General features: G+C 47.3%; 103 protein-coding genes, 2 tRNA genes and 2 pseudogenes (2 of these 107 cut by a window edge). 45 read left to right on the top strand and 62 right to left on the bottom strand.

From position 1 onward, the window contains the following. Together rsmG and H3L97_RS09915 are read left to right on the top strand one after the other, a co-directional pair. Nucleotides 1-412: the 3' portion of a 16S rRNA (guanine(527)-N(7))-methyltransferase RsmG gene (rsmG, locus tag H3L97_RS09920; protein ID WP_097113509.1), read on the top strand. The gene continues 224 nt to the left of window position 1, outside the view; only the last 412 of its 636 coding nucleotides appear in the window; the start codon falls outside the window, past its left edge; its stop codon occupies nucleotides 410-412. A gap of 2 nt (nucleotides 413-414) precedes the next feature. Then, nucleotides 415-1,224: a ParA family protein gene (locus H3L97_RS09915; protein ID WP_097113444.1), complete on the top strand. Its 810-nt coding sequence runs from the start codon at nucleotides 415-417 to the stop codon at nucleotides 1,222-1,224. A 122-nt stretch (nucleotides 1,225-1,346) separates the two neighbouring features. Here the strand turns inward: H3L97_RS09915 and H3L97_RS09910 are convergent, their stop codons facing one another. Further along, nucleotides 1,347-2,264, bottom strand: a complete 918-nt coding sequence (locus H3L97_RS09910; RefSeq protein WP_097113445.1) for an aldose 1-epimerase — start codon at nucleotides 2,262-2,264, stop codon at nucleotides 1,347-1,349. 188 nt (nucleotides 2,265-2,452) lie between these two features. Further along, complete coding sequence (gene galT, locus H3L97_RS09905; RefSeq protein ID WP_097113447.1) at nucleotides 2,453-3,490, bottom strand: galactose-1-phosphate uridylyltransferase; 1,038 nt, start codon at nucleotides 3,488-3,490, stop codon at nucleotides 2,453-2,455. 360 nt (nucleotides 3,491-3,850) lie between these two features. Between galT and mglB the strand changes: the two genes are divergently transcribed. The 11 genes and pseudogenes from mglB (at nucleotide 3,851) to H3L97_RS09850 (ending at nucleotide 17,181) form a co-directional block, all read left to right on the top strand. Then, the gene (gene mglB, locus H3L97_RS09900) at nucleotides 3,851-4,891 is read left to right on the top strand and encodes a galactose/glucose ABC transporter substrate-binding protein MglB (RefSeq protein WP_097113450.1); all 1,041 of its coding nucleotides are present in this window, start codon (nucleotides 3,851-3,853) and stop codon (nucleotides 4,889-4,891) included. 8 nt (nucleotides 4,892-4,899) lie between these two features. After that, complete coding sequence (gene mglA / locus H3L97_RS09895; RefSeq protein WP_224446355.1) at nucleotides 4,900-6,525, top strand: galactose/methyl galactoside ABC transporter ATP-binding protein MglA; 1,626 nt, start codon at nucleotides 4,900-4,902, stop codon at nucleotides 6,523-6,525. A gap of 54 nt (nucleotides 6,526-6,579) precedes the next feature. After that, the gene (gene mglC / locus H3L97_RS09890) at nucleotides 6,580-7,590 is read left to right on the top strand and encodes a galactose/methyl galactoside ABC transporter permease MglC (protein ID WP_097113454.1); all 1,011 of its coding nucleotides are present in this window, start codon (nucleotides 6,580-6,582) and stop codon (nucleotides 7,588-7,590) included. Nucleotides 7,591-7,876: 286 nt separating this feature from the next. Next, nucleotides 7,877-8,665 (top strand): substrate-binding periplasmic protein, encoded by a 789-nt coding sequence (locus H3L97_RS09885; RefSeq protein WP_179655764.1) that lies wholly within the window; start codon nucleotides 7,877-7,879, stop codon nucleotides 8,663-8,665. An 11-nt stretch (nucleotides 8,666-8,676) separates the two neighbouring features. After that, the gene (gene galK / locus H3L97_RS09880; RefSeq protein ID WP_097113457.1) at nucleotides 8,677-9,810 is read left to right on the top strand and encodes a galactokinase; all 1,134 of its coding nucleotides are present in this window, start codon (nucleotides 8,677-8,679) and stop codon (nucleotides 9,808-9,810) included. A gap of 86 nt (nucleotides 9,811-9,896) precedes the next feature. Then, entirely contained in the window at nucleotides 9,897-12,653 is a 2,757-nt protein-coding gene (locus H3L97_RS11835) for a J domain-containing protein (protein ID WP_218839669.1), read from the top strand. Between the two features lie 208 nt (nucleotides 12,654-12,861). Further along, nucleotides 12,862-13,200, top strand: a complete 339-nt coding sequence (locus H3L97_RS09870; RefSeq protein ID WP_097113459.1) for a P-II family nitrogen regulator — start codon at nucleotides 12,862-12,864, stop codon at nucleotides 13,198-13,200. A 185-nt stretch (nucleotides 13,201-13,385) separates the two neighbouring features. Next, nucleotides 13,386-13,871 (top strand): DUF4442 domain-containing protein, encoded by a 486-nt coding sequence (locus tag H3L97_RS09865; protein WP_097113461.1) that lies wholly within the window; start codon nucleotides 13,386-13,388, stop codon nucleotides 13,869-13,871. Between the two features lie 300 nt (nucleotides 13,872-14,171). Continuing rightward, nucleotides 14,172-15,833, top strand: a complete 1,662-nt coding sequence (recN, locus tag H3L97_RS09860; RefSeq protein WP_097113463.1) for a DNA repair protein RecN — start codon at nucleotides 14,172-14,174, stop codon at nucleotides 15,831-15,833. A 55-nt stretch (nucleotides 15,834-15,888) separates the two neighbouring features. Then, a pseudogene (gene msrA, locus H3L97_RS09855) lies at nucleotides 15,889-16,821 on the top strand (peptide-methionine (S)-S-oxide reductase MsrA); the annotation flags it as partial. A 96-nt stretch (nucleotides 16,822-16,917) separates the two neighbouring features. Next, the gene (locus tag H3L97_RS09850; protein WP_097113468.1) at nucleotides 16,918-17,181 is read left to right on the top strand and encodes a hypothetical protein; all 264 of its coding nucleotides are present in this window, start codon (nucleotides 16,918-16,920) and stop codon (nucleotides 17,179-17,181) included. A gap of 51 nt (nucleotides 17,182-17,232) precedes the next feature. Here the strand turns inward: H3L97_RS09850 and H3L97_RS09845 are convergent, their stop codons facing one another. The 4 genes from H3L97_RS09845 to purE all read right to left on the bottom strand — a co-directional run bounded on the left by H3L97_RS09845 (nucleotide 17,233) and on the right by purE (nucleotide 21,171). Then, nucleotides 17,233-18,945, bottom strand: a complete 1,713-nt coding sequence (locus H3L97_RS09845; RefSeq protein ID WP_097113470.1) for a molecular chaperone HscC — start codon at nucleotides 18,943-18,945, stop codon at nucleotides 17,233-17,235. A gap of 5 nt (nucleotides 18,946-18,950) precedes the next feature. After that, a complete protein-coding gene (locus H3L97_RS09840; RefSeq protein WP_097113471.1) occupies nucleotides 18,951-19,481 on the bottom strand; it encodes a DNA-3-methyladenine glycosylase I in 531 nt (176 codons plus the stop codon). Nucleotides 19,482-19,545: 64 nt separating this feature from the next. Beyond that, nucleotides 19,546-20,568: a ferrochelatase gene (gene hemH / locus H3L97_RS09835; RefSeq protein WP_179655765.1), complete on the bottom strand. Its 1,023-nt coding sequence runs from the start codon at nucleotides 20,566-20,568 to the stop codon at nucleotides 19,546-19,548. A gap of 111 nt (nucleotides 20,569-20,679) precedes the next feature. Further along, nucleotides 20,680-21,171, bottom strand: a complete 492-nt coding sequence (purE, locus tag H3L97_RS09830) for a 5-(carboxyamino)imidazole ribonucleotide mutase (protein WP_097113472.1) — start codon at nucleotides 21,169-21,171, stop codon at nucleotides 20,680-20,682. A 163-nt stretch (nucleotides 21,172-21,334) separates the two neighbouring features. Between purE and ppsR the strand changes: the two genes are divergently transcribed. Continuing rightward, nucleotides 21,335-22,150, top strand: coding sequence for a posphoenolpyruvate synthetase regulatory kinase/phosphorylase PpsR (ppsR, locus tag H3L97_RS09825; protein WP_097113473.1), 816 nt, complete (start codon nucleotides 21,335-21,337; stop codon nucleotides 22,148-22,150). 40 nt (nucleotides 22,151-22,190) lie between these two features. Here ppsR and H3L97_RS09820 read toward each other — a convergent pair whose 3' ends face one another. The 4 genes from H3L97_RS09820 to H3L97_RS09805 all read right to left on the bottom strand — a co-directional run bounded on the left by H3L97_RS09820 (nucleotide 22,191) and on the right by H3L97_RS09805 (nucleotide 27,630). Then, nucleotides 22,191-23,180, bottom strand: coding sequence for a hypothetical protein (locus H3L97_RS09820; protein ID WP_097113474.1), 990 nt, complete (start codon nucleotides 23,178-23,180; stop codon nucleotides 22,191-22,193). A 26-nt stretch (nucleotides 23,181-23,206) separates the two neighbouring features. After that, on the bottom strand, nucleotides 23,207-24,214 hold the full coding sequence (locus H3L97_RS09815; RefSeq protein WP_097113475.1) for a hypothetical protein: 1,008 nt from the start codon (nucleotides 24,212-24,214) through the stop codon (nucleotides 23,207-23,209). An 88-nt stretch (nucleotides 24,215-24,302) separates the two neighbouring features. Next, a complete protein-coding gene (gene tkt / locus H3L97_RS09810) occupies nucleotides 24,303-26,285 on the bottom strand; it encodes a transketolase (protein WP_097113476.1) in 1,983 nt (660 codons plus the stop codon). A 250-nt stretch (nucleotides 26,286-26,535) separates the two neighbouring features. Next, the gene (locus tag H3L97_RS09805; protein ID WP_097113477.1) at nucleotides 26,536-27,630 is read right to left on the bottom strand and encodes a tetratricopeptide repeat protein; all 1,095 of its coding nucleotides are present in this window, start codon (nucleotides 27,628-27,630) and stop codon (nucleotides 26,536-26,538) included. Nucleotides 27,631-27,776: 146 nt separating this feature from the next. Between H3L97_RS09805 and pseB the strand changes: the two genes are divergently transcribed. After that, nucleotides 27,777-28,775, top strand: coding sequence for a UDP-N-acetylglucosamine 4,6-dehydratase (inverting) (gene pseB / locus H3L97_RS09800; protein ID WP_097113478.1), 999 nt, complete (start codon nucleotides 27,777-27,779; stop codon nucleotides 28,773-28,775). A gap of 256 nt (nucleotides 28,776-29,031) precedes the next feature. Here the strand turns inward: pseB and folD are convergent, their stop codons facing one another. Continuing rightward, a complete protein-coding gene (gene folD, locus H3L97_RS09795; RefSeq protein ID WP_097113479.1) occupies nucleotides 29,032-29,898 on the bottom strand; it encodes a bifunctional methylenetetrahydrofolate dehydrogenase/methenyltetrahydrofolate cyclohydrolase FolD in 867 nt (288 codons plus the stop codon). 59 nt (nucleotides 29,899-29,957) lie between these two features. After that, nucleotides 29,958-31,370, bottom strand: a complete 1,413-nt coding sequence (locus H3L97_RS09790) for a 3'-5' exonuclease family protein (RefSeq protein ID WP_097113480.1) — start codon at nucleotides 31,368-31,370, stop codon at nucleotides 29,958-29,960. A 108-nt stretch (nucleotides 31,371-31,478) separates the two neighbouring features. On the opposite strand from H3L97_RS09790, the gene H3L97_RS09785 reads away from it, so the two are divergent. From H3L97_RS09785 to H3L97_RS09695, 19 genes are all read left to right on the top strand, one after another. After that, nucleotides 31,479-31,555: transfer RNA gene (locus tag H3L97_RS09785), tRNA-Arg, on the top strand. A 14-nt stretch (nucleotides 31,556-31,569) separates the two neighbouring features. Next, nucleotides 31,570-31,644, top strand: a tRNA-Glu gene (locus H3L97_RS09780). A gap of 202 nt (nucleotides 31,645-31,846) precedes the next feature. After that, nucleotides 31,847-32,344, top strand: coding sequence for a hypothetical protein (locus H3L97_RS09775; RefSeq protein ID WP_097113481.1), 498 nt, complete (start codon nucleotides 31,847-31,849; stop codon nucleotides 32,342-32,344). A gap of 3 nt (nucleotides 32,345-32,347) precedes the next feature. Then, nucleotides 32,348-33,016, top strand: a complete 669-nt coding sequence (locus H3L97_RS09770) for a PspA/IM30 family protein (RefSeq protein ID WP_097113482.1) — start codon at nucleotides 32,348-32,350, stop codon at nucleotides 33,014-33,016. 34 nt (nucleotides 33,017-33,050) lie between these two features. Continuing rightward, entirely contained in the window at nucleotides 33,051-33,560 is a 510-nt protein-coding gene (locus H3L97_RS09765; RefSeq protein WP_097113483.1) for a hypothetical protein, read from the top strand. Then, nucleotides 33,557-34,063 carry a hypothetical protein gene (locus H3L97_RS09760; RefSeq protein WP_097113484.1) on the top strand — a complete coding sequence of 169 codons (507 nt, stop codon included), beginning with the start codon at nucleotides 33,557-33,559 and terminating at the stop codon, nucleotides 34,061-34,063. The genes H3L97_RS09765 and H3L97_RS09760 overlap by 4 nt, the downstream gene beginning before the upstream one ends. A 47-nt stretch (nucleotides 34,064-34,110) precedes the next feature. Beyond that, the gene (locus H3L97_RS09755; RefSeq protein ID WP_097113485.1) at nucleotides 34,111-34,386 is read left to right on the top strand and encodes a hypothetical protein; all 276 of its coding nucleotides are present in this window, start codon (nucleotides 34,111-34,113) and stop codon (nucleotides 34,384-34,386) included. Between the two features lie 58 nt (nucleotides 34,387-34,444). Beyond that, a complete protein-coding gene (locus H3L97_RS09750; RefSeq protein ID WP_097113486.1) occupies nucleotides 34,445-35,110 on the top strand; it encodes an OB-fold-containig protein in 666 nt (221 codons plus the stop codon). A gap of 30 nt (nucleotides 35,111-35,140) precedes the next feature. Next, complete coding sequence (locus H3L97_RS09745) at nucleotides 35,141-35,839, top strand: hypothetical protein (protein WP_097113487.1); 699 nt, start codon at nucleotides 35,141-35,143, stop codon at nucleotides 35,837-35,839. A gap of 72 nt (nucleotides 35,840-35,911) precedes the next feature. Continuing rightward, nucleotides 35,912-37,636, top strand: a complete 1,725-nt coding sequence (locus H3L97_RS09740) for a flotillin family protein (protein WP_097113488.1) — start codon at nucleotides 35,912-35,914, stop codon at nucleotides 37,634-37,636. 319 nt (nucleotides 37,637-37,955) lie between these two features. Further along, entirely contained in the window at nucleotides 37,956-38,744 is a 789-nt protein-coding gene (locus tag H3L97_RS09735) for a TrmH family RNA methyltransferase (protein ID WP_097113511.1), read from the top strand. Between the two features lie 209 nt (nucleotides 38,745-38,953). Continuing rightward, nucleotides 38,954-40,084 carry a glutamine-hydrolyzing carbamoyl-phosphate synthase small subunit gene (carA, locus tag H3L97_RS09730; RefSeq protein WP_097113489.1) on the top strand — a complete coding sequence of 377 codons (1,131 nt, stop codon included), beginning with the start codon at nucleotides 38,954-38,956 and terminating at the stop codon, nucleotides 40,082-40,084. Between the two features lie 10 nt (nucleotides 40,085-40,094). Beyond that, complete coding sequence (gene leuE / locus H3L97_RS09725; protein ID WP_097113490.1) at nucleotides 40,095-40,760, top strand: leucine efflux protein LeuE; 666 nt, start codon at nucleotides 40,095-40,097, stop codon at nucleotides 40,758-40,760. A gap of 309 nt (nucleotides 40,761-41,069) precedes the next feature. After that, nucleotides 41,070-41,444, top strand: a complete 375-nt coding sequence (locus H3L97_RS09720; RefSeq protein WP_371271220.1) for an endonuclease domain-containing protein — start codon at nucleotides 41,070-41,072, stop codon at nucleotides 41,442-41,444. Between the two features lie 310 nt (nucleotides 41,445-41,754). After that, on the top strand, nucleotides 41,755-42,411 hold the full coding sequence (locus H3L97_RS09715; RefSeq protein ID WP_097113491.1) for an integron-associated HEPN domain-containing protein: 657 nt from the start codon (nucleotides 41,755-41,757) through the stop codon (nucleotides 42,409-42,411). 22 nt (nucleotides 42,412-42,433) lie between these two features. Beyond that, nucleotides 42,434-45,649, top strand: a complete 3,216-nt coding sequence (gene carB / locus H3L97_RS09710) for a carbamoyl-phosphate synthase large subunit (RefSeq protein ID WP_097113492.1) — start codon at nucleotides 42,434-42,436, stop codon at nucleotides 45,647-45,649. Between the two features lie 93 nt (nucleotides 45,650-45,742). Then, a complete protein-coding gene (locus H3L97_RS09705) occupies nucleotides 45,743-46,189 on the top strand; it encodes a virulence factor (protein ID WP_097113493.1) in 447 nt (148 codons plus the stop codon). Between the two features lie 105 nt (nucleotides 46,190-46,294). Then, entirely contained in the window at nucleotides 46,295-46,888 is a 594-nt protein-coding gene (locus H3L97_RS09700; RefSeq protein ID WP_143269090.1) for a hypothetical protein, read from the top strand. 132 nt (nucleotides 46,889-47,020) lie between these two features. Then, complete coding sequence (locus H3L97_RS09695; protein ID WP_097113495.1) at nucleotides 47,021-47,590, top strand: hypothetical protein; 570 nt, start codon at nucleotides 47,021-47,023, stop codon at nucleotides 47,588-47,590. 75 nt (nucleotides 47,591-47,665) lie between these two features. Here the strand turns inward: H3L97_RS09695 and H3L97_RS09690 are convergent, their stop codons facing one another. After that, nucleotides 47,666-47,896 (bottom strand): hypothetical protein, encoded by a 231-nt coding sequence (locus H3L97_RS09690; RefSeq protein ID WP_097113496.1) that lies wholly within the window; start codon nucleotides 47,894-47,896, stop codon nucleotides 47,666-47,668. A 197-nt stretch (nucleotides 47,897-48,093) separates the two neighbouring features. Here H3L97_RS09690 and H3L97_RS09685 point away from each other — a divergent pair, with 197 nt between their 5' ends. Beyond that, nucleotides 48,094-48,471 carry a helix-turn-helix domain-containing protein gene (locus H3L97_RS09685; protein WP_097113497.1) on the top strand — a complete coding sequence of 126 codons (378 nt, stop codon included), beginning with the start codon at nucleotides 48,094-48,096 and terminating at the stop codon, nucleotides 48,469-48,471. 65 nt (nucleotides 48,472-48,536) lie between these two features. On the opposite strand, the gene H3L97_RS09680 is transcribed toward H3L97_RS09685, so the two are convergent. Continuing rightward, entirely contained in the window at nucleotides 48,537-49,133 is a 597-nt protein-coding gene (locus tag H3L97_RS09680; RefSeq protein ID WP_097113498.1) for a YqiA/YcfP family alpha/beta fold hydrolase, read from the bottom strand. Nucleotides 49,134-49,202: 69 nt separating this feature from the next. Here H3L97_RS09680 and H3L97_RS09675 point away from each other — a divergent pair. Next, a protein-coding gene (locus H3L97_RS09675; RefSeq protein ID WP_182073071.1) for an IS630 family transposase occupies nucleotides 49,203-50,050 on the top strand; the annotation gives its coding sequence in 2 pieces (ribosomal slippage) (nucleotides 49,203-49,518 and nucleotides 49,518-50,050; 849 coding nt in all). A gap of 50 nt (nucleotides 50,051-50,100) precedes the next feature. Here the strand turns inward: H3L97_RS09675 and bamC are convergent. Together bamC and dapA are read right to left on the bottom strand one after the other, a co-directional pair. Further along, the gene (gene bamC / locus H3L97_RS09670; protein ID WP_224446356.1) at nucleotides 50,101-51,231 is read right to left on the bottom strand and encodes an outer membrane protein assembly factor BamC; all 1,131 of its coding nucleotides are present in this window, start codon (nucleotides 51,229-51,231) and stop codon (nucleotides 50,101-50,103) included. A gap of 16 nt (nucleotides 51,232-51,247) precedes the next feature. Further along, nucleotides 51,248-52,123 carry a 4-hydroxy-tetrahydrodipicolinate synthase gene (dapA, locus tag H3L97_RS09665; RefSeq protein WP_097115118.1) on the bottom strand — a complete coding sequence of 292 codons (876 nt, stop codon included), beginning with the start codon at nucleotides 52,121-52,123 and terminating at the stop codon, nucleotides 51,248-51,250. 159 nt (nucleotides 52,124-52,282) lie between these two features. Here dapA and H3L97_RS09660 point away from each other — a divergent pair, with 159 nt between their 5' ends. Beyond that, the gene (locus tag H3L97_RS09660; RefSeq protein ID WP_097115117.1) at nucleotides 52,283-53,155 is read left to right on the top strand and encodes a lipid A biosynthesis lauroyl acyltransferase; all 873 of its coding nucleotides are present in this window, start codon (nucleotides 52,283-52,285) and stop codon (nucleotides 53,153-53,155) included. A 56-nt stretch (nucleotides 53,156-53,211) separates the two neighbouring features. Here H3L97_RS09660 and ygfZ read toward each other — a convergent pair whose 3' ends face one another. The 3 genes from ygfZ to H3L97_RS09645 all read right to left on the bottom strand — a co-directional run bounded on the left by ygfZ (nucleotide 53,212) and on the right by H3L97_RS09645 (nucleotide 55,789). Beyond that, entirely contained in the window at nucleotides 53,212-54,054 is an 843-nt protein-coding gene (gene ygfZ / locus H3L97_RS09655; protein WP_097115115.1) for a CAF17-like 4Fe-4S cluster assembly/insertion protein YgfZ, read from the bottom strand. 170 nt (nucleotides 54,055-54,224) lie between these two features. Next, on the bottom strand, nucleotides 54,225-55,316 hold the full coding sequence (locus tag H3L97_RS09650) for an MBL fold metallo-hydrolase (RefSeq protein WP_097115114.1): 1,092 nt from the start codon (nucleotides 55,314-55,316) through the stop codon (nucleotides 54,225-54,227). Between the two features lie 50 nt (nucleotides 55,317-55,366). Next, entirely contained in the window at nucleotides 55,367-55,789 is a 423-nt protein-coding gene (locus tag H3L97_RS09645) for a hypothetical protein (protein ID WP_143269213.1), read from the bottom strand. A gap of 257 nt (nucleotides 55,790-56,046) precedes the next feature. Between H3L97_RS09645 and panD the strand changes: the two genes are divergently transcribed. After that, nucleotides 56,047-56,430 (top strand): aspartate 1-decarboxylase, encoded by a 384-nt coding sequence (gene panD, locus H3L97_RS09640; RefSeq protein ID WP_097115112.1) that lies wholly within the window; start codon nucleotides 56,047-56,049, stop codon nucleotides 56,428-56,430. Between the two features lie 205 nt (nucleotides 56,431-56,635). Here panD and H3L97_RS09635 read toward each other — a convergent pair whose 3' ends face one another. The 14 genes and pseudogenes from H3L97_RS09635 to H3L97_RS09570 all read right to left on the bottom strand — a co-directional run bounded on the left by H3L97_RS09635 (nucleotide 56,636) and on the right by H3L97_RS09570 (nucleotide 68,817). Continuing rightward, nucleotides 56,636-57,124: a DUF456 domain-containing protein gene (locus H3L97_RS09635; RefSeq protein ID WP_097115111.1), complete on the bottom strand. Its 489-nt coding sequence runs from the start codon at nucleotides 57,122-57,124 to the stop codon at nucleotides 56,636-56,638. Nucleotides 57,125-57,210: 86 nt separating this feature from the next. Continuing rightward, nucleotides 57,211-58,104 carry a tRNA glutamyl-Q(34) synthetase GluQRS gene (gluQRS, locus tag H3L97_RS09630; protein ID WP_097115110.1) on the bottom strand — a complete coding sequence of 298 codons (894 nt, stop codon included), beginning with the start codon at nucleotides 58,102-58,104 and terminating at the stop codon, nucleotides 57,211-57,213. A gap of 6 nt (nucleotides 58,105-58,110) precedes the next feature. Then, nucleotides 58,111-58,862, bottom strand: a pseudogene (gene kdsB, locus H3L97_RS09625) (3-deoxy-manno-octulosonate cytidylyltransferase). After that, nucleotides 58,856-59,038 (bottom strand): Trm112 family protein, encoded by a 183-nt coding sequence (locus tag H3L97_RS09620; RefSeq protein WP_097115108.1) that lies wholly within the window; start codon nucleotides 59,036-59,038, stop codon nucleotides 58,856-58,858. Before H3L97_RS09620 ends, kdsB begins: the two are co-directional and overlap by 7 nt. A 54-nt stretch (nucleotides 59,039-59,092) precedes the next feature. Next, nucleotides 59,093-60,124: a tetraacyldisaccharide 4'-kinase gene (lpxK, locus tag H3L97_RS09615; RefSeq protein ID WP_097115107.1), complete on the bottom strand. Its 1,032-nt coding sequence runs from the start codon at nucleotides 60,122-60,124 to the stop codon at nucleotides 59,093-59,095. Further along, entirely contained in the window at nucleotides 60,121-61,014 is an 894-nt protein-coding gene (locus H3L97_RS09610) for a DMT family transporter (RefSeq protein ID WP_097115106.1), read from the bottom strand. Before H3L97_RS09610 ends, lpxK begins: the two co-directional genes overlap by 4 nt. A gap of 79 nt (nucleotides 61,015-61,093) precedes the next feature. After that, nucleotides 61,094-62,323 (bottom strand): alanine racemase, encoded by a 1,230-nt coding sequence (gene alr / locus H3L97_RS09605; RefSeq protein WP_097115116.1) that lies wholly within the window; start codon nucleotides 62,321-62,323, stop codon nucleotides 61,094-61,096. Nucleotides 62,324-62,471: 148 nt separating this feature from the next. Next, nucleotides 62,472-64,274 carry an aspartate--tRNA ligase gene (gene aspS / locus H3L97_RS09600; RefSeq protein ID WP_097115105.1) on the bottom strand — a complete coding sequence of 601 codons (1,803 nt, stop codon included), beginning with the start codon at nucleotides 64,272-64,274 and terminating at the stop codon, nucleotides 62,472-62,474. A gap of 67 nt (nucleotides 64,275-64,341) precedes the next feature. Beyond that, the gene (locus tag H3L97_RS09595; RefSeq protein ID WP_097115104.1) at nucleotides 64,342-65,073 is read right to left on the bottom strand and encodes a hypothetical protein; all 732 of its coding nucleotides are present in this window, start codon (nucleotides 65,071-65,073) and stop codon (nucleotides 64,342-64,344) included. Nucleotides 65,074-65,102: 29 nt separating this feature from the next. Further along, nucleotides 65,103-65,486 (bottom strand): VOC family protein, encoded by a 384-nt coding sequence (locus H3L97_RS09590; protein WP_371271292.1) that lies wholly within the window; start codon nucleotides 65,484-65,486, stop codon nucleotides 65,103-65,105. Between the two features lie 37 nt (nucleotides 65,487-65,523). Next, nucleotides 65,524-65,796: a hypothetical protein gene (locus tag H3L97_RS09585; protein ID WP_097115102.1), complete on the bottom strand. Its 273-nt coding sequence runs from the start codon at nucleotides 65,794-65,796 to the stop codon at nucleotides 65,524-65,526. Nucleotides 65,797-66,009: 213 nt separating this feature from the next. Then, entirely contained in the window at nucleotides 66,010-66,687 is a 678-nt protein-coding gene (locus H3L97_RS09580; RefSeq protein WP_097115101.1) for a DUF502 domain-containing protein, read from the bottom strand. A 214-nt stretch (nucleotides 66,688-66,901) separates the two neighbouring features. Next, entirely contained in the window at nucleotides 66,902-67,990 is a 1,089-nt protein-coding gene (locus H3L97_RS09575) for a phospholipase A (RefSeq protein ID WP_097115100.1), read from the bottom strand. A gap of 131 nt (nucleotides 67,991-68,121) precedes the next feature. Continuing rightward, a complete protein-coding gene (locus H3L97_RS09570) occupies nucleotides 68,122-68,817 on the bottom strand; it encodes a class I SAM-dependent methyltransferase (RefSeq protein ID WP_143269211.1) in 696 nt (231 codons plus the stop codon). 158 nt (nucleotides 68,818-68,975) lie between these two features. Here H3L97_RS09570 and H3L97_RS09565 point away from each other — a divergent pair, with 158 nt between their 5' ends. Further along, entirely contained in the window at nucleotides 68,976-71,108 is a 2,133-nt protein-coding gene (locus H3L97_RS09565; protein ID WP_097115098.1) for a LysM peptidoglycan-binding domain-containing protein, read from the top strand. A gap of 141 nt (nucleotides 71,109-71,249) precedes the next feature. On the opposite strand, the gene H3L97_RS09560 is transcribed toward H3L97_RS09565, so the two are convergent. The 13 genes from H3L97_RS09560 to sdhC form a co-directional block, all read right to left on the bottom strand. Next, the gene (locus tag H3L97_RS09560) at nucleotides 71,250-71,576 is read right to left on the bottom strand and encodes a transposase (RefSeq protein WP_182073070.1); all 327 of its coding nucleotides are present in this window, start codon (nucleotides 71,574-71,576) and stop codon (nucleotides 71,250-71,252) included. Continuing rightward, complete coding sequence (locus H3L97_RS09555) at nucleotides 71,563-71,958, bottom strand: IS630 transposase-related protein (protein ID WP_182073069.1); 396 nt, start codon at nucleotides 71,956-71,958, stop codon at nucleotides 71,563-71,565. Before H3L97_RS09555 ends, H3L97_RS09560 begins: the two co-directional genes overlap by 14 nt. A gap of 121 nt (nucleotides 71,959-72,079) precedes the next feature. Next, complete coding sequence (gene ubiD, locus H3L97_RS09550; RefSeq protein WP_097114601.1) at nucleotides 72,080-73,558, bottom strand: 4-hydroxy-3-polyprenylbenzoate decarboxylase; 1,479 nt, start codon at nucleotides 73,556-73,558, stop codon at nucleotides 72,080-72,082. A gap of 41 nt (nucleotides 73,559-73,599) precedes the next feature. Continuing rightward, complete coding sequence (locus tag H3L97_RS09545) at nucleotides 73,600-74,571, bottom strand: DUF1176 domain-containing protein (protein WP_097114600.1); 972 nt, start codon at nucleotides 74,569-74,571, stop codon at nucleotides 73,600-73,602. Nucleotides 74,572-74,604: 33 nt separating this feature from the next. Further along, the gene (locus H3L97_RS09540; RefSeq protein WP_097114599.1) at nucleotides 74,605-75,258 is read right to left on the bottom strand and encodes a class I SAM-dependent methyltransferase; all 654 of its coding nucleotides are present in this window, start codon (nucleotides 75,256-75,258) and stop codon (nucleotides 74,605-74,607) included. Between the two features lie 81 nt (nucleotides 75,259-75,339). After that, a complete protein-coding gene (gene zapE / locus H3L97_RS09535; RefSeq protein WP_097114598.1) occupies nucleotides 75,340-76,470 on the bottom strand; it encodes a cell division protein ZapE in 1,131 nt (376 codons plus the stop codon). Between the two features lie 185 nt (nucleotides 76,471-76,655). Continuing rightward, entirely contained in the window at nucleotides 76,656-77,612 is a 957-nt protein-coding gene (locus tag H3L97_RS09530; RefSeq protein ID WP_097114605.1) for an AEC family transporter, read from the bottom strand. Between the two features lie 106 nt (nucleotides 77,613-77,718). Then, a complete protein-coding gene (gene gltA / locus H3L97_RS09525; protein ID WP_097114597.1) occupies nucleotides 77,719-79,002 on the bottom strand; it encodes a citrate synthase in 1,284 nt (427 codons plus the stop codon). A gap of 144 nt (nucleotides 79,003-79,146) precedes the next feature. After that, nucleotides 79,147-79,395, bottom strand: coding sequence for an FAD assembly factor SdhE (locus tag H3L97_RS09520; protein ID WP_097114596.1), 249 nt, complete (start codon nucleotides 79,393-79,395; stop codon nucleotides 79,147-79,149). A gap of 110 nt (nucleotides 79,396-79,505) precedes the next feature. Next, complete coding sequence (locus H3L97_RS09515) at nucleotides 79,506-80,210, bottom strand: succinate dehydrogenase iron-sulfur subunit (RefSeq protein ID WP_097114595.1); 705 nt, start codon at nucleotides 80,208-80,210, stop codon at nucleotides 79,506-79,508. 155 nt (nucleotides 80,211-80,365) lie between these two features. Further along, nucleotides 80,366-82,126 carry a succinate dehydrogenase flavoprotein subunit gene (gene sdhA, locus H3L97_RS09510; RefSeq protein WP_097114594.1) on the bottom strand — a complete coding sequence of 587 codons (1,761 nt, stop codon included), beginning with the start codon at nucleotides 82,124-82,126 and terminating at the stop codon, nucleotides 80,366-80,368. Between the two features lie 6 nt (nucleotides 82,127-82,132). Further along, entirely contained in the window at nucleotides 82,133-82,480 is a 348-nt protein-coding gene (sdhD, locus tag H3L97_RS09505) for a succinate dehydrogenase, hydrophobic membrane anchor protein (RefSeq protein WP_097114593.1), read from the bottom strand. Next, a complete protein-coding gene (sdhC, locus tag H3L97_RS09500; RefSeq protein ID WP_097114604.1) occupies nucleotides 82,474-82,857 on the bottom strand; it encodes a succinate dehydrogenase, cytochrome b556 subunit in 384 nt (127 codons plus the stop codon). Before sdhC ends, sdhD begins: the two co-directional genes overlap by 7 nt. A 336-nt stretch (nucleotides 82,858-83,193) precedes the next feature. Between sdhC and H3L97_RS09495 the strand changes: the two genes are divergently transcribed. The 3 genes from H3L97_RS09495 (at nucleotide 83,194) to H3L97_RS09485 (ending at nucleotide 86,717) form a co-directional block, all read left to right on the top strand. After that, the gene (locus tag H3L97_RS09495) at nucleotides 83,194-84,069 is read left to right on the top strand and encodes a ParB/RepB/Spo0J family partition protein (RefSeq protein WP_097114592.1); all 876 of its coding nucleotides are present in this window, start codon (nucleotides 83,194-83,196) and stop codon (nucleotides 84,067-84,069) included. Between the two features lie 38 nt (nucleotides 84,070-84,107). After that, nucleotides 84,108-84,668 (top strand): pseudouridine synthase, encoded by a 561-nt coding sequence (locus H3L97_RS09490; protein ID WP_218839688.1) that lies wholly within the window; start codon nucleotides 84,108-84,110, stop codon nucleotides 84,666-84,668. Between the two features lie 66 nt (nucleotides 84,669-84,734). Further along, a complete protein-coding gene (locus tag H3L97_RS09485; protein ID WP_097114590.1) occupies nucleotides 84,735-86,717 on the top strand; it encodes a transglutaminase TgpA family protein in 1,983 nt (660 codons plus the stop codon). A gap of 52 nt (nucleotides 86,718-86,769) precedes the next feature. On the opposite strand, the gene rsgA is transcribed toward H3L97_RS09485, so the two are convergent. The 4 genes from rsgA to gmk all read right to left on the bottom strand — a co-directional run bounded on the left by rsgA (nucleotide 86,770) and on the right by gmk (nucleotide 90,821). Further along, entirely contained in the window at nucleotides 86,770-87,636 is an 867-nt protein-coding gene (gene rsgA, locus H3L97_RS09480; protein ID WP_097114589.1) for a ribosome small subunit-dependent GTPase A, read from the bottom strand. A 76-nt stretch (nucleotides 87,637-87,712) separates the two neighbouring features. Further along, nucleotides 87,713-89,884 (bottom strand): RelA/SpoT family protein, encoded by a 2,172-nt coding sequence (locus H3L97_RS09475; RefSeq protein ID WP_097114588.1) that lies wholly within the window; start codon nucleotides 89,882-89,884, stop codon nucleotides 87,713-87,715. Nucleotides 89,885-89,966: 82 nt separating this feature from the next. Next, on the bottom strand, nucleotides 89,967-90,173 hold the full coding sequence (gene rpoZ, locus H3L97_RS09470; protein ID WP_097114587.1) for a DNA-directed RNA polymerase subunit omega: 207 nt from the start codon (nucleotides 90,171-90,173) through the stop codon (nucleotides 89,967-89,969). 42 nt (nucleotides 90,174-90,215) lie between these two features. Then, nucleotides 90,216-90,821 (bottom strand): guanylate kinase, encoded by a 606-nt coding sequence (gene gmk, locus H3L97_RS09465; protein WP_097114586.1) that lies wholly within the window; start codon nucleotides 90,819-90,821, stop codon nucleotides 90,216-90,218. A 124-nt stretch (nucleotides 90,822-90,945) separates the two neighbouring features. Here gmk and H3L97_RS09460 point away from each other — a divergent pair, with 124 nt between their 5' ends. After that, nucleotides 90,946-92,577 carry a CTP synthase gene (locus tag H3L97_RS09460; protein WP_097114585.1) on the top strand — a complete coding sequence of 544 codons (1,632 nt, stop codon included), beginning with the start codon at nucleotides 90,946-90,948 and terminating at the stop codon, nucleotides 92,575-92,577. A 56-nt stretch (nucleotides 92,578-92,633) separates the two neighbouring features. Here the strand turns inward: H3L97_RS09460 and H3L97_RS09455 are convergent, their stop codons facing one another. From H3L97_RS09455 to H3L97_RS09445, 3 genes are read right to left on the bottom strand one after another with little or no spacing between them, the layout of a single operon-like run. Further along, complete coding sequence (locus H3L97_RS09455; protein WP_097114584.1) at nucleotides 92,634-94,019, bottom strand: MFS transporter; 1,386 nt, start codon at nucleotides 94,017-94,019, stop codon at nucleotides 92,634-92,636. A gap of 45 nt (nucleotides 94,020-94,064) precedes the next feature. Beyond that, nucleotides 94,065-95,081 (bottom strand): DUF695 domain-containing protein, encoded by a 1,017-nt coding sequence (locus H3L97_RS09450; protein ID WP_097114583.1) that lies wholly within the window; start codon nucleotides 95,079-95,081, stop codon nucleotides 94,065-94,067. A gap of 14 nt (nucleotides 95,082-95,095) precedes the next feature. Continuing rightward, nucleotides 95,096-96,259 carry a M20 aminoacylase family protein gene (locus H3L97_RS09445; RefSeq protein ID WP_097114582.1) on the bottom strand — a complete coding sequence of 388 codons (1,164 nt, stop codon included), beginning with the start codon at nucleotides 96,257-96,259 and terminating at the stop codon, nucleotides 95,096-95,098. Nucleotides 96,260-96,419: 160 nt separating this feature from the next. Between H3L97_RS09445 and purL the strand changes: the two genes are divergently transcribed. After that, on the top strand, nucleotides 96,420-100,322 hold the full coding sequence (gene purL, locus H3L97_RS09440; RefSeq protein WP_097114581.1) for a phosphoribosylformylglycinamidine synthase: 3,903 nt from the start codon (nucleotides 96,420-96,422) through the stop codon (nucleotides 100,320-100,322). A gap of 309 nt (nucleotides 100,323-100,631) precedes the next feature. Here the strand turns inward: purL and H3L97_RS09435 are convergent, their stop codons facing one another. The 6 genes from H3L97_RS09435 to hscB form a co-directional block, all read right to left on the bottom strand. Beyond that, entirely contained in the window at nucleotides 100,632-101,852 is a 1,221-nt protein-coding gene (locus H3L97_RS09435) for an HlyD family type I secretion periplasmic adaptor subunit (RefSeq protein WP_097114579.1), read from the bottom strand. A gap of 70 nt (nucleotides 101,853-101,922) precedes the next feature. Continuing rightward, nucleotides 101,923-104,058 (bottom strand): type I secretion system permease/ATPase, encoded by a 2,136-nt coding sequence (locus H3L97_RS09430; RefSeq protein WP_097114578.1) that lies wholly within the window; start codon nucleotides 104,056-104,058, stop codon nucleotides 101,923-101,925. Nucleotides 104,059-104,063: 5 nt separating this feature from the next. After that, complete coding sequence (locus tag H3L97_RS09425; protein ID WP_097114577.1) at nucleotides 104,064-105,383, bottom strand: TolC family protein; 1,320 nt, start codon at nucleotides 105,381-105,383, stop codon at nucleotides 104,064-104,066. A 93-nt stretch (nucleotides 105,384-105,476) separates the two neighbouring features. Continuing rightward, nucleotides 105,477-106,895, bottom strand: a complete 1,419-nt coding sequence (gene trkA, locus H3L97_RS09420; RefSeq protein WP_097114576.1) for a Trk system potassium transporter TrkA — start codon at nucleotides 106,893-106,895, stop codon at nucleotides 105,477-105,479. 82 nt (nucleotides 106,896-106,977) lie between these two features. Then, entirely contained in the window at nucleotides 106,978-107,835 is an 858-nt protein-coding gene (locus H3L97_RS09415; RefSeq protein ID WP_097114575.1) for a DegV family protein, read from the bottom strand. An 81-nt stretch (nucleotides 107,836-107,916) separates the two neighbouring features. Beyond that, nucleotides 107,917-108,423 carry a Fe-S protein assembly co-chaperone HscB gene (gene hscB, locus H3L97_RS09410; protein ID WP_097114603.1) on the bottom strand — a complete coding sequence of 169 codons (507 nt, stop codon included), beginning with the start codon at nucleotides 108,421-108,423 and terminating at the stop codon, nucleotides 107,917-107,919. 108 nt (nucleotides 108,424-108,531) lie between these two features. On the opposite strand from hscB, the gene pheA reads away from it, so the two are divergent. Continuing rightward, nucleotides 108,532-109,611: a prephenate dehydratase gene (gene pheA / locus H3L97_RS09405; protein ID WP_097114574.1), complete on the top strand. Its 1,080-nt coding sequence runs from the start codon at nucleotides 108,532-108,534 to the stop codon at nucleotides 109,609-109,611. Between the two features lie 128 nt (nucleotides 109,612-109,739). Here the strand turns inward: pheA and odhB are convergent, their stop codons facing one another. From odhB to yccS, 3 genes are all read right to left on the bottom strand, one after another. Beyond that, entirely contained in the window at nucleotides 109,740-110,957 is a 1,218-nt protein-coding gene (gene odhB, locus H3L97_RS09400) for a 2-oxoglutarate dehydrogenase complex dihydrolipoyllysine-residue succinyltransferase (protein ID WP_097114573.1), read from the bottom strand. Next, nucleotides 110,954-113,986 carry a 2-oxoglutarate dehydrogenase E1 component gene (locus H3L97_RS09395; protein ID WP_425321618.1) on the bottom strand — a complete coding sequence of 1,011 codons (3,033 nt, stop codon included), beginning with the start codon at nucleotides 113,984-113,986 and terminating at the stop codon, nucleotides 110,954-110,956. Before H3L97_RS09395 ends, odhB begins: the two co-directional genes overlap by 4 nt. Nucleotides 113,987-114,187: 201 nt before the next feature. Next, nucleotides 114,188-115,343, bottom strand: partial view of a YccS family putative transporter gene (gene yccS / locus H3L97_RS09390; protein ID WP_097114572.1) — the 3' portion only. It continues 1,043 nt past the right edge of the window; only the last 1,156 of its 2,199 coding nucleotides appear in the window; its start codon lies off the right edge, out of view; the stop codon is at nucleotides 114,188-114,190.

The following is a 115,343-nucleotide window of genomic DNA, read 5'->3' as shown; positions in this document are numbered from 1 at the left end:
CGTGGGTTCAGGTGGCGGTATGCCAGGCATTCCCACCGCCATTTGTCGCCCCGATTTGCACATTACCCTGCTCGATGCCAACACCAAAAAAACCGCCTTTTTGCAACAAGCCGTGATTGAATTGGGCTTGGGCAACGTTACCGTGGCAAGCGGCAGAGTAGAAGCCATGCACGACAAAAAAGTGGACGTGGTAACCAGTCGCGCCTTTGCCGAATTGCACGATTTCATTGCGCTGACCAAACATTTGCTCAATGAAAACGGCTATTGGGCAGCCATGAAAGGCGTTTATCCTTATGAAGAATTGGAAAATGTGCCACAAAATATTGAAGTTTATCAAATTGATAAATTGCACGTTCCCACACTCAACGCAGAACGCCACATGGTGTTGATGCGCCCCAAAAAAGGTGAATGAATATGGCTTGTGAAATCATTGCCGTCTGCAATCAAAAAGGCGGCGTAGGCAAAACCACCACCGCCGTGAATTTGGCGGCATCGTTGGCATACCGCAATCGCAAAGTGCTGTTGATTGATTTGGACGCACAAGGCAACGCCACCACAGGCAGCGGCATAGACAAAAACGCTTTTGAATGGGGAACTTACCACATACTCACAGGCGAAACCGACATCAAAAACACCATTTTGCACAGCGAAACAGGGCATTACGACATCATCGCGTCCAACCGCGATTTAACGGGCATTGAAGTGCAACTCATTCACAAACCCGCGCGTGAAATGTGTTTGAAAACCGCGCTGGCTGAAATCCGCGAAAATTACGATTATGTGTTGATTGATTGTCCGCCCACACTTTCTTTGTTGTTGCTCAATGGCTTGGCGGCGGCAGACAGCATACTCATTCCCATGGTCTGCGAATATTACGCGCTGGAAGGCATTTCCGATTTGCTCGCCACCATCCGCAAAGTGCGCCAAACCATCAATCCCAAATTGGATATTTTGGGCGTGGTGTTTACCATGTTTACCACCCAAAACAAATTGTCGCAAGATGTGAGCAGCCAACTGCGTAACCATTTTGAACAGCGTGTGTTCCGCACCACCATTCCGCGCAATGTGCGTTTGGCGGAAGCCCCCAGCTTTGGTATGCCCGCGCTCGCCTATGACGATAAAGCCAAAGGCACGCAAGCCTATTTGGATTTGGCTGATGAAATCATGGGTTTCAAACGCGCCACATCATCGGCAAGTTATTTGAAAAAAGTGTTGATGTTTTAATGATTTCAGGCAGCCAAAAAGGGATTTTGGGCTGCCTGAAATTTGAGAACCTGTGTTCATAAAAAGCTGCCTTGTATTCGCGAAAATCAAGCCATCAATCTTACAAACACAGGTTCTTATTCTTATTTTTGATGCAAAACGTATTTGGTGTAAAACGTTTTGCTTTCAGCCGCTTGCAACAGCGTCAGCCCCAAACCATTGTTGAAACAATCGGGTGCGCCACTCAAATTTTCAATCGCCACACAATCGCGTTCGGGTGGAATGTAGATTTGCAAATAGGGGTAATTGTGTTGCGCCCAAATTTGCAAAATCAAATCATCGCTTTGCAAAATGCACGACACATCGGTTTGATTATTCAAAACAAAACTGTTGTCCAATTCCACACCGCGCAAACTTTCGGCTGTCTGAAAACGGCTTTCAGGCAGCATTTTGCCCGTTGGCAGCAGATTTTCATCAAATTCAAGCATTTGATTCGCATTGATTTGCAAAGACCAATCGTCCACTTTGCCGCCCAGCGTGAAATAGGGGTGCCAGCCGTCTACAATCGGCAGGGTGCGGCTGCCTGTATTGGTGGCGGTGGTGTGAATGTGCAAGCCCGTTTCGTCCAAAATGTATTTCACAAGCAGTTGATATTCAAATGGAAAACCCGCATTTTCTTGCGAATAATGCGCCAGCAATTCTATCCAAGCGGACTGTTCATCAGTACCGTGATTTTCTAATTTAAAATCAAAATCATACATTAAACCGTGAATGGCGTGTCCATTCAAAACGTGTTTTTCGCAAACATATTCCGTGTTTTCAAATACATAGCGGCTTTCATTCAAACGGCACGCAAATGGGCTGAGCTTTGCGCTGCGAAAGCCATTGATGATTTGATGACGTGCTTGATTTTCATCAGAAAATGCGGCAATGATGTTGCGCCATTCGCCATTTTGTCGCACGGCAAAACGGTTCAAAATCGCGCCAAAGAGGAAAATCTCGGCTTGATGGGTTTCGCTTTGTAAAACAAGCGATTGGGGATTGATGTGTATGTTGAACATGGTTTTTTCCTGTTTTCAGGCAGCTTTTCAATACATGGCAATTTTTTAGAGAAGTTGCCACCAACCTACTCCCTCCCCCTATGTAAGGGGGAGGGCTGGGGTGGGGGTTAGAAACGCAACGTGCCACCCCCACTCTAACCCTCCCCCGCCAGACGGGAGAGGGGACAGATTTCAGGCTGCCTGAAAATTTATTTCGCTGATTTATAATGAATTTCCGATAAAGCAGCCAAACGTTCCGCCGCCTGTTCGGGGGTTAAATCGCGCTGGCTTTCCGCCAACATTTCGTAGCCAACCATGAATTTTCGCACGGTTGCCGAACGCAAAAGCGGCGGATAAAAATGCGCGTGAAGCTGCCATTCGGGGTGGTTTTCGCCATCAAAAGGCGCACCGTGAAAGCCCATGGAGTACGGAAAACTGGTTTGGAACAGATTGTCGTATTTGGTGGTCAAAATTTTCAGGCAGCCTGCCAAATCTTGCGCTTGCTCGTTGTTTAAATCGGTCATGCGCTGCACGGCAATTTTGGGCAGTAGCAAAATTTCAAAGGGCCAAGCCGCCCAATATGGCACAAGCGCAACAAAAAAATCGCTTTCACAAACAATGCGTTCGCGTTTTTGCAATTCGGCTTGCGCGTAATCCAGCAACATGGCGCGTTGGTGTTGGGCGAAATATTTTTGTTGGGCAATGTGGGCTTTGTGTGGCAAATTGGGCAGAAAATCGCTCGCCCAAATTTGCCCGTGTGGGTGTGGATTGGAGCAACCCATTACCGCGCCTTTATTTTCAAATATTTGAACCCATTGGTATTTTTTACCCAATTCGCGGCATTCGTCTTGCCATAATGCAATCACGGCAGCGATTTCATCTTGCGACAATTCAGGCAGCGTTTTGGCGTGGTCGGGCGAAAAGCAAATCACGCGACTCACACCGCGCACGCTGTGGCTTTGGAAAAGTGGGTTGCTGTGGTCGGCAAATTCGGGCGTATCGGGCAGAAGCGCGGAAAAATCATTTGTGAAAACATAAGATTGAGTGTATGCTGGATTTTTTTCGCCATTGATGCGCGTGTTGCTGGGACACAAATAGCAGCTTGGGTCGTAAGATGGCTTTTGCTCGGTGTCGGCGGTTTCCTGTTGCCCTTGCCATGGGCGTTTGGCGCGATGGGGCGACACCAAAACCCATTCTTCGGTTAGGGGATTGTAGCGGCGATGTGGGTGGTCGCTGGGGTGGAACATGGCTTTTCCTTTGCGTTGAAAATCGCGTCATTTAAACAAAATTTAACACACAAAGCAAGCCGTTTCAGGCTGCCTGAAAGCGAATAACATGGAAAAAATGTAGTTTTATTACTGATTGTTACCTGCAATTACACGTTCAGGCTGCCTGAAAATCATAAATCAATTCAATTATTGCCACAAATTTTCGTGATATTGTGTAAAAAAACATTTACAAAAACTTTTTTTTAATTCAAACTTCAAAATTGCGAATTGTAGGGGCTGAAATGATGTGCTTTTGGCGATGATTCCGCCCCCACGCCCAATCAAAAAATAGGGCGACAATCGACAACACATTAAGACCTCATTTTTAGGAGTTTTACCATGAAAAAATTAAGCACAATGAGTTTGGCTTTGGCAGTGATTTTGGGTTTGAGCGCGTGTGGCGATAAAGCCGCCACGCAACAAAATGGCGGTGGCGCAACGGCTGCTCCTGCTGGCGATGCGGTAAAAGTGGGCGTAACCATTTATAAATACGATGATAATTTCATGGCGTTGATGCGTAAGGCTTTGGAAAATGAAGCCACTACCTTGAAAACGGCTGAATTGTTGATGAACGATTCGCAAAATAACCAGTCTGAACAAAACAATCAGGTTGATGTGTTGTTGGCAAAAGGCGTAAAAGCCTTGGCGATTAACTTGGTGGACCCCGCCGCCGCACCCACCATCATTGAAAAAGCCAAAGCCGCCAACGTGCCTGTGGTGTTTTTCAACAAAGACCCTGGTGAAGCCGCATTGAAAACCTACGAAAAAGCCTATTATGTGGGTGCCAATCCACAAGAATCAGGCGAAATTCAAGGCGAATTGATTACCAAAACATGGAAAGAAAACCCCGATTGGGATTTGAATAAAGATGGCGTGATTGATTATGTGCTGCTCAAAGGCGAACCAGGACACCCCGATGCGGAAGCGCGTACCAAATTCGTGATTGAAAAATTGAACGCCAACGGCATCAAAACCAATAAATTGCAAGAAGACACAGGCATGTGGGACGCGGCACAAGGCAAAGACAAAATGCAAGCGTGGTTGTCGGGGCCAAACGGCAAGCAAATTGAAGTGGTCATCGCCAACAATGACGGCATGGCAATGGGTGCCGTGGAAGCCATGAAAGCAGGCGGTAAAGTGTTGCCCACATTTGGTGTGGACGCATTGCCAGAGGCTTTGCAAATGGTTAAAGCCGATGTGATGAAAGGCACGGTATTGAACGATGGCGAAAGCCAAGCCAAAGCGGTGTACGCGCTGGCGGTGGATTTGGCAAATGGCAAAGACCCCAAAGCCAATACCGCCATCAAATTGGACGGCAACCAAATCCGCATTCCTTATGTGGCGGTGGACAAAACCAATTTGGATAAATTCTTGAAATAATTGTTTTTGTGAAACAAGCGACTGGCTTTTTGGAAGTCGGTCGCTTGTTTTGCGATTGGGGTTTCAGGCAGCCTGAAAACCCAATTCCCCACAAAAAATCAAATAACAAAGGAAAGCAAATGAGCATACCTCAACCTTCCACAGGCGAAATTTTGCTGACCATGACGGACATTCACAAAGCCTTCCCCGGTGTGAAAGCTTTGGACGGTGTGAATTTACAAGTCCGCGCCCACTCGGTTCACGCGCTGATGGGCGAAAATGGCGCAGGCAAATCCACGCTGCTCAAATGCCTGTTTGGGATTTACGCCAAAGATTCAGGCAGCATACAATTTTTGGGCAAAGAAGCCAATTTTACCAATGCCAAAGAAGCCCTTGAAAACGGCATTTCCATGGTTCATCAAGAGCTGAATTTGGTGAAACAATTAAGTGTGATGGACAATTTGTGGCTCGGTCGCTATCCCACCAAAGGGATTTTTGTGGACCACAAAAAAATGCATGAAGACACACAAGCGATTTTTGACGAATTGGGCATCAAACTTGACCCCAACGAAAAAGTGGCGAATTTAACCGTGTCGGAAATGCAAATGATTGAAATTGCAAAAGCATTTTCCTACAACGCCAAAATTGTGATTATGGACGAACCCACTTCTTCGCTGTCTGAAAAAGAAGTGGCGCACCTGTTTACCATTGTTCGCAAACTCAAAGACCGTGGTTGCGGCATCATTTACATTTCGCACAAAATGGAAGAAATTTTCCAACTGTGTGATGCGATTACGATTATGCGCGATGGCAAATGGATAGACACCGTCAATTCGGTGGACACGTCTATGGACGATTTGGTGGCAAAAATGGTGGGGCGCAGCCTGACCCAACGTTTCCCCGCCAAGCAAAATCAAATTGGCGAAGTGGTGTTGCGTGTGAAAAATTTAACGGCGAAAAATCAACCCTCTATCCAAAACGTGAGCTTTGAATTGCGTCAAGGCGAAGTATTGGGTATTGGCGGATTGGTGGGCGCAAAACGCACCGACATCGTGGAAACACTGTTTGGCATACGCGAACGTGCAGATGGCGAAGTTTGGGTTAAAGGCAAGCCCGTGTTGAACAAATCGCCCGTTGAAGCGATTGAAAACGGTTTTGCTTTGGTAACAGAAGAACGCCGCAGCACAGGCATTTTTGCGGGTTTGGACATCAATTTCAACTCATTGATTGCCAATGTGAAACATTATGAAAAAGGCTTTTTGCTGGACAACAGCGAAATGGAAAAAGACACGCAATGGGTGATTGATGCCATGCGCGTGAAAACGCCCAATCAAGCCACGCGCATTGGCACGCTGTCGGGCGGCAATCAGCAAAAAGTGATTTTGGGGCGTTGGTTGCTGACCCACCCCGATATTTTGATGTTGGACGAACCCACGCGTGGCATTGACATTGGCGCAAAATTTGAGATTTATCAACTGATTGCCGATTTAGCCAAACGCGGCAAATCGGTGATTATGATTTCATCGGAAATGCCCGAATTGCTGGGCGTGAGCGACCGCATTTTGGTGATGAGCGCAGGCAAAGTCGCAGGCATTGTGGAAACGGCAAAAACTTCACAAGAGGAAATTTTGCAGTTGTCGGCGAAATATTTGTAAAGGTTTTTTTCAGGCAGCCTGAAAACAAAAAATCCATTTTTTAAAGGAAATAAAATGAGTGCAACGCAATCCAGTAAAGCGATGGACATTTTCAAAAATTACGCTTTGTATTTTGTGTTATTGATGTTGTTGGTGGTGATTGTGGTCAAAGACCCGAGCTTTTTGAGTTTGGGCAATTTCAGTAATATTCTCACACAATCATCGGTGCGGATTATCATTGCTTTGGGCGTGGCAGGTTTGATTGTAACGCAGGGTACGGATTTGTCGGTGGGGCGACAAGTGGGTTTGTCTGCCGTGATTGCCGCCACTTTGCTGCAAGCCACTTCCAATGTCAATAAAGTTTTCCCCGATATGGACGTGGTGCCGATTCCATTGGTGATTTTGCTGGTGTGCGTGATTGGTGCTTTGTTGGGTTTGCTTAATGGCGTGATTGTTACGTTGTTGAACGTAACGCCTTTTATCGCCACTTTGGGTACGATGTTGGTGATTTACGGCATCAATTCATTGTATTACGATAAAGTGGGGGCGGCACCGATTGCAGGTTTGGATTCAGCTTATACCACTTTTACACAAGGTTTTTTCATGTTGGGCAGTTTTAAATTGTCCTACATCACGCTTTACGCGCTGGTGGCGATTGCCTTGGTGTGGGTGATTTGGAACAAAACCCGTTTTGGCAAAAACATTTTCGCCATTGGCGGTAACCCCGAAGCGGCGCGTGTGTCTGGCGTGAACGTTACCTTGAATTTATTGGGCATTTACACTTTGTCGGGCATTTTTTATGCATTTGGCGGCTTTTTGGAGGCGGGGCGCATTGGTTCGGCAACCAACAATTTGGGTTTCATGTACGAATTGGACGCGATTGCCGCTTGTGTGATTGGTGGCGTGTCGTTTAGCGGTGGCGTGGGCAAAGTGATTGGCGTGGTGTTGGGCGTGATTATTTTCACTTTGATTAACTATGGTTTAACCTACATTGGTGTGAGTCCCTATTGGCAATACATCATCAAAGGCGCGATTATTGTGCTGGCGGTGGCGATTGACTCTTTGAAATACGCCAAGAAAAAATAAGCAATATTTGTGATTTCAGGCAGCCTTTTGTAAAATAAAGGCTGCCTGAAATTTTATCTTTCTTGGCAATATCTTAATGATAAAGGTGTCCGTTGAAAATGGCACAAAAAACATCATGCTGCCATTTTTGATTGGATTGTCTGTGATGTTTTAGAACCTGTGTTCATCATTTGAATCGCTTGCTTTTATCGCCACTTCATGCGCCTACTGCCTTGTATTCGCAAGAATGGTCAATAAAATCAAATCATCAATCTTGCGAATACAGGTTTTTAGGAGAAAACTCAAAATGAGAAATTGGATTGTGAAAACAAGTGCATTGTGCATGATGGTGGCATTGGCTGCCTGTTCGGGCGAAAAAGCCAGCGAAAATCCAGCCCCCAAAAAAGAAGTCAAAAGCGTGTATCGCGTGGGCAGCGAATTGTCCAAATTTCCTGTGGTCATGCACGATGGCAAGGGCAAGGTAGAAGGCTTTGAAGCCGAATTGTTGCAAGCCGTTGCCGAAAAACAAGGCTTTACGGTGGAATACACCATTGATTCTTGGGGCGGTTTGTTGCAACGCTTGCAACACAAAGAAGCCGACATGATTTTGGGTTCGGTAACGATTACCGATGAGCGCAAGCAGCAAATGGATTTTACCGACCCTGTGTTGCCCTATAAAACAGGCGTGATGGTGGTGCCCAAATTAGCCAAAGCCCAAAAATTCAGCGATTTAAAAGGCAGAAAAGTCAATTTACGCAAAAACACCGTTTATGAAAAACTCGTGCCTGTGTTTGCCAACGATTCGGGCAAAAACATGGTTTACCCCGACAGCGTGTGGGGACAAGTCAAAAGTCTGCTCAATGGCGAATCGGAAGCCATGGTGGGCGCAAGCATTACTTTGGAATATTATCAAAAACAATATCCCGAAAAAAAATTTCACATTATTTATGAAGACAATAGCCCCGTTTCATATTACGGTTGGGCGGTGCAAAAAGGCGACAATGAGCTGGTTCATCGCCTGAACATGGGCTTGAACAAAGTGAAACAAGACGGCACTTACGACAAAATTTACCAAAAATACTGGTCAAAACAATAAGGTTGAACAAAATGAATTTAAAAGAAATTTTTGCCAAACAATTTTTCAGGCAGCCTGAATTTGTGGTTCGTGCACACGGTCGCGTGAATTTGATTGGCGAACACACCGACTACAACGATGGCTTTGTGTTGCCTTGCGCGATTGATTTTTACACCGATGTGGCATTGCACCGCACGGATAATACCCAAGTCTCTGTTTATGCGGTGGATTATGATGCGTTTGATGAATTTGATTTGCGTGAAACCATCAGCCAATCTGAAAAGCAATGGGCAAACTATGTGCGTGGCGTGGTGTGGGCATTTCAGCATAAAGGCTTTGATTTAAAACACGGTTTTCAATTAGCCATACACGGCAACGTGCCACAGGGCGCAGGATTGAGTTCATCGGCGGCATTGGAAGTGGCGATTGGCAAAGCGATTGCACAAGCCTTTGATTTGCCAATCAATCATGCCGATGTTGCCCAAATTGGGCAATTTGCGGAAAATGAATTTGTCGGCTGCAAATGCGGCATCATGGACCAACTGACCAGCGCGTGTGGCGAAACCGATTGTGCGGTGTTGATTGATTGCCGCAGTCTGGAAACCCAAGCGATTGAATTGCCAAAAAATTTGAGCGTGATGATTGTGCATTCACATGTTCAACGCGGCTTGGTGGGCAGCGAATACAACACGCGCCGCCAACAATGCGAGATGGCTGCAAAACACTTTGGCGTGGAAGCCTTGCGCGATGTGTCGCTGGCTGAATTTGACGCAGGCAAAGCGGGCTTGGACGCGGTGGCTGCCAAACGCGCACGTTACATCATTCAGGAAAATCAACGCACTTTGGACGCTGCCCATGCCTTGAAAAACAATGACATCAAGACTTTATCGCGCTTGATGGCAGAAAGCCACATCGGTATGCGCGATGAATTTGAAATCACGCACCCAGCCGTTGATGTTTTGGTGGATTTGATTGGCGAAATCATCGGCGAACGCGGTGGCGTACGCATGACGGGTGGCGGTTTTGGTGGTTGTGTGGTGGCGTTGTTGCCGCATGATTTGGTTGATGATGTGAAAGCGCATTTGGCGCAACATTATCACGCTAAAACGGGTTTGCAAGAGGAAGTGTTTGTTTGTACGGCACATTCTGGTGTGGCTGTGTTGTAACTGTTGGTTTTCTGTGCTGATTCAGGCTGCTTTTTTCAGGCAGCCTGAAAGCGTTTTTTCATTTAATTTCAATTCAATCAATCATCATGAACTGCTGGCAAATCCTTCAAATCGCCCCCACTTCCGACACCAAAGCCATACGCAAAGCCTACGCCAAATTGCTCAAAACCACGCGCCCAGACGATGACGCTGCCGCCTACCAAAATTTGCGCGAAGCCTTTGATGAAGCCTTGCGGCTTGCGCCTTATCAAGATGAAGATGAATCGCCCGAAAATCCGCCACAAACCGATTTCAGGCAGCCTGAAAATCCACCGCCCACCACGCCCAATGCCGAATGCGCCGCGTGGATTGCGCGTGTGCAAAACATCATCGCCCAAGATGGCGTGGTGGGCGTGTTGCGCGAACGCCAAAGTTTGAGCGAGCAAATTTGGGACACAACCGAAATTCATCAACGTGATGAGGCGGCTTTGTTTTGGCTGGATTTTTTGCGTGGGCAGAGTCATTATGTGCCATGGTTGTGGAATTTTGGCGCATCGTGGTTTGGTTGGTGGGACGAAGACCAGCAGCTTTTGACCGAAGCCGAATTTAACCGCTTGCACGCCAAACAAGATGACGCGGATTGTGTGTCATCGCCACAAAATGTGTGGGCGCATTTGCAAAGTTTGGACGAAAATGGTGGCGATTTGTGGGCGTTTTGGCAAAGTTATCCGCTTGAATTGGCGGCATTTTCGGAAGAAGAACGCGAACATTTGGGCATTTTGCTCCATGCGTGGCGTGAACGCGATGATTTGCCCGATGATTTGCGTCAAGCGTGGCAAGCGCAATTTCCTGAATTTTCAGGCAGCCTGAAAAGCGCGCAAATCGCTGAAATTGACGACAAATTGGCGCATTTAAATGCACTTTTTGCAAAAGATGGCGTGGCGGGTGTGTGGGCGGTGCACGCGGAAACGGAAAAGTGGTTGGACGATTTGCCACCGCTTGCCAAGCCGCTTATTGCCAAGCAAATGCTTGATTTGTTGATACAATGGCAAACACGTTCGGCGCATTTGTGGGGGCATTGGGGGCGGCGTTTTGCGTGGCGCGACAATGTGTGGGGCAACACGGCTTTGAGCGATGATGAGCGCGAGCATTTTTATTATCAACATCATCTGATTGATTTTTATCATGATATTAAGGAGTTGGCGGATTTTCTCAATCACGCCTATCAAAATTTGAGCGCGGACGGCAGCGCGGAAATCGGCTATTTTTGGGCGGTGTATCGCGCGGACATTTTTATGCTGTCTGAAACGGAATTGGCGCAACTTCATGCCTTAATGTTGCATTATTTGCGCGATTTGCCGCACCGTTTGCCCGAAAATGTGTTCAACGATTGGTATGAAATCACGCAGGGGGAAAGTTTCAGGCAGCCTGAAATGCTGGAAAAGGCGGAAATGCTTGTGCCGCAATACGATTTTTCAGGCAGCACCGAATTTTCGCCACAAGATATTCGTGCTTTCATTGACAAAATTTATGCGGAAAATCAGCGTCAATCTCATCATTTGATTGATAAATGGGACGAAATCCGCGCTTTAATCCAAAAATTGCCTTTGGGCAATGAAGAGCGCGTGTCGTATTTGCTGCTGGATTTTTTGCGTGAAAACAAGATTTTCCTACCGCGCATTTGGTCGCAATGGGGTCAATATTTTGGCTGGCACAACGATTATCGTGTGTCGCAAATGCTGTCGCACGATGAATTGGAATTGTTGCAAAAATACATGAACATAGCCGAATTGCAATCGCCCGATTTCAGGCAGCCTGACACGCCCACGCGCTACCCGATTTCACGCGCTTTGAGCGATTTGGCGCACAAGGGCAAACGTGGCAAAGCCGCGCTTATCGCACTGATTTTGCAAAGTGAATGGGAAAGCGAAGTCCCCAGCGAAGAGCGTAAAAGTCTGTTTGGCATGAGCGAACTCAATCACATTGACCAACGCGCGGATACTTTGCGTATGCTGTATTTTTCGGTGTTGATTACTGTGTCATTTGTGGTTTTGTTTTCCAGTGGTCATTTGGCTACGGACTTGATTGCCATGATGTTGATGAGTGCAATGGCTGTGGGCGTGTTTTTCGGCGTTTATTTATTTTTGGTGGGTTCAATGCACAATATGGCACCGAATTTCACGCAAAAATATTTGCAATTTACAGGCGGAAAAATCGGGCAAATCGTTTTGGGTATTGTGCTGCCGATTGCCATGATGTGTGGCGCAATTTGGCTGAAACATTGGGGCGCAACCAGCAGCGTATTGAATAATTGGTTTGACCTTCACGCTTGGAAAATTTTTTGGTTGGGCATTTTGGGTACAGGCTTGGCGTGGAATGTGAATCTTTACCGCATGGACGAAATCCAATTTTCGCGTTGGTGGTTTGTTCAGGCTGCTTTGTGGGGCGGATTTTTGTTTGCGCTGGACAATTCCGACATCAAAGGCGACACATCCAGCCAATTTTGGGGCATGGACGTGGGCTTGATGGGTGAACCGTATTTTGTTTTGTGGACGATGATTGTGTGGCTCAACACCAGCGTTTTGCTCAAACAAATCTGCGACCAACGCGGCTGGCTGAACAATCCTGTGGTGCAAACGGTGCTGTTTTTGCCTGCGGTGGTGTTGGATTATGCCAATCGCGTTTCAGGCAGCCAAATTTGGCAATGGCTATGCTGGCAAATTTTGGCATTGGGTGCAATGTCGTGGATTTTGCCGTATCCGCAAGTGTGGTTGGCGTTTTATCCCATGTTGTTTTTGCTGTTGGGCTTGGGCTATACTTTAAAAAATGGGGCGAAAAAGCAGATTTTGATGCAAGAAAATTGATTTCAGGCAGCCTGAAACCTTTGCAAAACTCGGTTTGTAGGGGCAGATTTCATATCTGCCCTGTTTAGGGTCGCAGAAATTTTCATTTTTATCAATAAATTGAAAAAAGGGCGGATATGAAATCCGCCCCTACGTCAGTTTAAAAGTAGGTTTTGCAAAGGTTTCAGCCTGAATCGCATTTTATTTCAACTAATACAGGATTTTGATTATGAAAAAAATTGAAGCCATCATCAAACCTTTTAAACTGGACGATGTGCGCGAAGCCTTAACCGAATTGGGCATTGCAGGCATGACCGTAACCGAAGTCAAAGGTTTCGGTCGCCAACGTGGACACACCGAAGTGTATCGCGGTGCAGAATATGCCGTTGATTTTCTGCCCAAAGTCAAGCTGGAAATTGTGCTGGCAGACGATATGGTAGAACGCGCCGTAGAAACCATTATGGAAGCCGCCCGTTCGGGTAAAATTGGCGATGGCAAAATTTTCGTGCTGCCTGTGGACGATGTCATTCGCATTCGCACAGGCGAAACGGGCGAGAATGCCGTTTGATTTTTTCAGGCAGCCTGTAACCTGTTCCCTCCCACGCTGGCGGGGGAGGGTTAGGGTGGGGGTGGCTCGTTGGGTTTCTAACCCCCACCCCAGCCCTCCCCCTTGCATAGGGGGAGGGGGCAGGTTACAGGCAGCCTGAAACCCCTTTTTTCCATTTTTTTTAATCTTTTTATTTTAAAATCAATATGCTCCCACTTCCAAAACGCAAACCCAAATCTGCCGAACATTTGCGCCGCCGCTTGAATTTGTGGTCGCCTTTGTTTTTCACAGGCATTAAAATCACTTATTTATCAGAAGATTACACCCATTGTCGTGCCACGCTGAAAAATTGGCGCAACACCAAAAATTCACACGGCACCCAATTTGGCGGCAGCCTGTTTGCCATGACCGACCCCATTTACGCCATGATGTGTAATTGCCTGTTTGGCGAAAAACACTATGTTTGGGACAAAGCCGCCCACATTGAATTTGTCAAAGCCGCGCAGGGCGAAGTGTATTTGGATTGCCAAATCAGCCGCGAAGAAATTGACGCGATACTCGCCGCCACCGCCGATGGCGAAAAGCATTTGCCCGAATTTACCGTGCGCGTGTTTGACCAAAACAATGAAACCATCGCCATTGCCACACGCACGCTTTATGTGCGCTTGAAAAAAGAGTTTCGCCCAAAATAAAGTGTTCAGGCAGTCTTTTCGTACACGGTGAAAAAATGATTTTGCCTTCGGCGACTTACTTTTTGAAAAAGTAAGCCAAACAACTTGAAGTGCAACTGTAACTTTTATTGTGGTTCAGTAACTTCCATTTTCAGGCTGCCTGAAATGTTTTTTGGAACACAAACCGTTCAGCGTTAAGGTATTTGGCTTACTTTTTTAAAAAGTAAGTCGCCGAAGGCAAAAAAACTTTCATTTTTGGCGTACTGTAAGAGCGACTAAAATTCGTCTAAAATCGCATTTTTATTTTAAGGCTGGCTGAAAATGTTACTCGCTTTATCTTTGCGCGATTTTGTGATTGTGGAACAACTGAATTTGGATTTTCAACAAGGCTTTACCGTTTTAACGGGCGAAACAGGCGCAGGCAAATCCATTACTTTGGACGCGCTGTCACTGCTTTTGGGCGACAAAGCCGATTACAGCCAAGTGCGAACGGGCGCGAAAGAAGCACAACTTTCCGCCCTGTTTGATTTGAGTGAACAACTTGATTTACAACATCATTTGCGTGAACAAGGCTTGTTGAATGAACACGAAACCGAATTGTCCATACGCCGCATTATTGATGCAAAAGGCAAAAGCCGCAGTTTCATCAACAATCAAGCGGCAACGCTGGCGCAATTAAAACAAATCGGCTCGCAACTGATTGACATTCATGGACAAAATGCCCACCATTCGCTCAATCAAGAAAGCGCACAGCGTCAGCTTTTGGATGCGTTTTCAGGCAGCCTGAATTTGCTCGCCCAAACCCAAAGCCATTATCAAACATGGCAAAACGCCAAACGCACCCTGCTCGCTGCCCAAACCCAAGCCGAACAAATCGTCATAGAACGCGAACGTTTGGAATGGCAATTCAATGAGTTAGCCCAACTGAATTTAGAAACAGGCGAATGGGAAACCCTCAATCAATCGCACGACAGTTTGGCAAATGCCGCCGAATTGTTGCAGGCAGCCAGCGAAGCGCAAGAATGGGTGTCAGGCGACAATGGCTTGCAAAAACAGGTATTGAAATGCCAGAGAATTTTGGGCAAATTGGGCGATGTGGAACCGCGTTTTGCCGAAAGTTTGACCATGTTGGACAGCATTGAAGCCGAATTGAGTGAAATCAGCCACTTGCTTGGCAGCGTGTTGGACGATGTGGAAATCAATCCCAACGAATTGGCAGCCAAAGAAACGCGCATGCGCGAATTGATGTCTGCCGCGCGAAAATACCGCGTTGAACCCGAACAACTGCCTGAAAAATGGGCAGAAATTCAGGCAGCCTTGCACGATTTGGAAGCGGCTGCCGACATTGCCGCACTGCAAAAAACGGTGGCGCAAACCGAAAGCGCGTACATGGAAGTGGCACAAAAATTGTCTGCCGCACGCCACAAAGCCGCGCAGAAATTGGCAAACGAAACCACCGCCCACATGCAAAATTTGGCGATGAAAGGGGCGAAATTCCACATTGAATTGTTGCCCAGCAGCCCCAGCGCACACGGTTTGGAGCAGGTGCAATATCAGGTGGCAGCGAATAAGGGCAGCCCTTTGCGTCCTTTGAACAAAGTGGCATCGGGCGGTGAATTGGCAAGGATTAGTCTTTCCATTCAAGTTGTTACCAGTCAATACACCCATGTGCCTACGCTGATTTTTGATGAAGTGGACACGGGCATAGGCGGTGCGGTGGCAGAAACGGTGGGGCGCGCCTTGCACACTTTGGGGCGCAAACATCAGGTTTTGGCGGTAACGCATTTGCCGCAAGTGGCAGCGTGTGGCGAACACCATTGGCAGGTTGCCAAACACAGCACAGGCGAACAAACTGTAAGCGAAATCAAAGTGTTGAACAATGAAACGCGGATTGATGAAATTGCGCGTATGCTTGGTGGCGAAAAAATCACGGAAACCACACGCCAACACGCAGCAGAAATGTTGGGATTGGTTGGGGGATAAGGTTTCAGGCTGCCTGAAATGGTGTTTTAACACAAAAATAAGGAAAAATATGCAAAAAATCATTTATTTAGCAGGTGGCTGCTTTTGGGGCGTGGAAGCCTATTTTCAGCGCATTGATGGCGTGGTTGCCACGCGCTGTGGCTATGCCAATGGCAGCACGCGCAATCCCAGCTATGAAGACGTGTGCCAGCGCAACACAGGACACGCGGAAACGGTTGAAGTGGCGTACAATAATCAAATTATTGATTTAAATGGATTATTGCAATACTATTTCCGCATCATAGACCCCACTTCACGCAACAAACAGGGCAACGATGTGGGCGTACAATACCGCACAGGCGTGTATTTTACCGACCCGAACGATGAAAACATCATCGCCCAAGCCATTGCCAATGAGCAACGCAAATACGCTACCCCCATTGTGGTGGAAAATTTGCCTTTGCAACATTTTGATTCTGCGGAAGAATATCATCAAGATTATCTGCACAAAAATCCGAATGGCTATTGCCACATTGATGTGCGTTTGGCGGATTTTCCTGTTTTTCAAAGCGATTTTGTGAAACCTGACGCGGCAACTTTACGCCAAATGCTCACGCCTGAACAGTTTTACGTTACCCAAGAAAATGGCACGGAACGCCCATTCAGCCATGAATACGACCATTTGTTTGAACGCGGTTTGTATGTGGATATTGTGAGTGGCGAGCCGCTTTTCAGTTCGCGCGATAAATTTGATTCGGGCTGCGGTTGGGCAAGTTTCAGCCAGCCTGTTTCGCCCGATGCGCTCACGCAAAAGCTGGACACCAGCCACAATATGCGCCGCGTTGAAGTGCGAAGTGGTTTGGCGGATTCGCATTTGGGACACGTTTTTCCCGATGGGCTGCCTGAAAAAGGCGGTTTGCGCTATTGCATTAACGGGGCGAGCTTGAAATTCATTCCCTATGATGAGCTGGACGCGCAAGGTTATGGTGCGTGGAAAAAGTGGGTTTAACATCATTTTACAGGCAGCCTGAACGATAATCTGATTTATCGCAACAAACGCCCAATTCAATCCGATTAAAATGTTTTTTTCACAAAAGGAAATGCAATGAAAAAAAACATTTTGTTGATGCTGCCCTTGCTGTTGGCGGCTTGTGTTGCGCCACCTGCTGTGGTTTTGGAAGTGCAACAACACGATACGCCCGACAATAACACCATGTACGTTTGCCGATTAAAAGCATTCACAACCGAATTTCGCAGCGAAAACAGCAGTCGCGGTAAAGCCAAATTGGACGTTCACAAACAATGTCGTGCCAAACACAATGCCATGTTTTGTGAAGAAAAAGACATTGTTTGCCAAAGCTACGAATGACCTTTCAGGCAGCCAAAATTCATTTTTTGGCTGCCTGAAAAACATTAGCCCCTACAACAACCAACCGCCATCGTAACGTTCCAAAAATTCGCCCAATTGTTTTTGTGCCAATTTGATGGTTTTTTCGTCTTGGCTGTTGAGTGCGCTTTCAAATCGCGCTACGGCGTGGCTGATGTGGTGGCGGTCATCGCCCAAGCATTCTTCATACAAGCGTTTGGCTTTTTCCAGCAAATAGACGTTTTGTTGCTGCTCGCGTGGGTGGATTTTTAAGGCTGCCAATTTGGCGCGTGAGGCTGCCACTTCTTCGGGCGTGAGCGTTTGGTTGTTGTGTTGGAAAACTTGGTTTACTTGAATATTCAAATCTTTATTGCTCACGTCCACTTCCAATAAGCCGTTGATGTCGTAGCTGAAACGCACATCAATGCTCACTTCGCCCGCTTTTTTGGCTGGGATTTTGACCGTGAGTTCGCCCAATTTCACATTTTCTCGCGCCAGCATGGATTCGCCTTGCAACACTTCAATCACCATTTGGGTTTGATTGTCGCGCATGGTGTTGAAGGTTTTTTCGCGCGAAATGGGTACTGCCATATTGCGCTCAATAATCGGCTCAAAACGCCCACCCACAATTTCATTTTCGGAAAGGTATTGCGCCACTTCCGTTCCCAATGAAAAGGGCATCACATCGGTCAAAACCGTTTCTTCCACGCTTTCGTTTCGCGCGATTAAGGCTGCCTGAACCGCCGCACCCCGCGCAATCGCCTCATCGGGATTGACCGACACCAGCGCAATGCGGCGAAATAATTGCGCGATGGATTGACGTATCATCGGCATTCGGCTGGCACCGCCCACAGTGATGATGCCGTCAATGTCGTTGGGCGACAATTTGGCATCGCGCAAAGCCCGTTCCAAAGGCTGACGCAAACGCGCCATCAAAGGCTCGGCGGCTTTTTCAAATTCGGCACGGCTGATGGTGGCTTGCAAGGTTTGTTCTTGATAATGGAATGTGATTTCGCTGCGTTCTTCTTTACCAAGATGGCGTTTGGCGGTTTCCAAAGTTTGCCATAATTCTTTGCTGTGCAACAATTTTTCTTTTTCGTTGGCTTTCAGGCTGCCTGAAACTTTGTTCAGAAAAATGTGGCGCAACACTTGCACAAAATCTTCGCCGCCCAAATGGTTGTCGCCTGCGCTGGCGGATACTTGCACCACGCCATCAAAATAATCCAACACAGAAACGTCAAACGTGCCACCGCCCAAATCGTAAATCAAAAAGCGCGTGTCATCGGGTTTTTCTTGCAAATCATAGGCTAAACCTGCGGCGGTGGGTTCGTTGAGCAGGCGCAACACGTTCAATCCCGCCATTTGTGCTGCGTGTTGTGTGGCTTGACGCTGAATCGCGTTGAAATAAGCAGGTACGGTAATGACCACATCGCGCACGGTTTCGCCCAAATGGGCTTCTGCGTCTGCTTTCAGGCTGCCCAAAATCAGCGCGGACAATTCTTCGGCACGAAATTCGCGTTTGCCCAATTTGAAAATTTTGTCGGTGCCCATAAAGCGTTTGAATGCGGCGGCGGTTAAATGGGGCGCGGTGGACAAACGCTCACGCGCGGCAATGCCCACGATGATGTTGTCTTGCTCGTCCACGCTGACCACCGATGGTGTGAGCAAATGCCCGTGTTGGTTGGGAATGATTTCGGTTGCGCCATCTTTGAAAATGGCGATTAAGCTGTTGGTTGTGCCTAAATCAATGCCGATGGGGGTGTTCATGATTTTTAACCTGTTGATTTTATTTTTGAATAAATGGGACAATGTTCGTGATGTGCGCCAGCCAAATAACCCAAACTCATTAAAAATTCGCCCACAATTTCGCCACCCACAAATTTGAAATGCTGTTTAAACAATTTGACCCATGCGGCTTTGTCGCGTGGGTGGTGCTGGTCGAGCCAATTTTTGAAACTGCCTGTTTCTTTTTGAATGGATTGGATTTTTTGTGCATTGAAAATGGCTGCTTGAATTTTCAGTTTGTTGCGGACGATGCCTGCGTCTGCCAACAAACGTGCCATGTCGTTTTCATCAAAGGCGGCAACCTTTGCCACATCAAATTGCGCGTAGGCTGCCTGAAAAGCGGCGCGTTTGTTTAAAATGGTTGTCCAGCTTAAACCTGCTTGGTTGATTTCCAAAATCAGTCGTTCAAACAAGGCATTGTCGTGGGCAACGGCAAAACCGTATTCGTGGTCGTGATAATGTTTGTTGGGATTGGGCGTGTTTTCAGGCAGCGCGTTGCAGAAATCGCAATAATTCATGATGGTGTCTTGATGAAATGTTTCAGGCAGCCTGAAAAAACGTGTGCTGCCTGAAAAAAGGTTTTTACAAATTGTATTGCAACCAACCTTGCAAATTGTCTTTAACCAAATCGGTTAAAGCGTCCAGCCAATCGGGGTTGTCGTTCAGGCAGGGAATGTAGTGGAATTGCTCGCCGCCTGCTGCGTGGAATTGTTCGCGTCCAGCAATGGCGATTTCTTCCATGGTTTCCAAACAATCTGCCATAAAGCCTGCGCACACCACGTCCAGTTTTTTCACGCCTTGTTTGGGCAGGGTGTCAAACAGCGTTTGCGTGCTGGGCGTGAGCCATTTGCCTTTACCAAACTGGCTTTGGAACGAAACAATGTATTGCTCATCGCTCAAACCCAATTCTTGCGCCACCAATTTGGCGGTGGCACGGCATTCGTGGGGGTAGGGGTCGCCCTTGTCGTGATGAAATTGCGGAATGCCGTGAAAGCTGAACATCAGTTTGTCGCCAGCACCGTGTTTGGCGCGATAGGCTTTCACTTGCGCGGCAACGGCTTGAATGTAACCCGCGTGATTGTAAAAACGCGATACGGTACGCAAAGACATCTGATTGCGCTGTTTGGTCAATTCGTTCAAAACCTTATCCAAAGCCGCCCCTGCGCTGCTGGCGGCATATTGGGGATACAATGGCACAACCAACAATCTGCCCACGCCATTGGCTTTCATTTTTGCCAACACATTGGGGACGCTGGGTTTGTTGTAGGTCATGGCGTATTCCACAAACACATCATCAGGCAGCCGTGCGCGTAAGCCTTCGCATTGACGTTGGGTAAACACGGCAAGTGGCGAACCTTCGTTGAGCCACACTTTTTCATAGCCGTGTGCGCTGGCTTTGCTGCGAAAGGGCATAATCACGCCACGCAAAATGGGTTGCCACAGCAATTTGGGCAATTCAACCACGCGCTGGTCGCCCAAAAATTGCCCCAAATAGGGTTTAACCGCTTCGGCGGTGGGCGCATCGGGTGTGCCCAAATTCATCAGCAAAATGCCGATTTTGTTTTGTTGTTCAAAGGAAAGTTGGGGTTCGGTGTGAAATTTCATGATTGTGTGCCAAAAAGGAAAAGTGCCTATCATATTACAAGATGAAGGGCGGTGGCGTTAAGGATAACAATATTGGGGATTGGGAAAATTGTGTTTCAGGCAGCCTGAATCTCACAAATCAATATCAGGCAAAGTCATTGCCAATACCGTTTCGGTTTGTTTGGCGCGAAAATCGGCAAGTTTTTGTGCCAAATCCGCATCGTGGTTTGCCAGTAATGATACGGCAAACAAAGCCGCATTTGCCGCACCAGCCTCGCCAATGGCAAAAGTTGCCACAGGCACGCCCTTGGGCATTTGCACAATGGAAAGCAGCGAATCTTCGCCACGCAAATATTTGCTTGGCACAGGCACACCCAATACAGGCAGCGTGGTTTGACTGGCAACCATACCCGCCAAATGTGCAGCACCGCCAGCCCCCGCAATAATCGCTTGCAAACCACGCGCTTTGGCAGATTTGGCGTATTCAAACATCAAATCAGGCGTGCGGTGTGCCGACACCACTTTGGCTTCATAAGCCACACCAAATTGTTCCAAAAAATGCGCGGCGTGTTGCATGATGTGCCAATCGCTGTTGCTGCCCATGATGATGCCGATTTTGACCATGATTGAAGTTCCGTGTGAAAAAGTGTAAATTGGCTTATTTTATTGGGTTTTGTGTGGCTTGGGTAGTTTTTTCAGGCAGCCTGAACGTTTTTTTTTACCCAATTTAACGCTTGCGTTATAATGGCGTTTCACAACAATAATGCCAAACAAAGGAAAAATCACCATGAATCCCACACGCCGCGTATTTTTCATTTCCGACCGCACAGGTTTGAGCGCAGAAGGCATGGGCAAAGCCCTGTTGGAGCAATTTGAAAACATCAAATTCAAGCAAATGTCATACGCCTTCATCAACACCGAAGACAAAGCACACGGTTTGGTACAAATCATCAATCGCCAAGCGCAAGACGATGGCATTCGCCCCATTGTGTTTTCCAGCGTGGTTGATGAAAGCATTGGGCGAATTTTGGCAGAAGCCAACGCCTTGCACATCAGCCTGTTTGACGCATTTTTATCGCTGTTGGAGCAAGAATTGGGTACACCAGCGCGTCATTCCGTGAAAAGCCGCGTGGCAAATGTGGAACGCTACGATGCGCGTATGGAAGCCGTGAATTTCGCCTTAAATCATGACGATGGCGTATCCGAAGCCAATTTGAAAGAAGCCGATGTGATTTTAATGGGCGTATCGCGCAGTGGCAAAACGCCCACTTGCCTGTATTTGGCATTGCAATATGGCATTCGCGCCGCCAACTATCCGCTCACGCCCGATGATTTGGAAAGCCCCGATTTGCCACGCATGGTCAAAGCCCACAAAAACAAATTGTTTGGCTTAACCATCAACCCCGAACGCTTGCACGACATTCGCGAAGAACGCCGCGCCAATTCCAATTATTCCCACATAGACACTTGCAAACAAGAAGTGCGCGATGCCCAAGCCATGTTTCGCCGCCACCAAATTCCCTTTACCGACACCACCCACAAATCGGTGGAAGAATTGGCGGTCAATATTTTGCAAGAATGCCAATTAAAACGCCGTTTTTGATTGAAAAAACGTTTCAGGCAGCCTGCAAACCTTTTGGGTCTCAAAATAAAAATCGGCTCACATTACGCGCACAATTTTTGCCACCGTGTATGTCGCTGCCCGTTTTGGAAATGGTAAACGTATAGCGCGTTTGCTGCATAAACACGATTTTATGATGTACGCTTTGCTCGTTCAAAGTAAAACCGAATTTGCTTAATGCTTGGCGTGTGGCATTGTCCATGCGATGATAGGTGTGCATGATTTTGTGAAATTCCCGCTCTTTTTCGGCACGCACATCGCGTTCAAGCGGATTGGCTTGCAACACATCTTCCAACACATGGCGGTAGCGACTTTTATCATAAGTATGATTTTTCAGCGCAAATTCCAAAGCCTTGCGCGTGAAACTCAAAATTTCATTTTCATACAAATCCACTTCCTGCCCAAATTGCAATAAGGCAGTTTCTTTCGGTTTGGGTGGGGTGTATTGCGGCACAAAATTTTGTTGTGCCGCTTGTTTCATTTCGTACATTTCCTGTTTGATTTGGGCGATGACTTCGTCTTTTTGCGCCACAATTTGCTGGTGTTTGTCTCGCTTTTCAGTCAGATAATGCACGCTTTGTTTTAAATGATTGTTTTCATTTTTCAAATCGTGCATTCGATTAAGCTGTTGTTTTAATTTATTATTTTCAGAGTTGAGTGTGCTGATTTTGTTTTGTCGTTGGGTGTTTTCGTTTTTCAATGCCGTGATTTGGCTTTTTAATTGCTGGATTTGTTGCAGCAAATCGTGATGTTTATCGTCCTGTTCAGCCACAGGTGGGGGTTGAACCGCCGCTTTTTCAGGCAGCGCGGCAGATTTCAGGTTGCCTGAAACGGCTGAATTGGCAGACGCAATTTCCCATTCCGTTTTGATATTGAAAACAAAACTTTGTTTTTTCTTATTTTTCTTGCACTTGTGTAAAGTGATTTGGCGTAAAGTCAAATTGTCCCACGTTTTGCCTTGCGCTTGGGCAAACAGTTTGGCAAGGGATTTTTTGGCTTGTTTCAACTTCATTTGCTCGCTCCTTAAAAAATCATCAATTAAAACAATTTATTGGCAATATCGTGGGCGAAATTTTTGCCCGAACGCACATCGCTGCTGCTTTTTGACGTGGTGGCAACATAACGTTCATCGCCCATGAATTTGAATTTGTGGTGTGTGCCGTCTTGCGTGTGTGAAAACCCCAATTTTTTCAAAGCATTGAGCGTGGGCGCGTCCAAACGCTGATAATTGCGCATGACGCGTTTCAATTCGGTTTCTTTTTCCTTACGCAAATCGTTTTCCAAAGGATTGTTCAGCAGCAAATCGTGCAAAATGTGTTGGCGGCGGCTGTTTTCGTGGGTGCGCGTTGCCAATTCGTTGTGCAGCGCGTCTCGCACAAAGCTCAAAATTTCATCGTTATACAAATCCAATTCATCGCCATACGCCAACACACACGAACCGCGCACCACGGTTTTGACGTGGGTGTAGCTGTGTTGTGGGTCGGGCGAGTGGGTAACTTCTTCAAGTAATTGTTCCAGTTGGCGAATTTCGTGTTTTAAATCGCTGATTTCCTGATTTTTTTCTTTCATATCATGGAAATAAGTGTCGTTTTGGCTTTGGTTGGCAAACTGGTGTTTTTCGTTGAGTGTTTGGATTTCGCGCTGGTGTTCTTGTTTTAAATGGGCGATTTGTTCGCTGTGTTCGGTTTGCAGGGTTTCCATTTGGAATTGCAGATTTTGGGCGGCATTTTTGTCTTTGTTTAATTGCAATTTCAGTTGGGCGTGCCAACTTTCAGGCTGCTGCGACACGCTTATCACAAAATCACAAGGCAACTGATTGGGGTGGGGAATGCGAAAGCGAATGCTGCTGATTTCTTCATATAAATCAGGATTTAAAATACATTGTATGGGGTAAATCACGCTGCCGTGTTCGTTGTGCCATGTCATGAAAACATGGGGGGCGGTTTGCAAAATGGGGTGCTTTTTCAGCCAATTATAGGCGACTTGGAGCATTTGTCGCTTGCCGATGGGCTGGGTAATGGGCAAGTGGGTTTCGTATATCAACATGATTTTTCTCCTGAATTTTTTCTTTTAAAAGACAATTCAGGCTGCCTGAAAAACCAAAACTTCGCTTTTCAGGCAGCCTGAACGTGGTTTACAGCACCGATTTCACGGCAGCAACCACATTTTCCGTTGTGAAACCAAATTCTTTAAACAGCAATTCGGCTGGCGCGGATTCGCCAAAACGGTCTAAACCCACCACTTTGCCGTTCAAACCAACGTATTTGTACCAGCCATCGGTAACGCCTGCTTCCACCGCGATTTTCGGCAAGTTTTCAGGCAGCACGCTTTGTTTGTACGCCAAATCTTGCTTGTCAAACACATTGGTGGACGGCATGGAAACCACATTCACGGCAATGCCTTGTTCCGCCAACGCTTTTTGCGCGTTCAGTGCCAATTCCACTTCGGAACCTGTGGCAATAATCACGGCTTGCGCGTTTTGGCTGCCTGAAATGATGTAGCCGCCGCGTTGAATGTTTGCCAAAGTTGGCTCATCGCGTTGAATAAACGGCAAATTCTGACGGCTGAAAATCAAGCAGCTTGGGTGGTCTTGCGCTTGCACGGCTTGCGCCCATGCCACCAAACTTTCGGCTGTGTCGCAAGGTCGCCACACCGCCATATTTGGAATCAAACGCAAAGTCGCGGTTTGTTCAACAGGCTGGTGGGTCGGGCCATCTTCGCCCAAACCGATGGAATCGTGCGTGAACACAAACACAGGATTGATTTTCATCAAAGCCGCCATACGCAAAGCATTACGCGCGTATTCGCTGAACATCAGGAAAGTTGCGCCAAACGGCTTCACGCCACCGTGCAACGCCATGCCGTTCATGATTGCCGCCATGCCAAATTCGCGCACACCATAATGCACATAATTGCCGCCTTGGCGCGGTTTGATGGACACGCTGTTTGACCAATCGGTTAAATTTGAAGGGGTTAAGTCTGCCGAGCCGCCCACCAGTTCGGGCAACACTTGCGCCAAAATTTCAATGCTGTTTTGGCTGGCTTTGCGTGTGGCGATTTTTTCCGCTTTTTGGCAGATTTCGTTTAAGGCAGCCTGAACGTGTGTTGCAAAGTTTTCAGGCAGCGTGCCGTTCATGCGGCGCGTGAATTCGGCGGCTTTTTCGGGGAATTTTGCCGAGTATTCTGCGAACAATGCGTTCCATTCGTTTTCCAATTTCGCGCCTTTTTCGTGGGCGTTCCATTGGTCGTACACATTTTGTGGGATTTCAAATGGGGCAAAATCCCAATTCAAATGTTGGCGCGTGGCAGCGATTTCGTCCGCGCCCAACGGTGCGCCATGGGTTTTGTGGCTGCCCTCTTTGTTGGCTGCGCCTTTGCCGATTAAGGTTTTGCAGCAAATGATGGACGGTTTTGCCGTTTCGTTTTTGGCGGATTGGATGGCGTTGCGGATTGCGTCAGGATTGTGTCCGTCCACATTTGCCACAACGTGCCAGCCGTAGCTTTCAAAACGTGCAGGAATGTTTTCCGTGAACCAGCCGTCCACTTTGCCGTCAATGGAAATATTGTTATCGTCATACAAAACAATGAGTTTGCCCAAGCCCAAAGTCCCCGCCAAAGACGCGGCTTCGTGGGAAACGCCTTCCATCAGGCAGCCATCGCCCAAGAAAACGTAGGTGTGGTGGTTCACAATGTCCAAGCCGTCTTGGTTAAATTCGCTTGCCAAGATTTTTTCTGCCAAAGCCATGCCCACCGCATTGGCAATGCCTTGACCGAGTGGACCTGTGGTGGTTTCCACGCCAGCCGCGTAGCCGTATTCGGGGTGTCCTGCTGTTTTGCTGTGCAGTTGGCGGAAGTTTTTCAAATCATCAAGCGACAAATCGTAGCCGCTCAAATGCAACACGCTGTACAACAACGCGCTGGCATGACCGTTGGACAAAACAAAGCGGTCGCGGTTGAAAAATTGGGGATTTTGGGGATTGTGTTGCAGAAATTCGCGCCATAACACGTCTGCCATGTCTGCCATGCCCATGGGCGCACCGGGGTGTCCCGAATTGGCTTGTTGAACCATGTCCATAGACAAGAAACGGATTGCGTTGGCGGTTTGGGTTGCTGCCATGTTTTTTTTCCTGATTTAAGGTGGATAAGGGGTTTGATTATGGCAGTTTTAACGCTTGTTTACAATATTTCAGGCTGCCTGAAAAGAAAAACCGCCATTTTGTGATATTGCCACAAATCTGTTCCCTCCCCCGTCCCCAACGGGGGAGGGGACAGGTTTCAGGCTGCCCAAAATTTTTGCTTTGTAAAGAAAGGCTGCCTGAAAAACAAAAATGCTTTCAGGCAGCCTGAATTGAAAAAAAGAATGGGTATTAGCGGATTAAACCTTCTTGGCGCATATAATTGAGATTTTCTTGTGCTACTGTATCGCCTTGTGCAGCCGCTTGTTCAAAGAATGATTTGGCTTTGGCATAATCTGGTTTCACACCTAACCCTTTCACATACATCAAGCCCAAATTGTGTTGTGCTACTGCATTACCTTGTGCAGCCGCTTGTTCAAACAATGCTTTGGCTTTGGCGTAATCTTGTTTCACGCCCCAACCTTTCCGATACATATAGCCCAAACTGCTTTGTGCATCTGCATGACCTTGTGCAGCTGCTTGTTCATAATATGCTTTGGCTTTGGCGTAATCTTGTTTTACGCCAAAGCCTTGTTCATACATATCGCCCAAATTATATTGTGCGTCTGCATGACCTTGTACAGCCGCTTTTTCATACCAAATTTTAGCTTGAGCGTAATTTCGTTTCCCACCCAAACCTTGTTGATACATATAGCCCAAATTGTTTTGTGCGGCTTTATGACCTTGTGTAGCTGCTTTTTCAAATAATGCTTTGGCTTTGGTGTAATCTTGTTTTACACCCCCACCTTCAAAATACATATAGCCCAAATTGTTTTGTGCAGCATCATATCCTTGTGCAGCTGCTTGTTCATAATATGCTTTGGCTTTGGCGTAATCTTGTTTTACGCCCCAGCCTTGTTCATACATATAGCCCAAATTGTATTGTGCAACATCATATCCTTGTGCAACTGCTTGTTCATAATATGCTTTGGCTTTGGCGTAATCTTGTTTTACGCCCCAACCTTGTTGATACATATAGCCCAAATTGTTTTGTGCAGCATCATCTCCTTGTGCAGCTGCTTTTTCCAACCACATTTTAGCTTGAACATAATCTTTTACGGAACCATCAATGCCATGCAAATAACGCATACCTACTTGATTTTGCGCTGTTGCATCACCTTGTTGCGCTAATTTCAAATCTGTGGCAAAGCTGTTTTGGAGTTGACCAGAAATAGAGTTGCTTGTTGTGATTGTCATATCGGGTGCAGCCACAACAGGCAATGCCAACATGCCTGCCAACAATGCAGCGCATAATTTAGTCAATTTGCGGGGGGTAAAGAATGGCATGGTTTTCGCTCCATGTTGTTGAAAAAAATAAAGTAAAAAGTTTACGTTTGTTTATCTTTTTTTGCAAGATGAGGCGTGTTTTTTTTCAGGCAGCCTGAAACCCCATTACGCTGCTATAATTTTTCTTTTTTTAGGAAAGCAAAACCATGTTACACAACGCCACCATATTGGTAACGGGCGGCACAGGCTCATTTGGCAACACCTTTGTGCCGATGACTTTGGCAAAATACAATCCCAAAAAAATCATCGTCTTTTCGCGCGATGAAATGAAACAATGGGACATGGCAAAAAAATTTGAAGGCGACAAACGTGTGCGCTTTTTCATTGGCGATGTGCGCGACAAAGACCGACTCTATCGCGCTTTGGACGGTGTGGATTATGTGGTTCACGCCGCCGCCACCAAAATCGTCCCCACTGCCGAATACAATCCCTTTGAATGTGTCAAAACCAACATCAATGGCGCGATGAACCTGATTGACGCTTGCATAGACAAAGGCGTGAAAAAAGTCGTTGCCCTTTCCACCGACAAAGCCAGCAGCCCTGTGAATTTGTATGGCGCAACCAAACTCGCGTCCGACAAACTGTTTGTGGCGGGCAACGCTTATTCGGGCGAACACGGTACGCGCTTTGCGGTGGTGCGCTATGGCAATGTGATGGGGTCGCGCGGTTCGGTGATTCCGTTTTTCTTGTCCATCAAAGACAAAGGCGTGTTGCCGATTACCGACAGCCGCATGACGCGCTTTATGATTTCTTTGGAACAAGGCGTGGAATTGGTTTGGCACGCTTTTGATGATATGGTGGGCGGCGAAATTTATGTGAAAAAAATTCCGTCTATGACCATAGGCGATTTGGCTACGGCGGTTGCGCCTGAATGCCGTCAAGAAATCGTGGGCATACGCGCTGGCGAAAAATTGCATGAGCAAATGATTAGCGCGGAAGATGCTTTTTACACCTATGAATACCCCGAGCATTTCAAAATCCTGCCAGCGATTAACGGTTGGTGTGATAGCCCCGAGCGCATTAAAAATGGCGTGAAAGTGCCAGAGGGCTTTGTGTATGCCAGCGACAACAATAGCCAATGGTTCAGCATTGAGGCTTTGCGTGAGTGGATTGCGGCAAATCGGCACAAAATTGGTCAGATTTAAGTTTCAGGCTGCCTGAAAAATGGATTTTGCTTTCGGCGATTGACTTTATTAAATAAGTAAGCCAATCAAAAAACATTTCAGGCAGCCTGAAACCTTTGCAAAACCTACTTTTAAACTGACGTAGGGGCGGATTTCATATCCGCCCTTTTTTCAATTTATTGATAAGAATGAAAATTTCTGCGAACCTAAACGGGGCAGATATGAAATCAGCCCCTACGAACTGAGTTTTGCAAAGGTTTCAGCCTGAAAAGTCAATTCACACCCACAATTTTTGTTCGCGTAATTGGGCGGCTTGCAGCGTGTTTTCCAGCAGGCTGGCAATGGTCATGGGACCAACCCCTCCTGGTACGGGCGTAATCATGGCAGCGCGTTCTTTGGCAACATCAAATTCCACATCGCCACACAAGGTGCCGTCTTCCAAGCGGTTAATGCCCACATCAATGACCACCGCGCCTTGTTTAATCCATTCGCCTTTAACCAAATGGGGCTTGCCCACCGCCACCACCACAATATCGGCTTTGCTCAATTCTTCGGGCAAATTGGTGGTAAAACGGTGGCAAACGGTAACGGTTGCGCCTGCCAACATCATTTCCAAAGCCTGTGGTCGCCCCACAATATTGGACGCGCCCACAATCACCACATTTTTGCCTTTGACTGGCACATCATAGGCGCGCAGCAGCGTCATCACGCCTTTGGGGGTGCAGGGACGCAACAGGGGAATGCGTTGCGCCAAACGCCCCACATTGTAGGGGTGAAAACCGTCCACATCTTTTTCAGGCAAAATGCGTTCCAAAATGTTTTGGCTGTTGATTTGTTTGGGCAGGGGCAGTTGCACCAAAATGCCGTCCACTTCATCATTTTGATTCAATTCATCAATCAGGTTATTGAGCTGCTGTTCGGTGGTGTGTTCGGGCAGATGATACGAAAAAGATTTGAAACCCACTTTTTCGCAAGCCGCATTTTTGTTGCGTACATACACCGCGCTGGCAGGGTCTTCGCCCACCAAAATCACCGCCAAACCAGGGACGCGCAAACCTGATTCGGCACGATTTTTGACCTGTTGGGCAATGGTGTCCAAGCATTTTTGTGAGACTTCTTTGCCGTTGATGATGGTTGCCGACATGATTTTTTCCTTTAAATTGAAAATGATAAAATGGGGAAAGGGGTTTCAGGCTGCTTTGTTCACGATGTGGATTTGGGGTGTAAGGCTGCCTGTAAATGGGTCGCAAAATGCACCGTGCGTATGGTGTATGGGCGTTCTTTGGCAATGCGTTTGATTTCATCAAGCAAATCGCCGCCCCAATACCAACGCCCATTGTCCAAACGCAATGCACCGCGTTCACACACAAAGGTTTTTTGTTGTAAGGTGGTGTTTGCCGTTTCCGTAATCGCAATCGCGCTGCGCCACGACCAATCGCCAACAGGCAAACGCGCCCATGCCGCACGTACCATTTCATTGTGTTGCGCCACATCGCCTGTGGCACAGGCAGCGTTGCAATCGTTGGTTTGCAAAGCAGGGCAGGGCGCGTTTTCAGGCAGCTTGTGTGGCGAAATGCCCAACATGGTTTGGCACAAATTTTCATTTTTTGCCCAAGATTGCAATGCCTTTTGAGCCGCTTTCGGGTGCAAAAACACACCATGTGGCGGCGCGTCAAACACGCCTTGTGGCAAGGGTTGAACTTGCGCTTTCAGGCAGCCATTTTGCTCAACAAAAACCAAAGTGTAACGCGGTTGCGTGGTGTTGCGCCACACTTTTTTGCCAGACAATTCATTTTCCACATAAAGGTTTAATGCGTCCAGTGCGCCCATTGCCGATTGCCAGCGCACACCGTGCGCCGCCGCAAAACGCCGTGCCGCCACATCGCCCATTGCCCCAGCAAAACTGCGTTCATACGCACGCACCGCCAAAGTGTTGCCAGCCTTGTCCAGCCAATGTGCCACGCCCCAACCATCGCCCAAACGGTGCAAATCTGCCCGCAAATTTTCAGGCAGCCCCGTGGGTAAGCGCGTTGGCACAATCAAATTCAAAGCCGTTTTCAGCCAAGCAGCCTGCAATTCATCTGCCGAAAGCCGCAAAAAATCCGCTAACAACAACACATCGGTCATGGCGCGATGGCGTTCGCCCACCGTTTGCAAATCAAAACGAGCCGCAATGCTGTCCAAATTGTGTTTGTATTCATGCGGATACAATTTTTTGGACAATTTGACCGTGCATAAAGTCCAAGTGGCAAAATCCACGCCAGCGCGTTGGCATTCATTGACCAGCAAAGTGTAATCAAAATGGCTGTTGTGTGCCAGCACAATGCAGCCACGCAAATCGGGCAAAATTTCAGGCAGCAAAGCGGCAAAAGTGGGCGCATTTGCCACCATTTCATTGTTGATGCCCGTTAAATTGGCAATAAAATCAGAAATTTCCGTTTCGGGATTAACCAAATGCTGTACCGCTTTCACATCATTGCCATCAAAGCGCAAATAAGCGATTTCGGTAATGCGGTCGGTTTGCAAATTGCCGCCTGTGGCTTCCAAATCCAAAATGACCACAGGCTGCCCAAATGCCTGAAATTGTTGTGCCAAAAAAGAAAAACGCTGTTGCATAATCACTATTTTTTATTTTAGATTAAGCAATTATACCTTTTTGCCGATTTTTTGTGAAACAAATAATTGACAAGATGTGGGGGTGTCTCTATAATTCAAATCTTTGCTGCACCCGTAGCTCAGTTGGATAGAGTATTTGGCTACGAACCAAAGGGTCGGGCGTTCGAATCGCTCCGGGTGCGCCAGCAAAAATTTTTCCGCGCCCATCGTCTAGCGGTTAGGACATCGCCCTTTCACGGCGGTAACCGGGGTTCGATTCCCCGTGGGCGTGCCAGTTTTGCAACCCCAGCATGAAAATGCTGGGGTTTTTGCCGTGCGCGAAAAATGTGGTGTAATGGTTTGTGTATGCAGATGTATTCGTTTTTAATCTTTTTTATTTCAATGATTTGTGTTTGAATTTTGGTTGCTTGATTGCATTTTGTATTTATTTTGTGTATATTTGTATGCAAATAAAGACGTTTGTAAGGAATATGAATATGCCTACGCAAAATCGCGTTCCGTTGAGTGTGCGGATTGACCAAGAAGATTATGATTTTATTGCCCAACTTCACATTGAAGGCGCGAATACGCCATCGGAAAAAGTGCGTGAATTGTTGAAACAGGCGCGTTTGGCACACGCGCAGGCGCAGGATTATGAACATGGCTTGGACAGCATGGAGCGTTTTATTCAGGCAGCCAAACGCCATGTTTTGCACGCGGAAAAGGAGTGGGGCATTCATTCCACCATTTTGGCGCGTTTGTTTGAGCAAGTGCCTGATTTGGCGGCAACTTTGGCGGCTGATTTGCCTGAACACGCCACGCAGCAGGATTTGTTGGATTATGAACGTGAAATGATGTGGCGCGTGGTGCGTTTGATGGACGCGGTGTTGCAGTTGGCGGTGGTGGGCAAGGGTGCGGCTTACGATGATAACATCTTGTTGGAATTGGATAATACTTTAAAATTGGCAAACATTGTGCAACAGGCAAGGAGCTGAAAAATGAGTGAATCTTTATCGCGCCGTGTGCGCCGTTTGGTGAGTGGTGGTTTTCATGCGGTGTTGGATACGGCAGAAAATCTTGCGCCCGAGGCGGTGTTGAATGAACACATTCGTGAGGTGGAACGTGCCATTGATGAGGTGCGTGGTGAATTGGGTAAGGTGCTGGCGCAAAAGCATTTGGCGGCAAAAAAATTGGCTGATGAGGGCAATCGCCATGAAAGTTTGTCTGACCAAATTCAGGCTGCCTTAAATGCCAAACGCGATGATTTGGCGGCGGCTGGCGTGGCGGAACAAATGGACATTGAGGCGCGTTTGCTGGTGTTGGAAAACACGATTGCGGATTGTGCGGCGCAAGAGCGTGAGTTGTCGGATTTTGTTGCGGCTTTGCAATCCACGCGGCGTGAAATGCAGCAAAATTTGGCGGACTGGAAAGCGGCTCAAAATCAAAATCATGTGGCTGGTGGTGCGGTTTCAGGCAGCAAAATCAGCCAAATTGCACACAATTCGGAAAAAAGCAGCCAAAATTTTGAGCGTGTGTTGCAGCGTCATGGCGGTATGCCTTTGAATGGGGCGGGCAATCAAGCCAGCTCTTTGCGCGAATTGGAGGAATTGAGCCGTCAAAATCGCGTGGCGGAGCGTTTGGCGGCTTTGAAAGCGGGTAAATCGTAAACCTTTTTTTCAGGCTGCCTGAAAGGATTTTGTAATGGAAAAAGAGTGGTTAATGGAATCGCCATCTGATTTTGTTTGGAAGCAAATGGCATGGATTTCGCTTTTTGGTTCGACGGTGTGGATAATGTGGTGGTCGCATGATGAAGTTGGCACGATGATGATGTGGGTGTTTGGTTTGGTTGCGTTGTATTTTTGCCTGTTGAGTGTGTGGCGTTTGTGGCGAACTGTGGTGTATCGGCGCAAAAATCCCATTTATTTTCGTGTTGTGGGGCAGATTTTGCATTATTCGCTGCCTGAAATGGGGCAGGGGCAAATTGATGTGCGACAATTGGATTTGTTGCGCTATCGCATTCAGGGCGATTTGCGTATTCCCATTCGTGGCGATTCAGGCTGTCTGAAAATTGATTTGGCGCATTTTCAAAAACCGTTTATTCATCAAAGTCATCAGGAGTGGGTTAGCCAATTTTTGGGCGATTTGGAAAAGGCGCAATGGCACAATCAACAACCCTTTGATTCATTTTTAAACAAGGAAATTTCATCATGAAAACAATCATTCAATCTTACAAAAATTTGTTGTGTCAAATTGCCGTGTTGGTTTTGGGCGCGACCATGTTGGCAGGCTGCGGCGAAGGGTCGGAAAAAGCCGATTTGCTCAAAATCACCGCCGTGTTTTACGAAGCAGGCGTAAACGAAAAAGTGCAAGAAGAATACCAACAAAAATTGAAAAACGTGAAAACCGAAGCCGAAGCCAAACAAGTGATTGGCGAAATGGTCGGCTTGTTGGAAAAAACGCCAGCAAAACTGGAAGGCTTGAATTTAAGCACCGAAGCGGGCAAATCTTTGCGCGACAAATTGGCAAAAGGCTTTCGTGGCGTGGTGGAAAGCACCAAAGAATTGACCGCATTGGACATGAAAACCGATATGGACAAAGCCATGGCAGCGCAAACCAAATTGTTGCAAGCGCAAAAAGATTTGCTGGACGCGCAAAACGAATTCATTGAACTTGCCAAAAAACACGGTGTGGATTTGGAAAAAATGAAAAAATAAGCCAAATTTGCTTTCAGGCAGCCTGAAAATGGTAAAAAAGGAATAATATGAATTCAATGGAAAAAATCAAACATCTGACTACCTTGTTGGGTAATTGGGGCATCATTGCGATTTTGTATTGGGGGGCGATGCAGCCCAAAAGTTTGGCTGGTGTGATGAAATTGTTTGCAATGTTTACGATGTTTTGGACAATTTTTGCTGCAATTTTTTCTGTGATTGCTTTTTTCAAAATTTTGTTTGGTAAATACGATAAATCATTGCAATTCATATTATTATTGACGATTGGCATTTGGTTATTTTGGGCGGTTTTTGCCAACATTTAATCGCCAAAGTTTTCAGGCAGCCTGAAAAACCCTTCTCACCCAAGAAAGGAAAATCATCATGTGGACGCTCATCAATTCCCCCGAAACCTACCCATTTAGCGTGGCATTGGTTTTGATGTTGCTCATCGGTTTGTTGGAATTGGTGTCGCTGTTCACAAGCGGATTCACGCAAAGTTTAGACGGTTTGCTGCCTGAAAGTTTGCTGGAATCATCGCCGCCCGAAGTGCGTTTGCCGCTAGATGAAATGGGTGCAGGTTTGCGTTTGCTGGATTGGCTTTATGTGGGCAAAGTGCCGTTGATGATGTTGCTGGTGATTGCTTTGGCGGTGTATGGTGCAATGGGGTGGGTGTTGCAAAATCTGTTTTACAGCGTTTCAGGCAGCCTGCTGAATGTGTATTTGGCGATGGTGTTGGTGGCGATGTTGTCTTTACCGATGATAAGGCTGTTTGCCGCCGCGTGGTACAAAATCATGCCCAAAGACGAAACAACCGCCATTGGGGCAGACGCGCTCATTGGTAGAGTGGGCGTGGTGGTATTGGGCATAGCCAGCGCAAACCAATCTGCCCAAGTGCGTGTGAAAGACCAATTTGGGCAACAGCATTACATCATGGCGGTGGCAGACGGAGGCAGCGATTTGCCGCAGGGAACGGTGGTGTTGCTTGTGTCGCGGCAGGGGCATTTGTATCACATCATTGAAAATGTGAATGCGAATTTGGTGGATTAACCATTTGAATTAAAACAAAAAGGAAAAAACATGATTAACTTATATCAAATTTTGAATGTGCCACCCTACGCAAATAAAGGGCAAATTCAAACCATGTTGCAGCATTATCAAAACAGTGCCAATCCTGACCCAAAAGTGATTAAAGCCGTACAAGATTGGCTGTTGGTGGACGATGTACGCGCACGTTATGATGAACGCTTGCGTCAAGCGCAGCCTGACTTTTTTCAGGCTGCTGCCCCAGCCCACCGTACCCCAACCCCCATTTCTCATGATGATGAACCAGAAGACGTGGCATTGGCAGAAAGTCCCATGTTGTGGAATCCAAAAGCAGCAAGCATTTGGGCGTTTTTCCTGTCGCCAGTTTTGGGTTCGTGGCTGTACGCATTGAATTATCGTGAATTAGGCGATGAAGCCGAAGCACAAAAACACATGAAAGTGGTGTGGGGTTTGCTGGTTTTGTATGTGGTGTTTATGTTGATTACCATTTTAACAGGATTTAATTTCCCATTGATAATATCACTTTTGATTTGGTTTGCATGGTATTTTGGCATTGCCCAGCAACACATTAACGAAATTCAAAATGAATTTGGCGATGATTATGAACGCAGACCATGGCTCAAACCCATTGGGCTGACTGTTTTGGCTTATGTGGGGTATTTTGTGCTTTACATGATTTTGGCTTTTTTGGCGATGATTGCGGGTGTGATTCACCCAAGTATGTTAAATTGAAGTTGAGATTGTTTTCAGCCAGCCTGAACAATATTTTTTTAATTGATTTTCAAACAGAAAGGGCATAAAAATATGATTTCCATTGTTGTGATTGCCATTGCCGCATTGGCAGGCTTGGGTATTTTGGGCTTGATTTTCACGCGGCTGTATCAACGCGCCACCAAGCAACGCTCTTTTGTGCGTACAGGTTTTGGCGGCGAAAAAGTGATTATGAATGGCGGTGCGCTGGTGTTGCCCATTTTGCACGACACCACTTGGGTGGGCATGGAAACCCATCGCCTTGAAGTGCGCCGCGAAGCCGCCCAAGCCCTGATTACCAACGACCGAATGCGCGTTGATGTGATTGCCGAATTTTATGTGCGCGTTAAGCCAACCATGGAAAGCATTGCCATTGCCGCACAAACTTTGGGCGAAAAAACCAGCCAGCCCGATTTGCTCAAAGAATTGGTAGAAGGCAAATTTGTGGACGCACTTCGTGCCGTTGCTGCCGAAATGACGATGGACCAACTCCACGAAAAGCGCGTTGATTTTGTGCAAAAAGTACAACAAGTTGTATCAGAAGATTTGTACAAAAACGGCTTGGAATTGGAAACCGTGTCATTAACAGGGCTTGACCAAACCAGCATAGACTTTTTCAATCCCGAAAATGCCTTTGACGCAGAAGGTTTAACGCGCCTGACCGAAACCACCGAATCGCGCAAGAAAAAACGCAACGACATTGAACAAGACACCGATTTGGCAATCCGCAGCAAAAATTTGGAAGCCGAACGCCAACGCTTGCAATTACAACGCGAAGAAGAATACGCCAAATTGGAACAAGCGCGTGAAATCGCCATTCGCCGTGCCGAGCAAGAAGCCAATATTGCCGAGCAAGAAGCCGCCAAAAAACGCGAAGCCGAAGAAGCCAAAATTGCTGCCGAACGCGAAGTGGATTTGAAACGCATTATGGCAGAACGCGATATTCGCAACGAAGACATTCGCAAAGCCCAAGCCATTGAACAAGCGGAAGTGGAACGCCGCAAAACCATTGAGCTGGCTGAACAAGAACGCGCCATTGCCGTAGCCGAAAAATCACGAGCTGAAAGCGAAGCCAAAGCGCAAGCCGACAAAGCCCGTGCCGCAGCCGTGCGCGAAGAAGAAAGCGTGATTACCGTGCGCGAAACCGAACGTGCCGAACGCGCCAAAGCGGTGGAATTGATTTCTGCCAAAGAAGCGGCAGAAAAAGAGGCGATTGCCATTACCTTTGCAGCCGAAGCCGAAAAACAAGCCGCGCAAGACCGTGCCGAAGCGGTACGCATTGCAGCCGAAGCCGAAGCGGAACAACTGCGCTTGCAAGCCAAAGGCGAGGCAGACGCAAAAATGCTGCTTGCCCAAGCGCAAGAGCAACAATACAAAGTGGACGCAGAAGGCACACGCGCGGTAAACGAAGCCGCCAATGTGTTGAGCGTGGAACAAATTGAAATGCAAATTCGTTTGGCTTTGTTGCGCCATTTGCCTGATATCATTCGTGAAAGCGTGCGCCCAATGGAAAACATTGACGACATCAAAATTTTGCAAGTGAATGGTTTGGGTGGATTTGGCGGCAACGGTTCAGGCAGCCTGAACGCGGAAAATGCGCCACAATCGGGCAATTTAGCCGACCAAATGGTCAATAGCGCATTGCGTTACCGCAGCCAAGCCCCACTTGTGGACAGCCTGTTGCGTGAAATCGGCTTGCAAGGTGGCGACATCAATGGTTTGACGCAAAATTTGAACGCGCCTTTGGTGGCAAATCACAGCGACAGTGAAAATGTATGATGTAGTGTAAGTTTGGAGTGAAAGTTATTGATAAATTTAAGTAATCTTGTCCCCTCTCCCGTGGGAGAGGGTTAGGGAGAGGGTTCTCCGCCCGACTGACCCTCTCTCCAACTCTCTCCCATGGGGAGAGAGGGCTGGTTTGCTGGTACATCAAAAGTTACTATCCCAAGCTCGCATTAGCGTAAAATGTTTTCAGGCAGCCAGATTGTTTTTTGGCTGCCTGAAAACACGATTTTGTGGGGTGCGTATCGCGCACCAAATTGCCAAATTATTGAAAAAGTGGGGGGGACGCCCCCACAATTTACATGAAAATAAAAACATGAAACAAATCCAATCCCCCCAAAATGAAACCCTAAAATCATTGGCAAAATTGCTGGATTCCGCCAAAGAACGCCGCAAACATCGCCTTGCCGTGCTGGAAGGCACGCATTTGCTGGAAACTTTTCTGCAACAAAATCAGCAGCCTGAACAGGTGTTTGTGCCAGAAAGCCGTTGGCACGAAAGCGAAACGCAAAATTTGCTCGGCAGGCTGCCTGAACACAAAATCACGCTGCTTGCCACAAGCGCATTAAGCAAAATCAACAGCTTAACCCATGGCGAAACGCTGACCACCGTTTTCAGGCTGCCTGAAAACCCATCGCCAGCTCATGTGGGCGATTGCGTGGTTTTGGAGCGCGTGCAAGACGCAGGCAATTTGGGCACGATTTTACGCAGCGCAGCCGCAGCAGGCGTAGGGCGCGTGATTTTGAGCCGTGATTGTGTGGACGTGTGGTCGCCCAAAGTGTTACGCGCGGCAATGGGGGCGCATTTTTTATTGCAAATTCATGAAGATGTGGATTTGTTGGCGTGGCGCAAAACGTATCGGGGCAGGGTGTTGATTACCGCTTTGAACGCGCAAAGTCAATCGCTTTACCATTTGAATTTAAAGGAAAATGAAACAGGCAATGCGTGGATTTTTGGCAATGAAGGGGCAGGGGTATCGCCCGAGTTGTTGGCGCAAGCCGATGTTTGTGTGCAAATTCCGATGTTGGGGGCAACCGAATCGTTGAATGTGGCAATGGCGGCAAGTGTTTGTTTATTTGAACAAATGCGCCAGCGTATTGCGTGAAATCGCTTTTCAGGCAGCCTGAAAAATGTTTATGTGAAATTGTGTCAAGACTTGAATGAACATTTTTTTTCGTTTAGAATAGCTTGCTTTCACAGACGGCGCAATGCCCAGCCATACACAAGAAAGCACGTTACACAGATTTCAAACTGTGGCGCGTGTTTTTTTTTAAATAAAATTTGTCAATTATTCGTTTTCGGAGTGTTTTCATCATGTCTATTCCTGCAATTTTGGTTCTCGCTGACGGCAGCATTTTTCACGGTACATCAATCGGTTATCAAGGTCAAACCGTAGGCGAAGTGGTGTTCAACACCGCCATGACAGGCTATCAAGAAATTTTGACCGACACCTCCTACACAGGACAAATCGTTACCTTAACCTACCCCCACATCGGCAACACAGGCACCAACCGCGAAGACACCGAAAGCCAACAAATCCGCGCCGCAGGTTTGATTATCCGCGATTTCCCCTTATTGCACAGCAATTTTCGTGCAGAACAAAGTTTGCAAGATTATTTGATTGAAAATCAAACCGTTGCCATTGCCGACATTGACACGCGCCGTTTAACGCGGATTTTGCGCGACAAAGGCGCACAAACAGGCGCAATTTTAACAGGCGAACACGCCACCGTTGAGCAAGCCCAAAAACTCATCGCCGAATTTGGCAGCATGGCAGGCAAAGATTTGGCAAAAGAAGTAAGCTGTTCAAAACCTTACGAATGGACAGAAGGCGAATGGGCTTTGGGACAAGGTTTCAGGCAGCCTGAAACGCCTTACCACGTTGCCGTGTACGATTTCGGCATTAAAACCAATATTTTGCGTATGTTGGCGCAACGCGGTTGCCGCTTAACCGTGTTTCCAGCACAAACGCCAGCCGCCTACGTTTTGGCAGCCAATCCCGATGGCGTATTTTTATCCAACGGTCCGGGCGACCCCGAACCTTGCGATTATGCCATTGAAGCAATTAAAGAAATTTTGCAAACCAAAAAACCCCTATTCGGCATTTGTTTGGGGCATCAATTATTGGGTTTGGCTGCTGGCGGCAAAACCAGCAAAATGCCATTCGGACACCATGGCGCGAACCACCCTGTGCAAGAATTGGATAGCGGTAAGGTATTGATTACCAGTCAAAATCACGGTTTCCAAGTAGATGAAAACAGCCTGCCTGAAAACGTGCGCGTAACCCACCGTTCGCTGTTTGACGGCACGGTGCAAGGCATTGAATTGACCAATCAACCCGCATTCAGTTTCCAAGGACACCCCGAAGCCAGCCCCTGCCCTCATGATTTGGGCGAATTGTTTGACCGTTTCGTGCGCGACATCAAAACCGCTAAATCCGCTTGATTTTTAAAATATGTTTTTTGGTATCAATGATTTAATGCAATATGTGATTGGGGCGATTGCCATCGTGTTGTTGCCTGGCCCCAATTCCATGTATTGCTTGACGGTTGCCAGCCAGCACGGTATTCGCGTGGCATATCAAGTGGTTGCCGCAATTTTGCTGGGCGATTCGCTGTTGATTTTGGCAACCGTGTTGGGCGCAGGCACCGCATTGCAACTCTACCCAACTTTATTTCACGCCATACGCCTGTTGGGTGGCGCGTATTTGGCGTATTTGGGTTGGAATTTGATTCGCGCTGGTGTGAAAAAATGGCATTTTATTGCACCAAATAGCCAAAATCACGATGAAAATGCCGTTTCAGGCAGCCTGAAAACGCCACCGCAAGGCATATTCACACGCGCCCTGATGTTGAGTTTGAGCAATCCGAAAGCGATTTTGTTTTTCCTGTCGTTTTTTGTGCCGTTTGTGGAGCCGACTTATCCCAATCCAGCTTTGTCATTTTTGATTTTGGCTGTGATTGTTCAGCTAATCAGTTTTACCTATTTGAATATCTTGGTTTTTTCAGGATACAAGCTCACGCAAACTTTCCGCCAACGTGTGAAAACTTCGGCGGTGGCAATGGGCATGGTTGGGTTGATGTTTATTGGGTTTGCGGTGAAGATGTGGGTGGGGAAGTAGGTTTTGCCCTCTCCCAAACCCTCTCCCAAGGGAGAGGGGGTTTAGGTTGTTGGAAATCAAACATTTTCAGTCAGCCCAAAAATACCAATATCAGCAGCAACTTAAAATACACCAACCACCCCAGTCGCTCTCCCACAGGAGAGGGGGTTTAGGTGATTGGGAATTGAACAGTTTCAGCCAGCCCGAAATACCAATATCAGCAGCAACTTGAAGTACACCAACCACCCCAGTCCCCTCTCCTGTGGGAGAGGGGTAGGGAGAGGGTAAAACTTTCAGGCAGCCTGAAAGTTGAAAATAAACATAATTCTTATGACAGAAAAACTTTTTTCCAATCAATCAGGTTTGATTGAACGCGCCAAAAATATGCGTCAAGAAATGAGTGATGCAGAAAAATGTTTGTGGCAAGGGCTACGCGCCCACCGTTTGAATGGCTACAAATTTCGCCGTCAGCAACCGATTGGCGGTTATATTGTGGATTTTGTTTGTACGCAGCCCAAGCTGGTTGTGGAAGCGGACGGCAGCCAACACGCTTTACAACAAGAATATGACCAAGAGCGCACGGCATATTTGAATGCTTTGGGATTCACGGTTTTGCGGTTTTGGAATCATGAGATTTTGCAGCAAACTGATGATGTTTTTGCGGAAATTTTGCGGGTGGCGCAGGAATTGGAAAGATGTGGGTGATTGGCGGTTTTGCCCTCTCCCCAGCCCTCTCCCACAGGAGAGGGGGTTTAGGTTGTTGGAAATCAAACATTTTCAGCCAACCCCGAAATACCAATATCAGCAGTAACTTGAAATACACCAACCACCCCAGTCCCCTTTCCTGTGGGAGAGGGTTAGGGAGAGGGCAAAACTTTCAGGCTGCCTGAAAATAGTAGCGGACGGCAATATATAGGGTACGTACTACGCACCAATTTCAAATAATCGGATTTTTCGGTGTGTAGTACATACTCCATTTAACTAAAAATATAGAATATAAAAAGGATAAATTAGAATGAATGAACAATCAGTATTAACTAAAGAAGACAAGAATACATTACTTAAAATGTATTTTTATTTTCAATATACAGCTATTGAAATTCAATCAGCAGTCAATTTGCTATATATGCTTGAGCAATTTATAGAAGGTAAACCATATAAAGAAATGATTGCTAATGAAATGCTTGTGCTTGCTCCATCACAAGGGTCGTTGAATGCATATGTAACTCTTTCTCGTGTTGCATTTCATAATTTAATTATTAATATTTTTAAATTAGGAGAATTAATTGAAAAAAAGCAAGGAATTTTGACTCATCTCCCTGAATTTAATAAATCAGTAAATGAATTCCGTAAGATTTTTTTTACACAAGACCTAAGACTTTATCGCAATACATACGTTGCCCATCATTCAGATAAAAATAAAGATAAATCAGATAATTTTTTAAATTATGAAGAGTTAATACAAACTTTCTGTAAAATTATTGGAGTAGATTTAAGTATATTTAATAAAGATATTCAAACTTTCTTTCCATTTTTATTGAAATATGGAGAAAATTTCTTTTCTAAAAATCCTAAAGGAACAGAAATTCATTCTATTGTTTTTAATTCAGCATCTGAATTTCAAAAAGTTTTAGGTGTAGAAAAATTAAATAGAAAACACACATTCTCTTAATCATTTTTATAGTGAGAAACCCATGCCCAAAAGAACCGACCTTAAATCCATCTTAATCATCGGTGCAGGCCCCATCGTCATCGGACAAGCCTGCGAATTTGACTATTCTGGCGCACAAGCCTGCAAAGCCCTGCGCGAAGAAGGCTACAAAGTCATCTTGGTCAATTCCAATCCTGCCACCATCATGACCGACCCCAATATGGCTGATGTTACCTACATTGAGCCGATTATGTGGCAAACGGTAGAAAAAATCATCGCCAAAGAACGCCCAGACGCAATCCTGCCCACCATGGGCGGACAAACCGCGCTCAACTGCGCCCTTGATTTGGCGCGAAATGGCGTGTTGGCAAAATACAATGTGGAATTGATTGGCGCAAGCGAAGACGCGATTGATAAAGCCGAAGACCGTGGTCGTTTTAAAGACGCCATGGCGAAAATCGGCTTGTCCACGCCCAAGTCTTTCATTTGCCACACCATGAATGAAGCCCTGCGCGCCCAAGAAGAAGTGGGCTTTCCCACCCTGATTCGCCCGTCTTTCACAATGGGTGGTTCGGGCGGCGGCATTGCCTACAATAAAGATGAATTTGTCGCCATTTGCGAGCGCGGTTTTGACGCATCGCCCACCCATGAATTGTTGATTGAACAATCCGTTTTGGGCTGGAAAGAATACGAAATGGAAGTCGTGCGCGACAAAAACGACAACTGCATCATCGTCTGCTCCATTGAAAACTTTGACCCGATGGGCGTGCACACAGGCGACAGCATTACCGTTGCCCCAGCGCAAACTTTGACCGACAAAGAGTACCAAATCATGCGCAACGCCAGTTTAGCCGTGTTGCGCGAAATTGGCGTGGACACTGGTGGCTCCAACGTGCAATTTGCGGTAAACCCTGCCAATGGCGAAATGATTGTGATTGAAATGAATCCGCGCGTGTCGCGTTCGTCCGCCTTGGCGAGTAAGGCGACTGGCTTTCCGATTGCGAAAGTGGCGGCAAAATTGGCGGTCGGCTACACGCTGGACGAACTCCGCAACGACATCACAGGTGGTCGCACGCCAGCCTCTTTTGAGCCGAGCATTGACTATGTGGTTACCAAAATTCCGCGTTTTGCCTTTGAAAAATTCCCCACCGCAGACGACCATTTGACCACGCAAATGAAATCGGTGGGCGAAGTGATGGCAATGGGGCGCACCATTCAAGAATCGTTCCAAAAAGCCTTGCGCGGTTTGGAAACGGGTTTGTGTGGATTCAATCCGCGTTCTGCCGATGAAGACGAAATCCGCCGCGAACTCGCCAATCCGCGTGGCGAACGCATGCTTTTTGTGGCGGACGCTTTCCGCATTGGCATGAGTTTGGACGAAGTGCATGAAGTGTGTGAGATTGACAAATGGTTTTTGGCACAAATTCAAGATATTGTTTTGGAAGAGCAAAAAATCGTTTCAGGCAGCCTGAACGATTTGGATTATGCCACTTTGCGCCGTTTGAAACGCAAAGGTTTTGCCGACAAACGCATTGCCCAATTATTGGGGCTGCCTGAAAAACAAGTCCGCGAACACCGCTACGCGCTCAATTTGCACCCCGTTTACAAACGTGTGGACACTTGCGCGGCAGAATTTGCCAGCGACACGGCTTATTTGTATTCCACTTACGAAGAAGAATGCGAATCACGCCCCACAAACAACAAAAAAATCATGATTTTAGGCGGAGGTCCCAACCGCATTGGTCAAGGCATTGAATTTGACTATTGCTGCGTACACGCCTCGTTGGCATTGCGCGAAAGCGGTTTTGAAACCATTATGGTGAACTGCAACCCAGAAACCGTTTCCACCGATTTTGACACATCAGACCGCCTTTATTTTGAACCACTTACGCTGGAAGACGTGTTGGAAATCGTTCGCACCGAAAACCCATTTGGCGTGATTGTGCATTATGGCGGACAAACGCCCCTGAAACTTGCCAACGCGCTGGTTGAAAATGGCGTGAACATCATCGGCACATCGGCAGATGCGATTGACGCAGCAGAAGATCGTGAACGTTTCCAAAAAGTGTTGAACGAATTGGGTTTGCGCCAACCGCCCAACCGCACCGCGCGTAATGAAAACGAAGCCCTTGTTTTGGCAGAAGAAATTAGCTATCCCTTGGTGGTTCGTCCGTCTTATGTTTTGGGCGGTCGCGCCATGCAAGTGGTTCATTCGCCTGAACAATTGCAAACTTATATGCGTGAAGCGGTGCAAGTTTCCGAAGACAGCCCCGTTTTGCTGGACTTTTTCTTGAACAACGCGATTGAAGTGGACGTGGATTGCGTTTCAGACGGCAAAGAAGTCGTGATTGGCGGCATCATGCAGCACATTGAGCAGGCAGGCATTCACTCGGGCGACTCGGCTTGTTCGCTGCCACCGTATTCGTTGAGCATTGAAATTCAAGATGAAATTCGCCGCCAAACCAAAGCAATGGCGTTTGCGCTGGGTGTGGTCGGCTTGATGAACGTGCAATTTGCGGTGCAAGATGGCGTGGTGTTTGTGCTGGAAGTCAATCCGCGCGCCAGCCGCACCGTGCCGTTTGTTTCCAAAGCCACAGGCGTGGCGTGGGCAAAAGTGGGCGCACGCGCAATGGCAGGCATTTCCTTGCAAGAACAAGGCATTAGCAAGGAAGTCATTCCCGATTTCTATTCTGTGAAAGAGGCGGTGTTCCCCTTCATCAAATTCCCCGGTGTGGACACGATTTTGGGCCCTGAAATGCGTTCCACAGGCGAAGTGATGGGCGTGGCGGAAACCTTTGGCGAGGCGTATTTGAAAGCGCAGTTGGGCGCGGGCGAACGCATGCCCACCACAGGCAAAGTGTTTTTAGCCGTGAAAAACGAAGACAAACCTTTGATTTTACAGACAGCCAAAAACTTTCAGGCTTTGGGATACGGTTTGTGCGCCACACGCGGCACGGCAAAATTCTTGGCGGAAAACGGCATCATCGCCCAAACCGTAAACAAGGTGCGCGAAGGTCGTCCACATATTGTGGACATGATTAAAAATGGCGAAATCGCGCTGGTGGTCAATACCGTGAACGCGCAACCGCAAGAAATTGCCGACAGCCACAGCATTCGCCGCGATGCCTTAACCGCGCGTGTGCCACAATACACCACGATTGCAGGTGGCGAAGCGATGAGCGAAGGTGTGAAATCGTTGAATCAAATCAATATTTTCAGCGTACAAGAATTGCATGCGCGTTTGAAGAAATTGGCTTGATTGGCGATTTGATGTGAAATTCAGGCAGCCTGAAAGTGGGGAAACTGGCTTTCAGGCTGCTTTAATAATTGAATTGAAAGGATAATATTTAAAATGGACAGAACCTTAATTGTCTTTGATATGGACACACATTGTTTGGAAGAAAACTACCACAATCCAAGTTGGCGCAATGCTTACGCTGATATTCAACGCATTTTGAAACGACATGGCTTTAACAACATTCAAGGCACGGTTTATTTGTCAGATGTGGGGATTAAACAAGCGCATGGCACATTGGCATTGCAGGAAGTGGCGGCACGTTTTGAATGGTTTTACACTTGTGCGAGTAATATTCAATTCTATGAATTAAAAGATGATTTTAACGCACAATTTATTGTGGACGGTGTGCAAGCGGCAAGATTGGCGTTTAAAAAACGCATGGAAGAGATGAAAAATGAAATGTTGGCTGCTGGTTTTGATGCGGATAAAGTGGAAGAAATCATGCAAAAACGGCAATTCAGTTTGGAAGAATGGCAAAATAGCCCAATGATTGAAAAATAAAGTTTCAGGCTGCCTGAAATATTTTTATTTTAAAATATTGATTTTTTTTGTGATATAATGTTAATTATTGATTTTATCAACAACTTAAAAGAAAGTGTTTTGCACATGAAAGCCAAAATTTTATTCTCCGCCTTAATTGCCTTGTCTGCTTTTTCCTTAACCGCTTGTGGTGGCGAAAGCGCACAAAAAGCCCCCGAATCCACTGCTGCACCCGTTGCCACTTCTGCACCGCAAGCCGAGCAAAAACCAGCAGCAGCCAATCCAGAACAAGCCAAAGCCGAATTGCAACAATTGTTTACTTGGTATGAAGGTTCAACCAAAAAATTAAACGATATACAACAAGAAGTGGCACAAAAAACCCAAGAAATTCAAGCAGCCAATCCCAATGATGCCGAAATGAAAAGCAAAATGGCAACTGTGGTTAAAGAGCATTCTCAAAAACAAATCAGCCAAGTTGAAGCATTTTTGAAAGAATTGGACGGCATTAACACGCAACAAGCAGAATCGCAAGAGTTAAAAGCATTATTTCAAAAGAATTTTAAAAATCAAATTGATATGTTGGAATTTACCATCAAAATGGTTGAAAAACCCGACCCCAGCATGAAAGCAGAATTGGAAAGCAAAGCACAGGCTGCAATGACAGACGCACAAAATTTAAACAATTTAATGATGAATTTGCAACAAAAATACGCAAAATAAATCATTGATGTTCGTTTCAAATTGAAATAAGACAAGGCGACAGCAACCTTGTGTACATACAGCACACAAGGTTGCTGGCAATACTGTGTTATTTTAATATTTTTATTCAAAATCAATCACAGCGAGTTGCACATGAAAAATATTTTGATGAAGGCTTTGGCGGGGATTTCATATTTGTTTTTGGTAATGGGAATTGGTTTGTTGGCATTGGCTTTGTTTTTTGCCAATAAAGCCGAAACAGGTGGTGGCATTCCCGCGCAAAATGAACTGAAAACCGCCAGTGGTCAAGCCGTTGAAGGGCGCGAGGTTACTTTGGAAACCAAACGCCGCAGGGGTATAGACAGTAAAGAAGTTTTTTATGAAATTGATTTGAAAGAACAATCTGGAAAAATCATTCAATTGCGCTTAGATAAAACCATTCCCAAAAATCAGGTGGAAGCCATGTTAGATGGTACTTTGACGGTGCAATACGATGATTCGGACAACAATTTGACCTATGATGTGAAAAAAGACAATCAATCTTTAATTGCCTATGCGGATTTGGCAAAAATGGCGCAGGAAAAAGCAAACAAACAAGCGGCATTTTTCAGCAGCTCGGATATGTATGTTTCATCAGCTTGGTGGATAGGGATTGGTGTGGCTGGCTTGGCATTGCGCCGCCGTTTGACACGCAAAAAGGCAAGTGAAGTGGTTTCATCTTGATTGGTGATTTGATGTGAAATTCAGGCAGCCTGAAAGTGGGGAAACTGGCTTTCGGGCTGCCTGAATTTTTATTGGTTAGCTTGATAACATCATACGAATAAGCCCGCATAACAGCATGGAACATACAATAGCACCGCCAATTTTTACTTTAATAAATGCGGCAATAGCAAAAATGGTACCCATCATTTGGAATTGATCCATATGAAATAACATAGATAAAGGTAATTTATAAAAAAATGCCAGCCACATCATGGCTATTGAACAAACATACGCGATACCTGCTGACAGTAATCTTAAAATAAACATAATTAATTCTCCTATTGACTAAAATAATTGATGAGCTAGGGGTGGTCTTTCTAAAAAAACAAAATGTCGATTAACTCAATAAGTTATTATTTTAGCGAGAATAAATGTTTCTTTTCCACAGTGAAACTTGACTTTTTATAGTCAATTTTTTACCATTAAAAATATTTCTAACTGAGTAAATGGTTTAAGGCTTAAATATGAAAGTACAAGATAAAATCCGCTCTATTCGTGAAATTTACCAATGGACACAAGAAGACATGGCTGAAAAAATGGGCATTGCCACAAGTTCATATTCCAAAATTGAACGTGGAGAAAGCAAATTGGATTTTGAAAAATTAAATCAAATTGCACAAATTTTTAATATTAGTATGGAAGAATTGATTTCTCAACAAGGTATGGTTTTTATTGTGAATGCCAACGACAACAATGGCGACCACAGTGCCAATTTTTATTCAAGCAGCGACAGTTTGATTTTGGAAAATGAAAACCTGAAATTGAAATTGGCTCATTGCAAAGAAATGCTGTTACAAAAAGACAAAGAAATTGAATTATTGCGCCGTTTGACGGATAAATAATGAGAGTTAGGTCGGTATATTAAAAATATCCGCGACCTAACATACATTTCAGGCTGCCTGAATTTTTATGCCAAAATAAACTCAAAAACCTGCGGCAATTTCTCCACAAAACCCGTCATGCGGTGGTCGCCGCCTTCGCTAATCCACATTTTCGTGCCTTGTTCGCCATAATATTGCGCTGCCAAACGATAATCCAGCAATTCATCGCCCGTTTCCAGCAACACAAACAGCTTTTCAGGCTGCCTGAATGTGGTGGGTTTGTGCCGCTCAAACCAACGCAAATCGCCCATTGTCATTTGCCAAGTGGTCGCTTTTTCATCGTTGGCGACAAAATCATCGGGCAAATTGCGCCAATTTTCGGGGAAAAAGCGCAACAAAGTTTCATGCGGCTGCGTACTCGGATTGAGCAGCACAGCTTTCACGCCCAATTCATTGTGCAGTAAAGTGGAAAAAAAGCCGCCCAGCGAACTGCCCACCAAAACCGTTTTCTCATCTTGGGCGATGAAATCGCGCAAAATGTGCAGAACTTGTTCGGGTTTGTGGTTCAAATCGGGGCTGTGTACGGCAATTTCGGGATAATGCGCGGCGCAATAATCGCGCAACTGATTGCCTTTTACCGAATTGGCATTGCTGTGTAAGCCGTGTACATAAATGATTTGCATGATTTTTCTCCCATTTTATAGTCAATTCAAAATAAAATAGTACAATACCCTAATTTTTAGGATTAAAAAATGGCACATTCAACAGAACTGCGAAATAAAGCATTAAGCTATTATGAACAATGCAAAAATATCAGTAAAGTCGCCCAAGCTTACCAAATATCCAGAAATACGCTTTACCTATGGATACGCTTGAAAGCGCAAACAGGCAGCTTAAATCATCAAGTAAAGGGGCAAAATGCCAATAAATTGAACAGCCAAAAATTGGCTGAACATATACAACAACACCCTGATGCTTATTTGCATGAAATAGCTGAACATTTTAATTGTTCAAAATCAGCCATTTTTTATGCACTCAAAAGAATAGGTATCACGCGTAAAAAAAGACCACCACATACAAAGAACAAGACCCAAATAAAGTAAAAGATTATTTAAATCAACTGGCTGAATTTTTTGACTATCAGCGTGTTTATTTGGATGAAACGGGATTTGATACTTACTTATTTCGTCCTTATGCGCGTAGCCCAAAGGGGCAGGTCATCAAAGCCCAAATCAGTGGTAAAAAGTACCAACGCTTATCGCTTGTTGCCGCACAAGTCGGCAACAAACTGATTGCCCCTATGATTTATCAAAACACAATGACCAGTGCTTTTTTTGAAACATGGTTTGAGCAATGTTTATTGCCTATTTTAAATAAAAAATCTGTCATTATTTTGGATAATGCACGATTTCATCGTATGGGTATTTTGCGTGAAATGGCGCACAAATGGGGGCATAAAATCTTGCCGCTTGCACCTTATTCACCAGAGCTTAATCCCATAGAACGGACATGGGCAAACATCAAGAGATATATGCGAGCCATTTTACCTAGTGGAAGGCATTTTACTGATACGTTAGTGTCCTATTCTTATTTTAACTGACTATAAAATTCAGGCAGCCTGAAAATGTTTTCAGGCTGCCTGAATGTTTTTTAACGCAATTCTTTGTACAAAGCGTCCAAATAGCGATTGGCATCGTTGCCAATCACGGCATTGCCCATTTGGTCAAGCAAATGCACACGCTGACCGTTGCTCACTTGTTCCAAAGCGACAAACATTTGTGGGGCTTTGCTTTCGGTGTTTTCTTCGGTTTGCTTGTTTTTGCCAAACCATTTGGATTTTTTCGCGGTGGCGACCACCTCTTTGGGTGCAGGGCGCACCAAGAACATGCCGCGCTGACCTTCAAAACTTTCCACCGTTAAGCCAATGCGGTCAAGTGCCGAGCCAATGCGATTGACATTGCGTTCGGCTGTACCGTACACCACCACGCTGTTGGTTTCGCGTTTGGCGTATTGTGTGCCGTTTTGCGCGTCCGATTGTTGGGCGATTTGCTGATTCAAAACCTGCTCATCGGCACCCAAATATTGCATGAAACGCGACAACATTGCCGATTCCAAATTCACATCGTTGGCGCGTGGCTGCCACACGGTGCGGTCTTGGTTTTTGCTGTCGTACACTTCTTCCATGCCTTTGTGGCTGAAAAAGATGTTGTGTCCGCCTTTGTTGTTTTTTTCCATGCGAATCAGGAATTTGTCGCGTTCGCCTGTGCTGTATGCGCTGCCTATGCCCACTTTGTCAAACAATTTGCGTAAGCCTTGATTGGGCAATTTGGCGCGGTTTTCTGCCCATTCGGTTTCCATTAAGCCTGCTTGGGGTTCTTCCGAAGCAATGGTAAAGCCTGCTTCTTGCCAAAATGCGCGCAGCAAAGGCCACAATTCTGCTGCCGATTTTTCGCTGCCAATGTTTAACCACTGTTGGCTGCCTGAACGCTCAAAACGCACATCTTTCACGGGATTCAACACGCGGCGGCTGGGGTCGGACTTGGCTTTCATGGCGTTGGGGTTGGCAGACATGCCTTGTGGCAGCGCGTACAAATCGCCATTGCGTGGGTCGCGCAAATCGGGTGGGACTTCCAAATTCACGACTTTGTTGTTGGCGGATTGGTAATCCAGTTTCATGGCTTCACGCGCTTGGCGTTTGGCTTTCATTTCTGCCATGGTGGAACACGCGCTCAAACTGGCGATTGTGCTGGTTAAAATCAATAATTTAAAAGTGTTTTTCATGTTTTTATTCTCAAAATCAAATCAATTTGGCGGATTTTAAGGCTGCCTGAATTTGGTTTTTGCCATTGTCGCTTAAAGTCAAAATGGGCAAACGCACAAATTCTTCGCATAATCCCAGTTGTGCGACCGCGTATTTGGCAGGGGCAGGGCTGGGTTCGCAGAACATCACATCGTAAATGGGAATAAGCTGTTCATTCAAAGATTTGGCTGCCTGAATGTTGCCAGCGAGCGCGTTTTCACACATTTGGGCAAAGGCTTGGGGCGCAACGTTTGCCGCCACGCTAATCACACCGTGTCCGCCACACAACATAAAGGGCAAACCTGTGGGGTCATCGCCCGAATAAATGGCAAAATCTTGCGGCGCATCTTTAAACAGCGACAAAGCGCGTGCCACATCGCCACTGGCTTCTTTTACGCCCACAATATTGGGGATTTGTGCCAAGCGCAAAATGGTTTCATTGCTCATGTTTACCACGGTTCTGCCAGGGACGTTGTAAATAATCATCGGAATATCAACCGCTTGGGCGATGGTTTTGAAATGCTGATAAATGCCTTCTTGCGAAGGTTTGTTGTAATAAGGCACCACCGATAAGGTGTAATCTGCGCCCAATTCTTGTGCGGCGCGTGATAATTCTACGGCTTCGGCGGTGTTGTTTGCGCCTGTGCCAGCAATCACTGGAACGCGCTTGTTGGTGTGTTTGACGGTGGCGGCAATCACAGCCAAATGTTCTTCAACCGATAATGTGGCGGATTCGCCTGTCGTGCCAACTGCCACAATGCCGTGTGTGCCTTGTTCAATGTGCCAGTCAATCAATTGGTTCAATTGTTCAAAATTCACGCTGCCATCGGCGTGCATGGGGGTAATGAGTGCGACTAGGCTGCCTGTAAGCATGATGGAACCTTTATTTTGCAAGGGTTTGAAAAACAAGAATTGTAGCTTACTTTGCCATTTGTGCAAATATTTTGGCGTTTGTGGCGATTTTTTCAGGCAGCCTGAAAACCTTTGCTATAATGCCCACCCATTTAATCACAAAAATATCAAACAAATATGATGAATTTTGCCTTTTGGCTGCTCAAACACCTTGCCAAATTGCCGCGTAGCGCGGTGTTGATGTTGGCAAAAGTTTTGGGCTTGTTAAGTTATTATGCCGTTGTGCCGCGCCGCAAGGTGGGCGAAATCAATTTGGCAAAATGCTTTCCCGAATTAAACGAAAAACAACGCCAAATTTTGTTGAAAAAGCATTTTTATCACATGGCTTTGCTGATTTTGGAATATGGCGCATACTGGTATGCACCTGCCGAAAAATTGAAAAGCTGGGTACGCTATCACGATAAACACATTTTGGACAATGCTTTGGCACGTGGCGATAAAGTGATTTTGCTTTATCCGCATTTTACGGCGTTTGAATTGTCGGTGTACGCGCTCAATCAAGATGTGCCGTTGATTAGCGTGTATTCGCATCAAAAAAACAAAGACTTGGACGCGCAAATTTTGCACGGGCGACATCGCTACAACAATGTGTTTTTGGTGGGGCGCACCGAAGGTTTACGCGCGATTATCAAGCAAATCAAAACGCAAAACGCCCCATTTTTGTATTTGCCCGACCAAGATTTTGGTGCGAAAGAATCGGTTTTTGTGGATTTTTTTGGTGTGAAAACGGCAACCATTGGCGGTTTGGGGCGCATTGCGAAAATGACGAATGCGAAAGTCATTCCGCTCATTCCCACGCGGCAAGCCGATGGCAGCGTGGATTTGCGTTTTTATCCTGAATGGGACAACTTCCCCACCGAAAGCGTGGAACAAGACGCGCAACGCATGAACGATTTCATTGAAGCGCGTGTGCGTGAGCAGCCTGAACAGTATTTTTGGTTGCACAAGCGTTTTAAAACGCGCCCAAATGGGGAAAAATCGTTTTATTCTTGAATCAAAATTTCAGGCTGCCTGAAATTATGGTGGGTGAAAGGCAGCCTGAAACATTTTTATTCGTCTGTTTTTACATCAAAAAAGATTTTCTGCACGGCAAATTTATTGCCATTTTCATCAAACATTTTGCTTTGCACCGCGCCATGTTTCACAACCAATAAATTCAGGCTGCCTGAAACGTTCAGCACCAAACCCACTTCTGTGCCATTTTCGTCTTTCACTTCTGCGCCAATGGTTTGCGGTGTGGCATTTTCTGCCACCGCCAAGCCGCGTTTCACTTGCCCACGATATTGGGCGCGCGCGATGATTTCTTGCCCAGGGTAGCAGCCTTTGCGAAAATGCACGCCACCAATCGTGTGCTGATTGAGCATTTGTGCTACACAGGTTTCGGTGGTGGCGGCACAAATCCATGCGTAGCCGCTTGCGATTTCGTGGGCTTGCCATGCCAATTCGTGTTGCGGATTGTGTTCGGGCAAATCGCTTTTGGGGGCGATTTTCAGGCAGCCTGAATGCGGCAACACGATTTCGCCCTGTTGATTGAGGGGCAAAGTCAAATGAGGTTGGTCGGGGAAAATGGGTTGTGCGTCATCGTTCAGGCTGGCTGCCACGCCCCAATCGGGCAGCATTTCAAATTGCACTTTGGCGCGTAACACAAACATTTTCAAACGCTTAACCACCGTTTCCAATAAGTCGGCTGCCATTGCCAAGATGATTTCATCGCCCAAATTCAGCACCAGCATATTGGCAATCACGCGACCTTTGGGGGTGTTGTAGGTGGCATAACAGGCTTGATTTTGCGCCAAATTGTTGATGTCGTTGGAAAGTTGATTGTGCAAAAAGTCGTGGCGGTCATCGCCCAACACTTTAACCACGCCAAAAAAAGGCAGTTGTGTGTGCATGATTTTTTCCTTTGTTGTGATGTATGGTGAATTAAAATAAGAAATCTGCTTTGTTGCCCACGCCTTTATGTACGATTTGTACACGGCGGGCGTGGTCGCCTTGCATCTTTCTTATTTTACTTCACCATTAAAGACGGGGCATTTTAGCATTTTCAGGCTGCCTGAAACCATCATTTCACTTTTTCCCACCATTTTTCGCTTGCCGTTTGCGCGTCAAAAATCTGCCCCATGATGGGCGTGAGCATGGGCAAATTGCGTTGCGCGGCAAGCGATGAACTTTCGCGTACCGAAGCGTCCCAATCGTGGGTGGATAGGGGATACGCGCCCCAATGTATCGGCATCCAACGTTGCGCTTTCAAATCTGCCGCAGCCTGAACGGTTTGTGTGGGAAACATGTGATTGTCTTCCCACAATTCATTGTATTGCCCATTTTCCACAAACGCCAAATCAAAGCCGCCAAATCGCGCCCCAATTTCGGCAAAATGTGGCGCATAGCTGCTGTCGCCTGAAAAATAGATTTTTTCGGTGGGCGTGGTCAAAGCCCAACTTGCCCACAGCGATTTTTTCGCGTCAAAAGGCGTACGCGCCGCATCGTGTCGCGCAGGCAGGACGTGGAAAGTTGCACCGTGCAAATCGAGCGTTTGCCACCAATCCAATTCGTGAATTTGGCTGTCTGCAACGCCCCAATCGCGCAAATACGCCCCCAATCCCAAAGGCACAAGGTATTGAATATTGGGTTGATTTTTAATGAAATATTGAACCACGTCTTTATCCAAATGGTCATAATGCGCGTGGGTGTACACCACCCAATCTAGGGGCGGCAATTCGTGTAAAGCGGCAGGTGGTGCTTGAAAACGGTGCATCATCAAGCCCACAGGCGACACCGTTTGCGCGTAAACAGGGTCAAACATCACGGTTTGGTCTTGCACACGCAGCAGCAGGGTGGAATGCCCAAACCAAATGAATTTCACGCGCTCGCTGGGCGCAAGAAAATTTTGCCAATCAATGTCTTGCATGGGCAAACGTGTGGGTGGGTGTTGGGCTTTTTCGTTTATCATCATTTGCCACATTGCGCCAGCCGTGCCACTTTTGACAGGACGTGTGGGCGGTGTGTTGAAAAATTGCCCTGTTTGCGGATTGTGGTGATTGCTGGCTGGGTATGGGGGGAAGGTGGTGTGCGTTTGCCATGCCCCAATCGCCAACAACAGCAGCACCAACAAAAGCAGAATAAAGCGTTTTTTGCGTAAAAATGGGAATTTCATAGTGTTTTTTGATGAAAAAAGGGTGTTCAGGCTGCCTGAACATGGTGGTTTCACTCCAAACCATTGAAAATCAATTCATTGTCATCTTCCAATGAAAAAGCCGCCGCTTGCATTGCCCAATCATCGGACGAGACCAGTAAATCGCAAAACACTTCGGTGGCATTTTCAATCCAAAACGACACATACACGCCGCGCATGTTTTCGGTGGACAATTCGGGGTGTTCGGTGTGCAGGGTTTGGATAATCGCGTTTTTGTTGTCGTTTAAAAAAGTGATTTTGCGCGACACGTTTTGCAAGGCTGCCTGAATGGTGTGGCAATCGCTTTTGTTGTCGGCAAAATCCAGCATAATGGTGCAGTCGTCCACTTCCCACAGCGCAAATTCGCCTTCGGCGGCTTCGGGGCTGTCGGTTTCCAAATAGGTGATTTGGGGGATTTCTTGGCGAATTAAATTGTGTAATTCGTTTTTTTTCATGGATTTTTCCTTAAAAAATGTGTTGGCGTGCATCTTTCAGGCTGCCTTACAGTACACGACAATTTTTACAAACACCCCAAATGTAGGGTGCGTCCCACGCACCAAATCATTTAAATCATTGAAATTTCGGTGCGTAATACGCACCCTACATGAATTGTGTCGTGTACTGAATCGTGTACTGAAAGGCTGCCCTAAACATTAGACAAATCCGCCCCCAAATCATACAATAACCGCCTTTTAAAATTAAGCAGAAAACCATGTTTCGTACCCTTTTAGGTGGCAAAATCCACCGCGCCACCGTTACCCAAGCCAATTTAAACTACGTTGGCAGCATTACCATAGACCAAGATTTGCTGGACGCAGCAGGGATTTTGGTGAACGAAAAAGTCCAAATTGTCAATAATAACAATGGCGAGCGTTTTGAAACCTACACCATTTCGGGCGAACGCGGTAGCGGCGTGATTTGCTTAAACGGCGCGGCGGCGCGTTTGGTGCAAGCAGGGGATATTGTGATTATTATGTCCTATGTGATGTTGTCCGAGCCTGAAATCGCGGCACATCAGCCCAAAGTGGTGCTGGTGGACGAGCGCAATCACATCCGCGACATTATCCATTACGAGCCAGCCCACACGATTTTGTGATTGAATGCCCATAGGCGTGTAGAATATCGGTTTTACACGCCATTTTTGTTTTTCAGGCTACCTTTCAGTACACGACAAAAATCTTTCAGGTTGCCTGAAAGCATTGTTGAGACACAAATCGTTGAGCATGGATTTATTGGGCTTACTTTTTTAAAAAGTCAGTCGCCAAAGGCAAAAACGGTGATTTTATGCTGTACCTGAAACATCACGCCAGCCAATGTGCCACATATTGCGCCAGCACCACCAATAATACCACCAAAGCCGCGCCAATTTTTGCCACCGTGCCAACAATGAATCCCACAAACGTGCCTATGCCCACCTTGCCCGCCAACAAAATATCGCGTTTTGCCAACAATTCGCCGATTGCCGCGCCCACAAGAGGCCCCAAAACCAAACCAGCCAAACCCAAAAAAATCCCTGCCAATCCACCAAAAAATGCGCCCCATAAGGCTTCTTTGCTTGCGCCCGTGTATTTCGCGCCCAGCACGCCAGCCACAAAATCCATCGCCATGCCCAAAGCGCACACCACGCCCAAAATCAGCACCGAAAACGAACCGATAATCTGATAATCGCTGGTGTATGCCAACAACCACGCACCGCCAAACATCAACGGCAAACCCGGTAAAGCAGGAAAAACCGTGCCAGCCGCACCCAAAATCAACAATACGATTGCCAAAATAATGATTAAAGTCATGATTTTATTTCTTTCATCAATTCACATTCATAAAATAATGCGGCTGCCTGAAAAAACAAGTTTCAGGCAGCCCAATTTGCGCGTTTTTACGTTTCGGTGCAAATGGCATGGTGTGGCACACGCGCCATGTCCCAATGCCGAATTGCCCACGTCAAAATGTCGCGCGGCGCGTCAATTTCAGGGCAGGGTGGCACATTCAAATACGCCAAAACCTGCCGCAATGCCGCTTCACGCGCCGTCAAATCCAAGGCAGGCGCGAGCGTTTGTTTTGACCATTTTTGTCCCAAGTGGTTGGTTAATAAAGGCAAATGGGCATAATGTGGCGTGGGCGCGTTCAGGCAGCCTTGCAAATGAATTTGGCGCGGCGTGGAAACCAACAAATCCTGCCCACGCACAATATGCGTAACCCCTTGATGAAAATCATCAACCACCACCGCCAGTTGATACGCCCAAAAACCGTCCGCGCGGCGCAACACAAAATCGCCAATGTCTTGCGCGAGATTTTGCGCGTAACGACCCACAATTTCATCTTCAAATTCAATGATTTGATTGGGAACGCGAATGCGCCATGCCACATTTTGATTTTCAGGCAGCCTGAAAAGATTTTTTTGTGAACACGCACCGTTGTAAACCAAACCGTCCACACCCACACGCGCTTGGCTTTGCCACATTTTGCGGCTGCAAGTGCAAGGGTAAACGTGATTGTTTTCAATCAGTTCGTCCAGCGCAGCGCGATAGAGATGATGTCGCTGGCTTTGGTAGGCGACTTCATCGTCCCACTCAAAACCGAATTGTTCCAGCGTGTGCAAAATGTGGTCGGCTGCGCCAGTCATTTCGCGCGGTGGGTCCAAATCTTCCATGCGCAACAACCATTTACCGCCATGTGAACGCGCATCGGCATAGCTTGCCACCGCCGTGAGCAGCGAACCAATGTGCAGCAAACCTGTGGGGCTGGGCGCGAATCGTCCAATGTAATCCATTATTTTTTAAGAGAATAATTCGCGTACACGCGCCAAATCTTCGGCAGTGTCCACGCCAGGAGGGGGCGCAAAATCCAATACTTCCACCGCGATGGGGTGTCCGTGCCACAACACGCGTAATTGTTCCAAACTTTCGCAAATTTCCAATGGCGATTCAGTCATTTGCGCGTATTGTTTCAAAAATCCCACGCGATAGGCATAAATCCCGATGTGGCGCAAGGGCGTGGGTTCAGGCAGCTTTTGTTCGCCAGCCAACATGCTGTCGCGCGGATAGGCAATGGGCGCACGGCTGAAATACAGCGCACAATCTTGTTGATTTAACACAACTTTCACACAATTTGGATTGGTGAATTCGGCAAAATCGTGAATGGGGTGGGCGGCAGTTGCCATCGGCGCGTGGCTTTGCGCCAATTTTTCTGCCACGCGCACAATCAATTCGGGGGGATAAGCGGCTCATCGCCTTGAACATTCACGATGATTTCGTCATCAGCCCAACCCAAAATTTGCGCGGCTTCGGCAAGGCGCGTGGTGCCGCTTTGATGATGTGTGCCTGTCATCACGCAAGCGATGCCGTGTTCGGTGCAGGCTGCCTGAATGCGTTGGTGGTCGGTGGCGACAACCACTTGATTTGCCGATGATTTTAAGGCTTGTTCGGCAGCGCGGATTATCATGGGTTTGCCGCCAATGTCTGCCAAAGCCTTTTCAGGCAGCCTGCTTGATGATAAACGTGCTGGTAAAATCACATTGAATTTCATGATTTTACTTCCAAATCAGACAGTTCACGCGCTTCATTTTCCAACATAATCGGAATGCCATCACGAATGGGAAAGGCGAGCTTGGCGGCTTTGCTCCACAATTCTTGTTTGTCGGGGTGGTATTCAAGTGCTTGTTTTGTAACGGGACAAATCAGCAAATCCAAAAATTTTTGTTCCATTGTCATGGGCTTTCTTATCAAAATGGGAAAGGCGATTATCGCATAAATTGGCTTTCAGGCAGCCTGAAAATGCAATTTTTGCAAAACGCTTTCGGCTAAATTGGGCTGAATTTCGGCAAAAATCGGCAAAACCCACACATTTTCGGCAAACGGTGGCGATAATTTGACCGCGTCTTTTTCTGTGATGAAAACGTGGTCGGCTGATGGCAAATCGTGGGCAGACAAAGGCGCGTGGTCGGGCAAAATTTTGCTTTCTTGCAAAACAATACCCAAATCATTCAATGCCTTAAAAAAACGCTGCGGACGCGCAATGCCCGCCAATGCAGCGCAATTTTCGCCCTGTTTCAGGCTGGCTGAATGCCATTTTTCGCTGGGATTGTGCAGACGATAGGGTGTGCCAATTTGAATTTGGCTGCTGAAAATGGGCGTTTCAGGCAGCCTGAAAAATGCGCTGGCGTTGGTTGGCGAAAGGGCATTGCTGATAACAATAAAATCAACATCTTGCAACCGTGAAAGCGGTTCGCGCAAGCCGCCATTGGGCAGCAAATCCAAATCATCGCGCCCCAAATCGCTGGCGGGAAAAACGGCAATTTCCACATCACGCGCCAAGCGGTAATGCTGCAAACCATCATCAGAAACAATGAGTTGCAAATCAGGATGTACCGCCAGCAATGCCAATCCTGTGGCATGACGCGCCGCGCCCACCGCCACAGGCACACCCGTTTGGCGATGGAGCATAAGCGGTTCATCGCCTGCTTGTTCGGCGGTGCTTTTTTCATTTAAAACATGGATTTGCTTTGATTTTCGCCCATAACCGCGACTGATGATGCCCACTTTTATCCCTTTGTTTTTGAAGGACATGACCAATGATGATGTGATGGGCGTTTTGCCTGTGCCGCCTGCGTGAATGTTGCCCACCACAATCACGGGAACGGGCAATTTGGGCATATTCAGGCTGCCTGAAAGGTATTTTTGGCGTTTTTTGGCGGCAATTTGCGCGAAAATCCGAGAAAATGGCGACAAGATGCCGCGTAAAATGGGATTGGGTTGTTGCCAATGATTTTCAATGATTTGGTGCAATTTCATTTTTCCGATTTGCCTTTCAGCGACCCCAAATAAATCGCCAACATGGTCAAAAATGCGCCCAACCATTGCCAAGTGTTGATGGCTTTGTTTAAAAAGAAGAAGTCAATCAAGAGCGCGGCAACGGGTTCGCTCAACAACAATAATCCTGTTAAACTCAATGATAACAATGGGATAGAATAGGCAATCAAGCCCCACGCAAAGCATTGCATCACCGCACCATAAATCAAAATCCAGCCGATTTGCGACCACGTTGTTGGCAGGATTTTGCCACTATCCAGCAGCAAAGTCGGCACAATTAAGGCTGCCATGCCGCCCAAACTCAACATCAGCATGAGCGGAAAAATCGGCGTGTGTGCCGCCTGTTGCGTTTTGCGAACAAACACCATGGACAATGCCAACATCAGCCCCGACACAATGCCCGACACGAAACCCCACAGCGCGTTGGCATTATGCCCAAATTCGGGGCTGCCGATTAACGCCACGCCTGCGATTGCCATGATTAAACTGCTGATTTGTAAGGGAGATAATTTTTCCTGAAACCACATCACGCCAATCGCCGACAGCCAAAAAATTTGCAAACTGTTCAACAAGGTGGAAATGCCCGGCCCTACGGAATAAATGCTTTCGTGCCACAGTGCCAAATCAAATGCCAAAAACACACCTGCCCACAAAGCATGGCGCAAAGCCTGTTGATTTTTGGGGAATTTTTGTGCAAAAAAGCGTGCCAGTAGCGCAAAAATCAGGGCTGCCACCGCCAATCGCCAAAACGCAATCGCATACGCGCCCACGGGAACGTGTGCCACAATCACGCTGCCCAAACCGAAAATAATGCAACCGATGATTAAGCCCCATGGTGCATATTGGGTTTGCCAATTTGCTTGTTTTTGCATAAAAATCCTTTTGAAAAATGCGTTTCAGGCTGCCTGAAAGTGGATTTTGCTTTTTCAGGCAGCCTGCAATCTCTGAGTATTATTTTTTCACACGCGGATTGGAATTGCCCCACACGGTGTACAAATCCGCCAACAATGCGCCATTGATGTCTTCAATTTCCGCTTGCGTGATTTCGGCATTGCCCTGTTTGCCAAACAACACCACTTCATCGCCAGCCTGAATATCGGGAAAATCGGTTACATCAACCATGGTGGTGTTCATGGAAACTTTGCCCACCACAGGCACGCGGTGTCCACGAATCAGCACAAACGCTTTGTTGGTGAACACGCGGCGATAACCATCTGAATAGCCCACAGGCAAATTCGCCAACACCGAATCGCGTTTGAGCGTGAATGTGCGGTCGTAGCCCACCGTTGCGCCAGCCTTAAAATTGTGCAGGCTGCCCACTGATGTTTTGAAAGCCATCACTTTTTGGTATTCGGTGCGACTGGGAATGGTGTCGCCATAAAGCAAACCGCCCACGCGCACACGGTCTAAATGCGATTCAGGCACAGTGAGTGTGGCAAACGAATTGGCAACGTGCAAAGTCAAATTGGCGCGATTGAGTTTCGCATTTTCAATCAACCATTTGCTTTCCGATTGGAAGGCTTTCAAGCCCTTGCGAACATCATTTTCTTCCTCTTCGGGAAAATGCGACATGAGTCCCACCAATTTCAAATGGGGCAATTTGAGCAAATCCAAGGCTTCTTGTTTGCCCGCAGCATGGCTCAAATCCAAACCATTGCGGCTCATGCCTGTGGAGTTGAGTGCCAAATGATAAGCCAATGTTTTACCGTGTTTTTGGGCGATTTCACTGGCGATTTGGGCTTGTTGTATGTCGCCAAACAATTCTTCCACGCCATATTTTAAGCCAGCCTGAATTTCGCTCGCTGCCGCCGAACGCACACGCATCAACACGCCTGAATAGCCATGTTCACGCGCAATTTTGGCTTCTTCATTGCTGCCAATCCCCAAGCACGATACCCCCATTTTCAAAATGCTGGGCATGAGCAAAGTCAAATCATTGCCATAAGCGTCTGCTTTGACTACGGCACACATTTCCGATTTGCCACCAAGTAATTGATTAACCGTACGAATGTTTTTTTCAAATGCCGCCACATCAATTTCCAACCACGCATTGTGGTCGTGTTGCCATTGTGTTTTTTGCTGATGAATGTTTTTGCTCAAATGAGACAATGGCGTATCGGCGCACGCGCTTTGAATCAGGGCAGTTGCCAACAAAATGCCCCACAATTTGGATTTAACCATTGCAATGTGTTCCCGAAAAAATTTAAAAAAATTAACGCAAATTTTACAATAATCCACCGCATTTTGTCATCAAGCAACACACAAAATCAGGCTGCCTGAAAGTGAATTTCACTTTTTCAGGCAGCCTGATTTTGAAATTAAATCAAGATTATGCTTGATTTTCCTGTTTCACGCGCAAACGCAAACTCAATTCGCGTAATTGTTTTTCGTCCACCGTATTGGGCGCATTGGTCAGCAAGCATTGAGCGCGTTGCGTTTTCGGGAAGGCAATCACATCGCGAATCGATTCCGCGCCCGTCATCAGCGTAACCAAGCGGTCCAAACCAAACGCCAAACCGCCATGTGGTGGCGCACCGTATTTTAAATTATCCAACAAGAAACCGAATTTTTCCTGTTGCTCTTCGGGCGTGATTTTCAATGCGGCAAACACTTTTTCCTGAATGTCTGCGCGGTGGATGCGGATTGAGCCGCCACCGATTTCCCAACCATTCAACACCATGTCGTAGGCGCGCGCCAAGCAGTTTTCAGGGTCGGATTCCATCAAATCTTCGTGTCCCACTTTGGGCGATGTGAATGGGTGGTGTACGGCAACATAGCGGTCGGCTTCTTCATCGTATTCAAACATCGGGAAATCCACCACCCAAAGCGGTTTCCACTCGTCCACAAAATAGCCGTCTGCTGCGCCATGTTCGTGTCCGATTTTGATGCGCAATGCGCCAATGGCTTCGTTCACGATTTTCGCTTTGTCCGCGCCAAAGAAAATGATGTCGCCATTTTGTGCGCCTGTTTCTGCGATAATCGTTTTCAGGCAGCCTTCCGACAAGAATTTCACGATGGGGCTTTGCAAACCGCTATTTTCATCATTGGTGATGTTGTTCACATCGTTTACTTTGATGTACGCTAAGCCTTTCGCACCGTAAATGCCGACAAATTTCGTATAATCATCAATGTCTTTGCGACTCAATTTTGCGCCATTGGGTACGCGCAATGCCACCACGCGACCGCCTTTCATATCGGCAGCAGCACGGAAGACTTTAAATTCTTCCGATTTCATCAATTCGGTCAATTCGGTGAATTTCAAATTCACGCGCATATCGGGTTTGTCCGAACCATAATAAAACATGGCTTCGCGGTAAGGCATACGCGGAAATTCGCCCAAATCCACGCCCAAAGCGTCTTTAAACACCTGTTTTGCCATGCCTTCGGTGATGTCCATGATTTCATTTTCAGACAAGAACGAAGTTTCCAAGTCAATTTGGGTAAATTCAGGCTGGCGGTCGGCACGCAAATCTTCATCGCGGAAACATTTGGTGATTTGATAATAACGGTCAAAACCCGCCACCATCAGCAACTGTTTGAACAACTGGGGCGATTGTGGCAAAGCGAAAAATTCGCCAGCATGAACGCGACTTGGCACGAGATAATCGCGCGCACCTTCGGGCGTGGAGCGCGTGAGCATGGGCGTTTCAATGTCAATAAAGCCTTGCGCGTCCAAATAACGGCGCACACCCATCGCCACTTGGTAGCGCAAACGCAGGTTTTTTTGCATTTGTGGGCGGCGCAAGTCCATCACGCGGTGGGTCAGGCGCACGTTTTCGCTGATGTTGTCTTCGTCAATGGGGAAGGGTGGCGTGGCGGCAGCGTTCAAAATTTCAATTTCTTTTGCCAAAATTTCAATTTTGCCTGAAACCATTTTGTCGTTTTCCGTGCCAGCAGGACGCGCGCGCACGCGACCTGTGATGCTCAACACATATTCGCTGCGCGCGCTGTCTGCCAAAGCAAAGGCTTCTGGGGTGTCGGGGTCAATCACGACTTGGACGATGCCTTCGCGGTCGCGCAAGTCAATGAAAATCACGCCTCCGTGGTCGCGGCGGCGGTGCACCCAGCCTTTGACGGTTACGGTTTGGTCTAAATATTGTTCGCTGATTAAGCCGCAATAATTGGTACGCATATTTTTGTTTTTCCTTGTTAAATATTTTTAATTAAATCAAAATTTTTGGTTTCAGGCTGCCTAAAAATCAAGCCGCCAAAACATCAAATAAATAATCTATTCTGCCATCTGGATAATCGTATTCTTCGCAATATTGTTGCACGATTTCAGCAGGTAAATTCAATAATTGACGTGCTACATGTTGTTTGTGTTCAGCATTATCCAGCCAATCTGTCATGATTTGCTGGTATTCAGCTTCATTATCGTCAAAGGTATCCACTTTTTCCTGTTGCCAAACATAATAATCCCAACTGGCATGAACAAAATGGATAACCGCTTGTGGCGTATCATTATTTTGCCAACGCTGCAAAAATGGGCGAATATCAATGTGCGCCTTGTGAAACATTTCCAAATAGGAAAAAATACTTTTATAATCAGTATCTTGTGTTAATAATTTATCCAAATAAGCATCGGCAAATTTCTGCCAAATCGTCAATTCTGTGGCGGTAAATTCACTTTTCGGCACATAACCCACACGTGCAAAATAGATTTCCAGCGAATGATGTAATTCTTCATTTTGTGCAAACAATTCTATCATTCGCGGCAGAAAATATTTGATTTCGTTCGAATTTTGTGTTTTATCAATCACGCCACCATTGTATTCATAAAAATGCTTTGCCCCTAATTCGCGCAAAGGCAAGGTTCGCATTTCAAGCTCTAATTCAGGGGCGAGACAAATTGGGCAAATACAGGCATGTAGCGGTTCGTTTGGTGGTGGATAATCAAATATTTGGTAGCATTTTTGAATCATTTCTTCCATGTTTTAGGGCTTTCAGGCTGCCTGAAACATCAAACATATTGGCTAATCTCAATCAAATTGCCGTCAGGGTCGCGGCAATACACCGATTGGATTTTGCCCACCGCTCCCGTACGCGGCACAATGCCGTTTTCCAAAATCGCAATGTGGTGCGCTTGCAAAATCTGCAATACTTCATTTAATGGTGTGCTGGTCAGCAAACACAAATCTGCCGTGCCGCAGTTGGCATTTTGCGCGTTGGGCAAAATTTCCGCGCCTTTTTGGTGCAAATTGATTTTTTGCTTGCCAAACAGTAGGGCTTTGCGGTTTTCGCCAAATGTGATTTCTTGCATACCCAATACGTTCACATAAAAATCAATGGTTTTTTGCACATCGGCAACGGTTAAAACCAAATGGTCTAGCGATTGGATTTTTATCATGTTTGTTCCTGTTTTTCTTTTCAGGCTGCCTGAATCATGATTGGCTTAAAATGGCTTTGATTCGGTTTTGATAAATGCGCCTGATTTTCGGTAAGGCGAACACAAACACAATCAAAGCAGGCAAAATGCTCAAAAAAACCTGTTGGTTGTGCCATAAAACCAATATTGCCAACAACACCATCAAAATCACAAACACAAGCACAAATCCAAAACCAAATAAAACGACTTTGGCGCGTTTTTGTTGCGTTTCGGGCAAATCGTGCCAGTTTGGTTGATTGACAAGTATTTTGAATAACAATGCAAACATGATTTTCCTTTTTCAGGCTACCTGAAAAACTAATCTTCGTGTTCCCACCACCATATCACTACAGCAATCAGAACCAAAAATAAAATAAACCAAAAATTATTGACACTGCCTGTTGGGTCTTTGCCAGCATGTGCGGTAATGGGTTGAAATAAAATCCCATATTTTACCCATTTCATTATCATTTTCCCTTTTCAGGCAGCCTGAAACCCAAATTCACACTTTTTCAGGCAATGTTTTGGGCGATTTCATCGGCAAATCATCGGGCATGACCATACCCAACGAAATCACATATTTCAAGGCTTCGTCCACCGTCATGTCCAGTTCACGAATGTCGCTTTCGCGCACCATGATGTAGTAGCCGCCCGTTGGGTTGGGCGTGGTCGGCACATACACCGAGACATAGCCCGATTTTTCAGGCAGCGCGTCCAACACCGATTGCGGTACGCTGCCTGAGACAAACGCAATCGTCCAAATATTCGGCTGCGGAAACGGCACCAATACAGGCGTTTTAAACGAACGCGAATTGTCTGAAAGCAAACTTTCCGACACCTTTTTCGCGCTGGAATAAATGGATTTGACCACAGGAATGCGCCCAATCACACTGTCCCAGCCCTCAATGATTTTGCGACCGATGATGTTGGCAGCAAACACGCCCGTGGTAAACAAAATCGCCACCGCCAACATCACGCCCAAACCAGGGACATTGAAACCCAAATATTGCGTGGGGTTCCATTGTTCAGGCAGCAAATTGACCAAACGGTCGGTGGTGGAAACAATATAATTTAAAATCCAAATGGTTACCGTAATGGGCAACCAAACCAAAATACCAGTGATTAAATAGCGTTTAATGGCTTTGCCTATGCCGTTTTTTTCTTGTGTGGGTTTTGCCATGGTGGAATGCGTTGTGATAAAAGGCGAAAAACAAAGCGCGTTATTATACGCATTGCATGGTGTTTAGGGAAACACTTTTCAGGCAGCCTGAAACGTTTTTTTGAAACGCAAAAAACCGAACGATTGATGATACATTGAGCTTTGGCGCAAACGTGGCGTATCGCCGCCACACCCACTCTTTGAAAGCGCAGCCCCCAAAAAAGCAGCCTGAAAATCAATGCTTATCCCAGCCTTGCAACATCACGCCCAAGCCAATGCCCGTTTGTTTGTGATTGTATTCCAACAAATTTTCGCCATAGCCATGAAAACCGCGCACATAGCCTTTCAGCCTGCCTTTGATTGGGAAAACATAATCTGCCTGAATCGCGCCATAGCCGTGTTTCGGATTAAAACGCACAGTGGCGGCTGCCGCATGTTTATCATTGAATTTATACATGAATTTCAAATCGCCATAACCCATATAACGCATGATATCGGGGTTATCGTCTTTTTCACCCGTTTCAGGGTCAATGCGCGTCCAAATGCGCGGCACCACCGTCAAATTGCCCCATTCCATGCCCGCAAACACATAACCACGATTCCACGAACGCGAAAGCGGACGACTCTGCCCATTAGAATGATGCACATAACCCGCCCCCAACACACGCAATTTACCGCCCCAAGGCAAATTCGCTTTCACAGGCTGGGTCATGAAAATTTCAGGCGCATAATCATTGTTGCGAAACGGCGCAGATTTATCGCCCAAAGTGTACATTTGCCAGTTGGATTGTTGCGTGTAGCCAAACCACAAATCCGAGCGCGTTTTAAAAACATCTTCCATCAATTTGGTTTTAAACGACATTTGCATTTTGGTTTCCACGCGTTTTTGTTTTTTCTGAATGTCGTTGTCCGATGTACCGCGCGATGGCGAATGTGGCGTGTAATTGGGGCTGGTGTTGTACCACGCAGGCATGATGTACATCGGCTCATGTTCACGCACCGACAAAATGCCCTTGCTGCTGTTTTTGTCCAAATCATACAAAAAACTCAAAGAGCTGAATGCCTCATCTTCCTTGCTGGTGGGCGTGATTTGGCTTTCGCTGATGACGATTTCGGTTTCGCCTGTTGCGCGAGATTTTTCATAGCTTTTGTCCAAATCCAACACCGCTTTGCTCGCCTTTTTGATTTGATTGGGGGCGAACAGTTGGTCGTAGCACGCCAAACGTTGCGCGTTGTCGGATAAAGTCGCGCAATGTTCAGCAGACGCAGCGTGGGTGGTGTGAATGACGGCAAATAATGATAAAGGTAAAAAGATTTTTTTCATTTTATTTTAAAAATCAACATAATTTATTTAAAGAAAATGTTTCAGGCAGCCCAGCATTTTATTTTTGTGAGCGAGCAAAAGGCAGCCTGAAAAAGGCTTATTTTAATGGAAAAAACCATTTCAGGCAGCATTCAGAATTTACCGCGCGTCAAACCCAAAGCCACATCGCCCGACAACAACACATCATCAACTTCATCACACGCACCGCGCAAAGGCGTGAGTTGCTTACGCAGCACCAAGCCATAAATCGCCGCCGCGTGGGGCAGCCAACGGTTGCCAGCCAATTCCATAAATTGCAGTTTTTCAATGGCTTTTTGCGAATTGATGGGCGGCAAATAGTTCATAAAACGCCCTTGTACAATTTGCCAACCCAATTCAGGCAGCCACGATTTTAATTTTGGCAAATCAATGGCTTGATGAATCGGCACTTCATCGCCCACAAATCGCCACAAAGAATGCGGATTCAGACCCGTTAGCACCAAATGCCCCGCAGCCTGAACAATGCGCGTGATTTCAAACAGTTGCCGTTGCGGTTCGGGCGACAATTCCAAAAAATGCGGCAACATCACCGCGTCAAAAGCATTGTTGCGCCAAACTGTTGCGCTTTCTGCCACAATTTGTGCGGGCAAATCGTGATTTTGTTGCACCCACAAAGCGTGGGCATTTTGCGGTGCAAAACAGCGCGTGAAACCCATTTGCAAAACACGTTCAGCATAAAAACCGCGAAAGGCTGCCTGAAAAAAATCCCGTTCCTGTTGAATAACATATTGTCCCAAATCGGTATTTTGTAGCCAATTTTGAAAATGGGTTGCCTGTATGCTCATCATGATTTCGCTCCGCGCAGCCAAACAAAATAGAAAGAAATGACAGCCAGTGTAAAGGCAAAAAGCCCTTTACAACAAACCCTTTTACACTTGTAAACGCTTGACCCAAAACCGCAAAAGAATTAGCATTATGGTATCTGTAAACAGTAGTTTTGTAAATTATGAAATCATTCAAGTCTTTAGCATTTGCAGTTAGCAGTTTGTGCGTGTTGCCAGCCGTAGCCCATGGCAAAGAAAGCAACACCGCAGGACAAGTAGGCATGGCGATGATGCGATTAAATGCAGCCCCTTTAAGCGAAGGCAGTCAAGGTCATTTTGCAGAGGCGCAAAAATCATCACACACATCATCGTTTGCACACAGCAGCGGCAGCATTTGGAAAAGTTTGAAAAATGGTTTCCGTATGGCGGAAGTCAATTCCAGTTTGGTTCGCAGCCACGAAAGCAAATTTGTTGCCAACAGTGCCTATTTTAACCGCACCATAGCCCGCAGCCAGCCCTATATGTACCACATTGCCAATGAGGTACGCAAACGCGGTATGCCTGCCGAAATCGCCTTGCTGCCCTTTATTGAAAGTGCCTATGTAACCAAAGCCCGTTCACAGGTTGGCGCGTCTGGTTTGTGGCAATTTATGCCTGCCACAGGTCGCCATTATGGTTTGGAGCAAACGCCTTTGTATGATGGTCGCCACGATGTGTATGCCTCCACCGATGCCGCTTTGAATTATTTGCAATATTTGCACGGTTTGTTTGGCGATTGGTCATTGGCATTGGCAGCTTACAACTGGGGCGAAGGCAATGTGAGCCGTGCCGTACGCCGCGCACAAGCCGCAGGTTTGGCACCCACTTATGAAAACTTGCGTATGCCAGCCGAAACGCGCAATTATGTGCCAAAATTATTGGCAGTACGCAATTTGGTCAATAATCCGCAAGCCTATGGTTTGGCTCTGCCTGATATTCAAGACAAGCCCTATTTTCAGGCGGTTCATGTGGATACGCCATTGGACATTATGGCAGCCGCGCATTTGGCAAACATTTCAGAAACCGAATTTTTGGCATTGAATCCCGCATTCAAAACCCCAGTATTCATTCCCAAAGGCGGTCGCAAAATGTTGCTGCCTGTAAACGCAGCCAAAAATTTTGAAACCAATTTACGCAATACCGACAGCAAAGCCCTGTTGTCGTGGGACGTGTTTACCCCAAATTATGCCATGTCCTTGAACGATATTGCCGCACAAACTGGCACGAATTTGTCTGAATTGCGCCGCATGAATGGCATTAACGGCAGCGTGGTTTCCGCAGGACGCAGCATTTTGGTGGCAAAAAATGGCAGCAGCAATGCACAAGGCATCAAATTCAATTTTGCCAAAGTGGACAATGACACCACGCCCGATACCTTTGTGGAACAAAAACCCGTTTTGACCAATTTTGTGGTATCGGCAGCACCTGTGGTACAAAACAATTTTGCGGTGGCAACGGCAGCCGCACCTGTGCTTGCGCCCAAAATTGATTTTGTGGCACAAAATAAAGCCACGCAGCCTGTGGTCAATGCCGCAGCAGCGAGTGTGGTGGCGGCACCCGTACATCAGGTTTCCGATGTGGCAGAAAATGCAGGCTTGAACACGGCGGCTGACCCCTTGTTTGAACTGGTGAATCAGCGTGAACGCGAACGTTTGGCATTGCAACAAACCCGTCAAGCGGTAGAAGAAAGCAATGCGGCTTTGCGTCTTGCTGAAGCCAAAGAGCAAAAACGCCGCCAAAAACAACAGGAATTGCGCGAAAAAGAAAAAGCGCGTTTGGCTGCCATTGCCGCTCAACAGCAGCAAGCCAAGGCAACCCAAGCCACGCAAACAGCGCAAGTGCCACCTGTTTCGGTGCAAATGGTTAAGGGTTCAAATGCTTATCAAAATGTGGCATATCGTGCGCCCGCTCAAAATAAGGCGAATCAAGAAATTACCACCCATCGTGTGGTACAGGGCGATACCTTATTCAATATCGCACAGCGTTATAATGTCAATGTATCGGATTTGATTGCCGCCAATAATTTGCGTGGTAACCACATTCGCATTGGTCAGGTACTGAAAGTATCGGGTTTGGGCAATGCGAACAATCAGCGTACGCCATTGTTGAAAGTATCCAATGAGGCGGAACAACCGACTGTGCATTTGGTTAAAAAAGGCGATACTTTAACCAATATTGCTGCACGTTATAATCTGAAAATGAGCGACATTAAGCGTTTGAATAATAATCGTGAAGATGTGAAAATCGGCGAAACGTTGCAATTAACTGAAAGCTGATTTTATAGCTAAATAAAAACAAAATCACTACAAATATCGGTCAAATAAAATTTCAATATCAGAAATCATGTATTTGCGCCGCGTATTTTTGGCATAAGCCCAGTATTGTTCAATAGGATTCAAATCAGGACTGTATGCAGGTCAATACAGCAGCTTATGCCCACTTTGTGCCACCAATTGACGAATCTCTTCACCGACATGAAAGCGAGCATTATCCATAATCAACACACTCTTTTTATTCAATTTTGGTATTAAATCTTCTTTTAACCATTGAATAAAAACCGCACGATTAATCGTATGATGAAACAAAGCAACTGTAAACAAACGCCCATTTAACAATGCACCTATTGCATTGGTTTGTTTACGTATTTGCCAATCGTAAGTCGCATAACAACGCCGTCCAATCGGGGCATAGCCTTTTGGACGATGAACGGTTTGTGCAAAACCACTTTCATCAATATAAACCATTTGATAGCCCATTTTTTTGTAAAAACGCAATTTTAAATGGTACTGATTTCGCTGCTCTGGTTCTTGTTTTGGGTGTTGGCTCGTCTTTTTTAACTGAAATTTTGAGCTGTTTGAGAGCGTAACAAATTGCACTTGCGGTAACACCCAAACGCTTGGCACGTTCGTATTGGAAGGCATCAGGGTAGTTTTCAACATCTTTTAATAATGCTTCATGATTAACTTTTAATGGTTTGAATTGACGTTTTTTTCTTTCAATCCCATTTCGTTTCCATTGGTTAATGGTATGTGTACTGATGCCATAAAATGCGGAGGCTTGACGTATCGTCATGCCGCTTTCAACGCTTTTTAGGATTTGTTTACGTAAGTCTTGGGAGTAAGCCATGATAAATTTAATATTGTAGTGGTTTTAGTTTTGATTAGCTATAAATTGATTTGAAATGAAAAAGCTGCCTGAAAAATGATTTCAGGCAGCTTTTGGTTTTATTTTTAAAGTTTTTCAGACCTCACAAACCCAAATTCGCCCACATTGCGTCCACTTTGGCGACTGTGGCAGGGTCGCGGCTAATCGGTACACCCCACTCGCGATGGGTTTCGCCAGCCCATTTATTGGTTGCGTCCAAGCCCATTTTGCCGCCCAAACCGCTCACGGGGCTGGCAAAATCCAAATAATCAATCGGCGTGTTTTCCACCAAAACGGTATCACGAACAGGGTCCATGCGCGTGGTCATTGCCCAGATGACCTGTTTCCAGTCGCGTACATTGATGTCATCGTCCACCACCACGATGAATTTGGTGTACATAAATTGCCGCAAAAATGACCAACAACCCATCATCACGCGCTTGGCGTGTCCTGCATATTGCTTTTTCATGCTCACAACCGCCATGCGATACGAACAGGCTTCGGGCGGCAAATAAAAATCCACAATTTCAGGGAATTGCTTTTGCAACAATGGCACAAACACTTCATTCAACGCCTCGCCCAATACGGCAGGTTCATCGGGCGGTGCGCCTGTGTAGGTGCTGTGGTAAATCGGGTTTTCGCGCATGGTAATGCGTTCCACCGTGAACACGGGGAAGGTATCTTGCTCATTGTAATAGCCCGTGTGGTCGCCATAAGGTCCTTCCAGCGCGGTTTCATTGGGGTGAATCACGCCTTCCAATACGATTTCGGCACGCGCTGGAACGTGCAAATCGTTGCCGATGCATTTGGTCAATTCGGTGCGCGCGCCACGCAATAATCCTGCAAATTGGTATTCACTCAATGTGTCGGGAACGGGCGTTACTGCGCCCAAAATGGTGGCAGGGTCGCAACCCAATACCACCGAAACAGGGTAGGGCTGGTCGGGGAACAGGCGTTTGTGTTCCTGAAAATCCAATGCGCCGCCGCGATGTGCCAACCAACGCATAATCAGCTTGTTTTTGCCCAATAATTGCTGCCTGTAAATGCCGAGATTTTGGCGTTTTTTATTGTAACCGCGCGTTACGGTCAAGCCCCACGTTACCAATGGCGCAACATCGCCCGCCCAACAATGCTGAATCGGCAAATCGTATAAATTCACATTTTCCCCTTCTAAAACAATTTCTTGGCAAGGGGCATTTTTGACGATATTCGGTGCCATGCTCCAAATGTCTTTGAGCAAGGGCAATTTGCTGAATGCGTCTTTCACGCCTTTGGGCGGCTCGGGTTCTTTCAAATATGCCAAGGTTTTGCCGATTTCGCGTAATTGGCTGATGTCGCTTGCGCCCATGCCCATGGCAACGCGCTCGGTGGTGCCAAACAAATTTGCCAAAACGGGGTAGGGATATTTGGTGCCGTCTGCTTTGACCACGTTTTCAAACAACAAAGCCGCTCCGCCAGCACGCAAAACGCGGTCGCTGATTTCGGTGATTTCCAAATAGGGCGACACGGGTGCGGTGATGCGTTTGAGTTTGCCTTGTTGTTCAAGGATTTGAATGAATTCGCGTAGGTCTTTGTATTTCATATTGTTTCTTTCGTTGTGCGTTTTTCAGGCAGCCTGAAACCTTATTTCACATCGCTTACCAAAGTCGGCAAATGCCACGCGCCACCTGCAAAACCGCGACACATACCCGTTGAATATTCTTGGGTTTGGATAAAACGCTTGCCGTCCCAAACGTGGGTTTCGCCCGACCAACAATCGCCTATACCGCGACTTTTGTGTCCGCCATGAATTTCGCCATTATTGTAATCTGTTGCGTGTAGGGTAACGACTTGGCGGATGGTTTTGCGTGAGTTGTCCAAGACCACAGCCAGTAAACCTTCATTGTATGCACCACGCCAACAGATTGTTTCTGCCAAAAGATTTTGTGAATTTAAACGATACAGCGCAATCGCTTCGGTGTTTTCGTGCAAGAAATGGCAAGTTTCACTGTCCAATTTGCTGCGCAACAGTTGGCGGATTTGATTTTGTTCGGCGGAATTGATTTTGGCGAAACTGGCTCCGCTCGTTTTCAGGCTGCCTGAAACGGTTTGGGCTTTTTTGATAAGGGGTTTGGGCTGCGGTTTGAGTTTACCAAATTGTTGAAATTCATCGGCTTTCAACCAAACTGCCGCCGCGCCCGCATTGGACAATGTAAATATTTCTTTGCCTACTTGGATTTGCACCGTGTCGCGTCCTTTGGTGGCGGCAATCACCATTTGCGCGATTTGGGGCGAAAGGCGATAGCTGTCGTGTTGCAAAATCAGTTTGCCGATGATTTTTTGATTAATCAATAGGTTGATGGTTTTTTGTTGCACAGATTCGCCTGCATAACTCAATTCGCCCGAAACGGCTGACGAACCCGCCATGCGCGTAAACAGCACCGAAATCCGCTTGTCGTATTCCGATTCGTGATGATAGCCCGCCACGCGGCAAGTACCTGTGTTGTCGCAAGCGGTTTCCCAGTCTTTGTGTTTAAAATGAATGCCTTGCATAGGGGCAGCCAGTGCGTTGGCACAAATCAAGCTGCCCAGCAATGCCACATATGGTGTTTTCATGATGATGTTCCGTTTCAGGCTGCCTGAACGCGCTTAATCTGCCAATTTTTGCACATACAGTTGATAACTGGGCAATTTTTGCAAAACATGAACCTTGCGCTGAAAGGTGTTCACATAATGGTCAACAGCAGGTTTGACCAGCAGATAGTGGTCTTCTTCTGTTGGCGGTTTGGGCGACCACAAATAATCGTCAAAGGCGATGATGCCACTGATTTTGCACAATTTGTGTGCCAACAAAGCGTCCAGCAGCACATCGGGGGCTTCGTGCGAGCCGTCCACATACACAAAATCAAAATAGCCTTGTTTGCCTTGTGCCAGCAGTTGAATCAGCATATCGTGCGATAAGCCTTTGATTTTTTGGATTTGTGCGCTGGGGAAACGTGCAGCAGCCACCGTCATATTGTGGTTAAACAGCATTTCGGCTTCGTTCATATCGTGTCTGCCGATGTGTTCTGCGCCGCCTTGCCATGTGTCTATGCAATAAATTTCCATATTTTGATGAAATTGCATGGCTTTTTCAATGAAATAGCAGGTGCTGCGCCCTTGGTATGAGCCAATTTCCAAAATGCGTTGTGGGCGGAATGTTTGGAATAGCGGTTCTAATCCCACCAAATTGTGGCTGAACCAATCTTCATCGGCGCGGAAGAGATAGTCGGTACTGATTGGGGCTTTTTCGGGTTCGGACATGGTGTGTCTTTCAAGTGAAGGGGTTGAGGGAAGATTCAGGCAGCCTGAAAGCCATTTTTCACTTTCAAGCTGCCTGAAAGATTATTTCAATTTCAAATGCGGCAATGCCAAATAATCTTCCGATTGCATTTCCACCAAACGGCTGACGGTGCGGACAAATTCATGGGCAAAATCGCCTTCGGTGTAAAGTTCGTCCATAGGCACTTGCGAAGTCAAACACAATTTCACGCGGTAATCGTAAAACACGTCTGCCAGCAAGGTTAAACGCCGTGCTTCGTTTTTTTCGTTGGGGGTCATTTTTTCCACGCCTGAAATCAGAACGTGGGTGTAGTGTTCAGCCAGCCACAAATAATCGGCTTGCGAGCGCGTGCCAAAACACAAAGTGCGAAAATCAAACCAAATCACGCGATTGGTGCGACCTTTGCAAGTCAATTCGCGTTCGTGAATGATGATTTTTTCAGGCTGCCTGTCGTCTTTGCCCGCCAATTTGTTGAACAAATCCGCCAATTTCGCTTCATTTTCCGCATTATTGGGAATGTAGAACACTTCGGCTGGTGTGAGTGTTCGCATGCGATAATCTTCGCCACCGTCCACATTCAGCACGGTCAATTTCTTTTCAATCAAGGCGATGGTGGGCAGAAAACTGCTGCGATTTTGCCCTTGCGGATACAATTCAGACGGCGCATAGTTGGACGTTGCCACCAACACCACGCCTTCGGCAAACAGGTTTTCCAGCAAACGCCCCAAAATCATCGCATCGGCAATGTCGCTGACGTGAAATTCGTCAAAGCACAATACGCGCGTTTCGGTGGCGATGTCTTTGGCTACGGCTTTGAGTGGGTCGGCTTCGCTGCGTTTGTTGCGCATGCGCTGGTGGATTTCTGCCATGAATGCGTGAAAGTGTACGCGGCGTTTGCGATTGTAGGGCAGGCAGCCGAAAAATGCGTCCATCAGAAAACTTTTGCCGCGCCCCACGCCACCGTAAAAATACAAGCCTGTTGGCACATCGGGCGAGCGCAAGCTGCGTCCCAAAAAGCGGTTGCGTTTGCGTTTGAACATCATCAGTTCTGTCCACAGGCGGTCTAGGTGTTCAATGGCTTTGGCTTGGGCGTTGTCTTTGATGAAAGCGGGGTGTTGCGCGGCGGCTTGATACCATGTTTGGGGGCTGTGGTTGGCAAAGGGGGGAGGCGTGAATCGGGTTTCGGTGGTCATGTTCTATTTCTGCTTTCTGTGTGTGATTTTTCAGGCAGCCTGAAAATCAATTTGACAAATAAAAAATGATTTTATCGTGTTTTCAGACTGCCTGAAAATGTTTTTTAAGCGTACTTTTTTAAAAAGTCGGTCGCCAAAGGCACGACTTGCATTATCATCTACCGTATGCGCCCACGAAAAAGCTTTTACATCAAACCCACGCCACGCAACACCGCCACACCTATGCTGGCTGAAAACATCGCGCCAAACGTGGTAATGCCCATGATGTTGGCGGCGGCAACATCGTTGCCCCCCATGGCTTTTGCCATGATGTAGCTGGCAGCAGCAACGGGCGTGGCGGTCATCAAAAACAAAATCCCCATTTCCAAGCCACGAAAACCAAACGCATAGCCCACCAACACCGCAAACACAGGCGCAAGCACCAATCGCCCCACGCTGGCTTGCAGCGACACATCGGACATTTTGCGTATGCTTTGCCAGTCAAAAGTTGCCCCCGCGCAAATCAGCGCAAGTGGCAGGGCAATGTGCGCCAAATAACGGAACGTTTGCAACACAAATTCAGGCAGCCTGAAATGCAACATATTGAGCGTTAAAGCAATCACAATCGCCACAATCAAAGGATTGCTGATGATTTTGCCCAAAATGCTTTTGATTTTTTCAGGCAGCGATTGGTTTTGCGTGCGACTCAATGCCATAACCGACAAAATGTTCAACAAAATCGTAATCAAACCCAAATACACCGCCGCCGTTGCCACGCCTTCTGCGCCATAAGCATTTTGCACAAAAGCCAAGCCCGCAATCCCCAAATTGCTGCGAAAAACCCCCTGTACAAACACCCCCTTATCGCGCATTTCAGGAATGCGAAAATACGCATAAATTTCCGCCAACACATACAAACCCACGGTGCTGATTGCCCCAGCCGCCACCAATTTGGCTTGTGCCATGTAGTCCATTTTCATGCTCACCAAATTGATAAACAGCAACAAAGGCAAGGCACATTTAAACACCAATTCGGCAGCGCAATGGCAAAAATCATGGGTAATCATTTTTTTCAGATACAAAATTTTGCCCAAAACCAACAACAAAATATTGGGCAAAGTCACGCTTAACGCAAAACCAAGGGCAGACAATAACACAGACATGGCAAACTCATCGGGTGGTTTCAGACAGCTTAAATTGTAACAAAATAACAAAAAAGCAGCCTGAAAAATGTTTTCAGACTGCTTGACGTTTTCAATTTTCAAAAAATCAGCGTTTGTCGGTTGCCACAAAATCGCGGCGTGCTGCGCCTGTGTACAACTGACGTGGGCGACCGATTTTTTGGTTCGGGTCGCTAATCATTTCATTCCAATGAGAAATCCAGCCCACCGTGCGCGACAAGGCAAAAATCACGGTAAACATGGACACAGGAATGCCCAACGCGCTCAACACGATGCCAGAGTAGAAGTCCACATTGGGATACAATTTGCGTTCAACAAAGTAGGGGTCGTTCAACGCAATTTGTTCCAATTCCATTGCCAATTTGAATTTGGGGCTGTCTTGCAAGCCCAATTCGGTCAAAACTTCGTAGCAAGTTTGTTTCATGATAGACGCACGTGGGTCCATATTGCGGTAAACGCGATGACCAAAGCCCATCAAGCGGTATTTTTTCTGTTTCACGCCTTCCATAAATTCGGCTACGCGAGACACATCGCCGATTTCGTCCAACATGTCCAAAACGGCTTCGTTTGCACCACCGTGAGAAGGACCCCACAAGCTGGAAATACCAGAGGCGATACACGCAAATGGATTTGCACCAGAAGAACCTGCCAAACGAACGGTAGAAGTGGAAGCGTTTTGCTCGTGGTCGGCATGCAAAATGAAAATGCGGTCTAATGCGCGTACCAACACAGGGTTGGGTTCATAAGGTTCGCAAGGTGTGGCAAACATCATGTGCATGAAGTTGGCGGCATAGCCCAAATCATTGCGTGGGTAGTTGAATGGCAAGCCGTTGGAATAGCGGTAGCACATTGCCGCGATGGTTGGGATTTTGGAAATCAAGCGGTAAATGGCAACTTCACGATGATGTGGGTCAGAAATTTCCAAGCTGTCTTGATAGAATGCAGACAATGCGCCCACCACGCCCACCATCATTGCCATGGGGTGTGCATCGCGGCGGAAACCACGGAAGAACCATGTTAATTGTTCATGCACCATGGTGTGTTTGGTAACGGTTTCTTCAAATTTGGCTTTTTGCTCTGCGGTGGGCAATTCGCCGTAAATCAGCAAATAGCACACTTCCAAATAGTCGCTGTGTTCCGCCAACTGTTCAATGGGGTAGCCACGGTAGTAGAGCAAACCTTTGTCGCCGTCAATAAACGTGATTTTGGATTCGCAACTGGCGGTGGACACAAAACCAGGGTCAAGCGTGAACATGCCTGTGGCTTTATTCAGGGCGCGAATGTCAATCACTTCGTTACCGAAAGTGCCTGTTAATACGGGCAATTCTGTATCAAAACCTTCGCCTTGTAATTTTACAGTTTTGTTGGACATCTCTGAACTCCTATTTGGGGTTGAAATATTTGACTGATAATCAGGCTAAAATGGGGTTTTCAGGCAGCCTGAAACGCTGAAAACCGTTTATGGTCATTTCAAATTAACACATACCGCCAATTTGAAACAACTGTATTTTGAACATCAAGCGGTGCGAATTTTGTGCAAAATGGGTTCAAAATCAGCACGTTGTGGCGTTTGATATTGGTTGATGATGGCTAAAAATTCTTGGTCTTCCAAAGCCAAAATATCCACAAAAATTGCCAATTCTTCATCGCTTAATTGGTCGTATTCTTTTGCCATAAATCGTTTTAACACGATGTCCAGTTCCAGCAAACCACGGCGGGTTTGGAAACGAATGCGGCGTTTGTCTGTTTCGTTAAATTGTGCCATGTTTCTTTACCGATTTTAACAGGTATTGTTTTTTTTGATTGGGGCAATCAATTTATTTTCAGGCAGCCTGAAAAAGGCTTATTCCATTTTTCAGGCTGCCTGAAACGGTATTACACCGCGCGTTCCAGCATGATTTCTTTGATTTTGCCGATGGCGCGAGTGGGGTTCAGGTGTTTGGGGCAAACGTCCACGCAGTTCATAATCGTGTGGCAACGGAACAGACGGTAGGGGTCGTTCAAATTGTCCAAACGCTCATTGGTGATGGTGTCGCGGCTGTCGGCGATGAAACGGTAGGCGTTCAACAAGCCAGATGGTCCCACGAATTTATCGGGATTCCACCAGAACGATGGGCAAGCGGTGGAGCAACAAGCACACAAAATGCACTCATACAAACCGTCCAATTCGGCGCGGTCTTCTTGGCTTTGCAAGCGTTCGCGTTCGGGTTTGGCGGTGTCGTTTACCACATAAGGCTTAATGCTGTGATATTGTTTGAAAAATTGCGTCATGTCCACAATCAAATCGCGGATAACGGGCAAACCAGGTAAGGGGCGCAACACGATGGGTTGTTTCAGGCTGCGAATGTCGGTTAAACACGCCAAGCCGTTTTTGCCGTTGATGTTCATGCCGTCTGAACCGCAAATCCCTTCGCGGCAAGAGCGGCGGAATGACAAGGTGTCGTCTTGCGCTTTCAATTTAACCAATGCGTCCAATAATTTAACGTCTGTGGGCAAAATTTCCAATTCATAATCTTGCATGTACGGCTTGGCATCTTTGTCGGGATTGTAGCGGTACACTTGTACGCGGATTTTTTCCATAATGGTTTTGTTCCTTTTGGATTTTCAGGCTGCCTGAACGTCATTTTTGTGGGCATAGGGTGCATCTTGAAACACCATATTTTCTGATTTGGTGCAAGCAGTTGCACCCTACGGTATCCCAAATTTTTCAGGCTGCCTGAAAAGCAAATTATTGTTTAGTAAACACGTTTTGCAGGTTCAATGTATTCAACGGTCAAAGGTTTGGTGTGTACGGGTTTGTATTCCAAACGGTTGTCGGCAGAATAGAACAACGTGTGTTTCATCCAATTTACGTCATCGCGGTCGGGGTGGTCATCGGAAGCGTGTGCACCACGTGATTCTTTGCGGGCTTCGGCAGAGATGATGGTGGCTTTTGCCACTTCCATCAAGTTGTCCAATTCCAATGCCTCAATGCGTGCGGTGTTCCAAACTTGGCTTTTGTCGCCAATTTCGGTGCGTTTGGCGCGTTCCACCAAAGCCAATACCTTGTCCACGCCTTCTTTCAAAATCGCGTCTGTGCGGAACACGCCAGCGTGTAATTGAATGGTGCGTTGCAATTCATTGCGTAAAGCGTCCACGTTTTCACCACCTGTTTGGTTGTTCAAACGGTCAAGACGTTGTTGTGTGAATGCGCCTGCGTTTTCAGGCAGGGTTTTGAAATCGGTTTCTTTAACAAATTTAACCATGCTGTCACCAGCCGATTTACCGAAAACCACCAAGTCCAACAAAGAGTTGGTACCCAAGCGGTTTGCGCCATGCACGGACGCGCAAGCACATTCGCCTGCGGCATACAAGCCTTTAACCACTTTTTCGGGATTGTCGCCTTCTGGCACAACCACTTCGCCCAAATAATTGGTGGGAATGCCACCCATCATGTAGTGTGTGGTAGGTACAACAGGGATTGGGTCTTTAATGGGGTCCACGCCAGCAAACTGAATGGAAATTTCACGAATACCCGGTAATTTATTCATGATTTTGTCTGCGCCAATGTGGTCAATTTTCAACAACACATGGTCTTTGTTGGGGCCGCAACCGCGACCTTCGTAAATTTCCATCGCCATGGCGCGTGAAACCACATCGCGTGAAGCCAAATCTTTCACGGTTGGGGCATAGCGTTCCATAAAGCGTTCACCTTGCGCGTTCAACAAAATGCCGCCTTCACCGCGTACACCTTCGGTAATCAACACGCCAGCACCTGCCACGCCTGTGGGGTGGAATTGCCAAAATTCCATGTCTTCCAATGGAATGCCAGCACGGGCGCAAATGCCCAAGCCATCGCCTGTGTTCATAAACGCGTTGGTAGATGAAGCGTAAATGCGACCGCCACCGCCTGTGGCAAACAACACGGCTTTGGCGTGGAAAATGTACACATCGCCACTTTCCATTTCCATGGCGGTAACGCCCACTACATCGCCATTGTCATCGCGGATTAAGTCCAAAGCTGTCCATTCTACAAAGAAATTGGTGCCAGCGCGGACGTTTTGTTGATACAAGGTGTGCAACATGGCATGACCTGTGCGGTCGGCAACGGCACAAGCGCGTTCTACGGCGCGTTTGCCGTATTCGGCGGTGTGTCCACCGAAGGGGCGTTGGTAGATTTTGCCGCTTTCTACGCGGTCAAAGGGCATGCCCATGTGTTCCAATTCCACCACGGCATCTACGGCATTTTTGCACATGAATTCAATGGCATCTTGGTCGCCCAGCCAGTCTGAACCTTTTACGGTGTCGTACATGTGCCAGTGCCAGTTGTCTTCTTGCACATTGCCCAATGAGGCGGATACGCCACCTTGTGCGGCTACGGTGTGTGAACGGGTGGGGAACACTTTGGACAATACGGCGGTGTTCACGCCTGCTTGTGATAATTGTAAGGCTGCGCGTAAACCTGCGCCACCTGCGCCGACTACTACGGCATCAAATTTGCGAATCGGATAAGTCATGTTTGATTAACCCCAAATGGCGAAGAATGAATAAACGGTGCAACCCACCAACCAAGTAACGGTGGCGCATTGCAAAAACAAGCGTAAACCGAAAGGTTTGATGTAGTCCATCCACAAATCGCGAATGCCAACCCATGCGTGTAAAAACAGGGCAATGAATGTGGTTTGGGTAAACACTTTTACCCAAGTTTTGTCAAAAAAGGCTTGCCATTCGGTGTAATCGTCCGCGCCCATTAAGCCAATCAAAAACAGGAAAAAGAACACGGTGTACACGAGCATGATGATGGCGGTGGCGCGTTGCATCGCCCAATCGCGCAAGCCGTAGTGTGCGCCAGTTAATTTGCGGTTTACCATAAGAAAATCCCCAATACAAATGCCACAGCAGGTGCGCCGTACAAAATCCATTTGGCGGTTTTGCGGGCAGTGTGCAAGTCCACACCAATGTGCGCGTCAATCAGCAGGAAACGCAATCCTGCAAACAAATGGTGGATAAACGCCCACAACACGCCCCACAAAATCAGCTTGATGAACCAATTGTCTGCCCAAGCTTTGTAATATTCAAAATCTTCGCCGCTTGAACGTGAGCCGCTCAACAATGCCAACAAAAATGGCAGCAGCAAAAACAATGCCACACCTGTGGCGCGGTGCAAAATGGAAACAATCCCTGGAATCGGCAAATGCTTGATGATGGTGGGCATGTGCAAATAAACAGGGCGTTTCTTGGTTTGCATATCTTTACTGGTTTGCATACCAATTCCTCTTCTTATGCAAGAATGAACAAATAAACTCAAAATCCGAAAAAAGAATTGTGTCAATGTTGCCGACACAATCCCGATAATTTACATGATTTAGCACTGTTTGAACAGCCCCAATTTGCAAGAAATACCATGAAATTAAACAACAAAATGCTTTTCAGGCTGCCTGAAACGGGCTTTACAATAAAAAATACAATGAATTACACCAAACGATAAGGCGATTTTTTGTGTGAGACGGTGTTTTTCAGGCTGCCTGAATGCGGCGTTTGGTATAAAATACGCGCCACAATAATGATTTTCAGGATAAAGATTATGGCGATTAAAAAAGGCGGTTTGGGGCGCGGTTTGGACGCGCTCATTTCTCACCCTGCCGCCAGTTACGATGAAGATTCGGGCGACCGTTTGACCACGCTGCCTGTGAGCGACATTCGCCCTGGTAAATATCAGGCGCGGGTGCAAATTGACGATGCGGCTTTGCAAGAGTTGGCGGAATCCATCAAGGCGCAGGGCATCATTCAGCCTGTGGTGGTGCGCGAGCAGGGCGGCAAACAATATGAATTGATTGCGGGCGAACGCCGTTGGCGCGCGGCGCAGTTGGCGGGTTTAACCGAAGTGCCTGTGGTGATTAAAAATGTGGACGACCGTGCCACCATGGCGATGGGTCTGATTGAAAACATTCAGCGCGAAAATCTGAATCCGATTGAAGAAGCGCAAGGTTTGCGTCGCCTGATTGATGAATTTGAATTGACCCACGAAACGGTTGCCGAAGCGATTGGGCGCAGCCGCAGTGCGATTTCCAACAGTTTGCGTTTGTTGAAGCTGCCTGAACCTGTGCAAGATTTGCTGTTTCAACGCCATTTGGAAATGGGGCATGCGCGCGCCTTAATCAATTTGCCTGTGAACGAGCAACTGGAATTGGCGCAAAAAGCGGTGAAAAACGGCTGGTCGGTGCGCGAAACGGAAAAACGCAGCCAAGCCATACAGCAACATTCAGGCAGCGAAGCCATGCCACAAAAACGGCTTGACCCCGATTTAATGCGTTTAACCGAATCGCTGATTGAGCAACTGGGCGTGTCTGCCGAAATCAAAACGCGCGACCGCAAAAAGGGCAAAATCATTTTGCATTTTGACAATGCGGACGCTTTTGAAGATTTGATGCTCAAATTGGGCGTGAAATGGGATAATTGATGATTCAGGCAGCCTGAATCAGCCATTTTATTGAAAAAATAAATATGTTAATCGCATTCAACAAACCCTATGGCGTGATTTGTCAATTTTCGCCACACGAAAAACACCCCAGTCTGAAAGATTTCATCAACATCGCCCAAGTGTACCCAGCAGGGCGTTTGGACACCGACAGCGAAGGCTTGCTGCTGCTGACCGATGACGGCAAACAGCAAGCCCACATCGCCAGCCCACGCCACAAAGTCGTGAAAACCTATTGGGCGCAACTGGAAGGCACACCCGATGAAAGCAAATTGGCTTTATTGCAACAACCGCTTGATTTGGGCGATTTTGTTGCCCAGCCTGCCCAAATTCGCCTGTTGCAAGATGATGAAATTGCGCAAATTTGGCAACGCAATCCGCCCATTCGTGAACGCAAAACCGTTCCCGATTTTTGGCTGCAAATTCAAATCCGCGAAGGCAAAAATCGCCAAGTGCGCCGCATGACGGCAAAGGCAGGCTATCCCTGTTTGCGTTTGATTCGGGTGGGCATTGGTCGCGTGAATTTGTTTGATTTGCAACTGAAATTGGGCGAATGGCAAACTTGTGCCGTTTTGCCGTAAAAGTTGGGTTCAGGCTGCCTGAAAGTACGTTTTTTCCCCTTATTTTTTGCTTAAAATCCCCAAAACATGATTATTGCCCAAGCCACTTATTTGCACGATGAACCCGATTTCAAAGCCGTGTTGTTGAATCAACTGGCATTGTTGGCGGTGTCGGTGCCCATTTTGTTGCAACTGCCGATTGCGGTATCGGCGGTTTTTTTGCTGTTTACTTTGGGGCGGGTGTTGATGTTGTGGTTTGGGGTGCGCCGTCCGCCCAAATGGGTGTTGGTTTTGATGTTGGCGATTGTGGTGGCGCTGGTGTTGGGGCAGGTTGGCACTTTTGTGGGTTTGCAAGGTGGTATGTCTTTGCTGTTGCTGCTGGGCAGCCTGAAATCGTTTGAAGGGCATTCGCGGCGCGATTGGCAAGTTTCGGCTTTGGTACAAGTGTTTTTGCTGGCAGGAGCGGTGTTGTTTGACCAAAGTTTGTGGGTGGGCGCGTGGGTGCTGCTTTGTTTGATGATGATTGCGGTTGCCTTGGCGGTGCTGAACGAATTGCCCATGGTCAATGCGGTGCGACAAAGCGGCACAGCATTTGCGCTGACTTTATTGCCCATGCTGGTGTTGTTTGTTGCCATGCCGCGCAAAGACGCGCCTTTGTGGGGCGTGCCACAAAATCCGATTGCCCAATCCACCACAGGGCTGTCTGAAACCATGAAACCAGGGAGCATAGGCGATTTGGTGCAAAGCAATGAACCTGCTTTTACCGCCACATTTCAATCATTTATGCCGCAGCAAAAAGATTTGTATTGGCGCGTCATGATAATGGCAGAGCGCGATGACACAGGCACATGGCAAATTTACAAAGGCTACACCGATTCTGCCGTAGCCGATGCCAATGCGCCCAGCGTATCGTATCAAATTGTTTTGGAAGACAATAAAGGCAAAATTCCCGCCTTGGACTACCCCACCGAGCAGCAACCCAAACGCGGCATCATGCGCGAAACAGGCAATGTGTTGCGCGTGTACAGCCGCCAAGGGGTGCGCGGCATACATTTAACCGCCAGCGTGAGCGATGAATTGCCACACAAATTGTCGCGCCAAGAATTTGAGTTGTACACGCGCTTATCCAGCAGCACCAATTTGCGAACACGCGCCCTGTCCAAACAGTTGTTTGAGCAAAGCGGTGGCGATGTGGAAGCCTTTATCGCCAAAACTTATCAATATTTTCAACAACAAGGATTCAGCTACACCCTACAACCGCCCGTTTTGCATTCAGGCAGCAGCACCGATGAATTTCTGTTTGGCAGCAAACAAGGTTTTTGCGAACATTATGCCGATGCGTTTGTAACGCTCATGCGCTCATCGGGCGTGGCGGCGCGTGTGGTAACGGGCTATCAGGGCGGCGAATGGAATGGCGAATTTTGGCAAATCCGCAGCAAAGACGCACACGCTTGGACAGAAGTTTGGCTGCCTGAAAAACAAGTGTGGAAACGCATTGACCCCACCGCAGCCGTTTCAGCCAGCCGCATTGATTCAGGTTTGGAAAACGCACTCTCATCAGACGAATTGAGCCAATTATTGAGCAATACCAGTTGGTTAAGTCGCTTTGCCGACAACAGCCAAATTTACTGGCAACGTTGGGTGGTCAATTTTGATGGCGCACAGCAGCGCAATTTGTTTGCCATGTTGGGTTTTGACAACGTGAACGCAAAAAGCGTGTTATCGGTTTTGCTGTTGGGATTGCTGCCTGCATTATTGCCTTTGGCTGTGTGGCTGAAAAAGCACCGCCAACGCGAGTTCAATCCCATGCAACAGGGCTTTTTACAGTTTAAGATGTTGATTTTGGGTAAAGATTTTGCACAAATTGCCAGCGTGGGTGCATGGGAAATGCAAAACATTTTGGCGCAACAAAATCGCCTAAACGATGAAATTCGCCACATTTTGCAAGATTATGTGCGTTTGAATTACGCCACCGCCACCGCCCCCAGTTTGCAAGTGGCACGAAAATGGTATCGTCAAGCGAAAAAAATCGGCAAAAAATACCGATTTGTGCCAACAAAAACAAAATAGGGCGGTTTCAGGCAGCCTGAAAAATCCATTTCAGGCTGCCTGCAATGTTTTCTCAACCCAACTCATCGCTGATTTTCTGCAATAATTCAAGGCGTTCACTGCGAATTTCGCCCCTTTCGGCGGCAAGTTTGAAAGCACAATTTGGCTCGGCGCGGTGCGTGCAATTATGAAAACGGCATTGCCCAATCAAATGCCGCAAATCAGGAAAATACTGCGGCAAATCGCCCAGTTTCAAATGGTGCAAACCAAATTCTTGCAAACCAGGACTGTCTATCAATTTCGTTTCTTCATTCAAATCATATAATTGTGCGTGGGTGGTGGTGTGTTTACCCGAATCCAAAGCAGCAGAAATTTCATTCGTTCGCGCAATGTGTTCGCCCAACAGCGCATTGGTCAGCGTGGATTTGCCCATGCCGCTTTGTCCCAAAAAGATATTGGTGTTGCCTTGCAAAAGCGGTTTCAGGCAGCTTACATCATTTAATGCCGACAATTCAACCACTTGATAACCCCATTTTTCGTAAAAACGCAATTTTTCGCGCCACATTGCGCTTTCAGGCAGGTCGGATTTGTTCAACACGATTCGTGCATCAATTTCCGCCGCTTCTGCCGCGATGAGTGCGCGTTGCAACAAAGTTTCGCTGGGGCTGGGAACGGCAGCCGTTACCACCCACAACTGCGACACATTCGCGGCAATCAACTTGGATTTCCACGCATCTTGGCGATAAAGCAGGCTTTGGCGTGGCAAATGTTGTTCAATCACGGCTTGTTCGGCATTGATGATTTGGATTTGCACCCAATCGCCACAGGCATAATCGGTGCGTTTGCTGCGCGTGCTGGCTTCAAAAGTGCGTTTTTCAGGCGTACGGACAATGTAGCGGCGACCATAACTGGCAATGATTTGAGCGGTATTTTGTGTCATGAGATTGAAATTCAGATGTTTTCAGGCAGCCTTTTCAGCAAATGAAGGCTGCCTGAAACAATAAAAAATGTTGATTTTAAATGCGTTTCACATCGCGAATTTGGGGGATTTTTTGCAGTTCATGCACAATCGCATTCAGTTGCGCCGTATCACGCACATTCAGCAAAAAGGCAAATTCAATGAAACCCTCCGTTCCCGTGGTGCTTTGCGATTTGGACAGCGTTTCCACCGCCGCAATATTGCCACCCGCGTGGGAAATGGCACTGCTCATCGCCGCCAGCAAACCATGCGTGTCTTGCGAGGCAATGTGGATTTTGACATCGTACCATTTTTCAGGCTGCATAAAAGCGTCCCAATCCGCGTCCAACTGCTGTTCCGCATCGGATTTGAGCAGATTTTGGCAATTTTCACGATGAATGATTAAACCATTGTTGCGCGTGAATAAAGCGCGAATGTTGTCATTCGGAATCGGATTACAACATTTGCCAAAGCTGACCAAGCCCACATTGTCGCTGTTCACATTGATGGTGCTCAATTTGATTTCGCTGCCAAAATGTTTGCCCGCCAAAGCCGCAATGTTCATCGCCACCGCCACAGGCTGCGTTTGTCCCGAACCCACTTCAAAATACACATCTTCAATTTGCTTGCCGTTTTCACGCAATTGCGCGGTGTATTTTTCAAGCAAATCATTGGACGACAACACATTTTCAGGCAACAAACCCGTTAATGCTTTTTGCAACAATTTTTGTCCCAGTTGTTGCGCTTCGGCTTGCCCCACATTTTTCACATAGCTGCGAATGCCATTACGCGCACGGCTGCTGACCACCATATTCAGCCAAGCCAAATTCGGTTTGGCATTGGACGATGTGATGACCTCAATCAAATCATTGTTTCTCAAAACGGTGCTCAATGGCACAGGCACATTATTCACACGCGCCGCCATGCAGCGATTGCCCACATCGGTGTGAATGGCATAGGCAAAATCAATAACCGTAGCCCCACGCGGCAAAGTGATGACCTTGCCCTTGGGCGTACGCACATAAACTTCATTGAAAAACAAATCGTTTTTCACATATTCAAAAAATTCTTTGTCGTTGGCGATGTGGTGTTCCAAATCCAACAAACTGTGCAACCATTCATTGGTGCGAATGCGGCTTTGGTTGTCATCGCTGCGCGTTAAATGCGCCATAATGCCAAAACGCGACACCGCGTGCATATCGCGCGAACGAATTTGCACTTTAATTGGCAAACCGTGTGGACCAATCAATTCGGTGTGCAGGCTTTGGTAGCCATTGGCTTTGGGATTGGCAATGTAATCGCGGATTTTGCCCAAGCTGGGTTGATAAATGCTGTGCAAAATCCCCATGGCGGTGTAACACGCAATGGTGCTGTTCACAATCACGGTAAAATTGTAAATGTCTTTGATTTCATCAAAATGGAATTTGCGCGATTGCATTTTGGCGTGAATGTTGTACAAATTGCGTTCGCGTCCCAAAATTTGCGCTTCAATATTGGCTTCAACCAAATGGGTTTGAAAAGTTCGCATCACGGTGCTAATCACATCAACGTGTTTTTTGCGAAATTGGGTCATGGCTTTTTGCAAAGTGGCATAACGCAAAGGGTGCGTGTGTTGAAACGACAAATCTTGCAATTCGCGCGACACGCTGTTTAAACCCAAACGGTTGGCAATGGGGGCGTAAAGCTCCAATGTTTCCAAGGCGGTGCGTTTGCGTTTGTGGGGTTTGACACCGTCTAGTGTTTTCATGTTGTGCAGGCGGTCGGAAATTTTGACCAAAATCACGCGCACATCTTTGACTGCCGCCATAATCAGCTTGCGAAAACTGGCGGCTTTGTGGTCGCCTGCATCGGTAAAATCCAGTTTGTCCAGCTTGGATACGCCGTCCACGATGTTGGCGATGGTTTCGCCAAATTCGGTGGTCATGCTGGCTTTGGTGTAGTTAGGTACGTCTTCAATCACATCGTGCATTAAGGCGGCGCACAGGGTTTCCACGTCCACGCGCCAGTTGGCAAGCTGGGTGGCAACGGCAATGGGGTGGGTGATGTAGGGTTCGCCGCTACCGCGTGTTTGCTTGATGCTGTCGTGGGCGGTAAATGCGTAGGCGCAAGCACGTTCCAGCAAAGCCAAATCGGTTTCTGGCAAATATTTGCAGGCAGCCTGAAACAGCAATTTGCGTACAGGCAGCGTGTATTCGCTGTCGTATTGGGCGGTGGGGGTGGGTGCTTGCATGATGCGCTCCTTGTGTGGGGAGACGTTTCAGGCTGCCTGAAAAAGCCGTTTTCAGGCAGCCTGAACGCGGTTGAGAATCAAATTATTTGTTTCGCGATAAAATTTCCATGCCAACGTGTCCAGCCGCCACTTCGCGCAGGGCGGTAACGGTGGCTTTGTTGTGGCGAATGTCGTCAATTAAAGGTTGCGTGCCGTTTTCCAGTTGGCGGGCGCGGCGAGCGGCAACCAAAGTCAAATCAAAGTGATTGGGGATTTTGCTGATGCACTCTTCTACGGTAATGCGAGCCATGTTGTCATTCCTCAAAAAGGGGTTGGTAAAACAATGTTTATTTTAAAGATTTTGTAAAACTTTTTCAATATTCGTTTTTTGGCGATTTTGATTGAGCCGATTGGCTTTGAATATGTGCCACAAATCGGCTTCGGCGGCGTTCAAATCTTGATTTATCACAACATAATCAAACAAATAGGCTTGTTCAATTTCTTGACGCGCTTCGTTAAGGCGAATTTGAATCACATCATCGCTGTCGGTTTGGCGTTCGCGCAAACGCTGTTCCAGTTCGTCCAAAGTGGGCGGCAAGATGAAAATGCTCACCGATTCAGGCAGGCTTTGACGCACTTGCGCCGCGCCTTGCACATCAATTTCCAAAATCACATCAAAGCCTTGGGCGCACATATCGCGCACGGCTTGAATGCTGGTGCCATAATAATTGCCAAACACTTGCGCGTGTTCCAAAAACGCACCCTCGCCCACCAAACGCACAAAGGTTTCTTGATTCACAAAATGGTAATGTTTGCCGTTTACTTCGCCCACACGCGGCTGGCGCGTGGTGTGGGAAATGGAAACGCGAATATCGGAATGGTGTTGCACCAAACGAGAAACCAGCGTGGTTTTGCCTGTGCCTGATGCGGCGGAAATAATGAATACATTGCCTGTCATGATGTTTTCTGTTTTGAGATGTAAAAAATAAAATAAACGGAATTATGCCATATTTTCAGGCAGCCCTTTTGCATTTTCGTGGATTTGCGTTAAAATCACGCATTCCAACACAGGTTTTTCAATCATGACAAAATTCATTTTCGTAACTGGCGGCGTTGTCTCATCACTTGGTAAAGGCATTGCCGCCGCTTCTATTGCGGCAATTTTGGAATCGCGTGGTTTAAACGTAACCATGCTGAAACTTGACCCCTACATCAACGTAGACCCCGGTACGATGAGTCCGTTTCAACACGGCGAAGTGTTTGTTACCGATGACGGTGCCGAAACCGATTTGGATTTGGGGCATTATGAGCGTTTCATCAACGCCACCTTGTCGCGCAAAAACAGCTTTTCAGCAGGGCAAGTTTACGAAAACGTGATTGCCAAAGAAAGACGTGGCGACTATTTGGGCGGCACGGTGCAAGTGATTCCGCACATTACCGATGAAATCAAACGCCGCATTCACGATGGCGCAACGGGCAAAGACGTGGCGATTGTGGAAATTGGCGGCACGGTGGGCGACATTGAATCCTTGCCATTTTTGGAAGCGATTCGCCAAATGCGTTCGCAACTGGGTCGTGCCAACACGCTGTTTGTGCATTTGAGCTATGTGCCATACATTGCGGCGGCTGGCGAAATCAAAACCAAACCCACGCAACACACCGTAAAAGAAATGTTGAGCATTGGCTTGCAACCCGATATCCTCATCTGCCGCATGGACAGATTGCTGCCTGATGATGAACGCCGCAAAATCGCCTTATTTTGCAATGTGGACGAACGCGCCGTGGTGGGCAGTTATGACGCAGGCAGCATTTATGAAATCCCCGAAATGCTGCACAATCAAGGCATTGACAACATCATTTGCGAACAACTGCAACTGAACGTGCAACAAGCCGATTTGACCGCGTGGAAAAAAATCGTTCACGCCATCAACAATCCCAAACACACCGTGAAAATTGCGATGGTCGGCAAATATGTGGATTTGACCGAATCGTACAAATCGCTTACCGAAGCCTTGAAACACGCAGGCATTCACACGCAAACCGATGTGAACATTACTTACATTGACAGCGAAAACATTGAAAAAGACGGTACAGGCTGCCTGAAAGATTTTGACGCGATTCTCGTCCCAGGTGGATTTGGCTCGCGCGGTGTGGAAGGCAAAATCGCGGCAGCCAAATTCGCGCGTGAAAACAAAGTGCCATACTTGGGCATTTGCTTGGGCATGCAAATTGCGCTGATTGAATACGCGCGCAACAAAGCCAATTTGAGCAACGCCAATTCCACCGAATTTGATGTGAAAACGCCACACCCTGTTGTTGCCCTGATTGACGAATGGCAAACAGCAGATGGTAGCGTGGAAAAACGCGATGAAAACGCCGATTTGGGCGGCACCATGCGCTTGGGCGCACAACAGGTGGAGCTGACTGAAAACAGTTTAGCCGCCAAAATCTATGCCGCAACGCAAATCCGTGAACGCCATCGCCACCGCTACGAAGTGAACAACCATTATCTGCCACAACTGGAACAGGCTGGTTTGAAAATCGGTGGTGTGTCGGTGGGGCGCGAGCGTTTGGTGGAAACGATTGAAATTCCCGACCACCCTTGGTTTTTCGCTTGCCAATTCCACCCCGAGTTCACGTCCAATCCGCGCGATGGACATCGCCTGTTTGAGGCGTTTGTGAAAGCGGCTTTGACACACAAAAAAGTGAATTGATTGATTTTGCAATGAAACAGGCTGCCTGAACGGATTTTCAGGCAGCCTTTTGCCATTTATGCTTTTTCTGGCATGACTTTTGGCACAACAAACCACACCGCCAAGGTGGACAACACGCCAAATCCACACATCGTCAAAAATGCCACTTGTGCGCCCGTGTGTAAGCCCGAACCTGTTGATACCAAAGTGAAAATGGTTGTTGCGGTGGCAATGCCAAATGAAGCCCCCAAAGCACTTGCCATTTTGAACACACCTGCGCCCACACCTGCTTTATCCAAAGGCACGTTTACCATCGCGCAATCGGCGGCGGGTGTGGAATAACAACCCAAGCCAAAACCAAACACCGCAAACGCAAATGGCACAAGCACCAAATAAACATCAGGTGGCAACATCGTCAGCGACAACAGCAACACGCCCACAGATGTCATGCTGGTTCCCAACCACATCGGTTTTTTGTAGCCCCATTTTTGCAGCAATTTTTCGCTCACCCGAATCATGACCATCACCAAAGCCACATAACCCAAAGTACGCAAGCCTGCCTGAAAAGCCGTTAAACCATGTGCTTTTTGCAAATAAATGTTATTGACCAACAAAGTGCCAACCATGATGTTCAACAAAAAATTGGACAAACACGCGCCATTGAATCCGCGATTTTGAAACAGGGCAAAATCCAAAAACGCGCCATGTTGTAAGCGTTTTTCGGTGATGAAAAACACCGTTGCCATAACCACAAAACCCAGCAACATGACCCAAGTCATCGGCTCGCCCAAGCCCCAACGAAAACCTTTGGTAATCAACAAATTCAATGCCAATAAACCCAATACGCATGAAAAAAGCCCAATGTAATCGTATTTTTTGGCTGTTTCGTGCGATTGGCTTTCGGGTGTGCCTTTAATCAAAATCATGCCCAAAATGGAAATGGCAATCGAGAGCAAAAAAATGCTTTTCCAACCCCAATACGTTCCCAGCGCACCACCCACAATAGACGATAAACCCGAACCGCCAAACGAACCAATAGACCAAAAACTGAATGCACGTTGGCGTTCTGCTCCATGATAGTAGTTTTTAATCAAAGACATGGTGGCTGGCATAATGCAAGCTGCCGACAAGCCTTGCAAAATCCTGCCTGCGCCAAATGAATACACATCGCGGCTGAAATACAACACCATGCACGCCAAAATATTCAAACCAAAACCCAAATAGGTGAATTTGACGCGCCCAAAACGGTCTGCCAACCCACCCATCAAAATGATGAAGCAGCCTGAAAACAGCGAACCCAAACCAATCACGGCATTGAGCGATGTATCGGGCATAGCCAAATCTTTTTGCAAAGCAGGCACGACCACAAACATGGATTGATAAAAAAGCCAAAATGTCAAAACACCCAGCACCATGCCTGTGAGCAAACGGTTGTTGCCGATGAATTCTGTTTGATTTTGCATGATTTTCCTTTCATTTTTTATTTTCAGGCTGCCTCCCCAAAAAACTCACTGACGATAATGCGCCCAATTTGGGTCGTATTCACAATGTGTTTGGGCGTTCAAATCGGCAAATTGCTGACACAATTTTTCGGCTTGGGCAAACAAAATTTCAGGCGCAGAAGTAGCAGCAAACACCGTCCGCACGCCTTGCGATAAATTCATTACGCTCAATGTTTCAATGCCTTGCTGATTTAAATTGGCATAAGCATTGAATTGGTCTTGCAAATCGTAGGCGGTTTCCACATCATCGCCATTTCGCAACTGACACGATACCGAAACCACCCAAGCCATGTCTGCCCGACCGAGCAAACTGTTTGCCGATTGATTGCGGGTCAAAACCAGAGCATCTTGTTCATGTTCTTCATCTTCTTCAATTTGCGCCACGCCGTATTGCCATTCTTCTTGTGGATAAACACCTGTGCGCCCCAACTCTGCCCACAATGCCGATAATGCTTCAGGCAGCCTGAATAAGGGTTCAAAATCATCGTCTGCCGTTTCCACAAAATCCACCGCACCAATTTTCGCAGCACTGTTGTATTCGCCCAAAATGTGGTCAAGCATGATGAAAGTCATGTTTTGAGCATGGGACAGTTGTTCTTCGGTGAAATCTTGGGTGAAAGCAATTTCTAAAGCAGGCATTTCTTGCCATTCATCAATGTGAAACAGTATATCGGACACATTCAACCGCCAATCGCCGATGCCAATTTCAAATCGTTCCACATTGGGTAAGGCGTGACGGAAGGCTTGCACGGCAAAAGGCAGGTTTTGCGGTTGCGTGTCCACTAAAATTTGCACTTGATGAAAATATTCCGTAATACCTTGTGCGGTAAAGACCAAAGTCGCGCCACTGTCCCAATTGCCAACAAATTCCAAAGTCATTTCGGGCAAAAATTGACGCAACAATTCATTGCCTTGTTCCACAAATTCTTGTCCCGACAAGGTTTTGAGTTGGGCAAAATCATTTTGAAATGCTTGCCAAAATTGTTTGGCGGCGTGTTGTGTTTGGTATAATTGTTGTAACATGATTTTTCCTTTTTTCAACGCAAATAATCTTCCACCAAAGCACACCAATATGCGGCGGCTGGCACGATGATTTCATCATTAAAATCATAATTGGGGTGATGCACCATATTGCCATCGCCATTGCCAATGAAACAGTAGCAGCCATTCGGATTGGCTTCCAGCATAAATGCAAAATCTTCGCTGCCCATCAAGGGTGGACAATTCGTGTGGACTTTATCTGCGCCCACCAAATTTTGTGCGACTTCGGTGGCAAATTGCGTGGCGGCTGTGCCATTCATCACGGCTGGGCAACCGTTGATGTGTTCCACTTTTGCGGTTGCGCCAAAACTTTTTGCTTGAAATTCTGCTACTTCGCCAATGCGTTTGAGCAGCAATTCGCGCACTTCGGGCGACAGGGAACGTACACTCAATTTCATCAAAGCGTAATCGTTGATGACATTGGGCGCGTCTCCTGATTGAATTGCGCCCACCGTAATCACGCCCTGTTGCAAAGCCCCCACATTGCGCGACACGATGGTTTGCAACGCCACCGCAATTTGGCAAGCGATTAAAGTCGCGTCAATCGTGTGTTCGGGCATTGCACCGTGTCCGCCTTTGCCGTGAACGTGAATGTGCAGCGTGTCGCACGATGCCATGAATGCGCCTTCGCGGAAATAAAATTCGCCTGCGGGCAAAGTGGGCATATTGTGCAAACCAAAAATCACATCGCATGGAAATTGTTCAAATAAACCGTCTTGCAACATGACTTTGCCGCCATAGAGCAATTCTTCGGCTGGCTGAAAAATCACGCGCACGGTGCCGTTGAAATTTTTGCTGTGCGCCAAAGCCTGTGCCGCCGCCAACAGGGAAATCGTATGCCCATCGTGTCCGCAACCGTGAAATTTGCCTTTGATTTGGCTTTGCCACGCTTTGCCTGTGGTTTCCACAATGGGCAGCGCGTCCATATCGGCGCGTAAACCGATGGTTTTGTTGCTGTTGCCCACTTTCAGGCTGCCAACCACGCCTGTTTTTGCCAAACCGCGATGCACTTCATAGCCCCATTCTTGCAACAAATTGGCAACCATTTGGCTGGTTTGTTCTTCTTCAAAGCCCAATTCGGGATTTTGGTGGATTTTGTGGCGCAAATCGGTAAAAAAAGCGTGATTTTCGCGCAAAAAGGTTTCGTGTGTGCTGTTCATGGTTTACTCCAAAACTCGGGTTAGAAATGGGGAAACATCTTAATCGCATATTTGGGTTCATTCAATGTCAAAATGCGTGCAGGCAGCCTGAAAATTCACGTTAAGTTAGGTATAATCACGTCAAACCCTTTTTTGCAAACCCATTTTGTGAGTTGAAACCATGTCTGTGATGACCCTGTTGCGCGGTGTGTCTGCGCTGTCGCCCTTTCGCATTGAAAAACTGTTGCAAAAAGCCCAAAAAATCGGGCTGCCTGAAACCCAATTATCCAGTCAATACTGGTATTTTGTTTCATCAGCCGCCCCATTGCACGCTGACACCGTGCAAAAATTGCAAGCCTTGCTGGTTGCCGAATGCGTCGCCAATCCCATTGACAATCAAGACAATTTGTTTTTGATTACCCCGCGCATTGGCACAATTTCGCCTTGGGCAAGCAAAGCCACCGACATCGCCCACAACTGCGGTTTGCAAGAAATTGAACGCATTGAACGCGGCATGGCAGTTATGCTTTCAGGCAGCCTGAACAACGCACAACGCCAAAAATGGGCGGATTTGCTCCACGACCGCATGACCGAATCGGTGTTGTCCGATTTTCAGGCAGCCGAAAAACTGTTTTCACAGCACAATCAGCAAACTTTTGAAACCATTGATGTTTTAAACGGCGGCAAACATGTTTTGGAACAAGCCAATCAAAACATGGGTTTGGCATTGTCGCCCGATGAAATTGATTATCTGATTGAAAATTATCAAAATTTAGACCGTAATCCTACCGATGTGGAATTGATGATGTTCGCGCAAGCCAATTCCGAGCATTGCCGCCACAAAATTTTCAATGCCGACTTTGTGTTAGATGGCGAAAAACAAGAAAAATCGCTGTTCCGCATGATACGCGACACCCACGAAAAATCGCCCAACGGCACCATCGTTGCCTACAAAGACAATTCTTCGGTGATTGAGGGCGCAAACATCGCGCGTTTCTACCCCAATTCGGACAATCAAGTTTATGATTTCACAGATGAAACCACCCACATCATCATGAAAGTGGAAACCCACAACCACCCCACCGCCATCGCCCCATTCGCTGGCGCGGCAACGGGTGCAGGGGGCGAAATCCGCGATGAAGGCGCAACAGGTCGCGGTTCACGCCCCAAAGCAGGTTTGACGGGCTACACGGTTTCCAATTTGCACATTCCTGATTTTAAACAAAAATGGGAAATCCCCTACGGCAAACCACACCACATTGCCTCGCCTTTGGACATCATGATGGACGCGCCCATTGGCGGTGCGGCTTTCAACAATGAATTCGGTCGCCCCAATTTATTGGGCTATTTCCGCACTTTTGAAATGGCGCATTCAGGCAGCGTGCGCGGTTTTCACAAGCCGATTATGATTGCAGGCGGATTGGGCAATATTCAAGCCGAACAAACACATAAACACGAAATTCCCGCAGGCGCATTGTTAATCCAACTGGGCGGCAAGGGCATGCTGATTGGTTTGGGTGGCGGTGCAGCGTCATCGGTGGATACAGGCAGCAACGCGGCAGATTTGGATTTCAACTCCGTGCAACGCGGCAACCCCGAAATTGAACGCCGCGCCCAAGAAGTGATAGACCGTTGCTGGCAACTGGGCGCGGACAAAAATCCGATTATTTCCATACACGATGTGGGCGCAGGCGGTTTGTCCAACGCTTTCCCCGAATTGGTCAATGACGCAGGGCGTGGCGCGGTGTTCAAATTGCGCGATGTGCCTTTGGAAGAACACGGTTTGTCGCCCATGCAAATTTGGTGCAATGAGGCGCAAGAGCGTTACGTTTTGGCGATTTTGCCTGAAAATCTTGAATTGTTTACAAAAATTTGTGAACGTGAACGTTGCCCCTTTGCCGTAGTCGGCACGGCAACCGATGACGGTCATTTGCAGGTGCGCGATGATGTGTTTGGCAACAATCCTGTGGATTTGCCTTTGAATGTGTTGTTGGGCAAACCGCCAAAAACCACACGCACCGACCTTTTCAGGCAGCCTGAAAAACGCGCATTCCAATCACAACAATATGATTTAACAGAAAGTGTTTACCGCGTCATGCGTTTGCCAGCCGTTGCCAGCAAACATTTTCTGATTACCATTGGCGACCGCACCGTAGGCGGCATGACCCACCGCGACCAAATGGTAGGGCGTTACCAAACCCCAATAGCCGATTGCGCGGTAACGCTGATGGGTTTCCAAACCCACAAGGGCGAGGCAATGAGCATGGGCGAAAAACCACAACTCGCCTTATTTGACGCGCCCGCCTCGGGCAGAATGTGCGTGGGCGAGGCAATGACCAACATCGCCGCCGTGAACATTGGCGACATCGGCAACATCAAATTGTCCGCCAACTGGATGGCAGCCTGTGGCGTAGAGGGCGAAGACGCGAATTTGTATCGCACCGTGCAATCTGTTTCCCAATTTTGTCAAACACTTGGCGTGAGCATTCCTGTGGGCAAAGACAGCCTGTCCATGAAAACCGTGTGGCAGGAAAATGGCGAAAACAAAGCCGTTGTTTCGCCTTTGAGTTTGATTGTTTCCGCATTTGCGCCCGTGCAAGACGTTCGCAAAACCGTTACGCCCGATTTAAAACCGATTGAAAACAGCGTGTTATTGCTGATTGATTTGGGCATGGGCAAATCGCGCATGGGCGGTTCGGCATTGAGCCAAGTGTGGAACGATTTGGGCGGCGAAAGCCCCGATATTGACGCAGGCAGCCTGAAAAAATTCTACGATTTAATGCAGATTTTAATCAATGAAAACAAAATCTTGGCATACCACGACCGTTCCGATGGCGGCTTGTTGGCAACGGTGGCGGAAATGGCGTTTGCAGGGCGTTGCGGCATTGTGTTGGATTTGAACGAAGATTTTGCCATGGAAAAACTCGTGAACAATGTGTCGGATTTGGACATTTTGTTCAACGAAGAATTGGGCGAGGTGTTGCAAATTCGCGCGGAAGATTTGCAATACATTCAAGCACTTTTTGAAAATCACGATTTTGCCGAAACCATTTACCAAATCGGTGCGGTTGAATCCAATCACACGCAAATGCGCATTGAAAGCGATGAAAATCACGTTTTTGATTTGCTGGATTTGCAAAAAGCGTGGCAGGAAACGTCTTACCAAATCCAAAAATTGCGCGACAATCCAGCGTGTGCCGACAGCGAATTTGCCTTGATTGGCGATGAAAAAGCGCGTTTGTTTGCCAATTTACCCTTTGATTTGAAAGAAGACATTGCCGCGCCCTACATTTCAGGCAGCCTGAAACCGAAAATCGCCATTTTGCGCGAACAGGGCGTGAACGGTCATTTGGAAATGGCGGCGGCGTTCCACCGCGCAGGTTTCCAAGCGATTGATGTGCATATGTCTGATTTAATGGCAAATCGCGTGAAATTGTCCGATATGCAAATGTTGGCAGCCTGTGGCGGATTCAGCTATGGCGATGTGTTGGGCGCAGGCGAAGGTTGGGCGAAATCCATTTTGTTCCACCCCAAATTGCGCGATGAATTTGCCGAATTTTTCAACAATCCCAATACCTTAACTTTGGGCGTGTGCAACGGTTGCCAAATGGTCAGCAACTTGGCGGAAATCATTCCCAACGCGCAAAATTGGGCAAAATTCAAGCGCAATCAATCGGAACAATTTGAGGCGCGTTTGAGCATGGTACAAGTGCCTGATTCACCATCGTTAATTTTGCGTGAAATGCGTGGTGCGCTGTTGCCTGTGGTCGTGAGTCATGGCGAGGGGCGTGCAGATTTTGGGCATTTAAATTCAAATGGTGCTGTACCAAATGATGTGAACATCGCCCTGCAATATGTGGACGGCTGGGGTCAAGTTACGCAAGAATATCCTTTAAATCCAAATGGTTCGCCCAATGGCATTGCTGGAATTACGACAACGGACGGTCGCGTTACGATTATGATGCCGCACCCCGAACGCGTGTTCCGCACCGCCCAGATGAGTTGGTGTCCCGATGAGTGGCGCGAGCATGAGTTGAGCGCGTGGTATCGCTTGTTTGCAGGGGCGCGTAAGGCTTTGGCTTGATGAAACAGGCAGCCTGAAACCTTTGCAAAACCTACTTTTAAACTGATGTAGAGGCGGATTTTATATCCGCCTCTTTTCAATTTATGTAAAAATAGGACGAGTGTAGGGTGCAACTTGTTGCACCATTTTCCTGATAAAACATGGATTTGGTGCAACAAGTTGCACCCTACATAGCGTCCCAAAAATAAAAATTTCTGCAAGTCTAAACAGGGCAAATATGAAATCTGCCCTTGCAAAACCCATTTTTAAAACCGATGCAGGGGCAGATTTCATGTCTGCCCCTGCATTTTTTTGTGCCCATCGCTCAATTTATCGCTCACGCAAAGCCTGTTTCAAGCGCGTAATGGGTTTAACCAGATAATCAAACACGGTTTTTTCGCCCGTTTTCACATCAACCGTTGCCACCATACCAGGGATGATTTCCATGGGCTTGCCGTTTTTATCGGTAATGGCGTTGCCGTCTGTTTCCACCAAAATGCGGTAATATTGTTGATTTTGGTCAAGTTTGAGCTCATCGGCGCGTTTTTGGTTGCTCAATGTGTCGGGTGAAATCAGGGTAACTTTGCCGTTTAAGCCGCCATAAATCGCATAATCGTAGGCACTGATTTTGACCACCGCATCCAAACCAGGTCGCATAAATGCCACGTCTTGCGGACGAATATAGGCTTCTACCAGCAATTTGTCGCCCAAAGGCACGATTTCCAAAATGTCTTGCCCTGCCTGAACCACGCCACCCACGGTGTTGATTTGAATGTTTTTGACCACACCGCGCAAAGGCGCACGGATTTCGCTGCGTTCCACAGGGTCGGCACGCATTGCCATGTTTTCACGCGCTTGGGCGAGTTCGGCTTCAATTTTGACCAGTTCGTTATTGGCTTCGGCGGCGTATTGGTTTTGTTTGTCGCTGATTTGTAAAGATAAATTGGCTGATTCGCGTTTCATGCGCAACAATTCCACTTCGCTCATCACGCCTTGTGCCACCATGGGCGAAGTGATGGCGATTTCTTGGTCAAGATTGCGTTTGCTTTCGCGCAAACCCGCCACGGAATCGGTTACGGCACGTTTTCGCGCTTGATAGGCGGCGGATTCGCGTTGGCGCAATTCGTTGGGAATGTGGGCGGGAAATTGCAGGCTGCCGCCATAGGCTTCGGCACGCAAACGGGCTATCATCGCTTCCAAATTGACCACTTTTGCCATGCTTTCGCGCAAAATCGCGGAGCTGCGCGTGTCGTCCAATTTGAGCAGAATTTGGTCTTTTTCCACCACATCGCCTTCTTTGACTTTCATTTCGGCTATGGTGCCAGGGTCTAGGCTTTGGACAATTTGCTCGCGGCTGCTGGGTATGACGCTGCCTTGTCCGCGTGTTACTTCTTCCACCGTGCTGTGGTATGCCCACGCCACAAAAGCAATCAGCAGCAGCAACAAGACCACCACCACGGCAAACAAACCGCGATGTTTTTCGGTTTGCAAGGCGGCGTTGAGGTCGTTGATTAAATGCAAATCGGATTGGGAGATTTTTTCTTTTGCCATAATGGTCTTTCGTATTGTTTCAGGCAGCTTATTTCAAATTTTTGCAGGATAGCGAAAGGCTGCCTGAAAATCATCTCGCTTGCGCTTTTTCGTTTTCAACAAGTTGGCGCAACACTTCATCGCGTTTGCCGTCCATGCCGATGGTGCCGTTTTCCATGATGATGATTCTGTCCACCATATTCAGCACTTGGGGGCGATGTGTTACCACAATCAGGGTTTTATCACGCGCCCACGCACCCAATGATTTCAATGCCAACATTTCGGTGCTGGGGTCTAGGCTGGCGGTGGGTTCGTCCAGCAGCACCACGCGCGGTTGTTTGAGTGTGAGTCGCGCCAAAGCGATGATTTGCTTTTGTCCACCCGATAAGCCCAAGCCGTCTTCGCCAAGTGGCATATCCAATCCTTTGGGGTGATTTTGTATGATTTTATCCAAACCAAAACGCGCCAAAGCATTGAGCAAATCTTGGTCGCTGGACGAGTAGCCATCGGTACGCGCCAAATCCATGTTTTCGCGTAAAGTTCCCAAAAACAAACGTGGCGATTGGTTGAGCAGCACAACTTGGTTACGCAAAAAATTCGGGTCAAGCTGGCGCAAATCCACATTGTCCAAAGTAACATTGCCTTGCTGCGGTTCGTATAAACCTGCTGCCAATTTGAGCAGGGTGGATTTGCCACTGCCTATGCTGCCCAAAATGGCGACTTTTTCGCCTGCCTGAATGCGTAAATTCACACCGCGTACTGCCACAGGGCTGTCTTTTTGATAGGTAAACGCGCTGTTGTTGAATTGCAGGCTGCCTGAAACATTGTCCAGCGTGATGTATTGGCGGTCGGGCATGCGTTCAATGGGGCGTTCCACGATTTTGTTGATGCCGTCCAGCGCGTGTTTGGCAGACTGATAGCGCGTTGCCAAACCTGCCACTTGACCCAAAGGCGCAAGCGCGCGCCCCGACAAAATCACCGATGCGATGAGTGCGCCCATGGTGATTTGGTCGCTGGGATTGGTGCTGTGGATTAAAAACGTGCCAACCACCACCAAGCCAACCGTGTTCAACTGCTGCATTGCCACCGCAAAATTGACGATAAAATTGCTGGTGTCTTTCACTTTAATGGACGCGGCGGCGGTTTCGGCGGTGTAAAAATCCCATTTTTGTTGCGCCCAGTTGGTTGCATTATTGACTTTGAGCGTTTCAATGCCTTCAATCGCTTCCACCGCCAAGCCTTGTCGTTGCGAGCTTTCTTTCATGGATTGGTTGATGTAGCGCGACAAGGGGCGTTGCGCCACCAAGCTGACCACCACCACAATCGCAATCACGGTTAAAGGCACAAACGCCAATTTGCCGCCCAACATGGCAATCACACCCACAAACAACAGCAAAAATGGCAAATCCACCAAAGCCAACAGGCTGGCACTGGTCATGAATTCGCGTACTGCTTCAAAATCACGCAAATTGTTGGCGTATGAACCTGCCGATGTGGGCTTTTCAGCCAGCCTTAACGCCATCACGCGGCGAAACAATGCCGAACTGATGATTAAATCGGCTTTTTTGCCCGCAATATCGGTTAAATGTCCGCGTATCAATTTGGTTATCAACTCAAACACCACCGCAATCACCACGCCTATGCTCAAAGCCGCCAAGGTTTCATAGGTTTTGTTGGGAATCACGCGGTCATACACCTGCATCACATACAAAGAGCTGACCAATGCCAAAAAATTGATGATGATGGTTGCCAAAATCACTTGCACATAATAGCGGCGAAATCGCCCAATCACTTTCCAAAACCACGCTTTGGGCAAGGTGTATTCAGGCAGGTCGCTGCGTCCATCGGCGGCGATTTTGGGTTTGATGAACCAGCAATAGCCCAAATACAGTTCGCTCAAATCGGCATGGCTGATTTCCTGCACCACATTGCCCGATTGGCGTAATTGGTAAACGCGATTGCGTCCTGCGCCTTTGATTTGCGTAATCACAGCAGCCTGCTCATCGCGCAAAATCGCCACCACAGGCACGGCAAGGGTGGGAATGTCCAACAAATCGCGTTTGGATAAACTGTTTTCAAAACCGTGGCTTGCCAGCACTTCCGACAGCGATGCGTAATTGACGCTCAAATTTTTGTCGCGCAACACTTGGGCAGACAAGGCGGCTTCGGCAATGGGGTGTCCGTAATGCTGTGTGGCAATGGACAGATGTTCAATAATGGATTTCATGTTTTTCAATCATTTGAAGGGTTTTCAGGCTGCGTTTCCGTTTGAGTGGGGGGCTGTGAAGGGCTGCCTGAACCCGATTCATCAACATTGACCACGCCCGCCCATTTGCCAATGGCGGCTTGCGAATTAAGATAAGCCAAAGCCGCATCGCGGTAATCATTGCGTGCTGCCACCACGGTGTTTTCAATGTTCCACAATTCTGCGTAAGCGTCCAGCACATCAATCAGGGTGCGGCGTGCAATTTTGAATTGCAATTCATAGGCTTTGATGACCTTTTTTTGTGCCGCAATTTGCTGTTCGCCAATTTCCACCCGTTTTAAACTTTGCAACATATCCACTTGTGCACTGCGGGCGCGTTCGGCAACATCGCGTTGAATTTGCTCCATTTTCGCATCGGCAACAATCATGCTTTCTGCCGTGCGCGACACTTGATAACCGCGTGCGCGATTGTAAATGTCCCATTCCAAATTCACATACACTTCTTTGTTGTCGCGGTTGACATTGGCGATTAAATTGATGTCGGGATAGCGATTGGCTTTTGCCACGTCCAATTCGGCTTCTACGCTTTGGCGTTCGGCTTGTTGGGCTTGGTAGCTGGGCTGTTGTCGCGCATCTGCCATTTGAAAACGCGCCACCAAATTGTCGGGATTGTCGGCTTCAAATGGGTTTTGCAGCAATTCGGGGGCAAGGCGGCTGCCTGTGTATTTGCCCAATTTGCTCAAATTCAATTCCAAAGAGCGCGTTTGTTCCGCCAAATACGCATCAACGCGCAAACGCCGTGCCATGGCTTGTTCCAGCTCCGACATTCGCCCTTTGTCAAATTTGGTGATGATGGTCAAATCGTTGATGATTTGATTGTGGCGTTCCAAATTGTGTTGGGCTGCCTGAATGGATTCTTTGGCGCGTAATGCCCCCAAATACAGTGTGGCAATGGTGTTGCTCACATCTTCTTGGGTTTCGGTTACTTTGTGTTGAAAATAATCGTGTTTGTGTTCGGCTTGGCGGATTTGCGCTTCTTTGCCGCCCCATGAATACAAATTCAATTTGCCTTGCAACCCTGGATTGAAACTGCTGCGGCGATTGCCATCGTAGCGGTGATTTTGCGCCAAAGTTTGTGCGCCTGTTACCGTAACGGTGGGATAGTGTGCCGATTGGGCAATTTTGATGTCGGCAGCCGCCACACGTTGATTGGCTTGTGCTTCCAATATGGCGGGGTCGGCAAACAGGTTGTTTTTTAAAATGTCTTGCAAACTGGTGGCTTGGGCATGGGGTATGCCCCAAGCCAGTAAGCACATCGCCCACAATAAGGGTTGTCGTAGCAGCATGATGGTTGTTTTTTGTCATTGTGTTTGAAAAATGGCTTTTCAGGCAGCCTGCAAAATTGTGTAGGACAATGAAAGGCAGCCTGAACGTGTATTTTAACCGAAAAAACCCATTTTTACCTGAATCAATTTCTCCAATTCACGCAACACGCGGCGGCGTGCCACAAAGAAAATCAAATGGTCGCCATCTGCCAATTCCACTTCGTGATTGCGCCCCATGACCACTTCATCGCCACGCACAATGGCGGCAATGTGGCAACCTTTGGGGAAATCCACTTCGCTCACGCGCCGCCCCACCAGTGATGAAGTGCGCTTGTCGCCATGCACCACCACTTCAATCGCTTCTGCCGCGCCGCGCCGCAGGGGATACACCGCCGCCACATCGCCGCGTCTGACGTGTGCCAACACGCTGCCAATCGTGATTTGGTGTGGCGAAACGATGATGTCAATCTGATTGCCCGTGAGCAAATCCACATAGCGCGAACGGTTGATGATGCTAATCACGCGCTTTGCCCCCAAGTTTTTTGCCAACAATGCCGACATGATGTTGTTTTCATCGTCATTGGTTAGGGCGCAAAACACGTCTATTTCGTCTATGTATTCACGCGCGAGCAAATTTTCATCGCTGGCTGAACCTTGTAGCACCAAGGCGTTGTCCAAATTTTCAGCCAGCCATTCGGCGCGGGTGGCATTGCTTTCTATGATTTTGATGTTAAATTGATTTTCCAAACGTTTGGCGAGACGATAACCGATGTTGCCACCGCCTGCTATCATCACGCGGCGGTTGCGGCTGTCGTAGCGGAACATCACATTCATCACGGCTTGCATGTGTTCGCTTGCCAGCACAAAGCAGATTTCATCGCCTTCCACAATCACGGTATTGGGCTGGGGGACGATTAAATGATTGTTGCGATAAATGGCGCAAATTTGACAATCGGTGTGTTCAGGCAGCGTTTCGTTGATTTCTATGATGGATTTGCCTGCCACCATATCGCCGTGTTTGGCTTGCGCCACCACCATTTTGACTTGTTCGTGGGCAAAAGGCAGCACTTGCAAAGCCCGAACGTAACTCAACAAACCCACCAAATGTTCGGTAACCAACTGTTCGGGGTGTATGGAATCGGTAACATCAAAAGCATGAAGGCTGTCTGAAAGGTGGGTTTCTTCATCGTCTGATTTGTGTTGTTCGCCATATTCCAAATACGCGCTGGCACGCACCCGCGCAATGCGATTGGGAATGTTGAACAAAGACGCTGCCAGTTTACACGCCACCAAATTGGTTTCATCGCTGCGGGTTAGGGCGAGCAGCATGTCGGTGTCGTTGGCACCTGCTTGCTCCAAAAGCAGGGGCGAGGCACCGTTGCCCACCAGCGTTTGCACATCAAGTTGGCTGCCGATGTTGCGTAGGGCATTTTCATCGGTGTCAATAATGGTAACGTCATTATTGGGCATATTGGCAAGCTCTTGGGCGATGGTTGAGCCAACTTGTCCGCTACCCAAAATCAAAATTTTCATATTTTAAAATCCGTTTTTCAGGCTGCCTGAAAACAAAATCAGGCAGAATAAATCCCTTATTCTGCCTTCAAAATGGTGCAAATCACAAAGGCACAATGCCCACACCAAAAGAGTAAGGTCCAACGTGTGATGCAATGGCGGGTGTAATGGGGTAGGCGGGCAAATTGCGTAAACCGTTTTGCTCCGACAACATGATTTGCATTTCACGGTGCAATTCCGCGCTGCCTGCATACAGGGTAAACACGCTGTATTTGCCTGTGGAAGTCAGCTCCTTCACACGATGGCACAAGGCTTGCATGGCGCGGCTGGTGGTAAACACACGTTCTGCCACCACGGCAGTGCCATCTTTTTCTACCCGAATTAAAGGCTTGATGCGCAACACATTTGCCAAAAACTGCGATGCCGAAGACAAACGCCCATTTTTGACCAAATAAGTCAAATCATCTACACCAAAAAACACATAGCTGTTGTTGCGTACCACTTCCAAGCGGGTTAAAACTTTTTTCACGTCCCAGCCTTGTGCCAACAGGCGTTCGGCTTCCAAAGCCAGCCAGCCTTCGGTAAAGGTGCCTGATTTGCTGTCAAAGGGGTGGATTTTGATTTTGTCTTTGAGCAGGGGAATGCAATCCAGCACGTTTTGATAGCTTTTACTCAATTTGGACGAAATGGCAATGAAAATGACTTCTTCATAGCCTTGGTCTGCCAAATTCAAGAAAAATTTGGTGATTTCCAAACGATTGGGTGGCGAAGTTTTGGGTAACAGCAATTCGTTTTCTTTAACCCAGCGCACAAATTGTTCATTGCTAAAACGTTTGGGGTCATCGGAATAAGTTACGCCGCCCAAAATCAATTTTAAACGCAACAGCGCAATATTGTGTGGGTGGGGATAATAATCCAAGCCCGATGTGGACATGGCGGCTACGGCAACTTTTCTGCTCATTTTTTTAGTCCATGATAAAAATTGGAAATTTTATGTGAAATTTTACAACTTTTTGGCGTTATCTGCCACCAGCAGCCAAATTTATTCGGGCAAGGCTGCCTGAATTTCTTGTTGCAGCTTATCCAAAAAACGCCCTTGACGCACCAGTTGGGCGGCGGTGTCGTGTTGTTGCGCGGCAAAGCTGGTGGAAAGTTTTTCATACAAATCAGCTTGTTCTTGGGCAATTTCGTTTTTCAGACTGGTTAAGGTGGCGGTGTCGTTTTCCATGCGCGCATCGCCCAAGGTTTCGCGCCATTGCATTTGTTGCATCAGAAAATCGGCGGCAAATTGGGTGTGTTCGGGCGCATCGGCGTGAATGCCGTGTTGTGCCAGCAGGGTGGCAGCGCGATTGATGGGGTGGCTTAATTGGCGATACGCTTCGTTAATCGTGGCAGACATCATCACGGCTTGTTTTTGCTCAAATGTGGATTGGGCGGCAAATTTGTCGGGGTGGAATTGGGCTGCCAACTGGCGGTAACGTTGTGTTAAATCATCGGCATCTAAATCAAATTGCGTGGGCAAGCCCAATAATTGAAATGGGTTAGACATCATCTGTGGCTCCATTTTCAGGCTGCCTGAAACGGAAAAGCTGCCTGAAAAATCAAGTTTTGTTAAAATACGCGCCATTTTAACACGCTTTGTTTACAGGAACACACCATGGCAGACGACAGCCAACTTCTCCCACACCGCAACGCCATTGACGCGATTGACCAACAAATCTTGCAACTGATGAACCAACGCGCCCAACACGCCCGCGCCATTGGCGAACTCAAAGGCACAGGCGTGGTGTATCGCCCCGAACGCGAAGCGCAAGTTTTGCAACGCATCAAACAAATCAACACAGGACCTTTGCCCGATGAGAGCGTGGCACGGTTGTTCCGCGAAATCATGAGCGAATGTTTGGCGGTGGAACGCCCATTGACCATTGCCTATTTGGGGCCACAAGGCACGTTTACCCAACTGGCAGCCATGAAACATTTTGGACACGCCGCCCACACCGTAGCTTGCCCCACCGTTGATGAAAGCATGCGTTTGGTGGAGGCGCGTCAGGCAGATTATGTGGTTGCCCCCATTGAAAATTCCACCGAAGGTTCAGTAGGTCGCACCTTGGATTTGCTGGTCAATACCCCCTTAAAAGTGTGTGGCGAAGTGGTGTTGCGTATTCATCATCATCTGCTTTGCCAGCACAACCACATGAACGATTTGCAAGTGGTGTATGCTCATGCACAGGCTTTGGCGCAATGTCAGCGTTGGCTGGCAAAAAACCTGCCTGAAAACGTACGTTGCGTGGCAGTATCCAGCAATGGCGAAGCCGCACGTTTGGCAAGCGAGCAGTCCCACGCCGCCGCAATAGCCAGCCAAGCCGCCGCCGAAATTTACCAATTACACAAATTGGCAAGCAACATTGAAGACGAACCCAACAACACCACCCGCTTTTTGGTGTTGGGCTACCAAGACACCACCCCAAGCGGCACGGGCGACAAAACATCGCTCATCGTCAGCGCACCCAATCGCGCAGGCACATTGCACCGCCTCATCGCACCGTTTACCCAAGCAGGCATATCCCTAACCAAATTTGAAAGCCGCCCCAGCCACACAGGTTTGTGGGAATACGTTTTCTTCATTGACATAGAAGGACATCATTTGGACGCCAACATTCAGGCAGCCCTAAACGAATTGCGCGATGTAACAGGTTTTGTCAAAGTGGTGGGTTCATATCCCATGGCAGTGATTTAATGATTGCCTTATGGGCGTAAACGTGGCGTATCGCCGCCACACCCACTCTTGAAATACCGCACAAAAACAAGCTGCCTGAAAACCCAATTAAGCGTTTTCAGGCAGCTTTTGATTTGCATTAAATCAAATTACAAATCCAACAACAAGCGAGCAGGGTCTTCCAGCAACTCTTTAATCGTTACCAAAGTCAGCACCGCTTCACGACCGTCAATAATGCGGTGGTCGTAAGACAACGCCAAATACATCATCGGACGCACCACGATTTCGCCATTTTCAACCACAGCACGGTCTTTGGTGGCGTGCATGCCCAAAATCGCAGATTGTGGCGGATTGATAATTGGCGTGGACATCATAGAACCAAACGTACCGCCATTGGTAATGGAGAACGTACCGCCAGTCAAATCTTCAATGGCGATTTTGCCGTCTTTCGCTTTAACCGCATAATCCATGATGGCGCGTTCAATATCGGCAATGCTCATTTGGTCGGCATTACGCAAAATGGGTACCACCAAACCGCGTGGGCTGCCCACCGCAATACCAATGTCAAAATAGCCATGGTAAACAATGTCGTTGCCGTCCACAGACGCATTCACAACAGGGAATTTTTTCAATGCGGCTACCGCAGCCTTAACAAAGAAAGACATAAAGCCCAATTTCACGCCATGTTCTTTTTCAAACTTGTCTTTGTATTTGGCGCGTAAATCCATTACGGGTTTCATGTTCACTTCGTTGAACGTGGTCAAAATCGCATTTTCAGCTTGCGATGCCAACAAACGTTCAGCCACACGCGCACGCAAACGGCTCATGGGAACACGTTGTTCGGTGCGTTCGCCCACAGGCAATGCCACCGCAGGCGCAGCCGCTTTGGGCGCAGACGCTTGTGCCGCAGGTTGGGCAGCTTGCACATCTTCTTTCAGCACACGACCATCACGACCAGAACCTTGAATGCTGTTCACATCAACGCCTTTTTCAGCAGCCAATTTTGCCGCAGCAGGCATGGCAACACCTGCTTGGGCATTGGAAACAGGCGCAGCTTCCACCGCAGGTGTGGCAGCCTGAACCGCAGGCGCAGTTGCCGCAGCAGGTGCAGCCGTTGCACCCGCTTGGGCTTCGGTGTCAATTTTCGCCAACAATTGTTGGGTGGTAACGGTTTCGCCATCTTGAACAATGATTTCCACCAAAACACCCGCTTGTGGCGCAGGCACTTCCAGCACCACTTTATCGGTTTCAATGTCCACCAAAACCTCATCGCGGGCTACGGTTTCGCCCACTTTTTTGTGCCAAGACAACAAAGTGCCTTCGCTGATGCTTTCCGCAAATACGGGTACATTTACTTCTACAATCATGTTGTTACCTTCCATACATGGTTTACATTGCTGTTAGAAAAACTGTGTTCGTTTGAGTCATCGCTTGCATTGCCAAATGGATTTTCAGGCTGCTGCGATACGGTTTCCACCATATCCAACAAAGTGTGTTGTGGCATTGGGGCAATCGTTTCAACTTGTTGGGCTGCCTGAATCACGATTTGGCTCAAATCCAAAGCATCTTCAACCAACTGTTTCAGTTGGGCATTGTGTTTGCTGGCGTAGCCCACCGCAGGCGATGCGCTGGCAGGACGACCTGCATACAACACTTTTTGGCTGCCTGTTGCCAAGCGTTCCAAACGATGACGGGTTTGATACCATGCGCCTTGGTTTTTGGGTTCTTCTTGTGCCCACACAATTTCTTGTGCATTGGGGTATTTTGCCAATTCCGCTTGCGCTTCGGCATAGGGGAAAGGATACAACTGCTCAACGCGCACAATAGCCACATCATTTTCCAAGCCACGTTCTTCACGACCTTTGGCAATGTCGTAATACACTTGACCTGCACACAAAATCACGCGTTTCACGCTGCCATTGTCGGCGCGTTGAACGGTATCGCCAATCACGGGGCGGAATGTGGTGCCTTCCAAGAAATCGCTCAATGGGCTGGTTGAATCTTTAAAGCGCAACAAGCGTTTGGACATGAAAATCACAAGCGGTTTGCGGTATGAACGCAAAGTTTGGCGGCGCAAAATGTGGAACATTTGCGAGGCTTCCGAAGGCATGATGATTTGCATATTGTGTTCAGAACACAGTTGCAACCAGCGTTCCAAACGCGCAGATGAATGCTCTGGACCCTGACCATCATAGCCATGTGGCAAAATGGTGGTTAAGCCACACAAGCGTCCCCATTTGGTTTCGCCAGATGACAAGAATTGGTCAATCACCACTTGTGCGCCATTGGCAAAGTCGCCAAATTGGGCTTCCCAAATCGTCAATTTATCGGGGGCGGAGCAGGCGTAGCCATATTCGTAAGCCATGACCGCTTCTTCATTCAAAATGGAGTCAATCACGGTAAATTCGGCTTGGTTCTCTGCCATGTGTTGCAAAGGAATGTAAATGCCTGTTTCATGGCTTTGGCGATTGGTGTCGTGCAACACGGCATGGCGGTGCGAGAATGTGCCGCGACCTGAATCTTCGCCAGAAATGCGTACACCTGTGCCGCTTGTTACCATGCTGGCATATGCCAATGTTTCTGCCATGCCCCAGTCAAAGTTTTGTGTGCCTGCTGCCATTTCTTTGCGTTGTTGAATCACGCGCTTGGCGGTGTTGTGCAAGCCAAAACCTTCGGGGGCGTAAGTGAATTTTTCAGCCAATCGTGCAATGTCGTCTGCTGACAAGCCGCTTTCCACTTGTTCGCGCCAATCTTGACCTTGGTATTTTGACCAATCCACACGGTGTTTGCTTTCGTAGTTGGTCAAGCGGGTTTGTTCAACGTGTTCGCCTTTGTCCAAAGCATCGCGGTATTCTTGAACGTAGCCGTCTGCTTGTTCGGCGGTTACCACGCCTTGTTGAATCAATTTGTCGGCATACAGGGCGCGTGTGCCTTTGTGTTGGGCAATGGCGCGATACATCATGGGTTGGGTTAAGGTGGGGTCATCGCCTTCGTTGTGTCCCAATTTGCGGAAGCACACCAAGTCAATGACCACGTCTTTTTGGAATTGTTTGCGGTAATCCAAAGCTGCCTGAACCACATAGCACACGGCTTCGGGGTCATCGCCATTCACATGGAAAATGGGTGCGTCCACCATTTTGGCGATGTCGCTGCAATATACGGTAGAGCGTGTGTCGCGGGTGTCGGAAGTGGTGAAACCGATTTGGTTGTTAATCACGATGTGCACCGTGCCGCCAGTGGTGTAGCCACGGGTGCGCGACATATTGAAATTGCCTTGGTTTACGCCCAAGCCAATGAATGCGCTGTCGCCATGAATCAATACAGGCAGTACTTGGGCGCGACCGTTTTCGCCACGGCGACCTTGTTTGGCGCGAACTGAACCTTCTACCACGGGGTTCACGATTTCCAAATGCGATGGGTTGAACGCCAAAGTAACGTGCATTGCGCCATTTGGTGTGGCAATATCGGAGCTGAAACCGTTGTGGTATTTCACATCGCCGCTTGGGAATTTGATTTCGGCACGACCTTCAAATTCGGCAAACAAATCGGCAGGTTTTTTGCCCAAAGTATTGACCAAAACGTTCAAACGACCACGGTGTGCCATGCCAATCACGACTTCTTCTACACCGTCTTTGCCTGCGTTTTGGATTAAGTAATTTAAGCCAGCAATGGCACTTTCGCCACCTTCAACCGAAAAGCGTTTTTGACCCACATATTTGGTGTGCAAATAGCGTTCCAAAGTTTCGGCTGCGGTAACTTGTTTTAAAATATAGCGTTTTTGTTCGGCAGAATAATTGGGCGTGGACAAATCGCGTTCAAAGCGGTTGCGAATCCACAAGCGTTCTTCGCGGTTGCCAATGTGCATGTATTCCACGCCAATGTGTTCGCAATAGGTTTTTTGTAATTTGTTGATGATTTCAGCCAGCGTCAATTTTTCTGCGCTTGAATCCAAGGCAAAATCGCCCATGCCCACGCCAAATTGGGTGTTCATGTCGGCGGCGGTTAAGCCGTGTTCTTCGGGCGACAAGCCTTCGGGATTGCGGCTTTGTTTCAAACCCAAGGGGTCAATTTTGGCTGCGCCTGCACCTTGAATGCGGTAGGCGGAAATCAAACGCAATACGGCAATTTGTTTTTGCAACAAGGCTTCATCAATGCTGCCTGAAACGGCTGTGGCAACAGGGCGTTGTTTTGCCAACTGGGCAAAGGCTTCTTGTACGGGATAATGTGCCACATCGCGTTCTACAAAGCTGGGCTGCGCCGCCAGTTCGGCAAAAAAATCTTGCCAATAGGGTTCTACTGATTCGGGTGCGTGTAAAAAATTTTCATACAGTTCTTCAATGTAGGGCGCATTTGAGCCAAACAAATAAGAAAAATTGAGTTTTTCGTCCATAGCCATGCCTTTATTGGATTAAATAAGTTAATGGAATGTGCTTTTGCTGACATAAGCAAAGGTATTTTACTCTTTCTTGTAATGGTTTGTAAGCAAAAATGTGATGATTTTTTACAAGGCGGTTGATTATCAAATAAAATCAATTTTAATCAAATAATTAGAGTGTATGTCTAAATGGCGTGTGGGGTGTTTCAGGCTGCCTGAAAATCACAAATGTTGCCGATTCAGTGCTTGATAACACGGTTGCAGCAATTCGCTAATCATGACCAATTGTTGCCACAACATGTGATTTTGCGATTCGGTGGCATTGTCGGCAGAATTGTAATTGGGGCGGATTTGTTCCATGTCGTTTTGCAGTTGGGTAAGGGCAACGTGAAATTGTTCGCTGTTCCAAATGCTCAAATGCTCCAATGCGCTGACCACTTGGTTGGCAACGGGGAAAAATTGGTCTAAAAATGCGGTTTCGTTGTCGTCTGTGCAATGGATTTTGTCGCGGTATGCGCCCAAAGCGGCAATGTAGCTGATGAGTGAGTAGTTGATTTTCAACAACAAAAAGCCATCTTGCAATTTGTCGCCATATTTTTTCGGTTCGCTGGACATATCCGACAAGGTGCTGGATAAGGTTGCGGCACGGTCGTGGCTGCGGCGGCGTGCGGCGCGGTATGCCAAATCGTTTTTGGGGGCGTATTGTTGCAATTCGTTCAAAATGGCGCGTAAATAATTGCCGTTGCTGTGTATGGCTTGTGCGCCTGTTTGTTCCAGCGACAGGTATTTCCAGTCTGGCCAGAGCATATACACCGCCGCGCCTGACACCAATGCGCCCACCACGGTGTCTATCACACGCGGTACGAAAAATTGGGTTACATCGTAGCCTGTAATGGATAAACCCATAATGGCTTGTATGGTAATGAAAAAAGTGGCATAACTGTGTTTGTTGCTGCGAAACAGGAAAAAGAGTGTGGTCATGACCACGATAATCAGCAATTTGATTTCATCGGTAATGGACAACAAGGGCAATGATGAACCGACCAACACGCCTGCCACCGTACCCAAAATGCGCTGTATCAGGCGGCTTTTGGTGGCGGAGTAGTTGGGTTGGCACACAAATACGGCGGTGAGCAACACCCAAAATCCCAAATGAATGTTTTCTGCGCTTTCGGGCATGAATTGGGCGTTCAGTTGTGGCATGAATTGCACAATCAGGCAGCACACAAAAGCGATAATCGCCATGCGCACGGCATGACGAAACACCGATGATTGCAAAGTGGTTTGCGCTTTGAGTGCTTGCCATGCACCTTTGAAACCGCGCACATCGGGCGAACTCAATCCGATTTCTTTTTCATTCATTGCCAAAGCCTGCTCT

It is taken from the genome of Alysiella filiformis, from assembly GCF_014054525.1.
In the GTDB taxonomy this organism is placed as follows: domain Bacteria; phylum Pseudomonadota; class Gammaproteobacteria; order Burkholderiales; family Neisseriaceae; genus Simonsiella; species Simonsiella filiformis.
The sequence above is the reverse complement of the archived record's forward strand: the minus strand, read 5'-3'. Positions and strand labels throughout refer to the sequence as shown.

Coding starts and splice junctions, on each gene's coding strand:
- H3L97_RS09915 (WP_097113444.1), top strand. CDS start 415: ATGGCTTGTGAAATCATTGCCGTCTGCAATCAAAAAGGCGGCGTAGGC.
- H3L97_RS09910 (WP_097113445.1), bottom strand. CDS start 2,264: ATGTTCAACATACACATCAATCCCCAATCGCTTGTTTTACAAAGCGAA.
- galT (WP_097113447.1), bottom strand. CDS start 3,490: ATGTTCCACCCCAGCGACCACCCACATCGCCGCTACAATCCCCTAACC.
- mglB (WP_097113450.1), top strand. CDS start 3,851: ATGAAAAAATTAAGCACAATGAGTTTGGCTTTGGCAGTGATTTTGGGT.
- mglC (WP_097113454.1), top strand. CDS start 6,580: ATGAGTGCAACGCAATCCAGTAAAGCGATGGACATTTTCAAAAATTAC.
- H3L97_RS09885 (WP_179655764.1), top strand. CDS start 7,877: ATGAGAAATTGGATTGTGAAAACAAGTGCATTGTGCATGATGGTGGCA.
- galK (WP_097113457.1), top strand. CDS start 8,677: ATGAATTTAAAAGAAATTTTTGCCAAACAATTTTTCAGGCAGCCTGAA.
- H3L97_RS11835 (WP_218839669.1), top strand. CDS start 9,897: ATGAACTGCTGGCAAATCCTTCAAATCGCCCCCACTTCCGACACCAAA.
- H3L97_RS09870 (WP_097113459.1), top strand. CDS start 12,862: ATGAAAAAAATTGAAGCCATCATCAAACCTTTTAAACTGGACGATGTG.
- H3L97_RS09865 (WP_097113461.1), top strand. CDS start 13,386: ATGCTCCCACTTCCAAAACGCAAACCCAAATCTGCCGAACATTTGCGC.
- recN (WP_097113463.1), top strand. CDS start 14,172: ATGTTACTCGCTTTATCTTTGCGCGATTTTGTGATTGTGGAACAACTG.
- H3L97_RS09850 (WP_097113468.1), top strand. CDS start 16,918: ATGAAAAAAAACATTTTGTTGATGCTGCCCTTGCTGTTGGCGGCTTGT.
- H3L97_RS09845 (WP_097113470.1), bottom strand. CDS start 18,945: ATGAACACCCCCATCGGCATTGATTTAGGCACAACCAACAGCTTAATC.
- H3L97_RS09840 (WP_097113471.1), bottom strand. CDS start 19,481: ATGAATTATTGCGATTTCTGCAACGCGCTGCCTGAAAACACGCCCAAT.
- hemH (WP_179655765.1), bottom strand. CDS start 20,568: ATGAAATTTCACACCGAACCCCAACTTTCCTTTGAACAACAAAACAAA.
- purE (WP_097113472.1), bottom strand. CDS start 21,171: ATGGTCAAAATCGGCATCATCATGGGCAGCAACAGCGATTGGCACATC.
- ppsR (WP_097113473.1), top strand. CDS start 21,335: ATGAATCCCACACGCCGCGTATTTTTCATTTCCGACCGCACAGGTTTG.
- H3L97_RS09820 (WP_097113474.1), bottom strand. CDS start 23,180: ATGAAGTTGAAACAAGCCAAAAAATCCCTTGCCAAACTGTTTGCCCAA.
- H3L97_RS09815 (WP_097113475.1), bottom strand. CDS start 24,214: ATGTTGATATACGAAACCCACTTGCCCATTACCCAGCCCATCGGCAAG.
- tkt (WP_097113476.1), bottom strand. CDS start 26,285: ATGGCAGCAACCCAAACCGCCAACGCAATCCGTTTCTTGTCTATGGAC.
- H3L97_RS09805 (WP_097113477.1), bottom strand. CDS start 27,630: ATGCCATTCTTTACCCCCCGCAAATTGACTAAATTATGCGCTGCATTG.
- pseB (WP_097113478.1), top strand. CDS start 27,777: ATGTTACACAACGCCACCATATTGGTAACGGGCGGCACAGGCTCATTT.
- folD (WP_097113479.1), bottom strand. CDS start 29,898: ATGTCGGCAACCATCATCAACGGCAAAGAAGTCTCACAAAAATGCTTG.
- H3L97_RS09790 (WP_097113480.1), bottom strand. CDS start 31,370: ATGCAACAGCGTTTTTCTTTTTTGGCACAACAATTTCAGGCATTTGGG.
- H3L97_RS09775 (WP_097113481.1), top strand. CDS start 31,847: ATGCCTACGCAAAATCGCGTTCCGTTGAGTGTGCGGATTGACCAAGAA.
- H3L97_RS09770 (WP_097113482.1), top strand. CDS start 32,348: ATGAGTGAATCTTTATCGCGCCGTGTGCGCCGTTTGGTGAGTGGTGGT.
- H3L97_RS09765 (WP_097113483.1), top strand. CDS start 33,051: ATGGAAAAAGAGTGGTTAATGGAATCGCCATCTGATTTTGTTTGGAAG.
- H3L97_RS09760 (WP_097113484.1), top strand. CDS start 33,557: ATGAAAACAATCATTCAATCTTACAAAAATTTGTTGTGTCAAATTGCC.
- H3L97_RS09755 (WP_097113485.1), top strand. CDS start 34,111: ATGAATTCAATGGAAAAAATCAAACATCTGACTACCTTGTTGGGTAAT.
- H3L97_RS09750 (WP_097113486.1), top strand. CDS start 34,445: ATGTGGACGCTCATCAATTCCCCCGAAACCTACCCATTTAGCGTGGCA.
- H3L97_RS09745 (WP_097113487.1), top strand. CDS start 35,141: ATGATTAACTTATATCAAATTTTGAATGTGCCACCCTACGCAAATAAA.
- H3L97_RS09740 (WP_097113488.1), top strand. CDS start 35,912: ATGATTTCCATTGTTGTGATTGCCATTGCCGCATTGGCAGGCTTGGGT.
- H3L97_RS09735 (WP_097113511.1), top strand. CDS start 37,956: ATGAAACAAATCCAATCCCCCCAAAATGAAACCCTAAAATCATTGGCA.
- carA (WP_097113489.1), top strand. CDS start 38,954: ATGTCTATTCCTGCAATTTTGGTTCTCGCTGACGGCAGCATTTTTCAC.
- leuE (WP_097113490.1), top strand. CDS start 40,095: ATGTTTTTTGGTATCAATGATTTAATGCAATATGTGATTGGGGCGATT.
- H3L97_RS09720 (WP_371271220.1), top strand. CDS start 41,070: ATGACAGAAAAACTTTTTTCCAATCAATCAGGTTTGATTGAACGCGCC.
- H3L97_RS09715 (WP_097113491.1), top strand. CDS start 41,755: ATGAATGAACAATCAGTATTAACTAAAGAAGACAAGAATACATTACTT.
- carB (WP_097113492.1), top strand. CDS start 42,434: ATGCCCAAAAGAACCGACCTTAAATCCATCTTAATCATCGGTGCAGGC.
- H3L97_RS09705 (WP_097113493.1), top strand. CDS start 45,743: ATGGACAGAACCTTAATTGTCTTTGATATGGACACACATTGTTTGGAA.
- H3L97_RS09700 (WP_143269090.1), top strand. CDS start 46,295: ATGAAAGCCAAAATTTTATTCTCCGCCTTAATTGCCTTGTCTGCTTTT.
- H3L97_RS09695 (WP_097113495.1), top strand. CDS start 47,021: ATGAAAAATATTTTGATGAAGGCTTTGGCGGGGATTTCATATTTGTTT.
- H3L97_RS09690 (WP_097113496.1), bottom strand. CDS start 47,896: ATGTTTATTTTAAGATTACTGTCAGCAGGTATCGCGTATGTTTGTTCA.
- H3L97_RS09685 (WP_097113497.1), top strand. CDS start 48,094: ATGAAAGTACAAGATAAAATCCGCTCTATTCGTGAAATTTACCAATGG.
- H3L97_RS09680 (WP_097113498.1), bottom strand. CDS start 49,133: ATGCAAATCATTTATGTACACGGCTTACACAGCAATGCCAATTCGGTA.
- bamC (WP_224446356.1), bottom strand. CDS start 51,231: ATGAAAAACACTTTTAAATTATTGATTTTAACCAGCACAATCGCCAGT.
- dapA (WP_097115118.1), bottom strand. CDS start 52,123: ATGCTTACAGGCAGCCTAGTCGCACTCATTACCCCCATGCACGCCGAT.
- H3L97_RS09660 (WP_097115117.1), top strand. CDS start 52,283: ATGAATTTTGCCTTTTGGCTGCTCAAACACCTTGCCAAATTGCCGCGT.
- ygfZ (WP_097115115.1), bottom strand. CDS start 54,054: ATGCACACACAACTGCCTTTTTTTGGCGTGGTTAAAGTGTTGGGCGAT.
- H3L97_RS09650 (WP_097115114.1), bottom strand. CDS start 55,316: ATGAAATTCCCATTTTTACGCAAAAAACGCTTTATTCTGCTTTTGTTG.
- H3L97_RS09645 (WP_143269213.1), bottom strand. CDS start 55,789: ATGAAAAAAAACGAATTACACAATTTAATTCGCCAAGAAATCCCCCAA.
- panD (WP_097115112.1), top strand. CDS start 56,047: ATGTTTCGTACCCTTTTAGGTGGCAAAATCCACCGCGCCACCGTTACC.
- H3L97_RS09635 (WP_097115111.1), bottom strand. CDS start 57,124: ATGACTTTAATCATTATTTTGGCAATCGTATTGTTGATTTTGGGTGCG.
- gluQRS (WP_097115110.1), bottom strand. CDS start 58,104: ATGGATTACATTGGACGATTCGCGCCCAGCCCCACAGGTTTGCTGCAC.
- H3L97_RS09620 (WP_097115108.1), bottom strand. CDS start 59,038: ATGGAACAAAAATTTTTGGATTTGCTGATTTGTCCCGTTACAAAACAA.
- lpxK (WP_097115107.1), bottom strand. CDS start 60,124: ATGAAATTGCACCAAATCATTGAAAATCATTGGCAACAACCCAATCCC.
- H3L97_RS09610 (WP_097115106.1), bottom strand. CDS start 61,014: ATGCAAAAACAAGCAAATTGGCAAACCCAATATGCACCATGGGGCTTA.
- alr (WP_097115116.1), bottom strand. CDS start 62,323: ATGGTTAAATCCAAATTGTGGGGCATTTTGTTGGCAACTGCCCTGATT.
- aspS (WP_097115105.1), bottom strand. CDS start 64,274: ATGCGTACCAATTATTGCGGCTTAATCAGCGAACAATATTTAGACCAA.
- H3L97_RS09595 (WP_097115104.1), bottom strand. CDS start 65,073: ATGGAAGAAATGATTCAAAAATGCTACCAAATATTTGATTATCCACCA.
- H3L97_RS09585 (WP_097115102.1), bottom strand. CDS start 65,796: ATGTTTGCATTGTTATTCAAAATACTTGTCAATCAACCAAACTGGCAC.
- H3L97_RS09580 (WP_097115101.1), bottom strand. CDS start 66,687: ATGGCAAAACCCACACAAGAAAAAAACGGCATAGGCAAAGCCATTAAA.
- H3L97_RS09575 (WP_097115100.1), bottom strand. CDS start 67,990: ATGAAAAAAATCTTTTTACCTTTATCATTATTTGCCGTCATTCACACC.
- H3L97_RS09570 (WP_143269211.1), bottom strand. CDS start 68,817: ATGATGAGCATACAGGCAACCCATTTTCAAAATTGGCTACAAAATACC.
- H3L97_RS09565 (WP_097115098.1), top strand. CDS start 68,976: ATGAAATCATTCAAGTCTTTAGCATTTGCAGTTAGCAGTTTGTGCGTG.
- H3L97_RS09560 (WP_182073070.1), bottom strand. CDS start 71,576: ATGGTTTATATTGATGAAAGTGGTTTTGCACAAACCGTTCATCGTCCA.
- H3L97_RS09555 (WP_182073069.1), bottom strand. CDS start 71,958: ATGGCTTACTCCCAAGACTTACGTAAACAAATCCTAAAAAGCGTTGAA.
- ubiD (WP_097114601.1), bottom strand. CDS start 73,558: ATGAAATACAAAGACCTACGCGAATTCATTCAAATCCTTGAACAACAA.
- H3L97_RS09545 (WP_097114600.1), bottom strand. CDS start 74,571: ATGAAAACACCATATGTGGCATTGCTGGGCAGCTTGATTTGTGCCAAC.
- H3L97_RS09540 (WP_097114599.1), bottom strand. CDS start 75,258: ATGTCCGAACCCGAAAAAGCCCCAATCAGTACCGACTATCTCTTCCGC.
- zapE (WP_097114598.1), bottom strand. CDS start 76,470: ATGACCACCGAAACCCGATTCACGCCTCCCCCCTTTGCCAACCACAGC.
- H3L97_RS09530 (WP_097114605.1), bottom strand. CDS start 77,612: ATGTCTGTGTTATTGTCTGCCCTTGGTTTTGCGTTAAGCGTGACTTTG.
- gltA (WP_097114597.1), bottom strand. CDS start 79,002: ATGTCCAACAAAACTGTAAAATTACAAGGCGAAGGTTTTGATACAGAA.
- H3L97_RS09520 (WP_097114596.1), bottom strand. CDS start 79,395: ATGGCACAATTTAACGAAACAGACAAACGCCGCATTCGTTTCCAAACC.
- H3L97_RS09515 (WP_097114595.1), bottom strand. CDS start 80,210: ATGGAAAAAATCCGCGTACAAGTGTACCGCTACAATCCCGACAAAGAT.
- sdhA (WP_097114594.1), bottom strand. CDS start 82,126: ATGACTTATCCGATTCGCAAATTTGATGCCGTAGTAGTCGGCGCAGGT.
- sdhD (WP_097114593.1), bottom strand. CDS start 82,480: ATGGTAAACCGCAAATTAACTGGCGCACACTACGGCTTGCGCGATTGG.
- sdhC (WP_097114604.1), bottom strand. CDS start 82,857: ATGCAAACCAAGAAACGCCCTGTTTATTTGCACATGCCCACCATCATC.
- H3L97_RS09495 (WP_097114592.1), top strand. CDS start 83,194: ATGGCGATTAAAAAAGGCGGTTTGGGGCGCGGTTTGGACGCGCTCATT.
- H3L97_RS09485 (WP_097114590.1), top strand. CDS start 84,735: ATGATTATTGCCCAAGCCACTTATTTGCACGATGAACCCGATTTCAAA.
- rsgA (WP_097114589.1), bottom strand. CDS start 87,636: ATGACACAAAATACCGCTCAAATCATTGCCAGTTATGGTCGCCGCTAC.
- H3L97_RS09475 (WP_097114588.1), bottom strand. CDS start 89,884: ATGCAAGCACCCACCCCCACCGCCCAATACGACAGCGAATACACGCTG.
- rpoZ (WP_097114587.1), bottom strand. CDS start 90,173: ATGGCTCGCATTACCGTAGAAGAGTGCATCAGCAAAATCCCCAATCAC.
- gmk (WP_097114586.1), bottom strand. CDS start 90,821: ATGACAGGCAATGTATTCATTATTTCCGCCGCATCAGGCACAGGCAAA.
- H3L97_RS09460 (WP_097114585.1), top strand. CDS start 90,946: ATGACAAAATTCATTTTCGTAACTGGCGGCGTTGTCTCATCACTTGGT.
- H3L97_RS09455 (WP_097114584.1), bottom strand. CDS start 94,019: ATGCAAAATCAAACAGAATTCATCGGCAACAACCGTTTGCTCACAGGC.
- H3L97_RS09450 (WP_097114583.1), bottom strand. CDS start 95,081: ATGTTACAACAATTATACCAAACACAACACGCCGCCAAACAATTTTGG.
- H3L97_RS09445 (WP_097114582.1), bottom strand. CDS start 96,259: ATGAACAGCACACACGAAACCTTTTTGCGCGAAAATCACGCTTTTTTT.
- purL (WP_097114581.1), top strand. CDS start 96,420: ATGTCTGTGATGACCCTGTTGCGCGGTGTGTCTGCGCTGTCGCCCTTT.
- H3L97_RS09435 (WP_097114579.1), bottom strand. CDS start 101,852: ATGGCAAAAGAAAAAATCTCCCAATCCGATTTGCATTTAATCAACGAC.
- H3L97_RS09430 (WP_097114578.1), bottom strand. CDS start 104,058: ATGAAATCCATTATTGAACATCTGTCCATTGCCACACAGCATTACGGA.
- H3L97_RS09425 (WP_097114577.1), bottom strand. CDS start 105,383: ATGCTGCTACGACAACCCTTATTGTGGGCGATGTGCTTACTGGCTTGG.
- trkA (WP_097114576.1), bottom strand. CDS start 106,895: ATGAAAATTTTGATTTTGGGTAGCGGACAAGTTGGCTCAACCATCGCC.
- H3L97_RS09415 (WP_097114575.1), bottom strand. CDS start 107,835: ATGAGCAGAAAAGTTGCCGTAGCCGCCATGTCCACATCGGGCTTGGAT.
- hscB (WP_097114603.1), bottom strand. CDS start 108,423: ATGTCTAACCCATTTCAATTATTGGGCTTGCCCACGCAATTTGATTTA.
- pheA (WP_097114574.1), top strand. CDS start 108,532: ATGGCAGACGACAGCCAACTTCTCCCACACCGCAACGCCATTGACGCG.
- odhB (WP_097114573.1), bottom strand. CDS start 110,957: ATGATTGTAGAAGTAAATGTACCCGTATTTGCGGAAAGCATCAGCGAA.
- H3L97_RS09395 (WP_425321618.1), bottom strand. CDS start 113,986: ATGGCTATGGACGAAAAACTCAATTTTTCTTATTTGTTTGGCTCAAAT.